100 protein-coding genes, 1 pseudogene and 1 riboswitch (2 of these 102 cut by a window edge) are annotated in these 113,460 nt (G+C 72.1%); of the genes and pseudogenes, 51 read left to right on the top strand and 50 right to left on the bottom strand.

Going from position 1 to position 113,460, the window contains the following annotated elements; all coding sequences use genetic code 11:
* Positions 1–560, bottom strand: the 5' portion of a protein-coding gene (locus KZC56_RS10345) for an SDR family NAD(P)-dependent oxidoreductase (RefSeq protein WP_247638504.1). It extends 268 nt beyond the left edge of the window; the window shows 560 of its 828 coding nt (coding positions 1–560); the start codon lies at positions 558–560; its stop codon lies off the left edge, out of view.
* 177 nt (positions 561–737) lie between these two features.
* Between KZC56_RS10345 and KZC56_RS10340 the strand changes: the two genes are divergently transcribed.
* The 5 genes from KZC56_RS10340 to KZC56_RS10320 are packed head-to-tail and all read left to right on the top strand — an operon-like array spanning position 738 to position 5,491.
* Positions 738–2,192 carry an APC family permease gene (locus KZC56_RS10340; RefSeq protein ID WP_136029148.1) on the top strand — a complete coding sequence of 485 codons (1,455 nt, stop codon included), beginning with the start codon at positions 738–740 and terminating at the stop codon, positions 2,190–2,192.
* A 38-nt stretch (positions 2,193–2,230) separates the two neighbouring features.
* Positions 2,231–3,073: a molybdenum cofactor biosynthesis F family protein gene (locus KZC56_RS10335; protein ID WP_136036980.1), complete on the top strand. Its 843-nt coding sequence runs from the start codon at positions 2,231–2,233 to the stop codon at positions 3,071–3,073.
* A gap of 1 nt (position 3,074) precedes the next feature.
* The gene (locus tag KZC56_RS10330; RefSeq protein ID WP_247638503.1) at positions 3,075–4,718 is read left to right on the top strand and encodes an amidohydrolase; all 1,644 of its coding nucleotides are present in this window, start codon (positions 3,075–3,077) and stop codon (positions 4,716–4,718) included.
* A 28-nt stretch (positions 4,719–4,746) separates the two neighbouring features.
* Positions 4,747–5,103, top strand: coding sequence for a YidH family protein (locus tag KZC56_RS10325; RefSeq protein WP_136029142.1), 357 nt, complete (start codon positions 4,747–4,749; stop codon positions 5,101–5,103).
* Between the two features lie 16 nt (positions 5,104–5,119).
* The gene (locus KZC56_RS10320; RefSeq protein WP_247638879.1) at positions 5,120–5,491 is read left to right on the top strand and encodes a DUF202 domain-containing protein; all 372 of its coding nucleotides are present in this window, start codon (positions 5,120–5,122) and stop codon (positions 5,489–5,491) included.
* 134 nt (positions 5,492–5,625) lie between these two features.
* On the opposite strand, the gene KZC56_RS10315 is transcribed toward KZC56_RS10320, so the two are convergent.
* The 5 genes from KZC56_RS10315 to KZC56_RS10295 are packed head-to-tail and all read right to left on the bottom strand — an operon-like array spanning position 5,626 to position 11,352.
* A complete protein-coding gene (locus tag KZC56_RS10315) occupies positions 5,626–7,938 on the bottom strand; it encodes an arylsulfatase (RefSeq protein ID WP_247638502.1) in 2,313 nt (770 codons plus the stop codon).
* The gene (locus KZC56_RS10310; protein WP_136029137.1) at positions 7,939–8,724 is read right to left on the bottom strand and encodes an ABC transporter ATP-binding protein; all 786 of its coding nucleotides are present in this window, start codon (positions 8,722–8,724) and stop codon (positions 7,939–7,941) included. It lies immediately after the preceding gene.
* Positions 8,721–9,557 (bottom strand): ABC transporter permease, encoded by an 837-nt coding sequence (locus KZC56_RS10305; RefSeq protein ID WP_136029135.1) that lies wholly within the window; start codon positions 9,555–9,557, stop codon positions 8,721–8,723. Before KZC56_RS10305 ends, KZC56_RS10310 begins: the two co-directional genes overlap by 4 nt.
* Positions 9,557–10,336 carry an ABC transporter permease gene (locus KZC56_RS10300; RefSeq protein WP_136029132.1) on the bottom strand — a complete coding sequence of 260 codons (780 nt, stop codon included), beginning with the start codon at positions 10,334–10,336 and terminating at the stop codon, positions 9,557–9,559. The genes KZC56_RS10305 and KZC56_RS10300 overlap by 1 nt, the downstream gene beginning before the upstream one ends.
* A gap of 5 nt (positions 10,337–10,341) precedes the next feature.
* Positions 10,342–11,352 (bottom strand): ABC transporter substrate-binding protein, encoded by a 1,011-nt coding sequence (locus tag KZC56_RS10295; protein ID WP_136035329.1) that lies wholly within the window; start codon positions 11,350–11,352, stop codon positions 10,342–10,344.
* A gap of 151 nt (positions 11,353–11,503) precedes the next feature.
* On the opposite strand from KZC56_RS10295, the gene KZC56_RS10290 reads away from it, so the two are divergent.
* Entirely contained in the window at positions 11,504–12,115 is a 612-nt protein-coding gene (locus KZC56_RS10290) for a TetR/AcrR family transcriptional regulator (RefSeq protein ID WP_136035330.1), read from the top strand.
* A 20-nt stretch (positions 12,116–12,135) separates the two neighbouring features.
* Here the strand turns inward: KZC56_RS10290 and KZC56_RS10285 are convergent, their stop codons facing one another.
* The 4 genes from KZC56_RS10285 to KZC56_RS10270 form a co-directional block, all read right to left on the bottom strand.
* A complete protein-coding gene (locus KZC56_RS10285) occupies positions 12,136–13,602 on the bottom strand; it encodes a GMC family oxidoreductase (protein WP_136035332.1) in 1,467 nt (488 codons plus the stop codon).
* Positions 13,603–13,766: 164 nt separating this feature from the next.
* The gene (locus tag KZC56_RS10280; RefSeq protein WP_206251592.1) at positions 13,767–15,245 is read right to left on the bottom strand and encodes an aldehyde dehydrogenase family protein; all 1,479 of its coding nucleotides are present in this window, start codon (positions 15,243–15,245) and stop codon (positions 13,767–13,769) included.
* 47 nt (positions 15,246–15,292) lie between these two features.
* Positions 15,293–16,960, bottom strand: a complete 1,668-nt coding sequence (locus KZC56_RS10275) for an HNH endonuclease signature motif containing protein (RefSeq protein WP_247638501.1) — start codon at positions 16,958–16,960, stop codon at positions 15,293–15,295.
* Positions 16,961–17,164: 204 nt separating this feature from the next.
* Positions 17,165–17,602, bottom strand: coding sequence for an Lrp/AsnC family transcriptional regulator (locus KZC56_RS10270; RefSeq protein ID WP_205812604.1), 438 nt, complete (start codon positions 17,600–17,602; stop codon positions 17,165–17,167).
* Positions 17,603–17,752: 150 nt separating this feature from the next.
* Between KZC56_RS10270 and pdhA the strand changes: the two genes are divergently transcribed.
* The 8 genes from pdhA to paaZ all read left to right on the top strand — a co-directional run bounded on the left by pdhA (position 17,753) and on the right by paaZ (position 28,039).
* Positions 17,753–18,871 (top strand): pyruvate dehydrogenase (acetyl-transferring) E1 component subunit alpha, encoded by a 1,119-nt coding sequence (pdhA, locus tag KZC56_RS10265; RefSeq protein ID WP_247638500.1) that lies wholly within the window; start codon positions 17,753–17,755, stop codon positions 18,869–18,871.
* Positions 18,868–19,959: an alpha-ketoacid dehydrogenase subunit beta gene (locus KZC56_RS10260; protein ID WP_372490582.1), complete on the top strand. Its 1,092-nt coding sequence runs from the start codon at positions 18,868–18,870 to the stop codon at positions 19,957–19,959. Before pdhA ends, KZC56_RS10260 begins: the two co-directional genes overlap by 4 nt.
* Positions 19,956–21,512, top strand: coding sequence for a dihydrolipoamide acetyltransferase family protein (locus KZC56_RS10255; protein ID WP_247638499.1), 1,557 nt, complete (start codon positions 19,956–19,958; stop codon positions 21,510–21,512). Before KZC56_RS10260 ends, KZC56_RS10255 begins: the two co-directional genes overlap by 4 nt.
* Positions 21,513–21,646: 134 nt before the next feature.
* A complete protein-coding gene (locus KZC56_RS10250) occupies positions 21,647–22,966 on the top strand; it encodes an MFS transporter (RefSeq protein WP_247638498.1) in 1,320 nt (439 codons plus the stop codon).
* Between the two features lie 123 nt (positions 22,967–23,089).
* Entirely contained in the window at positions 23,090–24,283 is a 1,194-nt protein-coding gene (locus KZC56_RS10245; RefSeq protein ID WP_136045811.1) for a thiolase family protein, read from the top strand.
* A complete protein-coding gene (locus KZC56_RS10240) occupies positions 24,280–25,047 on the top strand; it encodes an enoyl-CoA hydratase/isomerase family protein (protein WP_206251596.1) in 768 nt (255 codons plus the stop codon). The genes KZC56_RS10245 and KZC56_RS10240 overlap by 4 nt, the downstream gene beginning before the upstream one ends.
* Positions 25,044–25,943, top strand: coding sequence for a 3-hydroxyacyl-CoA dehydrogenase family protein (locus KZC56_RS10235; protein ID WP_247638497.1), 900 nt, complete (start codon positions 25,044–25,046; stop codon positions 25,941–25,943). The genes KZC56_RS10240 and KZC56_RS10235 overlap by 4 nt, the downstream gene beginning before the upstream one ends.
* Positions 25,944–25,957: 14 nt before the next feature.
* Positions 25,958–28,039 (top strand): phenylacetic acid degradation bifunctional protein PaaZ, encoded by a 2,082-nt coding sequence (paaZ, locus tag KZC56_RS10230; RefSeq protein ID WP_247638496.1) that lies wholly within the window; start codon positions 25,958–25,960, stop codon positions 28,037–28,039.
* Positions 28,040–28,076: 37 nt separating this feature from the next.
* Here paaZ and KZC56_RS10225 read toward each other — a convergent pair whose 3' ends face one another.
* The 8 genes and pseudogenes from KZC56_RS10225 to dhaK form a co-directional block, all read right to left on the bottom strand.
* The gene (locus KZC56_RS10225) at positions 28,077–28,691 is read right to left on the bottom strand and encodes a TetR/AcrR family transcriptional regulator (protein WP_136032119.1); all 615 of its coding nucleotides are present in this window, start codon (positions 28,689–28,691) and stop codon (positions 28,077–28,079) included.
* A gap of 62 nt (positions 28,692–28,753) precedes the next feature.
* Complete coding sequence (gene paaK / locus KZC56_RS10220; protein ID WP_247638495.1) at positions 28,754–30,079, bottom strand: phenylacetate--CoA ligase PaaK; 1,326 nt, start codon at positions 30,077–30,079, stop codon at positions 28,754–28,756.
* A gap of 24 nt (positions 30,080–30,103) precedes the next feature.
* On the bottom strand, positions 30,104–30,532 hold the full coding sequence (gene paaI / locus KZC56_RS10215; RefSeq protein WP_136032123.1) for a hydroxyphenylacetyl-CoA thioesterase PaaI: 429 nt from the start codon (positions 30,530–30,532) through the stop codon (positions 30,104–30,106).
* Positions 30,533–30,646: 114 nt separating this feature from the next.
* Positions 30,647–31,930 carry a sensor domain-containing protein gene (locus tag KZC56_RS10210; RefSeq protein ID WP_136044817.1) on the bottom strand — a complete coding sequence of 428 codons (1,284 nt, stop codon included), beginning with the start codon at positions 31,928–31,930 and terminating at the stop codon, positions 30,647–30,649.
* 181 nt (positions 31,931–32,111) lie between these two features.
* Positions 32,112–33,764: a phosphoenolpyruvate--protein phosphotransferase gene (gene ptsP, locus KZC56_RS17870; RefSeq protein ID WP_372490606.1), complete on the bottom strand. Its 1,653-nt coding sequence runs from the start codon at positions 33,762–33,764 to the stop codon at positions 32,112–32,114.
* 267 nt (positions 33,765–34,031) lie between these two features.
* Positions 34,032–34,862, bottom strand: a pseudogene (locus KZC56_RS17865) (HPr family phosphocarrier protein); the annotation flags it as partial.
* Positions 34,862–35,503, bottom strand: a complete 642-nt coding sequence (dhaL, locus tag KZC56_RS10195; protein WP_247638494.1) for a dihydroxyacetone kinase subunit DhaL — start codon at positions 35,501–35,503, stop codon at positions 34,862–34,864. The gene dhaL and the pseudogene KZC56_RS17865, both read right to left, overlap by 1 nt.
* Positions 35,503–36,495: a dihydroxyacetone kinase subunit DhaK gene (gene dhaK / locus KZC56_RS10190; protein ID WP_136030276.1), complete on the bottom strand. Its 993-nt coding sequence runs from the start codon at positions 36,493–36,495 to the stop codon at positions 35,503–35,505. The genes dhaL and dhaK overlap by 1 nt, the downstream gene beginning before the upstream one ends.
* A gap of 147 nt (positions 36,496–36,642) precedes the next feature.
* Between dhaK and KZC56_RS10185 the strand changes: the two genes are divergently transcribed.
* Positions 36,643–37,410: an IclR family transcriptional regulator gene (locus KZC56_RS10185; protein ID WP_136030274.1), complete on the top strand. Its 768-nt coding sequence runs from the start codon at positions 36,643–36,645 to the stop codon at positions 37,408–37,410.
* A 224-nt stretch (positions 37,411–37,634) separates the two neighbouring features.
* Here the strand turns inward: KZC56_RS10185 and KZC56_RS10180 are convergent, their stop codons facing one another.
* From KZC56_RS10180 to KZC56_RS10170, 4 genes are all read right to left on the bottom strand, one after another.
* On the bottom strand, positions 37,635–38,444 hold the full coding sequence (locus KZC56_RS10180; protein ID WP_247638493.1) for a hypothetical protein: 810 nt from the start codon (positions 38,442–38,444) through the stop codon (positions 37,635–37,637).
* Between the two features lie 366 nt (positions 38,445–38,810).
* On the bottom strand, positions 38,811–38,960 hold the full coding sequence (locus KZC56_RS10175) for a hypothetical protein (protein ID WP_247638492.1): 150 nt from the start codon (positions 38,958–38,960) through the stop codon (positions 38,811–38,813).
* An 87-nt stretch (positions 38,961–39,047) separates the two neighbouring features.
* A complete protein-coding gene (locus KZC56_RS17860) occupies positions 39,048–39,431 on the bottom strand; it encodes a 4-fold beta flower protein (RefSeq protein WP_372490581.1) in 384 nt (127 codons plus the stop codon).
* 103 nt (positions 39,432–39,534) lie between these two features.
* Positions 39,535–41,700, bottom strand: a complete 2,166-nt coding sequence (locus tag KZC56_RS10170; protein ID WP_247638491.1) for a RecQ family ATP-dependent DNA helicase — start codon at positions 41,698–41,700, stop codon at positions 39,535–39,537.
* Positions 41,701–41,789: 89 nt separating this feature from the next.
* Between KZC56_RS10170 and KZC56_RS10165 the strand changes: the two genes are divergently transcribed.
* From KZC56_RS10165 to KZC56_RS10130, 8 genes are all read left to right on the top strand, one after another.
* Positions 41,790–42,209: a pilus assembly protein CpaE gene (locus KZC56_RS10165; RefSeq protein WP_136030270.1), complete on the top strand. Its 420-nt coding sequence runs from the start codon at positions 41,790–41,792 to the stop codon at positions 42,207–42,209.
* Positions 42,210–42,297: 88 nt separating this feature from the next.
* Positions 42,298–43,275, top strand: coding sequence for a 1,2-phenylacetyl-CoA epoxidase subunit PaaA (gene paaA / locus KZC56_RS10160; RefSeq protein WP_136030268.1), 978 nt, complete (start codon positions 42,298–42,300; stop codon positions 43,273–43,275).
* The gene (gene paaB / locus KZC56_RS10155) at positions 43,275–43,580 is read left to right on the top strand and encodes a 1,2-phenylacetyl-CoA epoxidase subunit PaaB (RefSeq protein WP_247638876.1); all 306 of its coding nucleotides are present in this window, start codon (positions 43,275–43,277) and stop codon (positions 43,578–43,580) included. The genes paaA and paaB overlap by 1 nt, the downstream gene beginning before the upstream one ends.
* Complete coding sequence (gene paaC / locus KZC56_RS10150) at positions 43,577–44,431, top strand: 1,2-phenylacetyl-CoA epoxidase subunit PaaC (protein WP_247638490.1); 855 nt, start codon at positions 43,577–43,579, stop codon at positions 44,429–44,431. The genes paaB and paaC overlap by 4 nt, the downstream gene beginning before the upstream one ends.
* Positions 44,428–44,928, top strand: coding sequence for a 1,2-phenylacetyl-CoA epoxidase subunit PaaD (gene paaD / locus KZC56_RS10145; RefSeq protein ID WP_136035818.1), 501 nt, complete (start codon positions 44,428–44,430; stop codon positions 44,926–44,928). The genes paaC and paaD overlap by 4 nt, the downstream gene beginning before the upstream one ends.
* The gene (gene paaE, locus KZC56_RS10140; protein ID WP_136030008.1) at positions 44,928–46,088 is read left to right on the top strand and encodes a 1,2-phenylacetyl-CoA epoxidase subunit PaaE; all 1,161 of its coding nucleotides are present in this window, start codon (positions 44,928–44,930) and stop codon (positions 46,086–46,088) included. The genes paaD and paaE overlap by 1 nt, the downstream gene beginning before the upstream one ends.
* A gap of 13 nt (positions 46,089–46,101) precedes the next feature.
* Positions 46,102–46,872 (top strand): enoyl-CoA hydratase/isomerase family protein, encoded by a 771-nt coding sequence (locus KZC56_RS10135; RefSeq protein ID WP_247638489.1) that lies wholly within the window; start codon positions 46,102–46,104, stop codon positions 46,870–46,872.
* 75 nt (positions 46,873–46,947) lie between these two features.
* Entirely contained in the window at positions 46,948–48,471 is a 1,524-nt protein-coding gene (locus tag KZC56_RS10130; protein WP_136045973.1) for an ATP-dependent DNA ligase, read from the top strand.
* A 1-nt stretch (position 48,472) separates the two neighbouring features.
* Here the strand turns inward: KZC56_RS10130 and KZC56_RS10125 are convergent, their stop codons facing one another.
* Positions 48,473–48,982: a phosphoribosyltransferase gene (locus KZC56_RS10125; RefSeq protein WP_136030014.1), complete on the bottom strand. Its 510-nt coding sequence runs from the start codon at positions 48,980–48,982 to the stop codon at positions 48,473–48,475.
* Positions 48,983–49,147: 165 nt separating this feature from the next.
* On the opposite strand from KZC56_RS10125, the gene KZC56_RS10120 reads away from it, so the two are divergent.
* Together KZC56_RS10120 and KZC56_RS10115 are read left to right on the top strand one after the other, a co-directional pair.
* The gene (locus KZC56_RS10120; RefSeq protein WP_247638488.1) at positions 49,148–50,872 is read left to right on the top strand and encodes a thiamine pyrophosphate-binding protein; all 1,725 of its coding nucleotides are present in this window, start codon (positions 49,148–49,150) and stop codon (positions 50,870–50,872) included.
* A gap of 25 nt (positions 50,873–50,897) precedes the next feature.
* On the top strand, positions 50,898–51,746 hold the full coding sequence (locus KZC56_RS10115) for a PhzF family phenazine biosynthesis protein (RefSeq protein WP_247638487.1): 849 nt from the start codon (positions 50,898–50,900) through the stop codon (positions 51,744–51,746).
* A 121-nt stretch (positions 51,747–51,867) separates the two neighbouring features.
* Here the strand turns inward: KZC56_RS10115 and KZC56_RS10110 are convergent, their stop codons facing one another.
* The 6 genes from KZC56_RS10110 to KZC56_RS10085 all read right to left on the bottom strand — a co-directional run bounded on the left by KZC56_RS10110 (position 51,868) and on the right by KZC56_RS10085 (position 57,906).
* Positions 51,868–52,248 (bottom strand): VOC family protein, encoded by a 381-nt coding sequence (locus KZC56_RS10110; protein WP_136028504.1) that lies wholly within the window; start codon positions 52,246–52,248, stop codon positions 51,868–51,870.
* A gap of 92 nt (positions 52,249–52,340) precedes the next feature.
* Positions 52,341–52,976: a response regulator transcription factor gene (locus tag KZC56_RS10105; RefSeq protein WP_136028503.1), complete on the bottom strand. Its 636-nt coding sequence runs from the start codon at positions 52,974–52,976 to the stop codon at positions 52,341–52,343.
* Positions 52,970–54,166, bottom strand: a complete 1,197-nt coding sequence (locus KZC56_RS10100) for a sensor histidine kinase (protein ID WP_247638486.1) — start codon at positions 54,164–54,166, stop codon at positions 52,970–52,972. The genes KZC56_RS10105 and KZC56_RS10100 overlap by 7 nt, the downstream gene beginning before the upstream one ends.
* A 29-nt stretch (positions 54,167–54,195) precedes the next feature.
* The gene (locus tag KZC56_RS10095; RefSeq protein WP_136028501.1) at positions 54,196–54,951 is read right to left on the bottom strand and encodes an ABC transporter permease; all 756 of its coding nucleotides are present in this window, start codon (positions 54,949–54,951) and stop codon (positions 54,196–54,198) included.
* 2 nt (positions 54,952–54,953) lie between these two features.
* Positions 54,954–55,952 (bottom strand): ABC transporter ATP-binding protein, encoded by a 999-nt coding sequence (locus KZC56_RS10090; protein ID WP_247638485.1) that lies wholly within the window; start codon positions 55,950–55,952, stop codon positions 54,954–54,956.
* Positions 55,953–56,034: 82 nt separating this feature from the next.
* Positions 56,035–57,906, bottom strand: a complete 1,872-nt coding sequence (locus KZC56_RS10085; RefSeq protein ID WP_136028479.1) for an FAD-dependent monooxygenase — start codon at positions 57,904–57,906, stop codon at positions 56,035–56,037.
* Between the two features lie 151 nt (positions 57,907–58,057).
* Here KZC56_RS10085 and KZC56_RS10080 point away from each other — a divergent pair, with 151 nt between their 5' ends.
* Positions 58,058–58,768 carry an IclR family transcriptional regulator gene (locus KZC56_RS10080; RefSeq protein ID WP_206251614.1) on the top strand — a complete coding sequence of 237 codons (711 nt, stop codon included), beginning with the start codon at positions 58,058–58,060 and terminating at the stop codon, positions 58,766–58,768.
* A 272-nt stretch (positions 58,769–59,040) separates the two neighbouring features.
* On the opposite strand, the gene KZC56_RS10075 is transcribed toward KZC56_RS10080, so the two are convergent.
* A complete protein-coding gene (locus KZC56_RS10075) occupies positions 59,041–60,420 on the bottom strand; it encodes an MFS transporter (RefSeq protein WP_136036963.1) in 1,380 nt (459 codons plus the stop codon).
* Positions 60,421–60,545: 125 nt separating this feature from the next.
* Between KZC56_RS10075 and KZC56_RS10070 the strand changes: the two genes are divergently transcribed.
* From KZC56_RS10070 to KZC56_RS10035, 8 genes are read left to right on the top strand one after another with little or no spacing between them, the layout of a single operon-like run.
* Positions 60,546–62,045 (top strand): fumarylacetoacetate hydrolase family protein, encoded by a 1,500-nt coding sequence (locus KZC56_RS10070; RefSeq protein ID WP_372490579.1) that lies wholly within the window; start codon positions 60,546–60,548, stop codon positions 62,043–62,045.
* On the top strand, positions 62,042–62,728 hold the full coding sequence (locus KZC56_RS10065; protein WP_136033966.1) for a GntR family transcriptional regulator: 687 nt from the start codon (positions 62,042–62,044) through the stop codon (positions 62,726–62,728). The genes KZC56_RS10070 and KZC56_RS10065 overlap by 4 nt, the downstream gene beginning before the upstream one ends.
* Positions 62,725–64,224 (top strand): 5-carboxymethyl-2-hydroxymuconate semialdehyde dehydrogenase, encoded by a 1,500-nt coding sequence (hpaE, locus tag KZC56_RS10060; RefSeq protein WP_136033965.1) that lies wholly within the window; start codon positions 62,725–62,727, stop codon positions 64,222–64,224. The genes KZC56_RS10065 and hpaE overlap by 4 nt, the downstream gene beginning before the upstream one ends.
* A gap of 28 nt (positions 64,225–64,252) precedes the next feature.
* Positions 64,253–65,419: a 3,4-dihydroxyphenylacetate 2,3-dioxygenase gene (hpaD, locus tag KZC56_RS10055; protein WP_136036961.1), complete on the top strand. Its 1,167-nt coding sequence runs from the start codon at positions 64,253–64,255 to the stop codon at positions 65,417–65,419.
* 9 nt (positions 65,420–65,428) lie between these two features.
* Positions 65,429–66,214, top strand: coding sequence for a fumarylacetoacetate hydrolase family protein (locus KZC56_RS10050; RefSeq protein WP_247638483.1), 786 nt, complete (start codon positions 65,429–65,431; stop codon positions 66,212–66,214).
* Positions 66,199–66,999 (top strand): HpcH/HpaI aldolase family protein, encoded by an 801-nt coding sequence (locus KZC56_RS10045; protein ID WP_136036959.1) that lies wholly within the window; start codon positions 66,199–66,201, stop codon positions 66,997–66,999. Before KZC56_RS10050 ends, KZC56_RS10045 begins: the two co-directional genes overlap by 16 nt.
* A gap of 59 nt (positions 67,000–67,058) precedes the next feature.
* Positions 67,059–68,309: an MFS transporter gene (locus KZC56_RS10040; RefSeq protein WP_247638482.1), complete on the top strand. Its 1,251-nt coding sequence runs from the start codon at positions 67,059–67,061 to the stop codon at positions 68,307–68,309.
* 22 nt (positions 68,310–68,331) lie between these two features.
* Positions 68,332–69,051, top strand: a complete 720-nt coding sequence (locus tag KZC56_RS10035; RefSeq protein ID WP_136036957.1) for a DUF6882 domain-containing protein — start codon at positions 68,332–68,334, stop codon at positions 69,049–69,051.
* A gap of 122 nt (positions 69,052–69,173) precedes the next feature.
* Here KZC56_RS10035 and KZC56_RS10030 read toward each other — a convergent pair whose 3' ends face one another.
* Together KZC56_RS10030 and glyA are read right to left on the bottom strand one after the other, a co-directional pair.
* Positions 69,174–70,052, bottom strand: a complete 879-nt coding sequence (locus KZC56_RS10030) for a bifunctional methylenetetrahydrofolate dehydrogenase/methenyltetrahydrofolate cyclohydrolase (RefSeq protein ID WP_247638481.1) — start codon at positions 70,050–70,052, stop codon at positions 69,174–69,176.
* A gap of 117 nt (positions 70,053–70,169) precedes the next feature.
* A complete protein-coding gene (gene glyA / locus KZC56_RS10025) occupies positions 70,170–71,444 on the bottom strand; it encodes a serine hydroxymethyltransferase (RefSeq protein ID WP_136033951.1) in 1,275 nt (424 codons plus the stop codon).
* Between the two features lie 35 nt (positions 71,445–71,479).
* Positions 71,480–71,564, bottom strand: a riboswitch (ZMP/ZTP riboswitch).
* 116 nt (positions 71,565–71,680) lie between these two features.
* On the opposite strand from glyA, the gene KZC56_RS10020 reads away from it, so the two are divergent.
* The 6 genes from KZC56_RS10020 to KZC56_RS09995 all read left to right on the top strand — a co-directional run bounded on the left by KZC56_RS10020 (position 71,681) and on the right by KZC56_RS09995 (position 79,118).
* Positions 71,681–73,192, top strand: coding sequence for a beta-N-acetylhexosaminidase (locus KZC56_RS10020; protein ID WP_247638480.1), 1,512 nt, complete (start codon positions 71,681–71,683; stop codon positions 73,190–73,192).
* Positions 73,189–74,361, top strand: coding sequence for an N-acetylglucosamine-6-phosphate deacetylase (locus KZC56_RS10015; protein WP_206251621.1), 1,173 nt, complete (start codon positions 73,189–73,191; stop codon positions 74,359–74,361). The genes KZC56_RS10020 and KZC56_RS10015 overlap by 4 nt, the downstream gene beginning before the upstream one ends.
* A 592-nt stretch (positions 74,362–74,953) precedes the next feature.
* Positions 74,954–76,948, top strand: a complete 1,995-nt coding sequence (locus KZC56_RS17700; protein ID WP_281733202.1) for a sigma-70 family RNA polymerase sigma factor — start codon at positions 74,954–74,956, stop codon at positions 76,946–76,948.
* Positions 76,949–76,957: 9 nt separating this feature from the next.
* Positions 76,958–77,329 (top strand): YrdB family protein, encoded by a 372-nt coding sequence (locus KZC56_RS10005; protein WP_136030984.1) that lies wholly within the window; start codon positions 76,958–76,960, stop codon positions 77,327–77,329.
* 24 nt (positions 77,330–77,353) lie between these two features.
* A complete protein-coding gene (locus KZC56_RS10000) occupies positions 77,354–78,718 on the top strand; it encodes an FAD-binding oxidoreductase (protein ID WP_247638479.1) in 1,365 nt (454 codons plus the stop codon).
* Positions 78,711–79,118, top strand: coding sequence for an NUDIX hydrolase (locus tag KZC56_RS09995; protein WP_136030988.1), 408 nt, complete (start codon positions 78,711–78,713; stop codon positions 79,116–79,118). Before KZC56_RS10000 ends, KZC56_RS09995 begins: the two co-directional genes overlap by 8 nt.
* 7 nt (positions 79,119–79,125) lie before the next feature.
* On the opposite strand, the gene nagB is transcribed toward KZC56_RS09995, so the two are convergent.
* The 5 genes from nagB to KZC56_RS09970 all read right to left on the bottom strand — a co-directional run bounded on the left by nagB (position 79,126) and on the right by KZC56_RS09970 (position 86,639).
* A complete protein-coding gene (nagB, locus tag KZC56_RS09990) occupies positions 79,126–79,905 on the bottom strand; it encodes a glucosamine-6-phosphate deaminase (protein ID WP_136030990.1) in 780 nt (259 codons plus the stop codon).
* Positions 79,898–80,863: an ROK family protein gene (locus tag KZC56_RS09985; RefSeq protein WP_247638478.1), complete on the bottom strand. Its 966-nt coding sequence runs from the start codon at positions 80,861–80,863 to the stop codon at positions 79,898–79,900. The genes nagB and KZC56_RS09985 overlap by 8 nt, the downstream gene beginning before the upstream one ends.
* A 31-nt stretch (positions 80,864–80,894) precedes the next feature.
* Positions 80,895–82,082 carry an ROK family transcriptional regulator gene (locus tag KZC56_RS09980; RefSeq protein ID WP_136030992.1) on the bottom strand — a complete coding sequence of 396 codons (1,188 nt, stop codon included), beginning with the start codon at positions 82,080–82,082 and terminating at the stop codon, positions 80,895–80,897.
* A gap of 79 nt (positions 82,083–82,161) precedes the next feature.
* Positions 82,162–85,431 carry a family 20 glycosylhydrolase gene (locus KZC56_RS09975; RefSeq protein WP_136030993.1) on the bottom strand — a complete coding sequence of 1,090 codons (3,270 nt, stop codon included), beginning with the start codon at positions 85,429–85,431 and terminating at the stop codon, positions 82,162–82,164.
* Positions 85,422–86,639 carry an alanine racemase gene (locus tag KZC56_RS09970; RefSeq protein WP_136030995.1) on the bottom strand — a complete coding sequence of 406 codons (1,218 nt, stop codon included), beginning with the start codon at positions 86,637–86,639 and terminating at the stop codon, positions 85,422–85,424. Before KZC56_RS09970 ends, KZC56_RS09975 begins: the two co-directional genes overlap by 10 nt.
* 25 nt (positions 86,640–86,664) lie before the next feature.
* On the opposite strand from KZC56_RS09970, the gene KZC56_RS09965 reads away from it, so the two are divergent.
* Complete coding sequence (locus KZC56_RS09965; RefSeq protein ID WP_136030997.1) at positions 86,665–87,069, top strand: RidA family protein; 405 nt, start codon at positions 86,665–86,667, stop codon at positions 87,067–87,069.
* Positions 87,070–87,190: 121 nt separating this feature from the next.
* Entirely contained in the window at positions 87,191–88,681 is a 1,491-nt protein-coding gene (locus KZC56_RS17800; RefSeq protein WP_247638477.1) for a L,D-transpeptidase family protein, read from the top strand.
* A 66-nt stretch (positions 88,682–88,747) separates the two neighbouring features.
* Here the strand turns inward: KZC56_RS17800 and KZC56_RS09955 are convergent, their stop codons facing one another.
* The gene (locus KZC56_RS09955; RefSeq protein WP_247638476.1) at positions 88,748–90,967 is read right to left on the bottom strand and encodes an NADP-dependent isocitrate dehydrogenase; all 2,220 of its coding nucleotides are present in this window, start codon (positions 90,965–90,967) and stop codon (positions 88,748–88,750) included.
* Positions 90,968–91,142: 175 nt separating this feature from the next.
* On the opposite strand from KZC56_RS09955, the gene KZC56_RS09950 reads away from it, so the two are divergent.
* The 5 genes from KZC56_RS09950 (at position 91,143) to KZC56_RS09930 (ending at position 95,554) form a co-directional block, all read left to right on the top strand.
* Complete coding sequence (locus tag KZC56_RS09950) at positions 91,143–91,601, top strand: GNAT family N-acetyltransferase (RefSeq protein WP_136031001.1); 459 nt, start codon at positions 91,143–91,145, stop codon at positions 91,599–91,601.
* 218 nt (positions 91,602–91,819) lie between these two features.
* Complete coding sequence (locus tag KZC56_RS09945) at positions 91,820–92,803, top strand: TauD/TfdA family dioxygenase (RefSeq protein WP_247638475.1); 984 nt, start codon at positions 91,820–91,822, stop codon at positions 92,801–92,803.
* On the top strand, positions 92,800–93,825 hold the full coding sequence (locus KZC56_RS09940) for a sugar-transfer associated ATP-grasp domain-containing protein (protein WP_247638474.1): 1,026 nt from the start codon (positions 92,800–92,802) through the stop codon (positions 93,823–93,825). Before KZC56_RS09945 ends, KZC56_RS09940 begins: the two co-directional genes overlap by 4 nt.
* Before the next feature lie 83 nt (positions 93,826–93,908).
* Positions 93,909–94,499 carry an alanine racemase C-terminal domain-containing protein gene (locus KZC56_RS09935; RefSeq protein ID WP_136031005.1) on the top strand — a complete coding sequence of 197 codons (591 nt, stop codon included), beginning with the start codon at positions 93,909–93,911 and terminating at the stop codon, positions 94,497–94,499.
* Positions 94,496–95,554 (top strand): alanine racemase, encoded by a 1,059-nt coding sequence (locus KZC56_RS09930; protein WP_247638473.1) that lies wholly within the window; start codon positions 94,496–94,498, stop codon positions 95,552–95,554. Before KZC56_RS09935 ends, KZC56_RS09930 begins: the two co-directional genes overlap by 4 nt.
* On the opposite strand, the gene KZC56_RS09925 is transcribed toward KZC56_RS09930, so the two are convergent.
* From KZC56_RS09925 to KZC56_RS09890, 8 genes are all read right to left on the bottom strand, one after another.
* A complete protein-coding gene (locus KZC56_RS09925) occupies positions 95,555–96,367 on the bottom strand; it encodes a hypothetical protein (protein WP_136031008.1) in 813 nt (270 codons plus the stop codon).
* Between the two features lie 92 nt (positions 96,368–96,459).
* Positions 96,460–98,274, bottom strand: coding sequence for an ABC transporter ATP-binding protein (locus KZC56_RS09920; protein WP_247638472.1), 1,815 nt, complete (start codon positions 98,272–98,274; stop codon positions 96,460–96,462).
* Positions 98,271–100,196, bottom strand: a complete 1,926-nt coding sequence (locus tag KZC56_RS09915) for an ABC transporter ATP-binding protein (protein WP_247638471.1) — start codon at positions 100,194–100,196, stop codon at positions 98,271–98,273. The genes KZC56_RS09920 and KZC56_RS09915 overlap by 4 nt, the downstream gene beginning before the upstream one ends.
* Positions 100,197–100,507: 311 nt before the next feature.
* Positions 100,508–101,005, bottom strand: coding sequence for a methylated-DNA--[protein]-cysteine S-methyltransferase (locus tag KZC56_RS09910; protein ID WP_136031014.1), 498 nt, complete (start codon positions 101,003–101,005; stop codon positions 100,508–100,510).
* Complete coding sequence (locus KZC56_RS09905; RefSeq protein ID WP_247638470.1) at positions 101,002–102,516, bottom strand: DNA-3-methyladenine glycosylase 2 family protein; 1,515 nt, start codon at positions 102,514–102,516, stop codon at positions 101,002–101,004. The genes KZC56_RS09910 and KZC56_RS09905 overlap by 4 nt, the downstream gene beginning before the upstream one ends.
* A 125-nt stretch (positions 102,517–102,641) precedes the next feature.
* Positions 102,642–104,249 carry a bifunctional phosphoribosylaminoimidazolecarboxamide formyltransferase/IMP cyclohydrolase gene (gene purH / locus KZC56_RS09900; protein ID WP_136036784.1) on the bottom strand — a complete coding sequence of 536 codons (1,608 nt, stop codon included), beginning with the start codon at positions 104,247–104,249 and terminating at the stop codon, positions 102,642–102,644.
* 42 nt (positions 104,250–104,291) lie between these two features.
* On the bottom strand, positions 104,292–104,870 hold the full coding sequence (gene purN, locus KZC56_RS09895) for a phosphoribosylglycinamide formyltransferase (RefSeq protein WP_136044962.1): 579 nt from the start codon (positions 104,868–104,870) through the stop codon (positions 104,292–104,294).
* Between the two features lie 61 nt (positions 104,871–104,931).
* Complete coding sequence (locus KZC56_RS09890; protein ID WP_247638469.1) at positions 104,932–106,311, bottom strand: cell division protein PerM; 1,380 nt, start codon at positions 106,309–106,311, stop codon at positions 104,932–104,934.
* 90 nt (positions 106,312–106,401) lie between these two features.
* Between KZC56_RS09890 and KZC56_RS09885 the strand changes: the two genes are divergently transcribed.
* Positions 106,402–107,877, top strand: a complete 1,476-nt coding sequence (locus KZC56_RS09885) for an NCS2 family permease (protein WP_136031023.1) — start codon at positions 106,402–106,404, stop codon at positions 107,875–107,877.
* A 61-nt stretch (positions 107,878–107,938) separates the two neighbouring features.
* Here KZC56_RS09885 and KZC56_RS09880 read toward each other — a convergent pair whose 3' ends face one another.
* Positions 107,939–108,340, bottom strand: a complete 402-nt coding sequence (locus KZC56_RS09880) for a VOC family protein (protein ID WP_247638468.1) — start codon at positions 108,338–108,340, stop codon at positions 107,939–107,941.
* Positions 108,341–108,415: 75 nt separating this feature from the next.
* On the opposite strand from KZC56_RS09880, the gene KZC56_RS09875 reads away from it, so the two are divergent.
* Positions 108,416–108,994: a TetR/AcrR family transcriptional regulator gene (locus KZC56_RS09875; RefSeq protein ID WP_247638467.1), complete on the top strand. Its 579-nt coding sequence runs from the start codon at positions 108,416–108,418 to the stop codon at positions 108,992–108,994.
* Positions 108,995–109,121: 127 nt separating this feature from the next.
* Here the strand turns inward: KZC56_RS09875 and sucD are convergent, their stop codons facing one another.
* Complete coding sequence (sucD, locus tag KZC56_RS09870) at positions 109,122–110,024, bottom strand: succinate--CoA ligase subunit alpha (RefSeq protein ID WP_136036215.1); 903 nt, start codon at positions 110,022–110,024, stop codon at positions 109,122–109,124.
* An 18-nt stretch (positions 110,025–110,042) separates the two neighbouring features.
* Positions 110,043–111,209 (bottom strand): ADP-forming succinate--CoA ligase subunit beta, encoded by a 1,167-nt coding sequence (gene sucC / locus KZC56_RS09865; RefSeq protein WP_136031181.1) that lies wholly within the window; start codon positions 111,207–111,209, stop codon positions 110,043–110,045.
* A gap of 157 nt (positions 111,210–111,366) precedes the next feature.
* On the opposite strand from sucC, the gene KZC56_RS09860 reads away from it, so the two are divergent.
* The gene (locus tag KZC56_RS09860) at positions 111,367–112,029 is read left to right on the top strand and encodes a TetR/AcrR family transcriptional regulator (protein WP_136031183.1); all 663 of its coding nucleotides are present in this window, start codon (positions 111,367–111,369) and stop codon (positions 112,027–112,029) included.
* A gap of 73 nt (positions 112,030–112,102) precedes the next feature.
* Positions 112,103–113,338 carry an acyl-CoA dehydrogenase family protein gene (locus KZC56_RS09855; RefSeq protein ID WP_136031185.1) on the top strand — a complete coding sequence of 412 codons (1,236 nt, stop codon included), beginning with the start codon at positions 112,103–112,105 and terminating at the stop codon, positions 113,336–113,338.
* Between the two features lie 30 nt (positions 113,339–113,368).
* On the opposite strand, the gene KZC56_RS09850 is transcribed toward KZC56_RS09855, so the two are convergent.
* Positions 113,369–113,460, bottom strand: partial view of a hypothetical protein gene (locus tag KZC56_RS09850; RefSeq protein ID WP_136031186.1) — the final stretch only. The gene runs 394 nt beyond the window's last position; the window shows 92 of its 486 coding nt (coding positions 395–486); its start codon lies off the right edge, out of view — the gene reads right to left on this strand; its stop codon occupies positions 113,369–113,371.

Raw genomic sequence — 113,460 nt, 5'->3', positions numbered from 1 at the left:
GCGGCCTTCGAGGCGCAGTACGGCGCCATGCCGGGCGAGGCGACGACGGCCGAGTCGCTCGCAAGCAGCACGACCGAGGCCGAGCGGGCGGCCCTCAGCGTCGGCAGGGCGTGCTTGAGCACGAGGAACGCGCCGGTCACGTTGACGGCGAGCACGCGGTTCCAGTCGGCGAGCGCGGTGTCCTCGACCGCGGTGCCGACAGGGCCGGAGACCCCGGCGCAGCACACGACCGCGTCGAGCCCGCCGAGCGCCGCGACTCCGGCCGCGACCGCCGCGGACACCTGCTCCTCGTCGGTCACGTCGGCGGCCAGCAGCACGGGGTCGGCGCTCCCGCGCTCGACGCAGCCGCGGGCGGTGTCGCGCAGGGCGGACGCGTCGCGGTCGAGCAGGGCCGTGCGCACCCCCTCCGCGGCGAGCGCGAGCGCCACGGCCCGGCCGATGCCGCTGCCCGCGCCCGTGATGAGGGCCGTCGTCCCGTCCAGCCGCAGCTCCATGTGGTCCTCCCTGCCGCCCGGTGCCCGGCGGTGCGCGGGGAACGGCGGCGGTGTCGTCCCGGTCATCCTGCTCCCCGCGCCACGGCGTCAGCACGGGCGTGTGCGGGGTGTGCACGGTGGCACCATCGTCCTTCGCTCACGGTCAAGTGCGGCGCCGGGCCGACGAGCAGACTCGCTCTATCGACGATTCCCCTCGTCGTCGATGCCGTGTCCGCACGGCCGTCACCGAGCAAAGGAGCCGACGTGGCAGAGCAGCTGTCCGCGTCCACGACGCCGCACCACACCTCCCTCCGACCGGGCGCCCTCGGCGTCGCCGGCATCGTCTTCCTCGTCCTGGCCGCGGTCGCCCCGCTGACCGGGATCGTGGTCGTCGCGTCGCTGGCGATCGCCCTCGGCAACGGCGGAGGGACCCCGATGTCCTTCTTCCTCGTCGCGGCGATCCTGCTGCTGTTCGCGGTGGGCTACGCGCAGATGTCGAAGCAGCTGGTCAACGCCGGCGGGTTCTACGCGTTCGTCGTGAAGGGCCTCGGCCGCACCGGCGGTCTGGTCGCCGGACTCATCGCCACGCTGGGCTACAACTTCTTCGTGGTCGGCACGATCGGCACGAGCGGCTTCTTCATGCAGACGATCATCCGCGACCTCACCGGCCTCGACGTGAACTGGCTCGTGTGGGGTCTGCTGTCGATCGTGGTGTGCTTCGTGCTGGCGCGCATCGGCGTGGACTTCAGCTCGAAGATCCTCGGGGTGTGCCTCGTGCTCGAGGTGCTGATGCTCGTGATCTTCGACGTCTCGGTGCTCGTGCAGACCGGCTACGACGTGTCGGCGTTCAGCCCGGAGGCCGTGTTCTCCGGATCGCTGCCCATCGGCCTGCTGCTGGCGGCGACCGGCTTCCTCGGTTTCGAGGCGACCGCGCTGTTCAGCGAGGAGGCCAAGCAGCCGCTGCGCACGATCCCCCGCGCCACCTACACCTCGATCATCGCGATCGGCGTGATCCTCGGCGTCACCACGTGGGCCGTGGTGAGCGCGACCGGTGTGGCGCAGGCGCAGGCCACGGCACTGGAGCACCTGCCCACCGGCGACCTGATCTTCTCGCTGTCGCAGCAGTACCTGGGCGGCCCGCTGACCACCGTCATGATGGTGCTGCTGCTGGTGAGCCTGTTCGCCGCGATGCTCGCGTTCCACAACTCCGCCACCCGCTACCTGTACTCGCTGGGCCGGGCGAAGATCCTGCCGCAGGCGCTCGCCCGCACCCGCGCGAACGGCGCCCCGCAGCTCGCGGGCATCGTGCAGGCCGGGTTCGCCGGCATCGTCGCGATCCTGTTCGCGATCGCCGGCGCCGACCCCATCCTCACGCTCGTGCCCGCGATGCTGGGCTTCGGCACCCTGAGCGTGCTGATCCTGCAGGGGCTCGCCGCGATCTCGATCGTCGTGTACTTCCGCCGCCAGGGCGACCCGCGCTGGTGGAGCACGTTCATCGCGCCGGGCATCGGCTTCCTCGGCATCGCCGCGATCTCGATCCTCGCGATCGTGAACTTCAACATCGTCGCCGGCTCCGAGGAGCTCGCGATCCGGCTGATGCCGCTGCTGCTCGTGCTCGCGCTGATCGGCGGCATCGTCTACGCCGCCTACCTCAAGCGCTCCCGGCCCGCCGTGTACGACGGGCTCGCCACCGACCTGGAGAGGGTCAGCGCCCGCTGATCCGCTCCGCTCCCCCGCCCTCCGAAGGAAGGAACCCCATGACGACGACGCTGAACCCCGCAGACACCTCCACGTGGCTGCCGCTGGAGGGACTCGCCCCCGGCTTCGACGCCAACAAGGCCCCGCACAGCACAGCGCTGAGCGGCCGCGAGATCACCGTGGTCGACGGCCGCGGCACCCGCATCGTGCACCGCTTCGACGACTCCACCGTCACGTGGGACTACCGCCCCGGCGCCGACGACAGCACCGAGGCCGCGAGCGACACCGACGACTACGAGGCGTTCGAGGTCGACGACGAGCTGTACTTCGTGCAGTTCCACCACCGCTACCTGCCGAACGAGGCCGTGTCGCTGATCCTCGACCTGCGGCACGGGCGCTCGCTGGCCGTGATCTCCGACATCCTCCCCGCCCCCGAGCAGGGCCGCACGCGCGTGCAGCACCACTTCGCGCCGGGCACCATCGAGGGCACGGAGGTGACCGGCGCCGAGGCCGCCCCGACCACGACGCTCATCGGACGTCGCGTGGAGTGGGTGTACAGCGAGGAGCACGCCTACGAGCACGTGTACCTGTCGCCGCGGTGGTACTCGTGGCAGTGCCTCGCCGGCCCGGAGCGCGGCCTGGCCGACACCGACGAGAACAGCGTGTGGGAGGTGCGACCGGGCATCTACGTGTTCGCGTGGCGCGAGAAGGTCATCCCGTGCGCGTCGGTCACCATCGCCGACCACCGTGACGTGAACGCGATCCGCTCGCACGGCGTGCTGTTCGGCCTGGACGAGTCGGGCGAGGTGCCGACGCACTTCACGTTCGGCGCCTACGGACGGCTGCTGTCGACCACGCACCACACGCCCGAGCTCGAGCCCGCGACCTTCGGAGACGCCTGACATGAGCGACGTCGCCGACCTCATCGTCACCGGTTCCACGATCCGCACGGCCGATCGGACGCGGCCCCGCGCCGAGGCCTTCGCCGTGCGCGACGGGCGGATCCTCGCCATCGGCGACCGCGCCGACGTGGAGGGCCTCCGCGGGCGCCGCACACGGACGCTCGAGGTCGGCGACGCCGCCGTGTATCCGGGCTTCGTCGATGTGCACAACCATCACGCGCTCGCCGGACGCACCGAGCTGTTCGAGCTGTCGCTGGCGCCGTCGCTGAGCCTCGACGAGATCCTGGACCGGGTGCGCGAGAAGGCGGCGACGCTGCCGGAGGACGCGTGGATCGTCGGCGGCGCCGTGGCCACCACCCTGCTGCCGACCCTCGCGAACACCGCGACCCGGCGGCGGCTCGACGAGGCGGCGGGCGGGCGCCCGGTCGCGCTCATGGAGGACTCCCGGCACAACCGCTGGGCGAACAGCCGGGCGCTGGAGCTGGCGGGCATCACCGCCGGCAGCATCCCGGCGGGCGGCGTCACGCTGCTCGACCCCGACGACGGCACCCCGACCGGCGTGCTGCTGGAGGCGGCGGGCATCCCGGTGCAGGAGGCGTACGACCGCAGCGGCGGACTCACCCCGGAGCAGCACGCGGCCGCCTCCCGCCGCGGCGTCGAGCTGCTGAACTCGTTCGGGATCACGGCCTTCCAGGACGCGGGGGTCTCGGTCGACATCCTGGCCGCGCTCGCCGGGCTCGACCGCGCGGACGAGCTCCACGCGTGGGTGGTGTCGTCGCTGCTCATCAACGACGAGATCTTCGGCTTCGACCCGATCGGCAGTCCCCTGCTCGACCGCGGCGAGGAGTATCGCACCGCCCACCACCGGCCGGACTTCGTGAAGATCTTCCTCGACGGCGTGCCGCCCGCGCGCACCGCCTCGTTCCTCGACCCGTACCCCGCCGACCCGGTGCACGGTGCGCACTTCCACGGCGAGACGACCATGACCCTCGACGAGCTCACCGGCTGGCTGCGCACGGTCGCCGCGCGCGGCCTGGGCGCCAAGGTGCACTGCACGGGCGACGGCTCGGCGCGGCTCGTGCTCGACGCCGCGGAGCAGCTCAGGGCGGAGGGGTTCACCACGCCCGTGCAGATCGCGCACGGGCAGTTCCTCGCCGAGAGCGACATCCCGCGGCTGGCGGCGCTCGACGTCTCGGCCGACATCTCGCCCTTCATCTGGTACCCGGGCGTGATCCCGCAGGCGCTGGCCGACGTGCTGGGTGCGCGGGCCGAGCACTCGCAGCCCAACCGGTCGCTGCTCGACGCGGGCGCTCTCGTCGCCGGCGGTTCGGACTGGCCGGTGAGCGAGTCGCCGAACACCCTGGAGGGACTGCAGGGTCTGGTGACCCGCGCCGATCCGCTCCGACGCGCGCCGGGCACGCTGTGGCCGGAGCAGGCGCTCACGGCCGAGGAGGCGCTGGAGGTGTTCACGATCAACGCCGCGACCGCGATGGGTCTCGGCGCCGAGACGGGCTCCCTCACGCCGGGCAAGTCCGCGGACTTCGTGGTGCTGGAGCGCGACGCGATCGCCGGGCCCGCCGAGGAGATCGTGCACACGGAGGTCGTGTCGACCTGGTTCGCCGGGCGTCCCGTGCACGAGCGCTGAGCGGCGGATGCGCCGCTACGATGAGGCCATGCGCCGCTTCCCCGCCTCCGTCTACCGCGTGGGCGAGGAGCCCGATCCGCGGTTCTCGCTCGCGAACGAGCGCACGTTCCTGGCCTGGACCCGCACCGGACTCGCGCTGATCGCGGGCGGTGTGGCCCTGGAGGTGCTGGGGCTCGACCTGCACCCGGGATTCCGGCTCGCGGCGTCGCTGCTGCTGATGGTCGCGGGCACCGCTGTCGCTCCCCTCGCGTGGTTCGAGTGGATGCGGGCCGAGCGGGCGCTGCGCCAGTCGCGGCCGCTGCCCGGGGCGCTCTCCGCCGTGCTGCTCGCGGTGGTCGTGGTGACGGTCGGCCTGCTCGTCCTCGCGGGCGTGCTGTGGCGCTGACGGGGCGGCGGCCTTGATGCGGCGGGGGGCGGCGGAACCGGATCGCCTGTACGACCCGGGGCTGCAGCCCGAGCGCACGGAGCTCGCCTGGCGGCGCACGGCCCTGGCGATCGCGATCGGCTCGCTGCTGTCGCTGCGGGTGTTCCCGCTCGTGCTGCCCCCGGCCGCGGGGGCCTGGGGCGTCGTGCCGGGGATCCTCGGGGTGGCCACGGCCTGCGTGCTGTGGGTCGCGGCGCGACGGCGTCAGGCGCGTACGACCGCGGTGCTGACGGAACGCGCGACCGGACCCCTGCCCGGCGGAGGGCTGCCGCTGCTGCTGACCGTGTTCGCGAGCGGCTTCGGCGTGGTGGCGCTCGGGCTCGTCGCGGTCGCGCAGCTCACGGCCTGAGCCGCGGGCACCGGTGGGGCCGGCCCGGGTCGTGCCCCTCCCGCCTGCGGTCGGTCCGGTGCGGGCGTCCCGGACGAACCCGGTGCGATCGGCGCCGGCGACCCCTCAGACGTCGGCGCCGACCGCGGTCCCGGTCAGTCGGCGACCGCCAGCACGGCCCGTCCGACGGCTCGCAGCTCGGTCGCGTCATGCGTCGACCGCTGTCCGGGCACGTAGCGCACCCGCCGCAGCTCACCGCTGCGGAACGGGAAGGAACGGTGCCGCTCGTGCAGCTCCCAGTCGACCGGGCCGCCGTAGTCGTAGCCGACGCTGATGCCCGTGAACGGCGCCATCCCGAGCAGCATCGGCACGTCGTCGATGCGGGCGACCTCGGCGCCGTCCACGTCGAGCGCGACCCGCCACCGCAGTCCCGGCCGCTCGTCCACGCGCAACACCAGCTCGTGCGACCCCGGAGCGAGCCGGGGGCCGTCCGCCCGGTGCATCGCCCCGTACGCGTTGTACGCCAGCAGCGGCGCGCGGTCGTCGAGCGCGAGCAGGTAACCGCCGCCCTGGTCGCCGTGCGCCACGATCACGCCCGCCGCATCGTCGCGCACGACCACGTCGACCTCGACCAGGAACGACCGCAGCACGGTGAGCTTGGACGACCGGAACCGCTCCAGCGGGGGGCGGAACGGGATGAGGTCGACCGGAGCCGACAGGGGCTCCTCGGTGTCGGGCCGCAGCCGGAACAGGGCGCCCTCGTCGTCGAGCGGGAACACGGTGTTGCGCCAGGCCTCCGCGTGCCACCGCGCCGCGAGGGCCCGGACGCGTTCCCGGTGCAGGGCCGCCACGTCGCGGGTCTCGGTGGGGTCGGCGGCGAGGTCGTACAGCTCCCACACCCCGCCCTCCGGCCCCTCGTCGCGCGTCGGGGGCACGGTCGACAGCGCCTTCCAGCCGCCCTCGACGATCGCCCGCCGTCCGACGCACTCGAAGTACTGCGCCTCCCGGCCGTCGGCCGCGGGGTCGGCGAGCACGGACGCGATGCTGCCGCCGTCCATCTCGAGTGCCGGCCGTCCGTGCCGCTCGTCGAGCGGGGGCACGCCGCACAGCTCCAGGATCGTCGGGGCGAGGTCCGACACGAACACGAACTGATCGCGCAGGCCGCCCGTCATGGGGGCGTCGGGCCACGACACGATCAGCGGCGCGTGCACCCCGCCCTCGTAGGTCGTGGCCTTGAACGAGCGGAACGGCGTGTTCGACACGCGCGCCCATCCGGTCGGGTACTGCCCGAACAGCCGCGGGCCGCCGATGTCGTCCACGTCGCGCGGCACGTCGCGCACCCAGCCGTCGGGCATCGCCCCGGAGGCGCCGAACTGGGCGAAGTAGCTGCGGGTGCCCGTCGGGCCGCCCTCCGCGGTGCCGCCGTTGTCGCTCGCGAGCACCACGAGGGTGTTGTCCCACTCGCCGCTGCGCTCCAGGCGCGCGCGCAGCCGCCCCACGCTCTGGTCGATCTCGTCGACCGCGGCCGCGTACACCTCCATGTGCCGGGCGAACAGCCGCTGCTCCTCGGGGTCGAGCGCGTCCCACGCGGGGATGCTCGCGCCGTCGGCGAGCGGGTCGGGCGGCAGCTCGGCGTGCGGGGGCACGATGCCGCGCTCGCGCTGCCGGGCGAACCGCTGCTCGCGCATCCGGTTCCAGCCGTCCTCGTAGCGGCCGCGGTACTTCTCGATGTCGGCCTCCTTGGCCTGGATCGGCCCGTGCACCGAGGTGTGCGCGTAGTAGAGGAAGAAGGGGCGGTCGGGCTCGTTCACGCGCAGGTCGTCGATCATGCCGATCGCACGGTCGGTCAGCTCGTCGGTGAGGAAGAACCCGTCGGGGAACTCGCGCACGTCCACCACGGAGTTGTCCTGCACGAGCCGGTGCGGGTGGTGCAGCGAGGTGAAGCCGTCCATGCTCCCGAAGTACCGGTCGAACCCGCGCTGCAGCGGCCAGGTGCGGCGGTCGGCGCCGTCGTGCAGCCGCGACTCCAGCGTCAGGTGCCACTTGCCGACCATGAAGGTCGCGTAGCCGCCGGCGCGCAGCGATTCCGCGAGGGTGGGGGCCGCCGCGGGCAGCTCGCACGAGAAGCCGGGGTAGCCGGGGTCGACGTGCGCCACGAACCCGAACCCCGCGCGGTGCGGGTTGAGCCCGGTGAGCAGCGCCGCCCGCGCCGGGGAGCACATCGGCGCGGTGCGGTAGTTCGTGAACACCCAGCCGTCGTCGGCGAGGGCGTCGATGTGGGGCGTGTCGATCTCGCTGCCGAACGGGCCGAGGTCGCTGAAACCCAGGTCGTCGATCAGCATCACGATCACGTTCGGCGCCCCCGGCCGCGCCCGCCGCGGCTCGGGCCACCACGGCTCCGACTCCGACGTGAACTCCGCCGCCGTGCCCTCGAAGCCCTCATAGCCGCGGGCATCTGCGGCCGCCATTCAGCCGGCCCTCCGGATCAGCTCGAAGATGCGCGTGCGCAGCTCCGCGAACGCCGGGAGCGCCCGCGTGGTCAGCTGGTCGCGCGGGCCGAGGTCGATGTCGATGATCTCGGTGACCTTGGCCGGCCGCTCGCCCAGCACCACGACCCGGTCGGACAGGTACACGGCCTCGTCGATGTCGTGGGTGACGATCACGATGGTCATGCCGAACTGCTCGCGGATCCGCAGGCACAGGTCCTCCAGCTCGAAGCGCGTCTGCGCGTCGACCGAGGCGAAGGGCTCGTCCATCACCAGCACCTCGGGCCGGTAGGCGATCGCCCGGGCGATGGCGACGCGCTGCTGCATGCCGCCCGACAGCTGCCACGGGAACTTCGCCTCGGCACCGGAGAGGCCGACCGCGGCGAGCGCGGCGCCGATCCGCTCCTCGCGCTCCGCGGCGGGCAGACGCAGGTGCTTCAGGGGCAGCCGCACGTTCTTCTCCACGGTGAGCCACGGCATGAGCGAGCGCGTGTACTCCTGGAACACGAGGGCCATCTCCTGCGGCGGGCCGTCGATGGGCACGCCGTCGATCGCGGCACTGCCTGCGGTGATGCCCTGGAGCCCGGTGAGGCACTTGAGCAGCGTGGTCTTGCCGATGCCGGACGGGCCGACGATGCAGCACACCTCGCCGGCGCGCACGTCGAACGTGAGGTCGGCGATCACCGGCACGAGGCCGTTGCGGGTCTGGTACGACTTGGCGAGTCCGTCGACGCGCAGGCGCACGGGGGCGCTCTCGATGGTGGTCATGCGTTCTTCTCCTGTTGCTGGGAGGCGATGTACCAGCGCAGCACGCGGCGCCGGAAGAGGGTGAACAGGGCGGTGGCGGCGTAGCCGATGATGCCGAGCACGAGGATGCCCGCCCACATGTCGGGGATCGCGAACGACTGCTGCGCGAGCAGGGTCGCCGCTCCCAGTCCGGTGGAGGAGCCGAGCATCTCGCTCGCGATCATCACGACGAACGCGGTGATGAGACTGACCTGCATGCCGGACAGGATGCGCGGCCCCGCGGCGGGCAGCATCACGGAGAACAGCCGCTCGGGGCCGGTCAGCCGGTAGACGCGGCTGACCATGTCGAGCGTCGGCTCCCCCGCCCGCACCCCGTCGATGGTCGAGATGAGGATCGGGAACACCGCGGCGAGGGTGATCGAGAGGATGCGGGTCTCGGTGCCGAAGCCGATCAGCGACACGAAGATCGGCACGAGCGCGACGGGCGGGATCGCGCGGAAGAAGTGCACGGTCGGCTCCACCAGCCAGCTGAGCGGACGGATGAGCCCGAGCACCAGGCCGAGCAGCACGCCGATCACGGTCGCCAGCACGAACGACAGCGCGAGGTTGCCGACCGAGGAGGCGACGTCGACCAGGAACGCCGGCGTCTGCGCGAGCTGCCACAGGCGCTGGAGGATCACCTGCAGCGGCGGGAAGAACGCGTTGGTCGAGGCTGCGGAGGCGACCCACCACAGCACGAGCAGCAGCACAGGCACGGCGATCTCCGCACCGATCAGCACGCCCCGCGGGAGGCCGCCCTGGCCGCGCCTCCTGGACAGGCGCGAGGGGGTCTGGATCGAGGTGGTCAGGGTCATCACACGACCTGCTTCCGGTACTGGGGGTGCCAGTGCAGCAGCCGCCGCTCGCCCCACTGGCTCAGTCCCTGCACGAGCAGGCCGAGCACGCCGAGGAGGAGCACGTAGGCGAACAGCTGCGCCTGGTTGCCGCTGATCTGCGACAGCAGCAGGCTCTGGCCGAGACCGGGTCCGCCGCCGAGCAGCCCGGCCACGACCGCGACCACGAGCGAGGTGGGCGCCGCGACGCGGATCGCGGTGCCGATGTAGGGCAGGGCGCTGGGCAGCACGATGCGGCCGAGGATCTCGCCGCGCCCCATGCCGTACGAACGCCCGGTCGCCCTGGCCACCGGATCGGTGTCGAAGACGCCGGCGGAGGCCTGCACGGCGATCGCGATGAAGCAGCCGAAGAACACCAGGAAGATCCCCATGCCCAGGGTGGGCCCGAGCACGAGCACCACCACGGGCAGGATCACGATCGGCGGGATCGGCTTGAGGAACTCGAGGGGCACGCGGGTGGCGTGCATCGCCAGGGGCGAGGTGCCGATCGCGACGCCCAGCACCACGCCGATCACGATGGCGAGCACGAGCCCGACGAGCGCCATGGTGAGGGTGTCGCCGAGCGCGGTCCAGGTCGCGGGGGTGCCGAGCAGGCGTACGGCCTCGCCGATCGCGGCGGTCGCGGGCGGCAGCGGGGAGTCGGCGAGGGGTCCGGCGGTCGCGGACCACTCCCAGAGGGCCAGCGCCGCGAGGACGCCGACCGCTCCGACGAGGGGTGGGACGAGGGGGGAACGGGTCATGGTGCTCACTCCGCGGCGACGACGACGCCCTCGAGGTCGACCGGGGACGGCAGGAAGCCGAGCTTCCCGAGCTTCTCGTTCACGCGCTCGAGGTCGATCGGGGCGACCTCGGCGGGCCAGAACGGGAGCTTGACCTCGTCGACCGTGAGCGTCGAGCCGGTGGCGTCGATGCCGGCCTGGATCGCGTCCTCCGGATGCTCGTTCGCGTAGGCGTTGCTCTTGGCGATGGCCCGCTGGAACGCGGCGATCGCATCGGCCTTGCCCGAGAGGGTGCTCTCCCCCGTGGTCCACAGTCCGACGGCACCCTCCTCGAAGAAGCCGACCGACGGGGCGGAGACGAACGTCGCCCCGGCCGCGGCGGCCTCGCCGGTGAACGGGCTCACGAGGCCCGCCGCGTCGACGGTGCCGCTCTTGAGCGCCGCGACCGCGGAGGTGAAGTCGAGCACGACCCACTCGACCGAGGAGGGATCGACGCCGGCGCGGTCGAGGGCATCGGTGATCACGACCTCCAGCTGCGCCTTGCGGGCCGGGATGGCGATGGTCGCGCCCTCCAGGTCGGCGACGTCGGTGATGCCGCTCGCCGCGGAGGCGTAGAGGCCGGTGTCGTCGACCTCGGCCGGGTCCTCGGCGTCGGCCGCGCCGTCGACGTAGCCGTCGGCGGGAGCCACGACCTTGAGCGGCACCCCGCTCGCGAGCGCGTTGAGCAGCGGGATGCTGGGGGCGTAGGCGATGTCGACCTGGCCGCTCTGCGCGGCGGCGAGGCCCGCGGGCGGGTTGGCGACCACCGACGTCTCGATCGCCAGGCCCTCGTCCTCGAAGAAGCCCTGCTCCTGTCCGAGCAGCAGCGCCCCGTCGGAGACGAGTCCGATGGTGGCGACCTTGAGGGTGGTCAGCTCGCCGCCCGCGCCCGAGCCGGAGCCGGAGTCGGCCGGGGACGACGTGCACGCGGCCAGCGCGAGCACTCCCGCCGCGGCGACCACTCCGGCCGCCCGTCGTGCGAGTCGATTCATGTTCATGGAGAACTCCTCTTCGAGTTAGTCACCGGCTGGTGATTTTAAAGATCGTACTCGTGCCCTGCAGGGCTGCGGTTACGATCGGGTTACATTAGTCACCGAATGGTGACGAAAAAGGTCATGCAGATGAGGGTTGATGCAGAGGGGGATATCGATGCCGAAGATCGTCGACCACGACGAGCGCCGCGACCACATCGCCGACGCCGCCACACAGGTCATCATCCGGGTGGGATTCGACAAGCTCACCATGCGGGAGATCGCGACCGAGGCGGGGTACGCGCACGGCGCGATCGCCCGGTACTTCCCCGACAAGCGCAGTGTGCTCACCGCCGCGTTCCTCCGGCTGTACACGCTCGCGAACGACCGCATCCACGCGCGCATCGAGGGCGTGCGGGGGCTGGAGGCCCTGGAGCGCATGTGCCGCGAGATCCTGCCCTACAGCCCGAACGGCCCGCTGTACGCGAAGGTCGTGATCGCTTTCTGGGACCACGCCTCGCAGGACGAGGAGGTCACGCGCATCCACCGCGTGAACAACCTGCACTGGCGCGACCTGTTCCGCCAGTGCCTGATCGAGGCGCGCGACGACGGCGAGCTGGCCGACCACGTCGACATCGAGACGGCGGTCAACGAGATCGCGTCCCGCAACGCCGGCTGGCAGATGATCTCGGTGCTGATGCCGGACTCCGCGGGGGACGGACGGCTGAACGACGCGCTCGACGCACTGCTGTCGATGCTGCGCCGCCCGGCCGCCCCGCCCTCCCGCTGATCGCACCGCGCCCTCCCCCGTCAGCCCGCCAGGACGAAGCGCGCGCCGCGCTCCCCGATCATGGCGGCCGGTGCGTTCGTGTTGCCGGTGGGGACCGTGGGCATGACCGAGGCGTCGACGACGCGGAGGCCGTCGATGCCGCGCACCCGCAGCTGCGGATCCACCACGGCCTCGGCGTCGGAGCCCATGCGGCACGTGCCGACCTGGTGGTGGTAGGTGATGGCGGTGCGGCGCACCCAGTCCTCGACCGCGTCGTCGGGCACGTCCGGCCCCGGGTAGACCTCGGTCGCGCCCCACTCCTCGGCGAGCGCCGGCCGGGTGCCGATGCGGCGGCACTGGCGCACGGAGGCGGCGAGGGCGTCGGCGTCGCGCTGGTCTTCGAGGGCGGCGAGGTCGATCGCGGGCGGGTCGGCGAGCCGCGGCCCGGTGAGCCGGAGCGACCCGCGGCTGTACGGCGTGACGAGACCGGCCATGAGGGTGAAGCCGTCGCTGCCGCGCGGCTCCAGCTCGCCCCACATCGGCACGGAGAAGTGGATGGGCTGGGTGTCGGGTTCGGGCAGGCCCTCGCGGCTCCGCCAGAACAGGTGGCTCTGGGTCACGGAGACACCGGGCTGCGGCGGGCCGACGGGCTTCTTCCCGGTGGCGAAGATCACGGGCGACAGCAGGTGGTCGTGCAGGTTCCTGCCCACGCCGGGCGCGTCGAGCACCACGGGGATGCCGAGTGCGTCGAGCTCGTCGGCCGGGCCGATGCCGGAGCGCAGCAGGATCACCGGCGTGCCGATCGCGCCTGCCGCGAGGATCACCTCGTCGGCGCGCACCTCCTCCGTCTCCTCCCCCTCGCCCAGCCGCACGCCGACCGCGCGGCCGTCGTGCACGATCACGGAGTGCACCTCGCGGCCGGTGAGGATGGTGAGCTGCTCGGCGATCGGCTGCGCGTACGCGGTCCACGTGTTCACGCGGCGCCCGTCGCGCATCGTCACCTGCTCCTGCGAGACCCCGTCGAGCACACCGCCGTTGTAGTTCGGGTTGTGCGGCAGGCCCTCCTGCACGGCCGCCTCGATGATCGACGCCTGGATCGGCGAGAGCGGATAGTCGTCGGTGACCGGGAGCAGGTCGTTCTCGATCGCGGCGAACACCGGCTCCACGTCGGCCCAGCTCCAGCCCGTGGCGCCCTCGCGGTCCCAGCGGTCGTAGTCGGACGCGGCGCCGCGCACCCAGATCATCGCGTTGAGCGCGTGCGACCCGCCCGTGACCTTGCCGCGGGGCAGGTGCAGTCGACGGCCTCCCGCATGGGGCTGCGGCACCGTGAAGAAGTCCCAGTCCTCGGCCGAGTGCCACAGCTCCCCCGCACGGGACGGGTCGTGGATGGCCGGGTTGGTGTCGTAGCCGCCCGCCTCGATCAGCGTGACCGCCACGCCCGCATCGCTGAGGCGCCGCGCGACGATCGCGCCCGACGTGCCGGCGCCCACGACGATCGCGGACCGGATCGCGGGCTGCTCCGACTCCGGGTTCACGGCCGCGCCCGGGTTCACGGTCACGCCCGGGTCCTCGGTCACGCCCGGGTTCACGGTCACGCCCGGGTCCTCGGCCGCGCCCGGGTTCACTGCCGCGCCCGGGTCCTCGGTCACGCCCGGGTTCTCGGCTGCCACGGTCAGGCCTTGCGCCCGGGGCCGGACACGACCTGGGTGACCGCGACCGACTTGAGGCCCTCGACGCCGAACTCCAGACCGTAGCCGGAGCTCTTGACGCCGCCGAACGGCACCATCGGGTGCAGGCCGCCGTGCGAGTTGATCCACACGGTGCCGGACTGCATGCGCGACGCGGCCTCGCGGGCGGCCTCGGGGTCGCTCGACCACACGGACGCGCCGAGGCCGACGTCGAGCGCGTTGGCGAGCTCGAACGCCTCGTCCACGTCGCTGTAGCGGATGACGGGCAGCGCCGGGCCGAACTGCTCTTCCTGCACGAGCGCGGCGTCGTTGTCGATGTCAGCCACGATCGTCGGGCGGTAGAACAGCTCGCCGAGGTCGGATGCGGGCTCGCCGCCGGTGACGATCCGGGCGCCGCGGCTCTTCGCGTCTTCCACGAGCCGGCTGACGATGTCGAACTGCGGGCGGTTCTGCAGCGGCCCGAGCACGTTGCCCTCGTCGAGACCGTTGCCCATGGGCACCTGCTCGGCGATCGCGGCGAGTGCGTTCACCACGTCGTCGTAGATCGAGTCGTGCACGTAGAGGCGCTTCATGGCGGCGCAGGTCTGGCCGGTGTTGATGAAGGCGCCCCAGAACAGGTCTTCGGCGATCGCGGCGGCGTCGGTGCCGGGGAGCACGATGCCGGCGTCGTTGCCGCCCAGCTCGAGGGTGAGGCGGGCGAGGTTGCCTGCGGAGCTCTCGATGATGCGGCGGCCGGTCGCGGTGGAGCCGGTGAACATGATCTTGTCGATGTCGGGGTGGGAGGCCAGTCGCGCACCGACCTCGCGGTCGCCGGAGATGCCGATGAGCACATCCGCGGGCAGCACCTCGTTCATGACGGCCAGCATCGCGAGCACGCTCAGCGGGGTGTACTCGCTGGGCTTCGCGACGACCGTGTTGCCCATGCGCAGCGACGGCCCGATCTGCCAGATGGTGATCATGAGGGGCCAGTTCCACGGGCCGATCGCGCCGACGACGCCCGCCGCCTTGTACACGAGCTCGGCGTGCAGGGTCTCGTCGTCGACCAGCACCTGGGGTTCGAGCACGGTGGTGGCGTTGGTGCGCAGCCACGCGGAGCAGGCCCCCAGCTCGAAGCGCGCGTTCGGGCCGTTGAGCGGCTTGCCCTGCTCGCGCGACAGCAGATAGGCGAGGCCCTCCGCGTTGGCGTCGATCGCGTCGGCCGCGGCCAGGAGGAGTTCGCTGCGCTTCTCGTGTCCGAGGGCTTCCCATGCGGGCTGCGCTGCCTTGGCGCGGGCGATCGCATCGTCGAGGTCGGCGACCGTCGCGACGGGGGCGCGGCCGATGACCTCCCGGGTCGCGGCGTCCGGGATCTCCCGGCCGGCACCCTCCGGCGCCTGGATGCGGTCGAGCAGAGCGGCGGCTGCGGACGCGGCGGAATCGGTGGATCCCGAGTCGACGGCTACGGGAACGGCGGAATCGGACATCGGTGTCTCTCCTTCGGCGGGTCACGGCGCGGACGCCGGTCTTCTTCTCATTGTCGGTCGGCCCCTCCGACGGCACTTGTCGCGGAGCGCGCCGCAGATGTCTCCGCGCGAAGGATGCGTGCGCGGCGGGCGTGCGGCGGCTCCGCACCGGGGCGCGGCCCCCTCGGCGGCGGCGTGCGCCATCGTCGCGCGGGATCCCACCAGGTCGGTCCTCGCACCTGGGGCACTCCCCCTCGCGTGCGGATCTGCCAGCCGGACGTGTCGAGCGTGCGGTGATGGTGCCAGCACAGCGCGACGCCGTTGTCGGTGTGGGTCGGGCCCCCGCGGGCATGCTCCGTGACGTGGTGGATCGCGCACCAGGCGGCGGGGACGTGGCATCCGGGGATGAGGCACTCACGATCTCGGACACTGATCGCGCGCCGCTGCGCGGTCGTGAAGATCCGCTCGCTCGACCCGAGCCCGACGATCCGCCCGTCCGCCCCGAGGACGACCCGCTGCACCGTGCCGCCGCAGGCCGCGTGCGCGGCGACCCGGGTCGAGACCGGTGTGCCGACGCCCTCGACCTGCGCCCAGCCTCGTCCTCGGGCGAAGTCCTCGGCGGCGACCGTGACCACCAGGGTCGGGGCGCCGCCACCCAACCGCGGCATGTCGTCGTGGCGGGCCGCGATCCCCAGTGCTGCCGCGAGCGCATCGTGCTGCTTCTGTGCGCGGGTCCGCCCATCGACCATCCCTCCGGCATCTCCGGACGGGAGCGCGTCGTCCTCCGGAGAGAGCGGCAGGTCGCCGGCGGAGGCGTCATCGAGATCTGCGGACGGCACGAAGTGGACGCCGGGAACCGGCGGCCCCTCGACCTTCGGGTTCAGGTACGCGTCCCAGATCCGCTGCAGTTGCCCCGCCACCTCGGGCAGCAGCGCGCCCCGGATCGGGATGACGCCGTCCGTGGCGCGTGCGAGCACCACGCCCCGAGCTCGCATCGCGATGTCTTCCGCAGGCTCCGCGCCATCGGGATCGAGATACTGCAGGATCACCTGTGCCCGCACCCGCAGATCCTCGGGAGTCGGCACGGGGCCTGCCTCGTGCCCGTCCGGTGGGGCGTGCGTCGCGCGCGCCCCGCCCGCCCCGTCACAGGTCTCCGCGCCCTCACCGGCCGCCGCGCCCTCACAGGTCTCCGCGCCCTCACCGGCCGCCGCGCCCTCACAGGTCTCCGCGCCGCGCGCGACCCCAGCCAGATACGCGTCGGCCTGCCACCGGTCTTCGAGGCGTACGCGGGCGCCGCCCTGCTCGATCGGCCCGGTCGCGGCCAGCAGCCCCGTCACGCCGATCGCCCCCTCGACGAGGGCGTCGCGCAGCGCCGGCCACCGCGCCGGGAGCCACTCCCCGGAGGAGAGGTCGACCTCGCGGCGCACCAGCCGCGCGGCCTTCAGCGTCCGCGCGGCGGTCGCCGCGTCCACCCGGAGGACGCGTTGCAGGAGCTCGTTCATCGACCGGCAGCCGAACCGCCCGCAGAACGCCGGCTCCCCCGACCCCGCAGGACGCTGATCGACGTTCGCGACCGCTTCCACGACCACGGCCTCCACCCGTCGCTGGATCTCGCCCGCCACCCGCAGCAGCTCCATCATGTTCCCCGCGGCGAGAGCACTCAGGGTGCCGGATTGCAGCACCGCATCGAGGGCGACGACCGTGTCGCCCAGAACCGCTGCCGATGTGCTCTCCATAGGACGATTCCATCGGGGGCCACCGACATTCGGAGCCGGATAACCCCAGGCCAGAGAGATATTCCGGAACACGCGAGCGAGACATCCCGTACCAGCGCGGGCTCGCGGACAGCCCTCGACGGCAGCGCACGACGGGCGCACGATCAACCGCCCGCCCCGTCTCCACGTCGTTCACCCGGGCACCACGTCGCCGTGGCTCGAGCCTCAGGTGCGGTCGTCGTCCTCGAAGATCAGGATCGTGCGGGTCGACCGGATCGAGGGGATCGCCTGGATGTCCTCGAGCACGATGCGGCGGAGGTCGCGGGCGTCGTTCGCCCGCACGAGCAGGAGCACGTCGAAGTCTCCGCCGACCAGGGCGATGTGCTCGATCTCGGGGATCGCCCGCAGCCGGGCCCGGACGTCCTGCCACGTGGCCTGCTCGATCGCGAGGGTCACGTAGGCACTCGCGTGGTGACCCAGCAGCACGGGGTCGGTGCGCACGGTGTAGCCGGTGATGACCCCCGCGTCCGTCAGCCTCTTGATGCGCGCGTGCGCCCCGGCACGGGAGATGTGCACGGCCTCGGCGATCGCGGTCATCGACGCCCGCGCGTCCCGTCGGAGCTCGGCGAGGATCGCGCGATCCGTGTCATCCAGGGCCGTCATGGCACCCCTCTCATCCCGGTCTGAATCCTGACATTGTGAACGCCAGATCCGCAACCATCGAGCAATCGTCCACGATCTGACCGGGGATATTGGATGACTGTCGCGACCGGGGCATGCTGTCCTCATCGAGTTCGGCGAGGGAGGCGGACGATGCTGCACACGGACCTGCTGCCGCGGGACACCGCGGTGAATCTGATCACGGCGGACGGCACGACCGTCCACGACGAGGCCTACGCGCTGCCTGACGCGGACACGCTGCTCACCGCCTACCGGGGTCTCGTCGAGGGCCGCCGCATCAACGAGCAGGCCAACGCGCTCGTGCGACAGGGGCGCCTCGCCGTGTACCCGTCCTCGCACGGGCAGGAGGCGTGCCAGGTCGCGGCGGCCATGGTGCTCGGCGACCGGGACTGGCTGTTCCCGACCTACCGCGACTCGGTCGCCGTGATCGCCCGCGGTGTCGCTCCGGCCGAGGCTCTGGTGCTTCTCAAGGGCGACTGGCACTCGGGGTATGACGTCCGCGCGCACCGGGTCGCACCGCAGGCCACTCCCCTGGCCACGCAGCTGCTGCACGCGGTGGGGTTCGCGCAGGCGGCGAAACACCGCGGGGAGGACTCGGTCGTGCTGGCCCTGTGCGGCGACGGCGCGACGAGCGAGGGCGACTTCCACGAGGCGATGAACTTCGCCGCCGTGTTCCACGTGCCGGTCGTGTTCTTCGTGCAGAACAACGAGTTCGCCATCTCGGTGCCCCTGTCGCGCCAGACGGCCGCTCCCTCGCTCGCCCACAAGGCGATCGGCTACGGCATGCCGGGCCAGCGCGTCGACGGCAACGACGTCGCGGCCGTGCTGGCGGTGCTGACCGAGGCCGTGGATCGCGCGCGGGCGGGCGGCGGGCCGTCGCTCGTCGAGGCGCACACGTATCGCATGCAGGCGCACACGAACGCCGATGACGACACCCGCTACCGCGAGCGCGACGAGGTGCAGGCGTGGATCGCCCGTGACCCGCTGCTGCGACTGCGCGCACACCTGACCGCCGCTGACGCGCTCGACGAGGACACCGAGAAGCGCTTCGCCGCCGGGGCGGAGGAGATCGCCGCCGCGATGCGCGAGGCGCTCAACACCGACGCCGACCTCGACCCGGAAGACCTGTTCCGCTTCGTGACCACGAGCCGCACGCCGCAGCTCGAGGAACAGTGGCAGCTGCTGCACGGCGAACTCGAACGAGACGGGCTCGCCCACGCCGCAGCCGCGACGAACGGAGGACAGCGATGAGCATCGCCGAGCACGACACCCGCCCCGCGGCCCCCGCCGACACGGCCCCCGCCGACACCGCGAGCACCGAAACCGGCGGCACCGCCGCACCGGACGCCGCCCCCGCACCGGCCACGATGACGATGGCGGCCGCCCTCAACCTCGCGCTCGCCGACGCGCTGGCCGCCGATGGCGACGTGGTCGTGTTCGGCGAGGACGTCGGCGCGCTGGGCGGCGTGTTCCGCATCACCGACGGCCTCACGGCCCGCTTCGGCGAGGACCGCTGCTTCGACACCCCGCTCGCAGAGTCCGGCATCATCGGGACGGCGGTCGGCATGGCCATGAACGGCCTGCGCCCCGTGGTCGAGATGCAGTTCGACGCGTTCGCCCTGCCGGCGTTCGAGCAGATCGTCAGCCACGTCGCGAAGCTCGGCAACCGCACGCGCGGCGGCATCCGGATGCCCCTCGTGATCCGCATCCCGTTCGGCGGGGGCATCGGCGGGGTCGAGCACCACTGCGACTCGTCCGAGGCCTACTACGCGCACACCCCGGGGCTCACGGTCGTCAGCCCGTCCACCCCGCAAGACGCGTACTCGCTGCTGCGCGCGGCGATCGCCTCGCCCGACCCCGTCGTGTTCCTGGAGCCGAAGAAGCTCTACTGGTCGAAGGGCGAGGTCGACACAACCGTCACGGCCGAGATCGGCTCCGCGCGCGTCGCCAGGGACGGCACCGATGTCACGCTGCTCGCCTACGGCGCCTCCGTCGCGCTCGCCCTGGAGGCGGCCGAGGTCGCGGCGGCGGAGGGGCGCAGCGTGCAGGTGGTGGACGTGCGGTCGCTGTCCCCCTTCGACGACGAGACCGTGACCGCCGCCGTGCGCTCCACCGGGCGGGCTGTCGTGATCGCCGAGGCGCCGGGCTTCGTGAGCGTCGCCTCGGAGATCCAGGCGCGGGTGTTCGAGCGGTGCTTCGAGTACCTCGCCGCGCCCGTGCGCCGCGTGACCGGCTTCGACACCCCGTACGCGCCGCCGAAGTTCGAGCACTGGTATCTGCCCGACGTCGACCGCGTGCTCGACGCGATCGACACGCTGCACTGGGACGAGGACGCATGAGCACTCCCGTGAAGACCGCCGTCCGCGTGTTCCGCCTGCCCGATCTCGGCGAGGGGCTCACCGAGGCCGGGCTCGTGCAGTGGCTGGTCGCGGTGGGCGACACGATCGTCACCGATCAGGCGATCGCCGAGGTCGAGACCGCGAAGAGCGTCGTGGAGCTGCCGTCGCCGTTCGCTGGTGTGATCACGGCGCTGCACGGCACCCCGGGCGACACGATCGACGTCGGTGCCCCGGTCCTGGAGGTCGCCGACCCCGGACACGTGCCGCACGACGCCGCGGGCACGCCAGACGCCGACGCCGCCGCGACGACCGAGCAGGAGGCGTACCGGCAGGAGGAGCGCGCCGGCTCCGGCAACGTGCTCATCGGCTACGGCACCTCGGCGTCGACCACGAAGGGCCGGCGCCGCCGCCCCGCTGCCCGACCCGCGCACGTCGGCGCGGCCGCTCCCCGCGACGCCTCCGCCGGATCCGCCGGCCCCGCAGCCGCGCCTGCCGAACCGCAGCCCGGTGCTCCCGGCGCTCCCACCCCCGGCACCGGCGCGGCCGCGGGCGGCTCGGGCTCCGTCGATGCTCCCCCCTCCGCGCCGCGCCGCCCCGTGGCCGTCCGTTCACCCCTCGTGCGACGCCTCGCGCGAGACCTGGGGCTCGACGTGCACACCATCACCCCGAGCGGAGCCGACGGCGCCATCACCCGGGCCGACGTCCTGCGCGCCGCCGTGGACCACGCGGTCGACGGCGTCACCGCGCCGCATCACACGGCCTCCGACTCCGCGGCCCTCGGCACGACGGCAGGCGCCACCTCGGCCTCCGGCACCGCAGCCCCGACCTCCACGACCGGCACCGGCGAGCTCGACGGCCTCCCCGTGCGATCCCGCGAGCGCCTGTCGCCGCTGCGGCGCGCCGTGAGCGCGAAGCTCGCGCGCAGCCGCTCCGAGATCCCCGAGGCCACGGTCTGGGTCGACGTGGATGCGACGGAACTGTGGGACCTCCGCGGGCAGATGGCCCCGGAGGGCGAGCGGCCGCCGTCGATCACGGCACTGCTGGCGCGGTTCGTGCTGCTGGCGCTGGAGGACTATCCGGTCCTCGCGTCGCGGCTGAGCGAGGACGGCGGCGAGCTGATCTCGTTCGACGGCGTGAACCTGGGCGTCGCGGCCGACACCGAGCGCGGCCTCCTGGTGCCGGTGGTCCCGCGGGCGCACGCGCTCACGGTGGCCCAGCTCGACACGGCGCTGCGCGAACTGGCCGCGACCGCCCGCTCCGGGTCCATGCCGCCCGAGCGCCTGCGCGGCTCGACCTTCACGCTCAACAACTACGGCGGCCTGGGGGTCGACGGCTCCGCGGCGATCATCAACCATCCGGATGTCGCGATCCTCGGCATCGGTCGCATCATCGAACGCCCGTGGGTCGTGGAGGGAGCGATCGTGCCGCGGCGGATCGCCCAGCTGTCGCTCGTGTTCGATCACCGGGTCTGCGACGGCGGTTATGCGGCCGGGTTCCTGCGCCGGGTGACGGAGCTGATCGAGCATCCGCTGCGTGCGTTCGGGAGGGTCTGAGGCCGCAACCTGCTGCGCACTCTCGTGGCGCGGCGGACGATGCGCTACGCTCGGCGATTACTGACCGATCATTCGGTAAGTAATCGACGGCGTCCCCCGCGCCGCCCGACCCGACGCAGAACAACGGAGTTCGCATGACCTCAGCCACCGCTGCCGCCTCGTCCACCGGAAGGATGCCCGCCGAAGAGCGCCGGGTGCTCGCGGGCACCCTCGTGGGCACCTCGATCGAGTGGTACGACTTCTTCATCTACGCACAGGCCGCCGGCCTCGTGCTCGCGCCGCTCTTCCTCGCCCCGATCGCGGAGTCCAGCCCCGGGCTCGCCCAGGTGCTGTCGTTCGCCACGATCGGCATCTCGTTCCTGTTCCGCCCGCTCGGCGCGATCGTCGCCGGACACCTGGGTGACAAGCTCGGCCGCAAGAAGATGCTCGTCTTCACGCTCGTCATGATGGGCCTGTCCACCTCGCTGATCGGCCTGCTGCCGACGTACGCGGCGATCGGTGTCGCCGCGCCGATCCTCCTCATCCTCCTCCGCATCCTGCAGGGCTTCTCCGCGGGCGGCGAGTGGGGCGGCGCCGCTCTGATGGCCGTCGAGCACGCGCCGACGGGCCGGCGCGGCTTGTTCGGCGCCTTCCCGCAGATCGGCGTGCCGGTCGGCATGATCCTGGCGACGTTCACGCTGTGGGCGCTCACCACCTCGATGTCGCCCGAGGCGTTCCTGGAGTGGGGCTGGCGCATCCCGTTCCTGCTGTCGATCGTGCTGATCGCGGTCGGGTACGTGATCCGCCGCGCGGTCGACGAGAGCCCCGTGTTCGAAGACCTGCGCCGCCGCCGCAAGGAGGCCTCGGCCCCGCTCGGGCAGCTGTTCCGCTCGAACACCAAGCAGGTCGTGCTGACGGCCGTCATCTTCATCGCGAACAACGCCGCCGGCTACCTGCTCATCGCGTTCTTCGCCACCTACGCGGTCACCGCGCTGGGGATGGAGCGTCCGCCCGTGCTCCTGGCGACCACGCTCGCCTCGTTCGGCTGGCTGATCTTCACGCTGTGGGGCGGGCACCTCTCCGACCGCCTCGGGCGCATCCGCACCTTCCAGATCGGGTACGTCGCCCTGGCGGTGTGGGCGATCCCGATGTGGTTCATGATCGACACCGCGAACATCGTCTGGTACTTCGTGGCGCTGTTCGTGATGACGTTCGCCCTCGGGCTGTCGTACGGCCCGCAGGCAGCGCTGTACGCCGAGATGTTCCCGGCGAACGTGCGCTACTCGGGCGTCTCGATCGGCTACGCGCTGGGCGCGATCCTCGGCGGGGCGTTCGCGCCGATGATCGCGGAGTCGCTACTGAACCAGTTCCACGCGGCGTGGACGATCGGCCTCTACATCGCCATCGCCTCGGTCATCTCGCTCATCGGGGTGTCGCTGGTGAAGGAGACAAAGGGCGTGGACCTCTCCGTCTGACGCGCGGGATCCGGGATCGCGGTCGGCCGTGCGCCTGTGCCATAATTACCTTACGATCGGTCAGTAATTCACGGCCGGCCGCTCCCCGGACCACCCGCAGGACGACGATGTCAGGAGATCCGCATGCCAGAGGCCTATCTCGTCGGAGGCGTGCGCACGCCGGTCGGGCGCTACGGCGGCACCCTCGCCACGGTCCGCCCCGACGATCTGGCCGCCCTCGTCGTCGGCGAGGCCGTGCGGCGCGCCGGGCTCGACCCCGCGACGGCGGAGCTCGACGAGGTCATCCTCGGCGCGGCGAACCAGGCCGGTGAGGACAACCGCAACGTCGCCCGGATGGCGGTGCTGCTCGCGGGGCTCCCCGACACCGTGCCCGGCATCACCGTCAACCGGCTCTGCGCCTCGGGCATGTCGGCCGTGACCATGGCCGCCCAGGCGATCCGCGCCGGCGACGCCGACCTCATCGTGGCGGGCGGCGTGGAGTCGATGACCCGCGCGCCCTGGGTGCAGGCGAAGCCCGAGAAGGCCTGGGCCAAGCCCGGAGCCGCGTTCGACACCTCGATCGGCTGGCGCTTCCCCAACCCGCGACTGCTCGCGCGCGACAAGGCCACGTTCACGATGCCGGAGACCGCGGAAGAGGTCGCCCGCGTCGACGGCATCACGCGCGCGGAGGCCGACGCGTTCGCCGTGCGGTCGCAGCAGCGCGCCGCCGCCGCGATCAGCGCCGGCCGCTTCGCCCCCGAGATCGTCGGCGTGCCCGTGCGCGACGGCGAGGTGCTCGTCGACGAGGGCCCCCGCCCCGACACGACCCTCGAGGTCCTGGCCCGGCTGCGCCCGGTGGTCGCGGGCGGCGAGGTCGTGACCGCGGGCAACTCCAGCGCCCTCAACGACGGCGCGTCCGCGGTGCTGGTGGCGAGCGCCGCGGCCGTGGAGCGCTACGGCCTCACGCCCCGCGCGCGCATCGTGGTGGGCACCTCGGCCGGACTCGCCCCCGAGGTCATGGGGCTCGGGCCGGTGCCCGCGACCGAGAAGGCGCTGCACCGTTCGGGGCTGTCGCTGGACGACCTGGGGTCGATCGAGCTGAACGAGGCCTTCGCATCGCAGTCGCTCGCGTGCATCCGCCGCCTCGGGCTCGACGAAGATCGAGTGAACGCCGACGGCGGAGCCATCGCGCTGGGCCACCCCCTCGGCTCCTCGGGCTCGCGGCTGCTGGTCACGCTGATGGGCCGGATGGAGCGTGAGGGCTCGCAGTACGGCCTGGCGACGATGTGCGTCGGCGTCGGGCAGGGGGCGGCCACGATCCTGGAGGCCGTGCGATGACCGCGGCCCCGACCGCCGAGACCCCGCCCGCGACGCCGCTGCTGGTCGAGCACCGCGGGGACCGGGTGATCGCGACCCTGAATCGTCCGCACAAGCGCAACGCGATCGACCAGGCCACGATCGACGCGCTGCACGCCCTGTGCGCGGAGCTGGAGGAGACGCCGAAGACGCTGATCCTCACCGGGGCCGAGGGCGTATTCGCCGCGGGTGCCGACATCGCCCAGCTGCGGGAGCGCCGCGCCGCCGACGCGCTGCGCGGCATCAACGCCCACGCGTTCGTGCGCCTCGCGGAGCTGCCGATGCCCGTGATCGCCGCGATCGACGGCTACGCCCTGGGCGGTGGGGCCGAGCTCGCCTACGCCGCGGACATCCGCCTCGCCACGCCCGCGCTCCGCATCGGCAACCCCGAGACCGGGCTCGGGATCATCGCCGCGGCCGGGGCATCGTGGCGGCTGAAGGAGATCGTGGGTGAGGCCAGGGCCGCCGAACTGCTGCTCACCGGTCGCACGGTGCTCGCTGACGAGGCGCTGCGCCTCGGGATCGTCTCCGCTCTGCACGAGCCGGACGAGCTGCTCGACGCCGCCCACGCCGTGGCCGACCGCATCGCCCGCAACGACCCCGCGGCCACGATGGCGACCAAGCGCGTGCTGCGCGCCCCGCGCGACCGGCACCCCGCCGTCGACCTGGAGGAGCAGTCCGTGCTCTTCGAGAGCCCGGAGAAGTTCCGCCGCATGACCGCCTTCCTGGAGCGGAGAGACCGATGACGACCACCTCACCTTCCCCCTCCGCGGCCGCCGCGACGGCCCCGCCCACCGCCCCGGCGCGCGTCGGCGTGCTCGGCGGCGGGCGCATGGGCGCCGGCATCGCGCACGCCTTCCTGCTCGCGGGTTCCCGCGTGACCGTGGTGGAACGCGATGACGCGGCGGCGGAGACGGCGTCCGCGCGCGTGCTCGGCTCCGTCGACGCCTCGATCGCCCGCGGCTCCGCCACCGACACGGTCGCGTCGTATCGGGCACGCTTCGCGACCGGCACCGACGCGGCCCTCTTCGCCGACTGCGACCTCGTCGTCGAGGCCGTGCCGGAGGACCTGAGCCTGAAGATCGAGGCGCTCACCCGCGTGGAGGCGCAGCTCTCCCCCGCCGCCGCCTTGGCCTCCAACACATCCTCCATCGCGATCGACGAGCTCGCCGCCGTGCTCGACCGCCCGGCGCGCTTCCTCGGCCTGCACTTCTTCAACCCGGTGCCCGCCTCGACCCTGGTGGAGATCGTGCGCGGCGCGGCGACCGACGCGGCCCTGACCGACGCGGCCCGCGGCTGGGTGCACGCCCTCGGCAAGACGCCGATCGTGGTCGCCGACGCGCCGGGCTTCGCCTCCTCACGACTGGGCGTCGCGCTCGGCCTGGAGGCGATCCGGATGCTGGAGGACGGCGTCGCCTCGGCGGCCGACATCGACGCCGCCATGACCCTCGGCTACAAGCATCCGGTGGGCCCGCTCCGGCTCACCGACCTCGTGGGGCTCGACGTGCGGCTCGGCATCGCCGAGTACCTGGCCGCGCACCTGGGCCCGCGCTTCGAACCCCCCGCTCTGCTGCGCCGTCTCGTCGCCGAGGGCCACCTCGGCCGCAAGAGCGGACGCGGCTTCTACGACTGGGACGACTGATGAAGGGAACCCCCATGACCGAGATCCTCCCCAGCTACGTGCAGGGTGCGTGGTGGACCCCGTCCGCCGACACCGAGGCCACCGAGGTGCGCGACGCCTCCACGGGCGAGGTGGTCACGCGCGTCTCCACGACCGGGCTCGACCTGGGCGCCACCCTGGACCACGCGCGCACGGTCGGGCAGGCGTCTCTCGGCGCGCTCACCTTCCACCAGCGGGCCGTGCTGCTGAAGAAGCTCGCGCTCGCCCTCACGGCGCGCAAGGAGGAGCTGTACGCGCTGTCGAGCCGCACGGGCGCCACGGCGCAGGACTCCTGGGTCGACATCGACGGCGGCATCGGCGTGCTCTTCGCCTACTCCAGCAAGGGCCGCCGTGAGCTGCCCAACGCGAAGGTCTACGTCGACGGCGCCGTCGAGAACCTCTCGCGCGACGGCTCGTTCCTCGGCCGCCACATCTACACGCGCCTGCCCGGGGTGGCCGTGCAGATCAACGCCTTCAACTTCCCGGTGTGGGGGTCGCTGGAGAAGTTCGCGCCCGCCTTCCTCGCCGGGGTGCCCACGGTCGTGAAGCCCGCGACGCCCACCGGCTACCTCACCGAGGCGATGGTGCGCGTGATGGTCGAGTCCGGGCTGCTGCCCGACGGCTCGCTGCAGCTGGTGTCGGGCAGTGTGCCTGACCTGTTCGACCATCTGCGCCTGGGCGACCTCGTGGCGTTCACCGGCTCGGCCTCGACCGCGGAGCGCCTGCGCGCGCACGACGCGGTGCAGACCGGCGGTGTGCGCTTCACGAGCGAGACCGACTCGATCAACGCGTCGATCCTCGGCACCGACGCCGTGAGCGGCACCCCCGAGTTCGACGCCTACGTGAAGCAGCTCGTGACCGAGATGACCTCGAAGGCCGGGCAGAAGTGCACCGCGATCCGCCGCGCCATCGTGCCTGAGGACGCGGTTGACGACGTGATCGCCGCCGTGCGCGCGCGCCTGGAGCAGCGGATCGTCGTGGGCGACCCGCGGGCCGAGGGCGTCACGATGGGCCCGCTCGCCTCCCTCGCACAGCGCGACGAGGTGCGCCGCCAGGTGCGACGGCTGCAGGAGGGGGGCGGCGAGCTCGTGATCGGCTCGACCGACGACCCCGCGGTGCGTCACGCCGACGGCAGCGAGGCGACCGCCCCCGACGGCGCCTTCGTCGCCCCGATGCTGCTGCGCTTCGCCGACGCGACCAGCCCCGCCGTGAACGAGATCGAGGCGTTCGGCCCGGTGTCGAGCATCGTCGGGTACCGGTCGCTGGCCGAGGCGTCGGAACTCGTGGCCCGCGGCGGCGGCTCCCTCGTCACCAGTGTCGCGACCCACGACCCCGAGGTCGCGACGACCCTGGCGGCCGGCATCGCCGCCTACAACGGCCGGGTGCTGTTCCTCGACCGCGACGACGCGCGCAGCTCGACCGGTCACGGCTCCCCCCTGCCCAACCTCGTGCACGGCGGGCCGGGCAGGGCGGGCGGCGGCGAGGAGCTGGGCGGCATCCGCGCGGTGCTGCACCACATGCAGCGGACGGCCGTGCAGGGCTCCCCCGAGATGATGACCGCGCTCACCGGCGTGTGGCATCAGGGCGCGACGGCCCGCCCCTTTGAGGCGAACGACGGCGTGCATCCGTTCCGCAAGTCGCTGTCCGAGCTGCGGATCGGCGATCAGGTCGCAAGCCCCTCGCGCACCGTGACCCTCGACGACATCGAGACGTTCGCGGCGTTCACGGGCGACACCTTCTACGCGCACATGGACGAGGCCTCCGCGGCCGCGAACCCGTTCTTCCCCGGACGGGTCGCGCACGGCTACCTGCTGGTGTCGTGGGCCGCTGGGCTGTTCGTCGACCCGGCGCCGGGACCCGTGCTGGCCAACTCCGGCCTGGAGAACCTGCGCTTCGTGACGCCCGTGTCACCCGGCGACGAGATCCGGGTCGAGCTCACCGCCAAGCAGATCACCCCGCGCGAGACCGACGAGTACGGCGAGGTGCGGTGGGATGCGGTGCTGAAGAACCAGGACGACGAGATCGTCGCGACCTACGACGTGCTCACACTCGTCGCCAAGGAGCTCGCCGCCGTGTGAAAGCGCGGGGCGCCGGGCGGGCGGGGTGTCCGGCGCCTCAGCGGCGGCGCAGGCCGTCGAGGGCGATGGCGACCACGTCGTCGGCGAGCCGGTCCGCGCCCTCACGCCCGCCGGGGCGGTACCACTCGACGATCGAGTTGATCATGCCGAACGTGAGGCGGGCCACGACGGCCGCGTCGATGTCGGAGCGCAGCGACCCCTCCGCCTGCGCCTCTCCGACGAGCGCGGTGATGCGCCGGTCGAACGCGCGACGGCGAGTGAGCGCACGCCGCTCCACGTCGGTGTTCCCGCGGACCCGCAGCAGCAGGGTCACGGCGGGCAGCTGCGACACGAGCACGTGCACGGCGCCGCGCAGCACGTGCTCCAGGCGCGCGACGGCGTCGGGCGCCTGGCCGCCGTCCGTGAGCGGCAGCGGGTCGTCGACAACGGCCTCCAGGCCGCTCAGGGCAGCGTCGAGCGCCCGGTCGAGGATGTCGTCCTTCGAGGCGAAGTGGTGGTAGATCGCCGACTTCGACAGGCCAAGGCGCTCGGCCAGCTTGCCGATCGAGGTCGCGTCGTAGCCGTGCTCGTTGAACGCGGCGACCGCGACGTCGAGGATCCCCTGCTGGTCGTACCCGGGGCGGCCGCGCCGCGTGGTCTGCATCTCGGACATCCCCCACAGTCTCCCATCGCGGCGCCCCCGCGCCGTGCAGGCCGCGCGATCTCGGCGCCGTGTCAGCGCAGGTCGTAGACGCGCTTGTACTTGCCCTCGCTGCGGGGCAGGGCACCCGGCTCCTCCAGCCGCACCGCGACCGTCGACCCGACGAACACCTTGATGCGCTGTGCCAGCACCTTCGCCGCCGCCGCGCACGTGTCCACCGAGAGGTCGGGGTGACGCTCGATGCGCACGGTCAGCGCGTCCATCCGCCCCTCCTTCGTCAGCTCCAGGATGAAGTGCGGGGTCAGCTGCTCGATGCCCAGCACCAGCTCCTCGATCTGCGTCGGGAACAGGTTCACGCCGCGCAGGATGATCATGTCGTCGTTGCGACCCGTCACCTTCTCCATGCGCCGCATGCCCGGCCGCGCGGTGCCCGGCAGCAGGCGCGTGATGTCACGCGTGCGGTAGCGGATCACCGGGAAGGCCTCCTTGGTGAGCGAGGTGAACACGAGCTCGCCGCGTTCCCCGTCGGGGAGCGCCTCGAGCGTGTCGCCGTCGATCACCTCGGGCAGGAAGTGGTCCTCCCACAGGTGCGGCCCGTCCTTGGTCTCCAGGCACTCGTTCCCGACCCCGGGCCCCATCACCTCGCTGAGCCCGAAGATGTCGAGCGCGTCGAGGTCCAGGCGCTGCTCGAGCTCGTGCCGCATCTCGTTCGTCCACGGCTCGGCACCGAGCACCGCCACCTTCAGCGACGTCGACCGGGGGTCGATGCCCTGCGCGGCCATCGCGTCCGCGATCGTGAGCAGGTAACTGGGCGTGCACAGGATGGCGTCCGGCTCGAAGTCGCGGATCAGCTGCACCTGCCGTGCCGTCTGCCCGCCCGACATCGGGATCACCGTGGCACCCAGGGCCTCGATGCCCGCGTGCGCTCCGAGGCCGCCCGTGAACAGGCCGTAGCCGTAGGCGTTGTGCACCTTCATGCCCCGCCGGATGCCGCTGGCCCGCAGCGACCGCGCCACGAGCGAACCCCAGCGGTCGAGGTCGCCCCGGGTGTAGCCGACCACGGTCGGGCGGCCCGTGGTGCCGCTGGAGGCGTGGATGCGGGCGACCTCGTCCATCGGCACCGCGAACATCCCGAACGGGTAGGTCTCGCGCAGGTCGTCCTTCGTCGTGAAGGGCAGGCGGCGCACGTCGTCGAGCGACCGGATGTCGTCGGGGTGCACGCCCGCCTCGTCGAACTTGCGGGTGTAGAGCGGCACGTGCGCGTAGGCGTGGCGCACGGTCCGTTGCAGCCGCTCCAGTTGAAGGGCCTCGAGCTCCGCACGGCTCAGGCGCTCCTCGGGATCGAGTTCCTCGGCGGCGGGCGGGCGGAGGGCGGAAGCGGGGGCGGTCGTCGTCGACACGGGGGCTCCTCGGGTTTCGGCGGGTCAGTGGGTCTGGGGCGTGGTGCGGGAGCGGCCGCGGAACTCGGCGACGGTGTCGCCCTGCTCGTCGACCACGGTGACGTCGTAGATGCCGGAGCGCCCGGTGCGGGTGCGTCGCACGGCCGTGGCCGTGAGGGTCTGCCCGGCGACGGTCGGCTTGAGGAAGGCGATGTCGGCTCCGGCCGCGACCGTGACCCGGTCGTCCTCATTGCAGGCGATCGCGAAGGCCGTGTCGGCGAGCGCGAACACGAACCCGCCGTGGGTGATGCCGAAGCCGTTGGTCATGTCATCGCGCACGCGCATCGAGACGACCGCATGACCGGGGTCGTCGCGCTCGACCGTGAGCCCGAGCATCGCGGACGCGCGGTCGCGCTGCATCATGGCGCGATTGGGCTGCACGGCCTCCGCCGTCTCCGTCGTCACATCCGTCATCGCCGACCTCCTCGTCGCGCTGGGGACGGGACGCCGCGGTCCCGCTCGGCCCATACTAACTGAACGATCGGTCAGTAAGACAGGGCGGGACCGCGGCCCGACGCAGAGCGTGCGTCAGTCGACGGTGAGGGGCGGGGTCAGCGTCGCGTCCTCCACCGTGATCCCGGTGATGACGGCCGCCGGATCAGCGGCGTCGCGGTCCGCGCGGAAGCGAACCACGCCGCCCTCCCTCGTCGCCCACTGATAGAAGTCCTCGCCGGACGAGACGATCTGCAGGAACGTGCCATCGGGGAATGCGGCGACGGCGTCAGCGAGCGGCGCCCCGATGCGCACGCCCTGGGCCGCCGGGAGCAGGTCGCCGTTCGGCTCGACGTCACCGTCCAGGTTCGCGATGCCGGCGGTCACGCCGCTGAGCCGCGCCCCGTCTTCGGTGAAGTGCAGGATGAGCGAGGACTGTCCGTCCGGACTCACCAGGCGCGCGGCCGTGTCCGTCCAGGTGAACTCCTCGGCCGTCGCGCCGGGGACCGCGGCGAGCGCGGCGGCGCGGTCGGCACCGAAGATCAGAGGACCGACGCCCGTCGGCGTCAGCTCCCACGTGCTCCAGTCGGCGGAGGGATCCTGCGCGGACGGCGTCGGCGTGACGGGCGGCTGCGCGGTGAGCTCGTCCACGAGCGCGGTCTTCGCCTCCACCGCACGGTCGCGCAGCAGGAGCGCAGCGGCCTCCGCGTCGAACGCGGAACCGTCCTGTGCCGGCTGCCACGCGTGCACGATCACGTTGCCGACCGCGGCGAACGCGTGGTGTGCACGCCACGGGCTCCCCGAGGAGTCGAGTTCCAGCGTCCCGGCGAAGGCGCGGACACCATCGCCGTCGGGAGCCACGGAGGCCGTGAAGGACCCCGGCCCCTGGGCGTCGAACTGCGCGCAGCTCTCGACCGTCGACACGAGGTCGTCCATCCGAGCGGACGCGTTCTCCTCCGAGGCGAACTGCAGGATCTCCTGCCTTCCGCTGTTCCCGGCGTCTGCGCCATCGACCCACGGCACCGTGCGCGCGCCGACGCTGCGCATCGACGTCTCGCTGATCAGGAGCCTGCAGACGGCCGGAGCGAAGTCGGGACCGCCGCCGTCGGCGTACTGCACGAGCGTGTCCGTGATCGCGGTCGCGGGCGGTGCCCCCGGGAAGAGGCCGGCGACCTCCTGCGGAGTCAGTGCGAACGACTCCAGCTCGTCGCCGACGAAGAGCAGCGGCCCGTCGTACGGCTCCGGCGCCGAGGTCGACGGCGCGGCCGAAGGACTCGACGCGGGCTCGGGAGTCGGTGCGCACGCGGACACCCCCGCGAGCGCCCCCACGAGGACGGCCGCGAGGCCGCCTCGCGCGATCGATCTCTTCACGAACGACATGCTGGACATTCGACCCTCCGGTGGTCTCTCACGCGCCGACGGCGCGTCCCCTGCCGCGAGCGTAGTGGTCCGGCCCACCAAAATACTGGCCAGCCGACCACCGTGACGAGAACGATACGGATCGCATGCCCGCATCGGCATACACCCCCGCCGCGACCGCAGAAGCCCGCGTCGGGCGCCGTCACCCGGCGTGCGTCACGGCCGCCCGCGCCTCGGCCGCCGTGGGGGCACCGGCCGCGGCCTCGGCCATCCGACGGCAGTCCTCGACGGTCACCGCGTCCAGCGCCGCGGCCACCCGGCCGAGCGCACGCGGGGTCATCGACAGGGAGGTCACGCCGAGCCCGACCAGCACGGGAGCGAGGGCCGGATCGCCCCCGGCCTCACCGCACACCCCGACCGGCTTCCCCGCCGCGCGACCCGCCGCGCCCACCATGCCGATCAGGCGCAGGACTGCGGGCTGCCACGGGTCGTTCAGCTCGCCGAGGTCGCTCAGCAGGCGGTCGGCCGCCAGCGTGTACTGGGCGAGGTCGTTCGTCCCGAGGCTCACGAAGTCCACGACCTCGAACAGCTCGGCCGCCAGCAGGGCGGCAGCGGGCGTCTCGATCATGATCCCGACGCGGTCCAGCCCGGCGGCGTGACACCGCTCCGCGAACTCCCGCGCCTCCTCGACGGTCGCGACCATCGGCGCCATCACCTCGACCTCGGCCGACTCCGCATCCGCCGCGCGCGCGAGGGCCCGCAGCTGATCGTCGAGCAGGGCGGGGTTCCGCCGGGCGATGCGCAGTCCGCGCACACCGAGGGCCGGGTTGTCCTCGTGATCGGCGTTCGCGAAGGGCAGCGGCTTGTCGCTGCCCGCATCGAGCGTGCGCACCACCACCTTGCGGCCGGGGAACGCGGCGAGCACTCCGCGATACGCCTCGACCTGCTCGTCGATCGTCGGCGCATCGACACGGCCGAGGAAGCAGAACTCGGTGCGGAACAGGCCGACGCCCTCCGCCTGCGCGGCCGCCGCCGACGCGGCATCGCTCGCACCGCCGACGTTGGCGAGCAGCGGGAGGCGCGTCCCGTCCGCCAGGCGCCCGCGACCGTCGAAGGTCACGACGGTGGACGCTGCGCGCGCGGACGCCACGTCGACCTCATCCGGATCGACCGTGACGGTGCCGCGTTCTCCATCCACCAGCACGGTGGTGCCCTCGGAGATCGCGAGGGCGCCGGCGAGCCCCACCACCGCGGGGAGCCCGAGCGACCGCGCGATGATCGCGGTGTGCGAGGTCGGGCCGCCCTGCTCCGTCACCAGCGCCACGCACCGCCCCCCGTCCAGGGTGGCGGTGTCGGCCGGCGACAGGTCGGTCGCCACCAGCACGAACGGCTCGTCGCGCTCCGGCACACCCGGCAGGTCGACCCGCAGGATCTCCGCGATGATGCGATCGCGCACGTCGCGGATGTCGGCGGCGCGCTCGGCCATCCGGCCGCCGAGCGCGAGGAGGGCCTTCTCGTGCGTCGCGGACGTCTCCCAGACGGCGCGCGCGGCCGTGCGTCCCTGCGCGCGCACGAGCTCCGTCGCCTCCGACACCAGCTCCGGGTCGGACGCGAGGAGCCGGGACGCATCGAGGATCGCGCGGGCCTCGCCGGTCGCCTGAGCCGTGCGCGAGCGCAGCTGGTCGGCCACGGCCACCGCGGCCCACTCGATCGCCGACACCTCGGCCTCGCGCTCGTCCGGCGCGACCACCGTCTCGGCGTCGGGCTCCGGCAGCGGCGGCGCCACGTGCACCACCGGCGCCGCGACCCTCCCCGGGCTCACACCGCGCCCCCGCAGCACGGCCCCGGGCTCGATCGGCACCGGTCCGTCCGCATCGCCGTCCACACCCGCTGCGTCCGCAGCCGAACCCGCTCTCTCCCCGTGGGCGTCGTTCGTCTCCGCGCCGGCGCCACGGCTCCCGGTCTCCGCGGCGGCGGCAACACCCGGGCCGTCCGCCGCGACGGACGCATCCGGACCCCCGACGGTGGCGCGAGCGCCCTCTCCGCCGGCACCGTCCGCGGCTCGGGTGTCGTCGCGCTGTGCGTCCTCCGTGCCCTCGGCGAAGCCGTCGTCGAACAGGGCGACCAGCCGGTCGAGGGCGGCCCCGGCATCGGGACCACGGCCGATCAGCTCGAACTCCGTGCCCTGCCGCGCTCCGAGCGCGAGCAGGCGCGTGAGGCTGCGCGCCGCCGCCTCGATCCCGTCGGGCAGCCGTCGCAGGCGCACGTCCGCGCCACCGGCGGCCTCCGCGATCAGGGCGGCCGGGCGCGCGTGGATGCCCAGCGGGTTGCGCACCCGCACGCGACGCACACTCACGCCCTCCTCATGCGCGCCCGGCTCCGGCGGGTCCGCCGGAGTCCCGCCCGTCGCCGCGGATCCTGACCCGCTCGGCGAGTCCCCCCGCGTCCCTGGCTCCGACTCCGGCACGGTCGCGGACCCGGTCGTCGTACCCGCTCCCACCCCCGTGCTCCCGGCGGCGCCCGCCTCCGCCTCGGGCTCCCCGAGCTGTCCGCTCTTCGCCACCAGCGCTCCGGTCGCCTCCGCGGCCACGGCGTCGAGGTCGGCCCCGGCCGCGGCGGCGACCACCGCGGCGAGCAGCCCCTCCACGAACGGCGCGGGCGCCAGTCGCACCGGCACGTCGCTCGCCCGCAGCTCCAGCGCGAGCTCGGCGCTCAGCACCGCGGACCCGAGGTCCATCAGCACCAGCACCCCGTCGCAGTCCGCGGCGAGCACATCGATCGCGGTCGCGACGGCCACGGCGTCGGTCCCGAGTACCGGGGCACCGTCGGCGTCGACCCCCGCGCCCGCCGCCACCTCGACGCGCACGCCTCCCCCCGGCACCATCTGGAGGGCGAGCTCGAGCGCCGCCTCCCCGAGCCGGGCGCTGTGGGAGACGGCGACGATGCCGATCATCAGGCGCTGTCCGCGATCGCGGCGGCGAGCGTGTCGAACAGGATCGCGGTGGAGGCCGCGCCCGGGTCGAGGTGCCCCGCGCTGCGTTCGCCCAGGTAGCTGGCGCGCCCCTTGCGCGCCACCAGGTCGAGGGTGGCGTCGCGCCCCGCGGCCGCCGCGTCGGCCGCCGCCCGGGCGGCGTCGCCCACCGAGGACCCGTCGGCGAGCGCCGCGTCGAACGCATCGACCGCCGGCGCCATCGCGTCGTACATGGTCTTGTCCCCCGCCTCGGGCTTGCCGCGGGCGACGATGCCCTCGAGTCCGGCACGCAGGGCCGCGGCGAGCGCGGGGCCGTCCAGCTCCGAGACCGCTCCGGCGGACATGCCCATGCGCAGGAAGAAGGTGCCGTACAGCGGGCCGCTCGCTCCGCCCACCGAGCTCACGAGCGTCATGCCGACCGTCTTCAGCAGCTCGTCGACCGTGGCCGGGGTCCCCGCGGCCAGCTTGTCTCCCACGGCCGCGAAGCCGCGGGCCATGTTGGCGCCGTGGTCGGCGTCGCCGATCGCGGAGTCCAGCTCAGTGAGCCAGTCGCGCTGCGCGGTGACCGCGTCGCGGTAGCGGGTGATCCAGTCCGCGAGCTGCGCGGTGCCGACGGCCGCCATCAGGCGCCCCACCGCAGGCCGGGGGTGACCACGGGTGCGTCCCACAGCCGCAGCAGCTCGTCGTCGGCCTTCAGCACCGTGACCGAGCAGCCGGCCATGTCGAGCGAGGTGATGTAGTTGCCGACGAGGTTGCGGGCGATCTGCACGCCCGACTTCTCCAGGATCGCGGCGACCTCGCCGTACATGAGGTAGAGCTCGATGAGCGGGGTCGCACCCATGCCGTTGAGCATCACGATCGCGGGACCGGCCGCGTCGATGTCGCCCAGGATGGGTTCGACGAGCTGGCGGGCGATGTCGGACGCGGGCGCGAGCGGCTCGCGGTGCCGGCCCGGCTCGCCGTGGATGCCGATGCCGATTTCCATCTGGTCGTCCGGGAGGTCGAACGTGGGCTTGCCCGCGGCGGGCACGGTGCAGCTCGTGAGCGCCATGCCCATCGAGCGCCCCTGTCCGTTGATGCGCTTCGCCAGCTCGACGACGGACGCGAGGTCGCGGCCCTCCTCGGCGGCGGCGCCCACGAGCTTCTCCAGCAGCACCGTGAGCCCGACCCCGCGGCGTCCCGCCGTGTACAGCGAGTCCTGCACCGCGACGTCGTCGTCGACCACGACCGTGCCCACCTCGATGCCCTCCATCGACGCGAGCTCAGCGGCCATCTCGAAGTTGAGCACGTCGCCGGTGTAGTTCTTCACGATGTGCAGCACGCCGGCGCCACGGTCGACGGCCTGGGTCGCCACCTGCACGCGGTCGGGGGTGGGCGAGGTGAAGACCTCCCCGGCGACGGCCGCATCGAGCATGCCCGTGCCCACGTAGCCGCCGTGCAGGGGCTCGTGTCCCGACCCGCCACCGGACACGACGGCGACCTTGCCCTGCGCCTTGGGCGTGGCCCGCGTGATGACGTGGTTCTCCAGATCCACCGACAGCTCCGGATGAGCGGCGGCGACGCCCCGCAGGGATTCGACGAGGACGTCTTCCGGGGCGTTGATGAGCTTCTTCATCGTGCGATCTCCTTTGATGCATCGTGCGCTGTCCCGAAAATCCGAAAGGAATTCGTTAATGTCGAATATGCTCGGAGCCTGCCGGCTTGTCAAGATCGTTCAGGCGACCGGCGCGACCGGGTCGACGACGACCGGAAGGAGACGCGGATGATCCAGGCGATCGACCGTGCGGCGAAGATCCTCGACCTGCTGCAGGGGGCGCGCCACCTCGGCATCACCGACCTGTCGAGCGCGCTCGGCCTGCCGCCGTCGACCGTGCACGGCATCGTGAAGTCGCTGCGCGCGCACGGCCTGGTCGCCAAGGAGCGCGGAGGGCAGCGCTACATGCTCGGCCCCACCCTGCTGCGCCTCAGCAACGTGTACCTCGACAGCCTCGACGTGCGGGCGCGGTCCATGCGCTGGACCCAGGAGCTCGCCCGCCGCACGCACCTCTCCGTGCGCCTGGGAGCGCCGCACTTCACCGACGTGCTGGTGATCCATCACAACCTGCGCCCCGACGACAGCCAGCAGATGCTCGAGACCGGTATGGCGATCCCCGCGCACGCCTCCGCGATGGGCAAGGTGCTGCTCGCGTACGACCAGGGGTTCCAGCGGACGGTGTTCGACGCACCGCTGCGCAGCCTCACCGGCGACACGGTCACCGACGTCGCGCGGTTGACGCTGGAGCTGCCCGCGATCGCCGAGCGGGGCATGGCGGGCGAGTTCGACGAGGCCGTGCTCGGTGAGTCGTCGCTCGCGGCGCCCGTCGCCGATGCCTCCGACGCGATCGTCGCCGCGGTCGCCGTGGTCCTGCCGACCTCGCAGACCCCCGCCTCGGACGCCGTCGTGAACGCTCTGCGCGAGACCGCGAGGAACATCTCCCGCGAGCTCGGCGCGACCTCCTGGCCCCCGCGCATCTCCCCCGCCGACGACTGAGCCCGGGGCCCCGGGCTCAGCCGCGCAGGGCGGACATCGCCCCGCGGATCTGTCACCCGCCTGCCTTGCACCAGGGCCACGAGACCGTGAAGTGCTCCAACGACGAGTGCCAGCACGTGCTGAACCCGGTCGGATACGAAGAACTGGAGAAGACCGCGACCCGCATGTCCACTGCCAACCGCGGCCCGTGTGAAGCCCCGGCGGCTGGCGGGCAACACTCTCGCTTAGCGATCCGTGGCTGTGGGCGCGACTATCTGCTCTGCCTCTCTTGTGCGTTCGATCATCGCGGTCGAATGCTCCCGGCGCCGTCGCTGTTCTGCGAACCATCGCCCTATGAGGCCGCGGGAAGCATCGAATGCCCGGCGGTTTATCGCCTGTGCGTCCGCGCGAAGTCCGCCGTACGCCACGAAGAATGCACGCCGAAAGCGCTCGAGTCGCCATCTCTCGGCGAGGTACTGATTGACGTCCTCCCTGAATGCGTAGTCGTCTTCAAGGGTCCCGGCCACCGGATTGAGAGCCGCAGTGGCGCTGGTGCCATCTCCCCACCTATCCAGAAACGGAGGCTCGGTAATCGGAAAGGGCGCATACTTCTCGTTGATGTCCGCGATAACAGCGATGCGATTGAACAGTGCGTCAGCGATCCCACCGCCCGCGTCCCATCCGTCGTACTTATTGACCTGCGCCGTGATGCTGTCGGCGAGGACTTCCACGCGCTCGAAGGCCTCGACCGCACCCTCAACCCACCGGTATCCGAAAACAGGTCGGGCGGTGGGTCCGGGGGCAACCGCTTGGACAGCAGCGCGCAAGCGGTCCATGTTTTCGCCGGCGGGCAACAGCGACGCGGCGCCGCTGCTCGGGAACAGGTGCACCCCACGGAGCGCCAGTTGAGCTACCTCAATTGCGTTCTCCTGCTGCCGACCGACCGCCTCCGCGGCTGCTCGGCGTACAGATCGCTTCTCCGCACACAGCACTGCGGCGGCCACGAGGGCACCAGTTACCACACCGACGATGAGATCCGGCCAGAAAGAAGACATGTCCCACCATCCCGAATCCGACGTAATCGATGCGTGCAACGAGACGAGAGGGCTAAGCCACATGGAAGAACCCAATCACAGAACGGGCGTCGAGCGCCCTCAGCAGTCTTGAAGGTGCAGCTGAAGCACGACGAAGCACGCGATAGGCGAGTCGAAGAAGTTGATGACCGCGAAGAAAGTCGCAGCGCTCGGATCCATGCCTCTGGAAATCCGAACCACTCGCAGCCCGACTCTGCTAACTGGCCGGCAGGCCAATCGTGCATCAAGTCCCGAAGCCGCCAACCCAGAGCATAGATAGTGGGCCAGTCCGCCCAACGAAGCCCCGGTCGCGCCGAGAGGGCCACCGGGGCTTCGATCAGGAGTGATCTATTTCTCCAGGCTGAAGCCGCCTGGCTGCGCCCCGCCGCGCAGATGACGGTACGCAGCTGCCAGATCGCGCAGTGCCGCAGCCTTGGCATTGACGTTCAAATGTTCGGACGTCTTCACCTCCTCGGCCTGCTCCTTGATCGCGTCCATGACCGCCTTGAATGCTTCCTCGTGAGCTATCGCCATGACGCTCCCCCTCTCTCTCTACCCGAGTTCAATGCACGGGTGGCGATTAGCCTAGGGACAGCCGCCGACACCGCGTCGACTGCTAGTCGAGGAAGGACTGCCAATCCTGCGAACTCCATGACCCACTGAACGCTGGCTTCCCGTGAACGCCCCCATACCAGGCGTTCCCGGAACCGCAGAGAGCGCGGGCACGGCAGGAACATCGGAGAGTTCCGGCTTCGACGGGCCGCTCGTCGCGTTCTGCGCGAAGGTCACTACGTGTCCCTTCAGATCCCAGAACTGTCCTTCCTCGAACCAACCAACGTGCTGCCCTCGAAGCGAGTAAACGAGCTCATCAGATACCAGCCAGCCAATCACTCGCCCGTCAAGCGAGCGCAGTCGGTCATCGTCAATCCATCCCACGACACGTCCATTCCGGTCCCAAAGCGTTTCCATGGGTTGAGCCAATCACCGCGGAGCAACGCCGTGCAACGTCCCGCGTCCGATTTATGCATCCCGCACAGCGCGAGAGGCCCGAACCGAGCCCGGGGCCCCGGCGTCAGCCGCGGAGGGCGAGCGCGAACGGGAGCACCGCGGTGGCCCCGGCACGACGGAGGGTGCGCGCGGCGACCGTCATGGTCCAGCGACTGTCGACGAGGTCGTCGACCAGCAGCACGGGGCCCGCTGGCACCTCGAGGTGCGACGCGTCGAAGCGGTCCCACACGCCCGCGAGCCGGAACACGCTGTTCCCTCCCGACTGGCCGGACGGTCCCCCGCCGCGCAGCTCCAGAGCGCCCAGGTACGGCAGTCGCCCGATGTCGGCCAGTCCTCGCGCCAGCGAGTCCACCAGCAGCGGCCGCGACCGCGAGGGCAGGGCGACCACGGCGACGGGCCGCTCCGCCCACCCCCACCCGGCGAGCACGCGCACGCACGCCTGCACCAGCTGCGGGGTCACCGCGGCATCGGGGGCGCCCGCGGCGAAGGTGTCGCGCAGCGCGCCGCCCCAGCCCAGATCGGTGAGCCGCGCCAGCGCACGCCCCTCCTCGGCCTGCTCGTCCGCGGGGATGCGGCCCTTGACGGGCACGTCGAGGCGGTCGGCGCCGGTCGGCCAGGCGCGCCGCGGCTCGATCGGCACGCCCACGCGGTCGAGCGACTCCGCCGCCTGCGCGCTGGCCGTCGACGCCACCTCGGTCGGGAACCAGACGCCCGCGCAGGTGTCGCAGCGACCGCAGGGCGCGGCGGTCTCGTCGTCGAGCGCCCGCTGCAGGAACTCCATGCGGCAGCCGTCGGTCCGCTCGTAGTCGAGCATGTGCTGCTGCTCGGCGACCCGCTCGGCGGCGATGCGCTCGTAGCGCTCGGCGTCGTAGATCCACGGCGCTCCCGTCGCGATCCAGCCGCCCTGCACGCGCCGCACGGCTCCGTCGACGTCGAGCACCTTGAGCAGCAACTCCAGCGGCGTGCGGCGGATGTCGACCCGGGCCTCCAGCGCCGGGGTCGAGATCGGAGCGTCGCCGAGCGCGGCGATCACCCGTTCGGCGCGCTCACGGTCGGGCATCGACGCGGTCGCGAAGTAGTGCCAGATGTCGCGGTCCTCGACCCCGGGCAGCAGCAGCACGTCGGCGTTGTCGCTCGCTCGGCCCGCACGGCCCACCTGCTGGTAGTACGCGACGGGCGACGACGGCGCGCCGAGGTGCACGACGAAGCCGAGGTCGGGCTTGTCGAAGCCCATGCCCAGGGCGCTGGTGGCCACGAGCGCCTTGACCTCGTTGCGCTTGAGCATGCCCTCCGACTCGGCGCGCTCCTCGGCATCGGTCTGCCCGGTATAGGCGCGCACCTCATGCCCGTGCTCACGCAGCAGTCGCGCGGTGTCGACGGCCGCGGCGACCGTGAGCGTGTAGATGATGCCGGAGCCCGGAAGGTCGTCGAGGTGGCTCAGCAGCCAGGCCAGGCGGCTGGCCGAGTCGCGCAGGCGCAGCACGCCGAGCCGCAGCGACGTGCGGGCCAGGGGTCCGCGGATCGTCAGCACCGGCACGGCTCCCGCACCCGCACCCGCACCCGGTGCAGCGGACGCCACAGCCCCACCGGCCTCCCCGGTCGGCAGCGCTCCGAGCTGCTCGGCGACGTCGGCCACGACGCGGCTGTTGGCGGTCGCGGTCGTGGCCAGGACCGGCACGTCGGTCGGGAGCTGGCCGATCAGGTCGCGCAGGCGGCGGTAGTCGGGCCGGAAGTCGTGCCCCCAGTCGCTGATGCAGTGCGCCTCGTCGATGACGAGCATGCCGAGGCGGGCCACGAGCGCGGGCAGCTGCTGCTCGCGGAAGGCGGGGTTGTTGAGCCGCTCGGGCGACACCAGCAGCACGTCGACCTCGTCGCGCGCGAGCCGCCCCTCCACCTCCGCCCACTCGTGCGCGTTCGTGGAGTTGATCGCCACCGCCCGCACGCCCGCGCGCTCGGCGGCCGCGATCTGGTCGCGCATGAGGGCGAGCAGCGGCGACACCAGCACGGTGGGGCCCGCGCCCTGCCGTCGGCGCAGCAGCGTCGCGACGAAGTACACCGCGGACTTGCCCCAGCCGGTGCGCTGCACCACGAGCGCGCGGCGGCGCCCCTCCACCAGGGCCTCGATCGCCTCGTACTGCCCGTCGTGGAAGTCGACGTCGGCGCGCCCGACCAGCTCGGCGAGGGCGGCGCGGGCGGTGTCGCGGGCGGTGTCGGCGGGTGCGGAGGTCATGTCCTCCACTCTGCCGCACACCGCCGACAGCCCGGTCGTCGCGGCCCGCGATCGGGGGACGGCTGCCGCATGGCGTCTAGCGTGGAGGGATGATCACGCGCGAACTCGCCGTCGCCCTGCGCGATGCGGGACTCACCTGGCACCCCGCGGAGGGCGACCGTTTCCAGCTGGACCTCCCCGACGAGGTGGAGCTGGAGGCCGAGGCCGACGTGTTCACCGTGAGCGGGATGACGATCGAGGCGCGGCAGACCCCCAGCGGCACCGACCTGGCGTTCAACGGCACGACCGAGTGGGCGCTCGATGCGGTGACCCTGGCTGATGCGGTGTGGTTGCCCCGCGAGGATCAGCTGCGCGAACTTCTCCGCGGTACGTTCCGCGCCCTCGTCCGGCTGCCAGACACGTTCCGCGTGGAGATCGAGATCGCCGGGGAGCCGCTGACGTTCGAGCACCCCGACCCCGCAGAGGCCTACGGCCGGGCCCTGCTCGCGCTCGTGTCGCGCTCGCTCTGATCCGGCGCCGGTTGAATACCGACGATCGCTGTGTCAGAATTACCTAACGATCGGTCAGTAAAGAAGGCCGGATGGCGAGGAGTCGACGATGACCAGTCCTGCAGACCTGTCCCTCGTGACGGACGAGGCCTCCGCGGAGGAGCGCCTGTTCGAGGAGCTCATCGCGAACGAGCAGCGCATCGAGCCGCGCGACTGGATGCCGGAGGCGTACCGCAAGACGCTCATCCGGCAGATCTCCCAGCACGCGCACTCCGAGATCATCGGCATGCAGCCGGAGGGCAACTGGATCACGCGCGCGCCCAGCCTCAAGCGCAAGGCCATCCTGATGGCGAAGGTGCAGGACGAGGCCGGACACGGGCTCTACCTCTACTCCGCCGCGCAGACCCTCGGCATCACGCGCGACGAGATGATGGACCAGCTCATCTCCGGCAAGGCCAAGTACTCGTCGATCTTCAACTACCCCACCCCCACCTGGGCCGACATGGGGGCGATCGGCTGGCTGGTCGACGGCGCCGCTATCTGCAACCAGGTGCCGCTGTGCCGCGCCTCCTACGGCCCCTACGGCCGGGCGATGGTGCGCATCTGCAAGGAGGAGTCGTTCCACCAGCGGCAGGGCTTCGAGATCCTCCTCACCCTCATGCGCGGCACGGAGGAGCAGCGGCAGATGGCGCAGGACGCCGTGGACCGCTGGTACTGGCCGAGCCTGGCGATGTTCGGCCCGCCCGACGACCAGTCCCCCAACTCCGCACAGTCGATGGCCTGGAAGATCAAGCGCTTCTCCAACGACGAGCTGCGCCAGCGCTTCGTGAGCATGCTCGTGCCCCAGGCCGAGATCCTCGGCGTCACCCTGCCCGACCCCGACCTGCGCTTCGACGAGGAGACCGGCCGCTACGAGATGGGCGAGATCGACTGGGACGAGTTCTTCCAGGTGCTGCGCGGCAACGGACCGTGCAACGCGGAACGGCTGGAGCGCCGCCGCACCGCCCACGAGGAGGGCGCCTGGGTGCGCGAGGCCGCCGCCGAGTACGCCCGCAAGCAGGCCCTCAAGACGAAGGCGGTCGCGTGATGGCCACCCCCGGCGCCGACGAGCGCGAGCCCTGGCCCCTGTGGGAGATCTTCGTGCGCGCGAACCGCGGCCTGAGCCACGTGCACGTCGGCTCGCTGCACGCGCCAGACGCCGACATGGCGATCCGCAACGCCCGCGACCTCTACACCCGGCGCGGCGAGGGCGTGTCGATCTGGGCCGTGCCGGCCGACGCCATCGCCACCAGCGACCCCGACGCCAAGGGCGCCTACTTCGAGAGCCCGGCCGGCAAGAACTACCGGCACGCGGTGTACTACACCGCCTCCGAGGGGGTGCCGCACCTGTGAGCGCGCAGCAGCACGGGCACACCGACGTGCACGGAACCGACGTGCACGGAGACGTCTCGGTCGACGAGCTGCGGCTGAGCGAGGAGCTGGCGGGCGCCGGCACCACCGCGACCAGCGCCGACCTCGCCGAGTACGCGCTCTGGCTGGGCGACGACGCCCTGATCCTGTCGCAGCAGCTCGGCGCGTGGATCTCCCGCGCGCCGGAGCTGGAGGAGGACGTGGCGCTCGGCAACATCGCGCTCGACCTGCTCGGGCATGCCCGCTCGTTCCTGCACTTCGCCGGATCCTGGGACGGCCGCTCCGAGGACGACCTGGCCTACTTCCGCGACGAGCCCGAGTTCCGCAGCGCCTGGATCGTGGAGCAGCCCAACGGCGATTTCGCCCAGACCATCGCGCGGCAGTTCGTCGTGTCGGTGTACCTCGTGGAACTGTACGCCGTTCTGCGCGCGAGCTCGGAGCCCACGTTGGCGGCGATCGCGGAAAAGGCCCTCAAGGAGGTCGACTACCACCGCGACCACGCCGTGCAGTGGGTGCTGCGGCTCGCGGGCGGCACGGACGAGTCTCGCGCGCGGATGATCCGGGCCCTGACCGACGTGTGGCCGTATGTCGACGAGCTGTTCCGCGACGAGCCGCTCATCGATCGACTCGGCGACGCGGCCGTGCGCCCCTCCGCGCTGCGCCCGGGGTTCGACGCGGTCGTGGACACCGTGTTCGCCGAGGCCGACCTCGCCGTCCCCGCGGTGTCGGCGTCGTCGGCGGGCGGCCGCCGCGGCGCTCATGCGACCCCGCTGGGCCACCTCCTCGCCGAGATGCAGGTGCTGGCGCGACGGCACCCGGGGGCGTCGTGGTGACCGGCACAGCGGCCGGGTCGCGGGCCGAGGCGTGGCGGATCGCCGCGGCCGTGCCCGATCCCGAGGTGCCCGTGCTCACGATCGAGGACCTCGGCGTGCTGCGCGCGGTCGAGGTGCACGGCGACACGGTGCGGGTCGACATCACCCCGACGTACAGCGGCTGCCCGGCGATGGACACCATCCGCGACGACGTCGTGCTGGCGCTCACCGCGGCGGGCTGGGCGCAGGTCGAGGTGCGGCTCGTGCTGTCCCCCGCGTGGACCACCGACTGGATGAGCGACGCCGGCGCGCAGAAGCTCCGGGAGTACGGCATCGCCCCGCCCAGCGGCCGCGCCGCGGTGTCGTCGGGGCCCATCCGGCTCGCGCTGAGCGTGCGGTGCCCGCGCTGCGGCTCGCTCGACACCCGTGAGGTGTCGCGCTTCGGCTCGACCTCGTGCAAGGCGCTGTACGAGTGCCGCGCGTGCCTGGAACCCTTCGACCACTTCAAGGTGCACTGATGTCGCTGTTCTCCCCCGCGCGGGCGACGCCGCCCGCGGCCGCCGCACCCGCCTCCCGCGAGCGCACGCGCGCGCGGTTCCACACGCTCGAGGTCGAGGACGTGCGTCCGCTGACCGAGGATTCCGTCGAGGTCACCTTCACGGTGCCGCCCGAGCTCGCCGACGACTACGACCATCTGCCGGGCCAGTATGTGGCGCTGCGCACGACCCTCGACGGCGAGGAGGTGCGGCGTTCGTACTCGCTGTGCCGCGCTCCCGAGCACCGCACCGACGGACGGCCGACGCGCCTGAGCGTGGCGGTCAAGCGCGACGAGGGCGGGCTCTTCTCCACGTGGGCGCAGACGGGTCTGCACCCCGGCTTCCGCATCGACGTGATGAGCCCGCAGGGCACCTTCACCTCGGGGCTCGACGACCTCGACCAGAAGCACGTGGTGGGCATCGCGGCCGGATCGGGCATCACTCCGCTGATGGCTCTCGCGCACACCGTGCTGACGCGGTCGCGGACCTCGCGGTTCACGCTGCTGTTCACGAACCGCTCGACCCTCGACGTGATGTTCCTGGAGGACCTCGCCGACCTGAAGGACCGCTACCCCACCCGGCTCACGCTGCATCACGTGCTGTCGCGCGAGCAGCGCACGGCCCCCGTGCTGTCCGGCCGCCTCGACGAGCCCAAGCTGCGCACGATCCTCGGATCGCTGATCGACCCCTCCGATGTGGACGAGTGGTTCCTGTGCGGGCCGCTCGCGCTCGTCGACCTGTGCCGCGCGGTGCTCGCCGACGTGGGCGTGCCGCGTGAGCACATCCGGTTCGAGCTGTTCACCACGGGTGACGAGCCGGTGCGGGCCGCGCGCCCCGTGACGGTGAGCGCCGGGGAGAAGACGGTGCGCATCGAGGTGAACCTCGACGGCGTCTCCTCGACGGTGGAGAGCCCCGTGGCGGCACGCGAGTCGGTGCTCAACGCGGCCCTGCGGGTGCGCCCCGACGCCCCGTTCGCGTGTGCGGGCGGCGTGTGCGGCACGTGTCGCGCGCGGGTGATCGAGGGCAGCGTCACCATGACGGAGAACTACGCGCTGGAACCCGACGAGCTCGAGCGCGGCTACGTGCTGACGTGCCAGTCCCACCCCACGAGCGACCGCCTGGTCGTCGACTACGACGTCTGATCCGGAGGGCCCCATGATCGACCTCACCGTCGCCGACGACGTCGCCACGGTCGTCCTGAACGCGCCCGCGAAGCTCAACGCCCTCGACGAGACCGCGCTCGACGAGCTCGATGCCGCCTACGACGCCGCGGAGGACGCCGGGGTGCGGGCGCTCGTCCTGCGCGGCGAGGGCAGGGCGTTCTGCGCCGGTCGCGACATCTCGGCGGTCGACCCGCGCGACGACGACGTGCTCGGCTACCTCGGCGGCGCGGTGACCCCGCTGCTGCAGCGCATGGCGCGGTTCCCCGCACCGACGTTCGCGGTCGCGCACGGGGCCTGTCTGGGCGTCGGACTCGGACTGCTGATCGCGACCGACGTGGTGTACGTGGGCGAGTCCGCGAAGATCGGCTCCCCGTTCGCGGCCCTGGGGGCCACGCTCGACTCCGGTGGTCACGCGCTGTTCCTCGACCGGCTCGGCGCGCACAAGACGCTCGACCTCATCTATACCGGGCGCCTGATGAGCGGAACCGAGGCCGTGCAGTCGGGCCTGTTCTCCCGCGTGTTCCCCGACGACGAGGTGGTGTCGGCGACCGCGGAGGCCGCCGCCGCTGCCGCCCGGGGCGCGACGGCAGCGTTCCTGGCGAGCAAGGAGCTCGTGGCGCGGATCCGCGACGAGAGGCTGACGCTGTGGGACGCGGTCGGCATCGAGAACGCGGCGCAGGCCGCCCTGTGCGACACCGACGACTACCGCGAGGGCTTCGCCGCGTTCCAGGAGAAGCGCAGGCCGCAGTTCCGCGGGCGCTGAACGAGCACCCCCGCCCCAGGGCGGGCGGTGTCAAGCTCCATCCGCGGTGTCCGCGGCCGGTGGCATGATGCGGGGATGCTGCTCTCCGAGCTCGTCACCACGACCGAGAAGGTCGCGTCCACCTCGTCGCGCCTCGCCAAGATCGACGCGATCGCCGAGCTGCTGCGCGGTGCGGACGAGGCCGTCGTGCCCGCGCTCGTGGGTCTCCTGCTCGCCTCCCCGCGGCAGGGGCGACTGGGGGTGGGCTGGCGCGGGCTGTCGTCGCTCGACATCGCCCATGCCGCGGAGTCGAGTCTCACGATCGCCGAGGTCGACCACGCGTTCGAGGAGCTGTCCACCGCGTCGGGCGCCGGCTCCGCCGGCGTCCGCAGCGACCTCCTGCGCGCCCTGGCCACGCGGTCCACCGCCGCGGAGTGGGACTTCCTCGCCAGGGCCATGCTGGGCGAGCTGCGCACGGGGGCGCTCGGCGGCGTGCTGCTCGACGCGATCGCCCGGGCGTCCGATCAGCCCATCGCCCTCGTGCGACGCGCGGCGATGCTCTCGGGCGACCTCGGCGAGACCGCCCGTCTGGCGCTGACCGGAGACGAGGGCGCGCTGGAGGAGGTCGGGCTGCGGGTGGGCCGCCCGGTGCTGCCCATGCTGGCGGCGACCGCGGCCACGCCCACCGCCGCGCTCGAGATCACGGGCCGCGCCTCCGTGGAGTACAAGCTCGACGGCGCCCGCATCCAGGTGCACCGGCACGGCGACGACGTGGGCATCTACACCCGCAGCCTCGCCGACGTCACGCACCGCCTGCCCGAGATCGTCGAGATCGTGCGGGCGCTTCCCGCACACGACGTGATCCTCGACGGCGAGACGCTGTCGCTCGACGAAGACGGCGGGCCACGACCGTTCCAGGAGACCATGTCGCGGTTCGGGGCCGACGCCGCGCGCGAACTCGCCCTGCGACCGTGGTTCTTCGACGTGCTGCACCTCGACGGCCGCGACCTGCTCGACGAGCCGCTGTCCGTGCGCCAGGAGGTACTCGCGGCCGTCGCGGGCGACTGGCGCATGCCCGGGATCGTGACGGACGACCCCGAGGCCGCCGAGCAGCTGTCGCGCGAGGCCCTCGCGGCCGGACACGAGGGCGTGGTGGTCAAGGCCGTCGACGCCCCCTACGCCGCCGGCCGCCGCGGCAAGTCCTGGGTCAAGGTGAAGCCCGTCCTCACGTACGACCTGGTCGTGCTCGGGGCCGAGTGGGGCTCCGGCCGACGGCGCGGGTGGCTGTCGAACCTGCACCTCGGCGCCCGCGATCCGGAGGGCGAGTTCGGCGACCCCGGCTCGTTCGTGATGGTGGGCAAGACGTTCAAGGGCCTGACCGACGCGCTGCTGGAGTGGCAGACCGAGGAGTTCCCGGAGCACGAGTCGCATCGCACCGCCTCGACCGTGTTCCTGCGACCGGAGCTGGTGGTGGAGATCGCGATCGACGGCGTGCAACGGTCGCCGCGCTACCCGGGGGGACTGGCGCTGCGGTTCGCCAGGGTCAAGCGCTACCGCGACGACAAGACCCCGGCCGAGGCCGACACGATCCAGACGCTGCGGGCGCTGCTGCGCGGCTGAGTCAGGCGGAGGGCGCGAGGCCCTCGTCCTCCTCGCGCACGGTGCCCTGGAACGACCACGGGAAGTTGATCCACAGATCGGTGTCCTTCCAGGCGTAGTCAGGCTGGATGATCGTGGAGGGCTTGGTGTAGATCGTCACCGACCGCACGTCGGCGCCCCTGTCCTTCAGCAGCTGCACCGCGAGGGCGAGGGTGCGGCCGGAGTCGGCCACATCGTCCACGAGCAGCACACGGCGACCGTCGAGGTACGCCATGTCGAGCTCGGGCGGCAGCACCTCGGGGGCGTCGAGCACCGTGCCGATGCCGGTGTAGAACTCGACGTTGATCGCGCCACAGTTCTTCGCGCCGAGGCCGTAGGCGATGGCACCGGCGGGGAGCAGTCCCCCGCGGGCGATCGCGACGACCACCTCCGGCTCGAAGCCGCTGGCGAGGATGCTCCGCGCCAGGTCGCGCGTCGCCGCGCCGAAGCCGTCCCAGGTGAGCGTCTCGCGCTCGATCGCCGCATCCGTCATCGGTCCATTCTCGCGCATCCGCGAGGCAGGAGCCGCCGCTAGACTGGGCTGGTCCGGCCCGGCCGGTGCCTGAAAAAGAGGCACGAAGCGCTTCGCGATGTCGCGGAGGCGAGACACATACGGATCCCGCAGTCCCTCCGTCCCTGTCTCTCGAAAGGCACCCCCATGCCCACGGTCTCCGCGCACGTCGCCCTCACCCTCGCCCAGCACGTCGATGCCGTCTTCGGGGTGATGGGCAACGGCAACGCCTACTTCCTCGACGCGATCGAGAAGCACACCGACGCCGTCTTCACGGCCGTGCGGCACGAGCAGGGCGCCGTGGTCGCGGCGGACGCGCACTTCCGCGCCTCCGGGCGCATCGCCGCCGGCACCTCGACCTATGGCGCGGGCTTCACGAACACCATCACGGCGCTGGCCGAGGCCGTGCAGGCGCACGTCCCGCTCGTGCTCGTGGTGGGCGACGAGCCCACGTCGGGCCCCCGCCCGTGGGACGTGGATCAGATCGCGCTCGCCTCGGCCGTCGGCGCCCGCACCTATACCGTCGGCCGCGCGGACGCCGCGGCGACCACGGTCATCGCGGTGGAGCACGCGCTGACCTACCGCGTGCCGGTCGTGCTCGCGATCCCCTACGACGTCGCGGCCCTGGAGGCCGGCGAGGTCCCGGCGGCGCCCGCGCCGCGGCTGCCCGCTCCCCTCGCGCCCCGTGGCGAGTTCGCGGAGGGCATGCTCGACGAGATCGCGGAGGCGCTGCGCGGCGCCGAGCGTCCGTTCCTCCTCGCCGGACGCGGCGCGTGGCTCGCCGGAGCGGGCGCCGCCCTGGGCGAGCTGGCCGCCCTGACCGGTGCGCTCACCGCCTCGTCCGCGCTCGGTCGCGGCGTCTTCCCCGAGTCGCGGTACGACCTGGGCGTGACGGGCGGGTTCGGAGCCGACGGGGCCATGCAGCTCGTGCGCACGGCCGACGTCGCCGTGGTCTTCGGTGCCTCGCTCAACCAGTTCACGATGCGGTTCGGCGAGCTGTTCGCCCCGGGCACGCGGGTGTTCCAGATCGACGTCGCCCCGGCCGCGACGCACGCCCACGTCGGCGGGTTCGTGCGGGCCGACGCGCGGCTCGCCGCCGAGGCGCTCGTGACACGGCTCACCGGCGCCACTCCCCCGGCCGCCGGGGACGACCTCGGCGACGAGAGCCGGCACTCCGGCACCGGCTCCGCGGTGGAGCACGCGACGCCGACCCGTCCGTGGCGCGAGAGCGTCGATGTCGCAGCCGCGCGCACGTACGACGCCGGTGACGAGCTCGCGCCAGACGGACGCCTCGACCCCCGCTCGGCCGCGCGCCGCATCGCCGAGCTGCTGCCGGAGGACCGCGTGGTGGTGTCGGACGGCGGGCACTTCATCGGCTGGGCGAACATGTACTGGCCGGTCGCGGCGCCCGACCGCATGATGATGGTCGGCACGGCGTTCCAGTCGATCGGTCAGGGCTGGCCGAGCGTGGTGGGCGCCGCCCTGGCCCGCCGGGACTCCACGATCGTGCTGACCTCGGGCGACGGCGGCGGTCTGATGGCGATCGCCGACCTGGAGTCGGCCGTCCGCGCCGCGGGTGGCCGCGGGCTGGCGGTCGTGTGGAACGACGCGGCCTACGGCGCCGAGGTCAACCTCTACGGCCTGAAGGGACTCGCCGAGGCGCCGATGCGCATCCCCGAGGTCGACTTCGCGGCGTTCGGTGCCGCGGTCGGGGCGGAGGGGCTCGTGGTGCGCACGCTGGCCGACCTCGACCGGCTCGCCGCGTGGACCGCCGAGGATCCGGCGACGCGCCGCTTCCTCGTCGTCGACCTGCGCATCTCCGGCGACGTGATCGCCCCGTATCAGCAGGAGATCATCCGCGTGAACTCCTGACCGGGCCCGCCGCTAGGCTCGCCCCATGACGGATGCCCCCGAGATCCTCCACTTCAGCGCGTTCGCGGCGACGCCGGACGGCGGCAACCCCGCGGGGGTGGTGCTCGACGCCGGAGGTCTCGACGATGCGGAGATGCAGCGGATCGCGGCCGACGTCGGCTACTCCGAGACCGCGTTCGTGACCGGCGCCTCCGATGACGGGGCGCGGCTGCGGGTGCGGTACTGGTCGCCGGCCGCGGAGGTCCCCTTCTGCGGTCACGCGACGGTGGCGACGGCGGTGGCGCTGGCGGAGCGCGACGGCCCGGGCACGGTGGTGTTCGAGACGGCCGCCGGTGCCGTGACGATGGAGTCGTTCGCCGACGCGGACGGGCAGGTGACGGTGTCGTTCACGAGCGTCGAGCCGCAGGTGCGCGACCTCGACCCGGCGGTGCGCGACCGGCTGCTCGGACTGCTCGGGATGACCGCGGACGACGTCGACCCCCGCTTCCCCGTGCGGGAGGCGTTCGCGGGCAACTGGCACCCGATCGTCTTCGTCGCCGACCGTGAGTTGTTCCACCAGTTCCGCTTCGCCCCGGCCGCGGTCGCCGCCCTCATGCGCGAGCAGGGCTGGCTCGGCACGGTGACCGTGCTGCACGCCGAGGATCCGGCCGACATCGAGGCCCGCAACCTGTTCCCGGTCGGGCGCATCACGGAAGATCCGGCGACGGGTTCCGCGGCGGCCTCGGTCGGCGCGTACCTGCGCGCCCAGGGCTTCCCCGGCGAGAGCGTGCGCATCCGCCAGGGCGCCCATGTCGGACGCCCCAGCGAACTGCGCGTGGCCGTGCCCGCGACGGGCGGCATCCTCGTCTCCGGCGGCGCGGTGCGGATCGGGTGACGCCCTCTCCCCGCCCGGCGCGCTTCGAGCGCTCGACGTGCTGTCGAGCGCACGGGTCGGCCGCGCGGGCGTCCCGTACCCGCGACGCGATCCCGTGCACGCACCGAGACGCGCGTGTCCCTCAGCCCTGCGCGCTGTAGTCCGGGAGCTCCTGCAGGGTCCAGGTGTTGCCGTCGGGGTCGTCGAACGACACGAACCGCCCCCAGTCGAGCTCCTGCACCCCGCGCGCCTCGACGCCGAGGCCGCGCAGATGAGCCAGCGCCTCGTCGGCATCCGGCACGACCACCTGGATCGAGTTCTGCTGCCCGGGCTCCAGCGCGACGCCGAGGCCCGTGCCGAACGCGATCGAACAGGCCGACCCGGGCGGCGTCATCTGCACGAACCGCAGCCCCTCCGTCGGCGTGTGGTCCCCGTCGGCGTGGAAGCCGACCCTCTCGTAGAACTCCTTCGACCGGTCGACGTCCGACACGGGCACGAAGATGAGCTCGATCTTCCACTCCATCACGCACTCCATCCTGTCCGGGCTCCCTCGCCCGTCGCGGCTCACGGTACGCCGGGGCACCGACACCCGCCACCGCCGCGGCAGGGTCCGCGTCAGATCCAGCCCTTGTCCGAGGCGATGCGCACCGCCTGCGCCCGGTTGACCGCACCGGTCTTGCCGATCGCAGCCGACAGATGGTTGCGCACCGTGCCCGCCGACAGGAAGACCTCCGCGGCGATGGCGGCGGCGGATCGGCCGTCCGCGGCGAGCCGCAGCACCTGTCGCTCCCTGTCGCTGAGTGGATTCGCCCCGTCGAAAAGGCTCTCCTCGGCGAGCGCGGGGTCGAGCACCCGCAGCCCGGAGTGCACGCGGCGCACGGCCTCGGCGAGATCCTCCGCGGGAGTGTCCTTCACGATGAAGCCGCTCGCGCCCGCGTCGAGGGCCGACCGCAGGTAGCCTGGCCTGGCGAACGTGGTCACCACGAGCACCCGCGTGCCCGGGCTGACCTCACGAATCCGCCGCGTCGCCTCGACCCCGTCCACGCCCGGCATCTGGATGTCCATCAGGCACACGTCGGGACGCACCTCGGCCGCCAGCCGCACCGCCTCCGCTCCGTCCGACGCCATGCCGCTCACGGTCAGGTCGGCCTCCAGGTCGAGAAGGGCCGCGAGCGCGCCGCGCACGAGAGCCTGATCGTCCGCGATCAGCAGCCGGATGCTGTCGCCCGCTCCCGTGTCCGCGTTCACCACGTCACCTCCACCCGCGTGCCCGACGCCCCCGCGGGTCCGATCGAGAACGACGCTCCCGCGGCCGCGGCGCGCTCGCGCATCCCGCGGACGCCGTTGCCGTCGACGGCGCGGGAGGCGCAACCGATGCCGTCGTCCTCCACGACCACCCGCCCCGGCGCGAGCAGCACCCGAACCGTGTCGGCTCGCGCGTGACGCAGGACATTCGTGGTCGCCTCGCGCAGGATCCAGCTCGCGGTGATGGCCTGCGCGGGCGAGAGCGCCTCGGGCCCGCCCGTGGTCTCGAGCCGGATGTCGGCCGCGCGCAGGGAGTCCCCCGTCGCGGCGAGCTGCTCGATCAGCGTGGTCGCACGCGCCCCCGAGACGGTCTGCCGCACGCCCGCGATGGCTTCCGCGGTCAGGCGCTCGATGTCGGCGAGCTCGGCCCGCGCCCGCTCGGGGTCCGTGTCCATCAGGCGTCGCGCGAGCTGGGCCTTGAGGCCGACGACGGTCAGCGAGTGGCCGATGAGGTCGTGCACGTCGCGTGCGACCGCCTCGCGCCCCTCGCTCGTCGCCAGCTCCAGTCCGAGGCGCTCCGCCTCGGCAGAGCGCAGGATCAGCCAGGTCGACACCGTGTTGACGACCCCGAGCAGCGCCACGATCGCCAGGACCGACGCGTATGTCAAGTTGCCGGGGATGAGCAGCACGCACCCCGCGGCGACCACGACCGCCGCCACGGTCGCGATCCAGTGCCACAGCCGGGTGAGGCCGTACGACGCGAACGACATGATGAACGGAAGGAAGCTCAGCGCCGAACCGCCGACCGCCGGCACGGTCACGAGTGCGCACGCGATGAGCAGCGCGAAGGTGATCCACTGGCGCGGCGTCGGGGGCCGCCCGAGCCCTCCGCCGCCGCGCATGCCGTGCAGGAACCCCGTGACGTACAGGACGATGAAGGCGACGAGCGCCACCCAGCCGGTGACGACCCACCCGAGCGGTGCGGTCGAGTGCAGCAGGGCGATCACCGGGTACACCAGGAACACGAGCCAGATGACGGCCATCAGCCATCCGAACCGTGCCCACGGCTCCTTCCCGGAGCGGTCCGCGGCGCCGGGAGGCGGCGACGCGACCGGAGCTCCGGCCGCGCCGGACCGGACGGCGTCGCGGGAGGCTCGGGGGCTGCCGGAGCGCTCCCGCTGCGTGCGCTGCGTCATCCGTCCAACCTACTGTCGGCCGGCGCGGGTCACTGCCGCGCCCGGGAGCGCCGCATGCCCATCGCGACCAGCACCGCGAACACCGCGAGCCACACGGCCACGTTGAGGAAGAGCATCCACAGCGGGTCGGTCTGCCCGGTCGTCAGCACGCCCTCGGTGAGCGGCCAGCGGCTCAGCGCGACGAAGCCGTACAGCGGCGTGAAGCGGGCGATGTCGAGCATCACCCCGTCGAGCGGCATGAACACGTTGCCGAAGAACGCGAAGAACGTCATCGAGATGGACGCGAGGGCGGCGGCCGAGTCGGAGCTGAAGAACAGGCCGACACCGAGACCGAACAGCCCGTACATGAGGCCGATGCCGAGGATGATGCCGGCGGTCGCGGCCCAGCGCCACCCGTCCTCGACCTCCGCGCCGGTGAGCATGCCGGCGACGAACACGGCCACGAGGGCCAGAGCCGCGAACGACACCGCGGTCAGCAGCTTCGTGAGCGCGTACCCCGCCGTGGTGAGCGGGGTCATCGCCAGCTGGCGCCCCCACCCCTGCTTGGCCTCGGTGGCGGCGAGAGACGTGAGCGAGCTCATCGCGACCGCCGTGCCGTAGGCGGCCATCGACGTCATGACGTAGAAGGAGACGTTGCCGTTCCCCGCGGACAGGGTGCCGTAGCCCATGCCCGCCCCGAAGAGCAGATACATGGCGACGGGCATCGCCAGAGTGAACGCGAGGGTGTACGGGTTGCGCAGCTGGCGGACGCCTTCGATGCGCAGCATGGTGGGTGAGACGAGCATGGTCAGTCCTCCGTGAGAGCGGTGAAGGCGGTCTCGAGCGTGGGCGCGGCGATCTCCAGGTCGTGCGCACCGCCGTCGAGCAGGATCCGGGCGGCCGCGTCGGAGTCGGTCGCGCGCAGGCTGAGGCGGTCCCCGTCCCGGCGCACCCCGGTCACGCCCTCGGCGGCGGCCACCGCGGCGAGGAGCGCCTCCGCGGTCCCCGGGGCGACGGTCGCGGCGACCGTGCGCTCCCCCAGGCTCGCGCGCAGCAGGGCGGTGGGGGCGTCGGCGACGACGGTGCCCCGGTGCATCACGACGGTGCGCCGGGCGAACTGCTCCGCCTCCTCCAGGTAGTGCGTGGCGAACACGATCGTGCGCCCGGCGTCCGCGTCGGCACGCATCACGTCCCAGAAATGCCGGCGCGCGGTGACGTCCATCCCCGCGGTCGGCTCGTCCAGCACGAGGATGTCCGGGTCGGACACCATCGCGAGGGCGAACTTCACGCGTTGCTGCTCTCCCCCCGAGCACTTCGCGACCCGGCGGCGCGCGAGGCGCGTGAGGTCGGCCCTAGCCATCACGTCGCCCACCCGCGCGATCGCCTCTCCACCGTGCAGCGAGGCGATGAGGCGCACGGTCTCGCCGACGGTGAGGTCGCCCAGCAGCCCGCCGGTCTGCAGCACCGCGCCGATCGCTCCGCTCGCGGTCGCCCGCTCCGGGGTCATGCCGAGGACCTGCACCGTCCCGCTGCTCGGGGCCGTGAGGCCGAGCAGCATATCGAGCGTCGTGGTCTTGCCCGCGCCGTTGGGCCCGAGCAGTGCGACGACCTCTCCGCGGCGGATCGACAGGTCCACGCCGTCGACGGCCTGCACGCGGCGGTCGCCCGAGCCGTAGTGTCGGCGCACGTCGCGCAGCTCCAGCACGATCGGGGCGTCCGCGCGAGCGGCCGCGGGTTCGGTGTCGGGTCCGGGTACCGGGCGACGGGCGACCCGCATCGCCATCGCGCCCGCAGAGGTGTCGTTCATGCCTCCAGCCTCGCGTCCGCCCGGCCGCGGCGCCGGAGCCCGGTGTCATCTCCTCGACATGACACGTGTCATGCGGCGGACCTCAGCGCGCGGGGAGGAAGGCGCCCTCCAGGAAGCCCTCGAGCTCCGCCACCCCGTCGAGCGGGAAGATCGCGGCCACGTACTGGTCGGGGCGCACCACGACCACGACGCCGTCGCGGGACAGCTCGCGCGCCTCGAAGATGTCCGTCGCGCACCACTTGCTGGGACCAGCGGCGTACACCTTCTCCCAGTCGGTGAGCCCGAGGGGACCCGTCTTCGGCTGGAACAGCGCGGGGGCCGAGGTCACCTCGACCTCCTCGAACGGCTGCGGGTACACGGCCTTCACGTCGAACACCGCGTCCTCGTCGCCGTCGGCCGGAGTGAACCGCGCGAACACGGGTGCCGCGGCCTCGGCCCAGGCCGTGAGCGCCTCGCCCGTCCGGTCGCCGAAGGCGTAGACGCGCCACCGGCCGTCGGCCTTCGCGTGGTGTCCGAGGTGCACGACGTTGCCGTCCCCGACCCGCACGACCTCGGCGGACTTGAAGCGCTTGCCCAGCGGATACCCGACCGCGAGCTCCTGGTGCGCATCGGTGCCCGTGATCATGGAGCCCGTGTACTGCGTCATGAACCCGGAGGGGAACTCGGCCGTCGCGAGGTAGTACGTGGCCAGGTCGTTCGGGTCGGAGATCTCCTCGGGCTTGCGCGCCATGAGGCTCGACCACTCGCGGTCGAAGTCGATCAGCTGCTGCGCGACGGGCCGCCGCTCGGCGCCGTACGTGGCGAGCAGGGACTCGGGCGCGCGGCCGGTGAGCACGGAGCCGAGCTTCCAGCCGAGGTTGAAGCCGTCCTGCATCGAGACGTTCATGCCCTGGCCGGCCTTGGCGCTGTGCGTGTGGCAGGCGTCGCCGGTGAGGAACACGTGCGGCGTCCGCGACTCGCCCTCGTCCACGTCGTCGAAGCCGTCGGTCACGCGGTGCCCGACCTCGTAGACGCTGTGCCAGGCGACCTCGCGCACGTCGAGCGTGTAGGGGTGCAGGATCTCGTTCGCCCTGCGGATGATCTCCTCGATGGGCGTCTGGCGCACGCGGTGGTCGTCGTCGGCGGCGACCTCTCCCAGATCGATGTACATCCGGCTGAGGTAGCCGCCCTCGCGCGGGATGTGCAGGATGTTGCCCGCGGCCGAGTTGATGGCGCACTTGGTGCGCCAGTCCGGGAAGTCGGTGTTGACCAGCACGTCCATGACGCCCCAGGCGTGGGCGGCGCTGGCGCCGACGTGCGTGCGGCCGATCGCCTGGCGCACACCGCTGCGGGCGCCGTCGCAGCCGGCGACGTACTTCGCGCGGATCGTGCGCTCCTCGCCGGCGCGGTCACCCGCGACGTAGCGGATCCCGACCTCGACGGGGTACTCGCCCTCGTCGTGCACGGTGAGCCCCGTGAACTCCACGCCGTAGTCGGGCGTGATGCGGCCAGGCCCGTTCGCCGCGGCCTCGGCGAAGTAGTCGAGCACGCGCGCCTGGTTGACGATCAGGTGCGGGAACTCGCAGATGTCGTAGGCGTAGTCGGCGGTGCGGGAGGTGCGCACGATGCGATCGCGGTGCTCGGGGTCGGGACCCCAGAAGTTCATCCAGCCGATGTTGTAGGCCTCGGCGATGATGCGCTCGGCGAACCCGAACGCCTGGAAGGTCTCGACGCTGCGCGGCTGGATGCCGTCGGCCTGGCCGAGCACGAGTCGCCCCTCGCGCTTCTCGATGAGGCGCGTGGAGACGTCGGGGTACTGCGACATCTGTGCCGCGAGGAGCATGCCGGCGGGGCCGGACCCGACGATGAGCACGTCGATCTCGTCGGGGAGGTCGGCGGGGCGGTCGGTGCCGATCCCCGCGGCGTCCTGCACGCGGGGGTCTCCGGACACGTAGCCGTGGTGGTGGAACTGCATCGTCGTCGATTCCTTCCGGACGTCGCTGTCGGGTGTCGCTGTCGGGTGCTGCGGGGTCTTGCGTCCGAGACGAGCGTGTTCTATATTCGAACACACCGTTCTACTATTGAACACAGCCTAAACCGGCGCCGCGCGCGCCGCAAGGAGCCGCATGTCCGAGAGCCCGACCGCCGCGCCCGCCTCGCAGACGCTCAGCCGCGGGATACGCATCCTGGAGGTGCTGTCCGACGCACGCCATGCGCTCACGATCGACGAGATCGCCGCGCGGCTCGACGTGCACCGCTCGATCGCCTACCGCCTCCTGCGCACCCTGGAGGACCACGGGCTCGTCAACCGCGACGCGGCGGGCGCCGTCAGCCTCGGCGCCCGCATGGCCGCCCTCGCCGCCGGCGTGGCGCACGACCTGCAGGCCGAGGCGCTGCCCGAGCTCACCGCGATCGCCAACGAGCTCGGCATGACGTGCTTCCTCGCGGTGCTCGACGGCACCGACTGCATCACCCTCGCGAGCGTCGAGCCGCGGCACGCGGTGGCCAGCGTCGCTCAGCGCCCCGGCGCCCGGCACCCGGTGACGGTGGGCGCCCCCGGCAAGGCGATCCTGGCGCAGCTCCCGGTCACCGAGCGGCCGGACGGCATCTCCCCCGCGCTGCGACGCGAGGTCGAGGCCGCCGCGGAGCGCGGGTACGCCACGAGCCACGACGAGGTCATCCCCACCGTGCAGGCCGTCGCCGTGCCGCTGGTGCTGCGCGGGCAGCGCCCGTGCGCGATCGCCGTCGTGCACGTGGCGACCGACCTCGACGACGCCGACATCGCCGCCCGCCTGCAACGCTCCGCCGCCGTGATCCGCGAGGCGCTCGACGGCTGATCCCACCCGGGCTCACGCCCGCCGCATCCTCGGATCGATCGCCGCGCACCGGCGCGCGATGGCACCCTCGCCCCGCGAGGGAGAACGCACGGCACCGGCGCGCGAGGGAGAACGCACGGCACCGCGCGCGCGAGCGAGAACGCACGGCACCGGGCACGCGCGAGAGGGCGCACGGCACCGGGCACGCGCGAGAGGGCGCACCGCACCGGCCATGCGAACGGGCGCCCCGTCGCCGTCCGGCAACGGGGCGCCCGCAGGATCGATCCTCGGCGTCAGGCCTTCGCGAGACCGCGGATCGGGCTGACCGCCTGCTCCTCCTCGTGATCCGGCCCCAGCGGGATGCCGGAGCGGTCGCGCAGCAGGAGCGTCGCGATCAGACCCAGCAGGGTCATGCCCACGAGGTACCAGGTGACGCCCGCGGTCGAACCGGTCTCCGCGACGATCGCGGTGGCGATCAGGGGCGCGAACGCGCCGCCCGCGATGGCCCCGATCGCGTACGAGATCGAGACGCCGGAGAAGCGGATGCTCGCCGGGAACAGCTCGGTGTAGAGCGCGGCCTGCGGACCGTACGTGAAGCCGAGCCCGATCGTGAGGATCGCGAGCCCGGCGAACAGCAGGCCGATCTCGCCGGTGTTCACGAGCGGGAAGAGCGTGAACACGCCGACCAGCTGCAGCACCCAGCCGATGAGGTAGGTGGTGCGACGGCCGAGGCGGTCCGACACCCAGCCCGCCAGCAGCGTCGTGAGCAGCCAGGTGACCGCCGAGCCGGTGACGGCCCACAGCACGGGTCCGCGCTCGAGGCCGATCGGGCCCTCCGGGTTGGTGGCGTAGCCCTGGATGTAGCCGCCCGTGGTCATGTAGCCGACCGCGTTGTTGCCGGCGAAGACGAGCGCCGCGATGATCACGAGCAGCGCGTGCTTGCGGAACAGCTGCACGATGGGCATCTTCGCCTTCTCCTTGCGCTCGGCGAGCTCGGCGAAGACCGGGCTCTCCTCCACGCGGCGGCGCACGTAGTAGCCGACGAGGATCAGCACGACGCTGAGCAGGAACGGCACGCGCCAGCCCCACGCGAGGAACTGGTCGCCGGGGGCGATCGCCGTCATGAGCGCCATGACGCCGGAGGCGAGCAGCAGTCCGAGCGGCACACCGATCTGCGGCGAGGCGCCGAAGATGCCGCGCTTCTTGCGCGGGGCGTGCTCGACGGCCATCAGCACTGCGCCGCCCCACTCGCCACCGGCCGAGATGCCCTGCACGATGCGCAGCAGCACGAGCAGGATCGGTGCCATCACGCCGATGGTCTCGTAGGTCGGCAGCACACCGATCAGCGCGGTCGCGGCGCCCATGAGGATGAGCGTCCACATGAGCACGGCCTTGCGCCCGAGCTTGTCGCCGAAGTGGCCGGCGAGGAACGCGCCGAGCGGACGGAACAGGAAGCTGACGCCGACCGTGGCGAAGCCGACCAGGGCGCTGTTGGCGCCGAGCGGCGCGAAGAAGAGCTGTCCGAAGACGAGCCCGACCGCCGTGGCGTAGATGAAGAAGTCGTACCACTCGACGGTGGTCCCGACGACGGTGGCGAACACGACGCGGCGCCGGTCGGCCGCTGTCGCGATGGTTCCGGTGGGCGTGAACCCATCCTGTGACTGCCCGCTCATGGGGTGTCTCCTTTGCTTGTGACCGCATTGTCACGGCGTGCGCGGACGTGAATCCGATGTGCTTGCCGAGGGGTGACACGATGATATATGATTTCGGATACGACGCACAACGCGTCCGGCACGACATGCACCGAGCGCGAGGAGGCGCCCCCGTGACGGAACCCATCACCCGCCCCGGCAAGATCATCGCGATCCACCTGAGCTACGCGTCCCGCGCCGACCAGCGCGGCCGCCGCCCCGCCGCTCCCTCCTACTTCTTCAAGCCCGCCAGCTCGGTCGGCGTCTCCGGCGGCACGGTCGAGCGCCCGGCCGGCACCGAGCTGCTCGCCTTCGAGGGCGAGATCGCTCTCGTGATCGGCACCGCGGCGCGCCACGTCTCGCTCGCCGATGCGTGGGACCACGTCGGCGCGGTCACCGCGTCGAACGACCTGGGCCTGTACGACCTGCGCGCGAACGACAAGGGCTCCAACGTCCGCTCCAAGGGCGGCGACGGCTACACGCCCCTGGGCCCCGAGCTCATCGACGCCCGCACGGTCGATCCCGCCGCTCTCCGCGTGCGCACCTGGGTCAACGGCGAGCTCCGGCAGGACGACACCACCGCCGGACTGATCTTCCCGCTCGCCCAGCTCGTCGCCGACCTGTCGCAGCACTTCACCCTCGAGCCCGGCGACGTGATCCTCACCGGCACCCCGGCGGGCTCGTCCGTGATCGTGCCGGGCGACGTGGTCGAGGTCGAGGTCGACGCGCCGGACGCGCCCGGCGCTCCGAGCTCCGGCCGCCTGGTGACCACGGTGACGCAGGGCGAGGTGCCGTTCGACGGCGACCTCGGCTCCCTTCCCGCCGTCGACGACCTGCAGCGCACCGAGGCCTGGGGCTCCCGCGAGGAGGCGGGCCTGCCGCCGGAACAGGACACACCCACGCTCACGCCCGAGCTGCGCGCCCAGCTGCTCGAGGCTCCGACCGCCGGGCTGTCGGCTCAGCTGCGCAAGCGCGGCCACCACTCCTGCTTCATCGACGGCGTCTCGGCGAACCTCCCCGGCACCAAGATCGTCGGCACCGCGAAGACGCTGCGCTTCGTGCCGTTCCGCGAAGACCTGTTCCGTTCGCACGGCGGCGGCTACAACGCCCAGAAGCGCGCGTTCGACGCGGTCGCCGAGGGCGAGGTCATCGTGATCGAGGCCCGGGGCGACGCCACCACCGGCACGCTGGGCGACATCCTCGCGCTGCGGGCGCAGAATCGCGGGGCCGCGGGCGTCGTGACCGACGGCGGCGTGCGCGACTTCGACGCGGTCGCCGAGATCGGGCTCCCCGTGTTCTCGCAGGGCGCGCACCCCTCGGTGCTCGGCCGCAAGCACGTGCCGTGGGACGTCGATGTGACCATCTCGTGCGGCGGCGCGACCGTGCAGCCCGGCGACATCATCGTGGGCGACGGCGACGGTGTGATCGTGATCCCGCCGGCTCTGGCGGCCGAGGTCGCCGCCGACGCGATCGCGCAGGAGGTCGAGGACGCCTGGATCGCCGAGCAGGTCGCCGCCGGCCACCCGGTCGACGGTCTCTTCCCGCTGAACGCCGAGTGGCGCGCCCGCTACGAGCAGGCCACCGGGGCCGGGAAGGACCAGCGGTGAGCACGGTCGAGAGCGCGAGCAAGTCGGAGCAGGCGTACGCCTGGATCCGCTCGCGCATCTCCGCGCACACCTACGGCCCTGGCTACCGCCTGGTGCTCGGCCCGATCGCCGACGAGCTGGGCATGAGCGTGGTGCCGGTGCGCGAGGCCATCCGCCGACTGGAGGCCGAGGGGCTCGTGACGTTCGAGCGGAACGTGGGCGCCCGGGTGACCCTCGTCGACGAGGGCGAGTACGCCCACACGATGCAGACGCTCGGGCTGGTGGAGGGCGCGGCGACCGCGCTGTCCGCTCCCCTGCTCGACGCCGACGCCCTCGCCGAGGCCGCCGAGGTCAACGACCGCATGGCCCGGCTGCTCGACCACTTCGACCCGCACGCGTTCACGGAGCTGAACCGCCAGTTCCACTCGGTGCTGTTCGAGCCGTGCCCCAACCCGCACCTGCTCGACCTCGTGCACCGCGGCTGGGCCCGGCTGTCCGGCATCCGTGACTCCACGTTCGCCTACGTGCCCGGCCGTGCGCACCACTCCGTGGACGAGCACGCCCAGATCCTCGAGCTGATCCGCGACGGCGCCGAGCCGCTGGAGATCGAGCTCGCCGCCCGCAACCACCGCTGGCGCACGAGGGACGCGTTCCTCGATGCGCTGCACACCCGTTCCGTCCCCGCCGAAGGAGAAGCATCATGACCGACTCCCGCATCCCCGCCGACCTGCCCGACCACATCCAGCACTACATCGACGGCTCCTTCGTCGACTCGGTCGACGGCGACACGTTCGACGTGCTCGACCCGGTGACGAACCAGACCTACACCACGGCCGCCGCCGGCAAGAAGGCCGACATCGACCTCGCCGTCGCCGCCGCCAAGCGCGCGTTCGACGAGGGGCCCTGGCCGCGCATGCTCCCTCGCGAGCGCTCGCGCGTTCTGCACCGCATCGCCGACATCGTCGAGTCGCGCGACGCCCGCCTCGCCGAGCTGGAGTCGTACGACTCGGGTCTGCCGATCACGCAGGCGCTGGGTCAGGCCCGCCGCGCCGCCGAGAACTTCCGCTTCTTCGCCGACCTGATCGTGGCGCAGGCCGACGACGCGTTCAAGGTGCCCGGCAAGCAGATGAACTACGTCAACCGCAAGCCGATCGGCGTCGCCGGGCTCATCACCCCGTGGAACACGCCGTTCATGCTCGAGTCGTGGAAGCTGGGTCCCGCGCTCGCGACCGGCAACACGGTCGTGCTGAAGCCGGCCGAGTTCACGCCGCTGTCCGCCTCGCTGTGGGCGGGCATCTTCGAGGAGGCCGGGCTGCCGCAGGGCGTGTTCAACCTCGTCAACGGCCTGGGTGAAGACGCGGGTGACGCCCTCGTGAAGCACCCCGACGTGCCGCTCATCTCTTTCACGGGCGAGAGCCGCACCGGGCAGATCATTTTCGGCAACGCCGCTCCGTTCCTCAAGGGACTGTCGATGGAGCTCGGCGGCAAGTCGCCCGCCGTGGTGTTCGCCGACGCCGACCTGGAGGCCGCGGTCGACGCGACCATCTTCGGCGTCTTCTCCCTCAACGGCGAGCGCTGCACCGCCGGGTCGCGCATCATCGTCGAGCGGTCGATCTACGACGAGTTCGTGGAGCGCTACGCCGCCCAGGCGAAGCGCGTGAAGGTGGGCTACCCGCACGACCCCGCGACCGAGGTCGGCGCGCTCGTTCACCCCGAGCACTACGACAAGGTGATGAGCTACGTCGAGATCGGCAAGTCCGAGGGGCGTCTGGTCGCCGGTGGCGGCCGCCCCGAGGGCTTCGAGGAGGGCAACTTCGTCGCGCCGACCGTGTTCGCCGATGTCTCCCCCGACGCCCGCATCTTCCAGGAGGAGATCTTCGGCCCGGTGGTCGCCATCACCCCGTTCGACTCCGACGAGGAGGCGCTCGCGCTCGCGAACAACACCAAGTACGGGCTCGCGGCGTACATCTGGACCAACGATCTCAAGCGCGCGCACACGTTCGCGCAGTCGGTCGAGGCGGGCATGGTGTGGCTGAACAGCAACAACGTGCGCGACCTGCGCACCCCGTTCGGCGGGGTGAAGGCGTCGGGCCTCGGCCACGAGGGCGGCTACCGCTCGATCGACTTCTACACCGACCAGCAGAGCGTGCACATCACGCTCGCCTCCACGCCCCACAACCCGACCTTCGGCAAGAACTGACACCCGTCGCACGAGCAAGGACGCTGACATGACCGACAAGACCAAGAAGACGCTGACCTCCTCGGGGTACTACGTGAGCCAGGAGGCTCCGATCGAGTCCGACAACCCCGTCGCGACGCCGAAGAGCACCCCGCCCGACATCCTGCGCTGCGCGTACATGGAGCTCGTGGTGACCGACCTGGCCGCCTCGCGCCAGTTCTACGTCGACATCCTCGGCCTGTACGTGACCGAGGAGGACGACGAGGCCATCTACCTGCGCTCCACCGAGGAGTTCATCCACCACAACCTGGTGCTGCGCCAGGGCCCGATCGCCGCGGTGGCCGCGTTCTCGTACCGGGTGCGTTCGGCCGAGGACCTCGACCGCGCCGTGGAGTTCTACACCGAGCTCGGCTGCGACGTGCGCCGCAAGGAGGACGGGTTCGTGAAGGGCATCGGCGACTCCGTGCGCGTGGTCGACCCGCTCGGCTTCCCGTACGAGTTCTTCTTCGCCACCGACCACGTCGAGCGCCTGTCCTGGCGGTACGACCTGCACACCCCGGGTGAGCTCGTTCGACTCGACCACTTCAACCAGGTCACCCCCGACGTGCCGCGCGCCGTGCGCCACTACCAGGACCTCGGCTTCCGCGTGACGGAGGACATCCAGGACGACGAGGGCACCGTGTACGCCGCGTGGATGCGCCGCAAGCCCACCGTGCACGACACCGCCGCGACCGGCGGCGACGGCCCGCGCATGCACCACGTCGCCTTCGCGACGCACGAGAAGCACAACATCCTCGCGATCTGCGACAAGCTCGGCGCGCTCCGCCGCTCCGACGCGATCGAGCGGGGCCCCGGCCGGCACGGCGTCTCGAACGCGTTCTACCTCTACCTGCGCGACCCCGACGGCCACCGCGTCGAGATCTACACGCAGGACTACTACACGGGCGACCCCGACAACCCCGTGGTCACGTGGGACGTGCACGACAACCAGCGCCGCGACTGGTGGGGCACCCCGGTCGTGCCGTCCTGGTACACCGACGCGTCGCTCGTGCTCGACCTCGACGGCAACCCGCAGCCGGTCGTCGCCCGCACGGACTCCAGCGAGATGGCGGTCACGATCGGCGCCGACGGCTTCTCGTACACGCGCGCCGACGAGGGCGAGGGCTCGATGCCCGAGTACAAGCAGGGCGAGTACAAGCTGGGCCACCAGCTCTAGGGGGCACGGATGCTGTCTGAGGAGACGATCGCGCAGATCGCGGCGGAGCTCGCCGAGGCCGACCGCACGCACGGCGTGATCCCGCGCATCACCGCGCGGTATCCGGAGGCCACCGTCGAGGACTCGTACGCGATCCAGGGTGTGTGGCGCGACTCGCAGGTCGCGGCGGGGCGCCGGCTGGTGGGCCGCAAGATCGGGCTGACCTCGAAGGCCATGCAGCAGGCGACGGGCATCACCGAGCCCGACTACGGCGTCATGTTCGACGACACCGTCTACGAGTCCGGCGCCGAGATCCCGACCGCGCACTTCTCGAACGTGCGCATCGAGGTCGAGCTCGCCTTCGTGCTGAAGGAACCCCTGGAGGGTCCGGACTGCACGCTGGACGACGCCCTGGCCGCGATCGACTACGCGGTCCCCGCGCTGGAGGTGCTCAACTCGCACATCGAGCTGGAGGGCCGCACGATCGTCGACACGATCAGCGACAACGCCGCCTACGGGGCGATGGTGCTGGGGACCGTGCGCAAGCGCCCCGATGAGGTCGATCTGCGCTGGGTGCCCGGTGTGCTGTCGCGCAACGGCGAGATCGAGGAGACGGGCGTGGCCGCCGGCGTCCTCGGGCACCCCGCCACCGGCGTCGCGTGGCTCGCGAACAAGTTCCACCAGCACGGCGCGCGGCTGGAGCCTGGCGAGATCATCCTGGCAGGATCGTTCACGCGCCCGATGTGGGTGTCGCGCGGCGACGAGGTGCTGTGCGACTACGGACCGATGGGAACCATCACATGCCGCTTCGTCTAGCCCCGTCGTTCCGCGCACAGCTCGCGGAGTCCGACCGGCCGTTCGTGGGGATGTGGGTGTGCTCCGGCAGCCCGCTGCTCGCCGAGGTGGCGGCGGGCTCCGGCCTGGACTGGCTCCTGATCGACATGGAGCACTCTGCCAACACGCTCGAGTCGGTGCTCCTCCAGCTCCAGGCGGTCGCGGCGTACCCGGTCACCCCGCTCGTGCGAGCCCCCTTCAACGATGCGGTCGCGCTGAAGCAGATCCTCGACCTCGGCGCGCAGAATCTGATCGTGCCGATGGTCTCGTCCGCCGAGGAGGCCCGCGCCGCCGTGTCCGCGACCCGCTACCCGCCGGAGGGGGTGCGCGGCGTCGGCAGCGCCCTGGCCCGCAGCGCCCGGTGGAACCGCGTCGAGCGCTACCTGCAGGAGTCGGCGCAGCACACCTCGCTCACGGTGCAGATCGAGACGACCGCGGGGGTGGAGGCCGCGGCCGACATCGCGGCGGTCGACGGCGTCGATGCCGTGTTCGTCGGCCCGTCCGACCTGTCCGCGTCGATGGGGCTGCTCGGCCAGCAGACGCATCCCGACGTCGTCGCCGCGGTGGAACGGGTGTTCACGGCCGTGCACGACGCCGGGAAGCCGGTGGGCGTGAACGCGTTCGACCCCGCCGCGGCCGACGCCTACCTCGCGGCGGGCGCGGACTTCGTGGCGGTGGGCGCCGACGTGGCGCTGCTCGCGCGGGCGTCCGAGGCTCTGGCCACGCGCTTCATCGGCACGGACGGCACACCGCGCTCCAGCTACTGACCCGCCGCGCCGCGTGATCCGTGGCAGGATGACTCGGTGCACAGCAGCGAGGCGTCCCGATGATCCGCGGTCTCGCGGCGATGCAGGACCGCAACTTCCGCTGGTTCTTCCTGGCGCGGGCGATCACGATGATCACCGGCTCGATGTCGTCGATCGCGCTGGCCTTCGCGGTGCTGGAGATCGACAACGACGCCCGGTCGCTGTCGATCGTGCTGGCCGCGTTCACCGTCAGCAACATCGTGTTCGTGCTGTTCGGCGGGGTCATCGCCGATCGCCTGCCGCGCGCGCTCATCATCCAGTCCTGCTACGTCGTCGACATCCTGTCGATCGGCGCGATGGCGGCCCTGCTCTTCACCGGCACCGCGACGGTCCCCCTGGTGGCGATCCTGTCGGTGGTCAACGGCGCCTCCACCGCGTTCGTGCTCCCGGCGATGCAGGGCATCATCCCGCAGCTGACCACCCCGGAGCACCTGCAGCAGGCGAACGCGATGCTGTCGTTCGTGCGGTCGGCCGTCACGATCGGCGGACCGGTCATCGCGGGTGTCGTGGTCGCGGCCGCCGGCCCCGCGTGGGCCATGGTGGTGCAGGCTGCGGGCTGGCTGGTCGCGATCCCGGTCCTCGCGCTCGTGAAGCTGCCTCCGCCCGCCGCGGAGGGCGGCACCACGATGTTCCACGACCTGCGGATCGGGTGGCACGAGTTCTGGAGCCGCAGTTGGCTGTGGACCATCGTGCTGGCCTTCATGATCATGAACGCGATCCACGTCGGGGCGTGGGGGGTGGTGGGGCCCTACATCGCGAAGAACGACGACCGGCTCGGCATCACCGGCTGGGGGTGGGTGCTCAGCGCGGAGGGCGTCGGGGTGCTGCTGATGACGGTGCTGCTGATGTGGGTGCCGCTGCGGCGTCCGCTGCGCTACGGGATGATCGGGATGGCCGCGTTCGCGATCCCGCTCACCGTGCTCGGCGTGCATCCCGGGGTGGTGCTGCTGGCGATGGCCGCGTTCCTCGCGGGGGCCGGAGCCGAGGTGTTCGCGACGGGCTGGAACCTCGCGATGATGGAGAACGTGCCCGGCGAGAAGCTCTCGCGCGTCGCCAGCTACGACATGCTGGGCAGCTTCGTGGTGATGCCGATCGGCACGCTCCTGTACGGCTGGCTGATCACCCAGGCCGATCCGGCCACCGTGCTGATCGCGTCCGGCGCGGTGTACGGCACGATCGCCCTCGCGACGCTCGCGGTCCCCAGCGTCTGGCGGATGGGACGACCGGCGGCGGCGGTCGCTCCGGCCCGCGCCGAGGTGGTGGATTCATAGCAATCACGGGGAGACTGGGGGCATGACCTTCGCCGCCCTCCAGCCGCTCGCCGACCGTGCCGCCCTGTTCACCGCGCTCCGCCAGGACGCCCTCTCCGCGGCTGCCGATGCGCTCGGCGAGCACCGCTGGGATGCCGACCTGACTGCGGGCACGCTCACGTTCACGGCGAACGCGGATCCCACGCGGCAGCTGGTGACCCGCGCCCACCTGATCGCGACGATCGCCCCGGGGCCGCGCTCGCTGCTGTGGGCGTGGGCGCACCCGCAGGGCGACCCCCAGGGTGTCGCGGCCCAGCTGCGCGCGTACGGCACCGAGCACGGGGTCGCCGAGCTGACCTCCCCCGAGGTGCCGTTCCCGGCCGAGGCCTCGGGCGACGCGGACTGGATCGCGCAGGCGGCGCACACGGTCGGCGGGGTCGCGGTCGAGCTGACCGGGCGCTCCCCGTACTACTCCGCGCCGGTCGACGGCGGCACGCGCGCGGTGTTCCTCCTCGACGCACCGCTGGCGCCGCTCACGGTGGCCGACGCCGTGGTCGCGCTCCCCCGCGTGCTCTCCGGTGCGGCGCTGCCCGACGCCCGGACGTCGGTGTGGGACCTCGCCCGTCTGGCCGGCTGGACGCTCACGTGGACCGACGAGGCGTTCTCCGGTGCGACCGTGGTCGACACGAGCGGCACCGCGACGTTCCGTTTCGACGAGCAGGCGCGCATCAGCGGCGTCGAGAGCTCGCTGCACGGTCGCTGAGCCCCGTCTCCTCCCGCCGGCACCGTCTCCTCGCACCGTCTCCTCGCGCTGCGGGATGGAGAAGGCGCCCCTCCCGGCCGGGTGGGGCGCCTTCTCGATCCCGCGGTGACGGGCCGCCGGTGTCAGACCGCGCGCTCGGCGGCTTCGACCACGTTGGTCATGAGCAGCGCCACCGTCATCGGTCCGACGCCGCCGGGGTTGGGCGACAGATAGCCGGCGACCTCCGCCACATCGGGCGCGACATCGCCGAACACCAGGCTCTTGCCCGTCTCCGGGTCGGTCTCGCGGGTCACGCCCACGTCGAGCACGGCGGCGCCCGGCTTCACGTCCTCGGCGCGGATGAGGTGCTTCACGCCCGCGGCGGCCACGATCACGTCGGCCTCCCGCAGGTAGCGCGGCATGTCGACCGTGCCGGTGTGGGTGAGCGTGACGGTGGCGTTGAGGTCACGGCGGGTCAGCAGCAGCCCGATCGAGCGGCCGATCGTGACGCCACGGCCGACCACCACCACGTGCTTCCCCTTCAGGTCGTAGTCGTTGCGCAGCAGCAGATCGATCACCCCGCGCGGCGTGCACGGCAGCGGCGTGTGGATGGGCGCGTTGACGTTGAGCACGAGCCGGCCGAGGTTGGTCGGGTGCAGGCCGTCGGCGTCCTTCGCCGGGTCGATCCGCTCCAGGATGGCGTCGGTGTCGAGGTGCTTCGGCAGCGGGAGCTGCACGATGTAGCCGTGGCAGGCGGGGTCGGAGTTGAGCTCGTCGATCAGCGCCTCGACGTCCTCCTGGGTCGCGTCGGCGGGCAGCTCGCGCTGGATCGAGTTCATGCCGATCGCCTCGGACTGCCGGTGCTTCATGCCGACGTACAGCTGCGAGGCCGGGTCGGCACCGACGAGCACGGTCGCGATGCCCGGCGTGATCCCGCGCTCTTTCAGTGCGGCGACCCGCTCGGTCAGCTCGGCCCGGATCTCGGCCGCGGCGGCCTTCCCGTCCAGGATCTTCGCGGTCATGTGATTCCTCTTCTTCTCTCCCCTCCCGCCGGGTGCAGGGCTTCCCGGCGAGTGCACGGCCCGCTCGCGTGAGCAGGCCGTGCACTCGGCAGGATCCGGTGCGCTCGGCGCGAGGGACTACTGCTGCAGGTCGGGGTAGAGCGGGAAGGCGGCGGCGAGCGCGTCCACACGGGCGCGCAGGGCCTCCACGTCGGCGCCGGGCAGCAGCGCGAGCGCGATGATGTCGGCCACCTCGGTGAACTCCGCGTCGCCGAAGCCGCGCGTCGCGAGCGCCGGGGTGCCGATGCGCAGGCCCGAGGTCACCATCGGCGGACGCGGGTCGTTCGGCACGGCGTTGCGGTTCACGGTGATGTGGATGTCGTGCAGGAGGTCTTCCGCCTGCTTGCCGTCGATCTCCGCGTCGCGCAGGTCGACCAGCACGAGGTGCACGTCGGTGCCGCCGGAGCGCACGGCGATGCCCGCGTCCTGCACGTCCTGCTGCGACAGGCGCTCGGCGATGAGGGCGGCGCCGCGGAGCACGCGCTCCTGCCGCTCCTTGAACTCGGGGGTGCCGGCGAGCTTGAACGCGGTGGCCTTGGCGGCGATCACGTGCATGAGCGGACCGCCCTGCTGGCCCGGGAACACCGCGCTGTTGATCTTCTTGGCGATGTCGGCGTCGTTCGTCAGGATGAAGCCGGAGCGGGGGCCGCCGATCGTCTTGTGCACGGTCGAGGAGACGACGTGCGCGTGCGGGACCGGGTTGGGGTGCAGACCCGCGGCGACGAGGCCGGCGAAGTGCGCCATGTCGACCCACAGCACCGCACCGACCTCGTCGGCGATCGCGCGGAAGGCCGCGAAGTCCATCGTGCGCGGGTACGCCGACCAGCCGGCGATGATCACCTTCGGCTTGTGCTCGAGCGCGAGGCGACGCACCTCGTCCATGTCGATGGTCGAGGTCTCGGGGTTCACGCCGTAGGCGACGATGTCGTACAGGCGGCCGGAGAAGTTGATCTTCATGCCGTGCGTGAGGTGCCCGCCCTGGTCGAGCGAGAGGCCCAGGAGCGTGTCGCCGGGGCGGGCGATCGCGTGCAGCACGGCCGCGTTGGCGGACGCGCCGGAGTGCGGCTGGACGTTGGCGAACTCGGCACCGAAGAGGCTCTTGGCCCGCTCGATCGCGAGCGATTCGGCGACGTCGACCTCTTCGCACCCGCCGTAGTAGCGGCGGCCCGGGTAGCCCTCGGCGTACTTGTTGGTCAGCACGGAGCCCTGCGACTGCAGCACCGAGACGGGGACGAAGTTCTCCGAGGCGATCATCTCGAGGAAGGTCTGCTGACGCTTCAGCTCGCGGTCGAGGACCTGGGCGATCTCCGGGTCGACCTCGGCGAGCGGGGCGTTGAAGTAACGGTCGGTCATGACGTGCTCCTTTGACGACGGATTCGAGGGGTGTTCGCATCGGCCCAGGCGCGCGGTCGAATTCCGTGGTCAGTCGCTCCCCGGTGGTAGTCCACCCAGACGCCAGTCGCGACGGTTACGAGCATAGCGGATCGGCGGAGCGGGACAGCGCGCTGCCGGCGGGTGCCCGACCGGCCACGCAGAATCGTTTCGATTCCGCTGTTCCCCTGGGCGTCCGCGGCCGATAGGTTTTGTTCATGGTCCTTCCTCTCGAGCTCCCCCTCGTGCCCGCCCCCGCCTCCGCCACCGTCGGCGACGGCCGCCTCGCGATCACCTCCACGTCCCGCATCCACGGCTCCTCCCCCGCCGCCGCGCAGCTCGCCGCCGCGGTCGAGCGCCGCACCGGCCTGCGGCTGGAAACGGCCGCCGAAGGGCCGGCCGACATCGAGCTGCGCCTCGACAGCGGTGTCGCGGCTGCCGAGGGGTACACGCTGCGGATCGACGACCGCGCGGTGGTCACCGGCGCCGACGAGGCCGGGCTGTTCTACGGCGTCCAGACGCTGCTGCAGCTGCTGCGCGAGGACGCCGGAGGCTGGGCGCTGCCGCACGTGGAGATCGCCGACGCCCCGCGGTTCGCGCGCCGGGGCGTGATGCTCGACGTGGCGCGCCACTTCTTCGGCGTCGACGACGTGAAGCGCTTCATCGACAGCACGAGCGCCCTGAAGTACAACCACCTCCACCTGCACCTGAGCGACGACCAGGGCTGGCGGGTGCACATCGACGCCTGGCCGCTGCTGACCGAGCGTGCGGCCACGACCTCGGTCGACGGTCACCCCGGCGGCTTCTACACGAAGGACGACTACCGCGAGATCGTCGCCTACGCCGCGACGCGGCACATGATCGTGATCCCCGAGATCGACCTACCGGGACACACGCACGCGATCGGCGTCGCCTATCCGGAGCTCGTCGAGGAGCCGGTGCTGAACGACGCCCTCGTCGCCGACTCCGAGCGGCTCGGGCAGCCGCTCCCGGTCGCCGGCGAGACGTATCTCGGATGGGGGGTCGGCCACTCCAGCGTGCGCATCCACGAGGAGCGCACCTACAACTTCGTGCGCGACGTCGTCCGGGAGCTCGCCGAGACGACGCCCGGTCCATACATCCACATCGGCGGCGACGAGTCGCTCGGCACCCCGCAGGCCGACTTCGACCTGTTCGCCGAGCGCGCGACGGCGATCGTGGTCGCGGAGGGCAAGACCCCCGTCGCCTGGCACGAGATGGGCTCCGCCGCGAACATCGCCGAGGGGACCGTCGGACAGTACTGGGGCAAGACCACGCCGGAGGGCACGCACGCGGCGGAGGCCGCGCACTTCGTCGAGCGCGGTGGCGCGCTGATCATGTCCGCCGCGAACGTGACCTACCTCGACATGAAGTACACCGAGGACTTCCCGCTGGGGCTCACGTGGGCGGCGATCATCGATGTCCGCTCCGCCTACGAGTGGGAGCCGACCGCGGTGCTCGACGTGCCGGAGTCCGCGATCCTCGGCGTGGAGGCGCCCCTGTGGTCGGAGACCACCCGCACGCTCGACGAGGTCGAGCAGCTGGTGTTCCCCCGCGCGGCGGCCCAGGCCGAGGTCGCGTGGTCCCCGCGCGAGGGTGCCGGTCGGAGCTGGGAGTCGTTCCGGGCGCGGGTCGGACGACTCGCGCCGCTGTGGAAGGCTGAGGGGGTCGATTTCCACCCCGCCGCTGACATCCCCTGGAGCGAACGTTGACCACCCACTCCTCCGCGACCGGCTCGCTGGTCGTCCACTCCGCCCGCATCGTCGACCGCGGTGAGGTCACCGACGACGGATGGGTCCGCATCGAGAACGGCGTCGTCGTCTCGCGCGGCACCGGGTCGGAGTGGGAGTCCGCGGACGAGGTGGTCGACGCGGCGGAGGCCGCAGGTCCCGGCGCCGTGCTGACCCCCGGCTTCATCGACATCCACGGCCACGGCGGCGCCGGTGCCGCGTACGACGACGGCATCGACGCGATCCGGACCGGGCGCGACCTGCACCGCGCGCACGGCACGACCCGCGCCGTCATCTCGCTGGTGACCGGAACGCTGGACGCACTGGCGGAGAGCGTCGCGACCATCGCCGACCTCACCGAGACCGACGTCGACGTGCTCGGCTCGCACCTCGAGGGCCCGTTCCTCGACCCCGGCCACCACGGCGCGCACGAGCCGTCGCTGCTGCGCCACCCCTCCGAGCGGGACGTCGCCCGGCTGCTGGACGCGGGGCGCGGCACCGTGCGCCAGGTGACGATCGCGCCGGAGCTGCCGGGAGGGCTGGACGCCGTGCGGCAGATCGTCGCCTCCGGCGCAGCGGCCGCCGTGGGGCACACCGACGCCGACGCCGACATGGCGATCGCGGCGTTCGAGGCGGGAGCGTCGATCCTCACCCACGCGTTCAACGCGATGAACGGCATCCACCACCGCGCCCCTGGCCCCGTGCTCGCCGCGGCCGCCGATCACCGGGTGATCCTCGAGGCGATCGCGGACGACATCCACCTCGACCCCGCTGTCGTGAAGCTCGTGTTCGACGCGGCGCCGACCAGGGTCGCGCTGATCACCGACGCCATGGCCGCCGCGGGCAGCGCCGACGGGCAGTACGACCTCGGCGCCGTTCGCGTGACGGTCCTCGACGGGGTGGCGCGCGCCGACGACACGGGCTCGATCGCCGGGTCGACGCTCACGCAGGATGTGGCACTGCAGCGCGCCGTACGCGCGGGGGTGCCCCTGACCGAGGCGGTGCGCGCGCTCACCGAGACACCGGCGAGGGCCGTCGGACGGCACACGCGTCTCGGCGCGCTGCGCGCGGGCATGCTCGGCGACGCCGTGCTGCTCGATGCGAGGCTGCGCGTCGCGCGGGTCTGGACGGGCCAGGCACTGTCCGCCTAGAAGGACAGCACTCCGCGCGACGCGCAGCGCTGCGGCCTCCGATCGAACAGGTCGTGACACCCGCCGGACTCCCCAGATCGGCGACTGTCTCTCCCGCAGAGCGGGATGGTGGGCCGCCGTTCTCCCCAGATCGGCGGCCCCTCTCCCATAGAGCGGGAAAGACCGGCGCCGGACTCCCCAGATCGGCGACTGTCTCTCCCGTAGAGCGGGATGGTGGGCCGCCGTTCTCCCCAGATCGGCGGCCCGTTCCCTCCCGTGTCGAGCGGGCGGGGCCGAGGGCTCCTCCCCCGAGGACCTCGACCCTTCCCCTGATGCAGAACCCCCGCATCAGAGCCTGAACTCCGCCCCCCGGTGGAGTTCGCATGGCTGTCTCTACGGGATGAGACGAAGCGATCTCCAGTTCATTACGCGACTTCGGAAAAAGTTTTCGGGGCTGGATGCCGAATGACAGAACCCGATGGATCTCCTTCGAACAGAGCACGAAGGGGTGGCCTTATCAGGACTTTCGCGGGACAATCGTCGTACCGCGTAATAAGACGCGCGCTCGCGCGTCTCTTCCCCTGAGGGCCGATCCGCGCCCCGGGACAGATGGATGATTGTGCACCGAGAGAACACCACACCTGACGAGCCCATCGGCGATGCCGACCTGATCCTCCGCACCCGCTCCGGCGACACGACGGCGTTCGGCGAACTCTGGAAGCGTCACTACCCGTCCGGCATCGCCGTCGCACGATCGGTGACCTCGTCGATCGACCCGGACGATCTGGTGCAGGAGGCGTACACCCGCATCTACCAGGCGATCGCCAAGGGCGGTGGGCCCAACGGGTCGTTCCGCGCCTACCTGTTCACGAGCATCCGCAACACCGCCGCCGCGTGGGGACGCTCGCGCCGCGAGACCGCGATCGACGAGCTCGACACGGTGGCCGACCCGAGCAGCACCGAGAACGCCTCCAACGAGGCGCTCGACCGCAGCCTGACGGCGCAGGCATTCCGCAGCCTTCCCTCGCGCTGGCAGGAAGTGCTCTGGTACACCGAGATCGAGCAGATGAAGCCGCAGGAGGTCGCACCGCTGCTCGGCATGAAGGCGGGCGCCGTCTCCCAGCTCGCGTTCCGCGCGCGCGAGGGTCTGCGCGAGGCGTGGATCCAGGCGCACCTGCGCAGCGCGACCCCCGGGTCGGACTGCCAGTGGACGATCGAGCACCTCGGCGCGTACTCCCGCGGCAACCTCGGCACGCGCGACCACAAGCGCCTCGAACTCCACCTCGACGAGTGCGCGCGCTGCATGATCGTCGCCGCCGAGGCCAAGGACGTCTCGATGCGCCTCGCGCTCGTCATGCTGCCGCTGGTGCTCGGCGTCGCGGGTGCCGGTGGCTACCTCGCGACCCTGCAGGGCGGTGGCGCTCCGATCGTCGCGATGGCGGCCATGCCGTCGAGCATCGCCGGCGGCGTGCTGGTCGGCGATGGCGGGGCGGGGCACGCGGCAACGGGTGTCGCCGCGTCCGGTTCCGGCGCGTCCGGTGGGTCCGGCTCCGCGGGGGGCAGCAGCGCCGGCGGTGGAAGCGCGAGCACCGGAGGGGCGTTCACGGGCATGGGAGCGCTGGTCGGCGCGGGGTCGGCCGCGCTGGTGGTCGCCGGGGTCGTCACCGCTGCCGCGATCGTTCCCGGTCTCGCCGGCGCCAGCCCCGCGACGTCGCTCCCGAGCGCCGCGGACGGCGACTCCTCGATCACGACCGACATCGCGCCCGACACGTCGCTCGGGCTCGACGAGCCCATCGTGATCGAGGCGCCCGCGGAGGAACCTCCCGCTCCTCCGGCCGCCGAGGTGCCGACACCGCAGCCGACCGAGCAGTCCGGCACCGTCGTCGTCCCGTCGGCGCAACCCGTCGCACCGATCGCGCCGCCCGAGCAGGTGGACCCGACCGACCCGACCGATCCGACCGACCCCACGGACCCGACCGATCCCACGGACCCGGTCGAGCCCGCGAAGCCGACGGAAGGGCCGCAGTGGAGCGCCGCGACCATCTCCTTCACCGGGATCCAGCTGCACTACACGGTGCCCGTCTCCGGAGCCCCGGGTCTCCAGGTGGAGGCGCTGATCGACGGCGCCACCGGTGGCGGCGACAGCATCACGCTGGATGATGCCGGCACGGGGACCATCGATCTCCGCCCGACCGCGCGTCAGCTGTGGAACGCGGACACCACCACGGTCACCTTCCGCTACGTGTTCCCGGACGGACCGGGGGCCTCGACAGACACCACGCTGCTGTCCCTCGCGCTCGAGACGCCCGTCGTCCCGGAGCAGCCCGCCGAGGACACCGCGCCCGTCGGCGACACGACGGCCGCGGCGGATGCGGCCGTCGTCCCCGACGCGGCAGCGTCCGCTCCGGCACCGGCCGACGCGGAGGCCGCTCCGGCCGAGCCCGCTCCGGCCCCCGTCGAGCCCGCACCGGCCCCCGTCGAGCCCGCGTCGGTTCCGGCCCCGGTCGAGGCTGCACCAGCCGAGGCTGCACCGGCTCCCGTCGAGGCCGTCGCGACCCTCTCCGAGCCCGTCGCTGCGGCGGCAGAGGGCTCGACGATCGCCGAATAGACTGGAGTCATGACTCCGGATCCCGCCCCCGTCCCCGGCGTCGAACGTCAGGCGCTGACCGCGCTCGACCTCGTGCGCGTCGTCGTCCTGATCGCGGCGATCGCCTCTCTCGCCCTGTGGGGCTTCGCGAGCTGGGACCTGCCGTGGAACATCGTGATCGGCATCGGCGCGCCGGTCACGGCCCTGCTGCTGTGGGCACTGTTCCTGTCGCCCCGCCCCGTCCTGCGCGTGCACCCGTTCCTGCGTGCGCTGGTCGAACTGCTCATCTACGTGGGCGTGACGATCGCGTGGTGGTCCATGGGCCAGGCCCTGATCGGCACCGCCTTCGCCCTCGTCGCCGTGGTCGCCGGTGTTCTGAGCGGTCGCCGCGCCCTGACGTGAACTCGCCGTCATGAGCATCCCGTCGTGAGCGTCGTCCCGCTGCTGCAGCAGGCGCTCGGCGCGCTCGTCGACACCGACGAGGACGCGCTCGAACGGGCGCGCTCCGACCGCTCCGGCCATGCCGCCGAGGGGCGCCCGCTGGCGATCGTGCATGCCGAGCGCGTGGAGCACGTGCAGGAGACCCTGCGCATCGCCTCGGCGACGCGCACGCCCGTGGTGGTCCGCGGCGCCGGCACGGGCCTCGCCGGGGCGGCCAACGCGGGCGAGGGTGAGATCGTGCTGTCGCTGCGACGCATGACGGCGATCCACAAGGTCCGCCCCGATGATCTGCTGGCCGTGGTCGAGCCCGGCATCCTCAACGCGGAGCTCAATGCCCACCTCGCGTCCTTCGGCCTGTGGTGGGCACCCGACCCCGCGAGCCGCGACATCTCGACGGTCGGCGGCAACATCGCCACGGGCGCGGGAGGACTGCTCTGCGCGAAGTACGGCGTCGTGCGGGATGCCGTCCTCGGCGTCGACCTCGTACTGGCCGACGGGCGGCTTCTGCACCTGGGGCATCGCAGCGTCAAGGGCGTCACGGGCCTCGACCTGACGGCTCTCGTCGTGGGTTCGGAGGGCATCCTCGGCGTCGTGGTCGGCGCGACGCTCAAGCTCCGGCGGCTCGTCCCCGGCGAGAGCTGCACTGTGACGGCTCTGTTCCCCGGAGTCCGCGCCGCGGCCGCCGCCTCAGCCGCCGTGACCGCCGCCGGGGTGCAGCCCGCGATCATGGAGCTCATGGACGCCCCGAGCCTCGCGGCCGTGCACGCTCTGCTCGGCCTGCCGGCGCCGACGCCCGGCACGGCGCAGCTGACCATCCAGACCGACGGGCCCGCGGCGGCCGCCGAGGCCGACGCGATCGACGCCATCCTGCGCGCCAACGACGGCGTCACGGAGGTGTCGCACGATCGCGCGGAGGGCGAGCGGCTGCTTGCGATCCGCCGGTCCATGCACGCCGCGATGGCCTCCCTCGGCACCACCCTGATCGAAGACGTCTCCGTGCCGCGGAGCGCCATGCCGGCGATGTTCGACGAGATCGCCCGCATCGAGCGCGAGTACGGTCTCGTGATCCCCACGGTCGCGCACGCGGGGGACGGCAATCTGCACCCGAACTTCGTGTTCGAGGGACCCGAGACCCCGGCACACGTCTGGGCCGCCGCCGATGAGCTGTTCCGCGCGGCGATCCGCCTGGGTGGCACGCTCACGGGCGAGCACGGCATCGGGGTGCTCAAGCGGCGCTGGCTTGCGGAGGAGCTCGGCGACGACCAGTGGCGGCTGCAGCGCGACATCGCCGCCGTCTTCGATCCGCTCGGGATCCTCAACCCAGGGAAGGTGTTCGTCCCCGATGCCTGACATCCACGTGAGCGCGGCGGTGATCGTCGACGACCAGGGCCGCGTGCTGGTGGTCCGCAAGCACGGCACGACCAGGTTCATGCAGCCTGGAGGCAAGCCGGAGCCGGGCGAGAGCGCCGCGCAGACCCTCATCCGCGAACTGCACGAGGAACTCGGCGTGGCGCTGCGCGAGAGCGACCTCCGTCCGCTCGGACGGTTCGTGTCCGCCGCCGCGAACGAACCGGGTCACCGGGTCGTCGCCGATGCCTTCACCGCAGCGATCGATCCGGCCGGGGTACGGGTGCAGGCCGAGCTCGCGGAGCTGCGATGGATCACCCCGGAAGACGCGGAGACGCTCCCGCTGGCGCCGCTGAGCGTGGAGCACCTGCTCCCCCTTGCCTGGCCGGCCGCGACCCGGTGAGTCGGGGTCAGATCCCCTGCCAGGCCGGCTTGTTCGCGAACGTGTACCGGTAGTAGTCGGCGAGCTGCAGCCGGGAGGCCGCCGCCTCGTCGACCACGATCGTCGCATGCGGGTGGAGCTGGATCGCCGAGCCGGGCAGCAGGGCCGTCAGCGGACCCTCGACCGCTCCGGCGACCGCCTCCGCCTTGCCCTCACCGAACGCGAGGAGCACGAGGTGCCTGGCCTGAAGGATCGTGCCCAGACCCTGCGTGATGCAGTGCATGGGGACATCGTCGATCGAGTCGAAGAAGCGGGCGTTGTCCTCGCGCGTCTGCTCGGTGAGGGTCTTCACCCGGGTGCGCGACGCGAAGGAGGAGCCGGGCTCGTTGAAGCCGATGTGCCCGTCGGTGCCGATGCCGAGGATCTGCAGGTCGACGCCGCCCGCCTCCTGGATCGCGGCCTCGTAGTCCTCACCCGCGTGCTGGATGGTCGCCTCCGCGCCGTTGGGCACGTGGATGCGCTGCGGGTCGAGGCCCAGGGGCTCGACGACCTCGCGGGTGATCACGGAGCGGTAGCTCTCGGGGTGGGCGGGGTCGATGCCGACGTACTCGTCGAGGGCGAAGCCGCGCACCCGGGAGACGTCGCGCCCGGCGAGCTGCGCGCGCAGGGCCTGGTAGACCGGCAGCGGCGTGGAGCCCGTGGCCAGGCCGAGGACGGCGTCCGGACGACGGTCGATCAGCTCCACGATCTCGGTGGCGACCAGCGCACCGGCGGCCTCGGGACTCTCGACGATGACGACCTCAGCCATGCGGAACGATCTCCTTCTCAGAAATGGATGCGCCCACCAGAGCGGCGCCGAGTGCGGCGGCGGGGGAACCCGCGGGGAGCAGTTCGATTCTCTCATCCAGGCGCAGAGACCTCGCGAACGGTGACGCCTCGGCGCCGGCGTGCAGTGCAGCCCTGATGCCTTCGTCGAGGCGGCTTCCCATGGCCGTGAGGCCGCCCCCGATCACCACCGTCTCGACGTCGGCCGACAGCACCAGCACGCGGACCGCGGCGGCCGCGCCGAAGAAGAGGTCGTCACGCAGCGCGAGCGCCAGCGGGTCGCCGGCATCGGCGGCGTCGAAGATGTCCCTGACCGGCAGCGCGCCGGGTCGACCCCAGGCCTTGGCGAGTGCGCCGCCGCCGCAGAACGTCTCCACGCAACCGCGCTGTCCGCACCCGCACAGGCGTCCGTGCGGGTCGACCGAGATGTGGCCGACCTCGCCGGCGGTCCCGCGCGATCCTCGCCAGATGCGACCGTCCACGACGATGCCCGCGGCCACACCGGTGCCGAGGTTCAGGTACGCCATCGAACCACTCACGCCGCTGAGCACGGCGGCTCCGAGCGCCGCCGCCTTCACGTCGTTCTCGACGCGGAACGGCACGCCGAGCGCTCGCTCCGCCCGGTCGGCCAGGTCGAGCGACTCGACCCCGAGGTTGACGGCGTGCACGACGCGCCCCGCGTCCGCATCGACCAGCCCGGGGATGCCCACACCGACGGACCCGACGGCCGACAGCGGGACCCCGGTCTCATCGGCGAGGGCGACGACGGTCGACACGATGCTGTCGACGACGGCGTCCTCGCCCCAGCCCGTGGCGCGGCGCAGGCGTCCGAGGATCTCACCGGCGGGGTCGACGGCGACGGCGTCGATCTTGGTTCCGCCGACATCCAGGCCAACACGAATCGGCCGACCGGGCAGGTCGGCGGCAGCGGTTCCGGTCATCGGATGCCGGTCTCGGTCGTGGTCGCGGAGGTCACGACACCCCCAGCTGCCCGGAGAGCACCATGACCGCGGCTCCGCGGAGCACGATGTCGTCCTGATGCGTGAGCCGCACCATCACGTCTTCGAACACGCCCTCCAGGGTGCGCGCGTGCAGGGTCTCGACCGCGGCGTCGATCAGCGTGCCGTCGAGCAGTTCCGCCGGGCCGGAGAGGACGACCTCGGACAGGTCGAGCGCGGCGACGATCGGGGCGATGGCGATGGCCATGCGCGTGCCGGCGTCGCGCAGGATGTCCTCGCGCGCCGAGGGGTCGGCGTCGAGGGCCTCCCGCATCCGGCTGACGCTGAGCCAGGCCTCCAGGCAGCCGATCTTGCCGCAGGCGCAGCGCGGGCCGCCATCGGTGCCGACGACCACGTGTCCGATCTCCCCCGCGGCGAAGCGACTGCCCAGCAGCGGCTGGCTGCCCGTGATGAGGCCGGCACCCACGCCTCGGCCGATCTTGATGAGCATGAAGTCGGCCTTCGCCTCGCCGAAGGTGTATTCCGCGAGGACAGCGGCGTTCGCGTCGTTGCGCGCGAGGACGGGCAGGTCGAGCTCGGCGCCGAGCTTCGCCTCGAGCGGGAAGTCGGTCCAGCCGAGGTTGGGCGAGCTCAGCACCAGACCGTCCGGTCGCACGACGCCCGGCGTGCCGATGCCGACGCCGAGCACGGGGCGCGTGGCGGCGTCGACGAGGCTCTGTGCGAGCTCGCGGAGCGCGGCGTAGGCGGCCTCCCCGTCCGGGCGCTCCGGGCGAGGCACCTGGCGGCGCTCCAGCACGTCGCCGTCGAGGCTCAGCACGGCTCCCTCGAAAGCGTTCGGACCCGACAGGTCGAGGCCGACGATCTGGTGCCCGGCGCGGTCGATGTCGATGAGGATCGGCGGCTTCCCCGGACCCACCGCCTCGCGGACGCCCATCTCGATCACGATGCCGTCGGCGATGAACTCCGCGACGAGGTCGGAGATCGTGACCCGGGTCAGTCCGGTCTCCCGGGAGAGGTCGGCGCGACTCATCGCTCCGGAGTGGTACAGCGTCTGCAGCACGAGGGCGCGGTTGTGTCCGCGGGCGTGCTCGGGGAGCACCTTGGTGCGCGAGCGCAGGTGCCGCGCGGGCCCGAAGGCGTGCGCGTTCGCGGCGACGAAGTCTGTCGTCGCCGCGGGGCGCTGATCATCCGAAACGGACATGTTTGTTAGTAGACCTTACGAACAAAAATTGCGCAACCTCTGCCCGCGAGGCCGCGGCCAGGGTTACCGAAACGTTACATTACTTTCGAGCCGCGCGGGCCCGTGCCGCAGAGCCGTCCAGGAGCCGCTCCACCAGCCCCGCGACGATGGCCTCGCGCGCCTCCACCGTCAGCGGCTTTCCCGGAACGCCGGGGCGGCGCTGATCCGGGGACGGGCCATCCTGCGGACGATACCGCACCCCCGCCGCCGCCAGGCGACGCAGATGCGTCGGAAGCCGCCGCATGAAGTCCGCGAACGGCCGCGGCTCCCCGCCCTCCCACAGCCGCTCGGCGATCGCGGCGAGCCGCGGGAACATCGCGAAGTCCACGCGGTCCCGGCTGGGCAGGTGCTCGCTCCACACGTTCGCCTGACCGCCCACCGCACCAACCTCGATCCGGAGCGAGTACGCGCGGGCGAGCGGCAGCGGGGGTCCCACCCTGATCGGCTCCTCGGGCGACTCCGACTGCGGATAGTCGAGGTAGACCTCCAGGTCGGGGCACGCCACCACGGGGATCCCGCGGCTCAGTGCCTCCCGCATCGCGACGGGTCCGCGCCACGCGAGGATGCGCACGCCCTCCGGCACCTCGCCCTCCAGCACCTCGTCCCACGCGAGCGCCGTGCGCCCCCGCGCGCGCACGTGCGCCACGAAGTGCGCGGTGAACCAGGGCTGCACGTCATGCGGCGTCGCCAGGCCCAGCGCGCGCATCCGCTCCGCTGCCGCCTCGCTCTGCGCCCACTCCGTCACGGGCACCTCGTCCCCGCCGATCCCGATCCACTCCGCGTCGAACACGTCGCAGAGGGCATCGATCGCCGCACGGCCGAAGGCCAACGCCGCCTCCGTCGGGGCGAGCGTACGCGCGTTCACGCCGAACCGCTCCCACGGGCCGCTCGCCGGCACGCCCACATCGGTGTTGCCGAGCTCGGGGTACGCGGCCAGCGCGGCCTGGATGTGCCCGGGCAGCTCGACCTCCGGCACCAGGGTCACGCCGCGCTCCGCCGCATAACGGACGAGGTCGCGCAGCTCGTCCGTCGTGTAGAAGCCCTCGTGCACGCCGGGCTCGACCGTGGCCTCGGGCCCGTGCCCGCGCTGGGTGGCCTCCCGTCGCGCGCCGACCTCCGTCAACCGCGGGTAGCCGGGCACTTCGAACCGCCAGCCCTGATCGTCGGTGAGGTGCAGCTGCAGGATGTTCAGGTGGTGCAGCGCCAGCAGGTCGATCAGGCGCCGCACGTCGTCGACCGGGCGGAAGTGCCGCGCCACGTCGAGCATGACGCCGCGCCAGCCGTACGCCGGCGCCCCCTCCCACACACCGGCCGGAAGCAGCACCTCGGCCTGCGCAGGGGCGTCGGGGTCGCGCAGCTGCCGCAGCACGGTGGCGCCGCGGAAGACCCCGAGCGGACTCGCACCGCGGATCTCGACCCCGTCGGCGGACACGGTCACGCGGAACGCCTCGTCCCCGACGCGGCCGGCGCGAGCGGCCGCGGCCCCGAGGGCGTCATCCAGCGTGAGACGGATGCCCTGACCGGTCCCCTGGCCTCCCCCGCCCAGCCAGTCGACGGACGCGGACAGCTCGGGCACCGCGTCGATCGGGGTGTCCGGCCGCCACGCGAACCGAGCCGCCGCGGCATCGACGTGCGCCGCGATCGCCGGCACGGTCGCCCGGTGCGCGGGCGGCGGCAGGCGCAGGGCCCGTCCGGCGACGGCACCGGTCACGACGCCGTCCAGGACCACGGGCACGCCCGCCACCAGCACCTCGTGGACGCCGATCGGCGGCCGATGCGGCTCCTCGAACGTGGCGCCCGCGGCGACCGTGAGCGGATCGAACAGCACCAGGTCTGCGGTGGCGCCGACGCGGATGATGCCGCGAGGCGCATCGCCGCGGTCGAGTCCCAGACGAGCCGCGGGGTTGCCCGAGAGGTGGCGCACGGCCTCCTCCAGCGTCAGCACCCCGAGCTCGCGCACGTAATGCCCCAGGTAGCGCGCGAACGTGCCGCGGCCGCGAGGGTGCGGACGGGCCCCGATCAGGATGCCGTCACTGCCGCCGGAATGCCGCGGGTGCCGCATGATCGCGCGCACGTTGTCCTCGTCGCCGATGTGCATCAGCACGCCGGTCGCCCCGGCGTCCTCGAGGATCGTGTCGAGCACCACGTCGACGGCCCGCCGCCTCGAGTCGTTCGCGATCTCGGCGACCGTGCGGCCGACGAGGCCCGCGAGAGCCGGATTCGCGGTGCCGGAGATCTGGATGGCCGACCAGTCGGCACGCTCCCCGTGGAAGCCGTCGCAGCCGAGCTCCTCCAGCTCCACGCGGACGGCCTCGCGCCCCTCGGCATCCAGTCCGGCGATGGCGGCCAGCAGGTCGCCCGACGCCGCCAGCCGGCTGGGCAACAGGGCAGAGAGCGTGGTCGCGCCGGGGAGATACGGATAGGTGTCGAGCGTCACGTCGACGCCGTCCGCGATCGCCGCGTCGACGATCTCGAGCAGCTCGTCGGCCCGGCCGCGGTTGGGGGCAAAGTTCATCGTGGCGTGCGTCAGGTGCACCGGGCAACCCGTGCGACGGCCGATCTCGACGGCCTCGCGGTACGCATCCAACGCGGCCGCGCCGTAGCTGCGGGTGTGCGGCGCCCAGTATCCCCCGCGCTCGGCGACCACACGGCACAGGGCCTCGAGCTCCGCGGTGTCGGCGTACATGCCCGGTGTATAGGTCAGGCCGCTCGACATGCCGAACGCCCCCGCGTCCAGAGCCTCGCCGAGCAGCGCGGCCATCGCCTCGATCTCCTCCGCGGTCGCCGCGCGGTTCTCGTGCCCGACCACCATCATCCGGAGGTTCCCCTGCGGAACGAGCACCGCGGCGTTCGCGACCGCGGCGGCGTCGATCTCTGCCAGCAGATCGCTCATCGACCGCCACGGCACCGTGGTGGGCAGGCCGTTCCACCCCGCGATCTGCGCGGGGATCACCGCGGCTGTCGCGTCGTCGAGCGGCGCGTACCCGAGGCCGTCCTGACCGAGCACCTCGCAGGTCACGCCCTGACGGATCTTCGCGTCGTGCGCGGCACCGCTCAGCACCGCGAGGTCGCTGTGCGCATGCATGTCGATGAAGCCGGGCGCGAGCACGAGGCCGGAGGCCTCCACCTCCACGCCGCCCTCGGGCAGCTCGAGCTGCGCGTCCTCCCGTTCGGGCACGACCGCGACGATCCGCGCGCCCTCCACCGCCACGTCGGCCGTGAACCGCGGCGCACCGGAGCCGTCGACGACCGTGGCCGAGCGGTAGACCCTGACCAGCCCGGCCGCTGCCTTCTCCGCACTCAGAAGCACGTCGCCACCGCTCCGATCACTCGAGGGTCGTCCGCGTCGGGATCGTCGATCACCGCGACCACCCGCCACTTGTCGAACGCGGTGCACGGGTGCGAGAGCCCGAGCCGCACGACCTCGCCGACCGCGACCGCGGCGCCGTCCGCGAGCCGCAGGAAAGCATGTTGATCGTTGAGCGCCGTGATCTCGCCCTCGACGCTCTGCGGCACCGGCAGGTCGAGGTCGAACGGCACGTCACGGCGTCCGGCGTCGAGCAGCGCCAGGGCGTCCTCGGGCTGGGAGACCACGCGCGACCAGGCGTGCATGGCCGACCGCAGCGGTGCCGTACCGGTCAGCGGGCCGAAGGGCGACATGCGGGCGTAGAACCCGTCGTCGTGGATCTGGAACGCTCCGGAGCGCAGCACCACGTCGGCTTCGGGAGCGAGCGGCGACAGCACGGCGGCGGCCCGGTCGGGGAAGGAGCTCCCGCCCGCGCTCACGACCGGACGAGGCCCCTCCGGGTAGTCGAGTCGGCGGTGCAGCTCGACCAGGGTGTCCAGGTAGGCGTCGACCGCGGCGACCGACGCCGCGGACCGATCCGGCCCGAACGGCCCCTCGTATCCGGTCACTCCGGCGAGGCGCAGGCCCGGTGCGGCAGTGATCGCGGCGGCGATGCGCTCGCCCTCCTCCACGCTGCGGGCACCCGTGCGTCCGTGCGCGCCGCCCAGCTCCACGAGCACGTCGAGGGGGCGGGCAGCATCGGAGAGGGCATCGGCGAGGATGCGGACGCCGTCGACCGCGTCCGCCCAGCACAGGATCCGCAGGTCGTGGTCGGCGGCGAGCAGTTCGCCGAGGCGACGGGCGGCGGCCGCATCCGTGACCGCGTTGGCGATCAGGACGGTCGGCACTCCGGCGGTCACGGCCACTTCCGCTTGCCAGGGCGTCGCGACGGAGATGCCCCAGGCGCCCGCGTCGAGCAGCCGCTGCCACAGCGCGGGGGCCATCGTGGTCTTGCCGTGCGGGGCCAGGCCCACGCCCTGCTGTGCGGCCCACGCGAACACGGTCTGCTCGTTGTGCGTCAGCGCGTCGGCGTGCACCGTGAGCACCGGCGTGACCAGGTCGGAGAGGTGCAGTCCGGCCTGCCCGACCTCGGAGAGCCGCAGCCCTGCGGCGCGCGCCGGGAACCCCTTCGCCCAGGCGCCGAGAACGGGATCCGGAATTTGTAGAGGCATCTAACAAGGCTACTAGGCTGGCGGCATGACCGCGAAGACACGAGTTTCGACCGACGCCGCCCCCGCCCCCGCCCACACCTTCTCGCAGGGAGTGCGCAAGGGCCCGATCGTGCAGGTCTCCGGCCAGGGCCCGGTCGACCCCGTCACGAACGAGTACCTCCACCCCGGCGATGTCGCGGCACAGACCACCCGCACGCTCGAGAACGTCAAGGCGATCGTCGAGGCGTCCGGCGCCACGTTCGACGACGTCGTGATGCTCCGCGTCTACCTGACCAAGCGCGAGGACTTCCCCATCATGAACGAGGCCTACGGCGCGTTCGTCGAGGCGCACACGACGAGCGGGGTCCTGCCCTCGCGCACCACCGTCTTCACCGGCCTTCCGCGCGAGGAGATGCTCGTCGAGATCGACGGTCTCGCCGTCATCGACTGACCGCGCAGCCGGACGTGTCCGGAGAACGGGGAGGCAGGGTAGCAGACCGTTGCCTCCCCGTTACCTGCCATCCCGTACCATTGAGAGACTGGATGCGTCAGAACCGCGGGGGGTGTAGTTCGTGACCGATGTGATTTCCGTACCGGGCGCTGCGACGGGAGCTCCTGCCGACGACGGCACGCCCACCAGCGTGCTCGCGCCCGCGGATGCGCCCACCGAGACGGTTCCGCCGCACACCGGTGAGCAGCCCCTGGCCTGGGCTCCGATCGAACCGTCTCCCAAGAAGCGCCGCCTCGGCCTGTGGATCGGTCTCGGCGTCGGAGTCGTCCTGCTCGGCGCGGGAGCGGCCTCCGCGATCCTCATCGCACCGGGGACGACCGTCGCGGGCATCCCCGTCGGATGGATGACGCCGGGCGCCGCCGCCGACGCGATCAGCACGCACCTGGCGCAGACGGAGGTCACGCTCACGGGTGAGGGCGACGGCGCGGTCCTCACGGGCGCCGACCTGGGCGCCACGGCCGATGCCACCGCCCTGGCCGATGCCGCTTTCGCCGCCCACCCGCTCTGGAACCTCGGGTCCTGGATGGGAGACCCGGTACCGGCCGACATCACCCTCGACCCCGAGAAGGCCACGGCCGCCCTGCGGGACGCCGTTCCCGCGAGTTTCGTCGACCCGGTCGATGCGGGAGTCGTGTTCGACGCCGCGACCGGCGCGTACACGATCACGCCTTCGGAAGCCGGCACCGGCATCGACCTCGGCGACCTCGGCACGGCGTTCGTCGACGCGGTCGGCGACGGTCGCACCTCCTTCGAGTATCCGGGCGGCCCCGCCGAGGCCCTTCCCTCCGTGAGCGACGCCGACGCGACCGCCACGGCGAGCGAACTCAACACCATGCTCGCCACGATCGGCTTCTACGTCGGCGAGGAGCGCACGGTCCCGATCGACCCCGCCACGGCCGCCTCCTGGCTGACCGTCGTGGACGACGAAGGTCAGCTGCGCATCCAGGCCGACCCGCAGGCGATCCAGGCGACCGTCGACGCGCTTCCGGCCGCGGTCGACCGCGCCCCGGTCAATGCGACCGTCATCGTCGACTCGGCCGGCACCGTGCTGCGCGCCGAGCAGGAGGGCGTCACCGGACGCGCGCTGGGTGACACCTCCCAGATCGCGGAGCAGTTCGCGACCCAGCTCGCCGCCGGCGACGGTGTGTTCGCGCTGACCGTCACCGAGACGCCGTTCGAGACGGTCAACCTGTTCCGTCGCATCGACATCGACCTGAGCTCGCAGCGGGCCACGCTGTACGAGAACAATGCGGTCGTGAAGTCGTGGGCCGTCTCGACCGGGCTGCCCGGCACTCCGACGCCGACGGGCAACTTCAAGGTCTTCGCCCACACGCGCATGCAGGACATGGGCTGCTACCCCGGCGCCCCGTACTGCACCGAGAACGTCCCGTGGATCACCTGGTTCACCACGAACATCGGCTTCCACGGCACGTACTGGCACAACAACTTCGGCAACCGCATGAGCCACGGCTGCGTGAACCTGCCGATCGACCTCGCGAAGTACGTCTACGACTGGTCGCCCGTGGGCCTCGAGGTCTCCGTCCACAACTGACGCACCTCGGGTCCGCGGATACGAGAAGGGGGCGGATGCCGCAGCATCCGCCCCCTTCTCGTCGTCTCAGCGCAGGGCGTCGACGATCTCGTTCAGCGTCGCGGACGGGCGCATGACAGCGGCCACGAGCTTCTCGTCCGGGCGGTAGTAGCCGCCGATCTCGGCCGGCTTGCCCTGCACCGCGTTGAGCTCGGAGACGATGGCCTCCTCGTTCGCGGCGAGCTTCTCGGCGACCGGGGCGAATGCCGCGGCCAGCTCGGGGTCCTTCGTCTGCTTCGCCAGCTCCTGCGCCCAGTACAGGCCGAGGTAGAAGTGGCTGCCCCGATTGTCGATCGTGCCGAGCGCCCGACCGGGCGAACGGTCTTCCTCCAGAAAGGTGCCGGTCGCGGCGTCGAGCGTCTCGGCGAGCACGCGGGCCTTCTCGTTGCCCGTGCGGTCGGCGAAGTGCTCGAGCGAGGCCGCGAGCGCGAAGAACTCGCCCAGCGAGTCCCAGCGCAGGTAGTTCTCCTCGACGAGCTGCTGCACGTGCTTCGGGGCGGAGCCGCCGGCGCCGGTCTCGAACAGCCCGCCGCCCGCGAGCAGCGGGACGATCGAGAGCATCTTGGCGCTCGTTCCGACCTCGAGGATCGGGAACAGGTCGGTCAGGTAGTCGCGCAGCACGTTGCCGGTCACCGAGATGGTGTCCAGGCCATGACGCATGCGGGCGAGCGTGTAGCGCGTCGCCTCCTCCGGCGCGAGGATCGTGATCGTGAGCCCCTTGGTGTCGAGCGTCGCCAGACCCTGGTGCACCTTCGCGATGATCTGCGCGTCGTGCGAGCGGTTGGCGTCGAGCCAGAACACGGCGGGCGCTCCGGTCGCACGGGCGCGCGAGACCGCGAGCTTCACCCAGTCCATGACCGGGATGTGCTTCGTCTGGGTCGCGCGCCAGATGTCGCCCTTGCCGACCTCGTGCTCGATGAGCACGGTGCCCTCGCTGTCGAGCACCTGGACGATGCCGTCCTCCGCGATCTCGAAGGTCTTGTCGTGGCTGCCGTACTCCTCGGCCGCCTGCGCCATGAGCCCGACGTTCGGGACGGTGCCGATCGTGGCCGGGTCGAGCGGGCCGTTCGCGATCACGTCGTCGATGACCGCCTGGTAGACGCTCGCGTAGGAGGAGTCGGGGATCACGGCGATCGTGTCGGCTTCCTCGCCGTCCTTGCCCCACAGCTTCCCGCCGTTGCGGACGAGCGCGGGCATGGACGCGTCGACGATGACATCGCTCGGCACGTGGAGGTTCGTGATCCCCTTGTCGGAGTTCACGTACGACAGGCGCGGCCCCTCGGCGATGGCCTTGTCGAACGCGGTGGCGATCTCGTCGCCGTTGGCGACGTCGGCCAGCCCCGCGAGGATCGAGCCGAGGCCGTCGTTCGCGCTGAGTCCGGCTTCGGCCAGCTGCGTGCCGTACTGGTCGAAGACGTCCTTGAAGAACGCCTTCACGACGTGGCCGAAGATGATCGGGTCGCTGACCTTCATCATGGTGGCCTTGAGGTGCACCGAGTACAGCACGTCGTCCGCCTTGGCGGCCTCGAGCGTCTCGGCGAGGAAGGCGTCGAGCTCCTTCGCGGACAGGAAGGTGGCGTCGATGATCTCGCGCGGGAGGACCTTGAGGCCTTCCTTCAGGATCGTGACGGTGCCGTCCTTCGCGGTGTGACGGAACGAGAGGACGTCGTCGTGGGCGGCGACCCACGAGCGCTCGTTGTGCTTGAAGTCGTCGTGACCGAGCGTAGCCACACGAGTCTTCGACCCCTCCGCGAACGGCTTGTTGCGGTGCGGGTGCTTCTTGGCGTAGTTCTTCACGGCCAGCGGGGCCCGGCGGTCGCTGTTGCCCTCGCGCAGCACCGGGTTCACCGCGGAACCCTTGATGCGGTCGTACCGCGCCCGCACGTCCTTCTCCTCGAGCGACGTGGGCTCGTCGGGGAAGTCGGGGATGTCGTATCCCTGCTGCTGCAGCTCGGCGATGGCGGCCTTGAGCTGCGGGATCGACGCCGAGATGTTCGGCAGCTTGATGATGTTGGCCTCGGGAAGAGTGGCCAGGCCGCCCAGCTCGGCCAGCGCGTCGCCGACCTGCTGCTCCGGCGCGAGCTTCTGCGGGAAGGCGGCGAGGATACGGCCGGCCAGGGAGATGTCCCGCGTCTCGACCTCGATGCCCGCCTGGCCGGTGTAGGCCTGGATGATGGGCAGGAACGAGGCGGTGGCCAGTGCCGGTGCCTCGTCGGTGTACGTGTAGATGATGGCGTCGTCGGTCACCGGGAGGTTCTCCGTTCACGGGGCGATTTGTCTCGATACCAAGATACCCCGAGCGCGCTCGACGCCCCGCCCGCCCGCTGGACGCCTCCCGCCGACGATGTGCGCCCGCCTCCCCCGGTCCGAAAATGTTCAGCCGGGACGTGTCGAGTCCGCCGGGAGGGGCTAGCCTGGGGGCATGTCCGAACTGCGCATGGTCGAACTCTCCGCTGCGACGATCGTCGCCGTGAACAACCTGTCGCTCAAGCCCGGACAGGAGCAGTTCCTCGCTCCGGTGTCGTACGGCATCGCGGCAACCGTGATCAACCCGCAGACGTCGTGGCAGCGCGTCATCCTCGACCGCAACGAGGTCGTCGGCTTCGTCAGCGCGAACTTCGACGACGAGGCCCCCGAGGAGCACTTCCGCTCCGTGCTGTGGCGCATCAACGTCGACGCCGACGACCAGGGCCGCGGGGTCGGTCGCTTCGCGGTCGAGAGCCTCATCGAGGAGGCCCGCCGCCGCGGCGTCGACCACGTCAACGTCATCTACGAGGCGGGCGAGGAGGGGCCGGAGGCCTTCTTCCGTCGCGTCGGCTTCACCCCGGTCGGCGAGACGGCCTACGGCGAGGTCATCGCCGAGATCCGCGTCGAGCCCTGAGACCGGCGGCGGGGTCTCGAATCCCCTCCCCCATCGAGACCCCGTCGCCCCCGGCTGAGCCACCTCCCGTAGCGACTCAGCCGCTCCTTAGTAACGTGTTACCCCTTAGTTGGTATCGTTGTCGTGCCGCAGCTGCGGCCCCCCTCGAAGAAAGCGATACCCATGCTCACCATGCCTCTCTGCCTCTGCGCGCCCATCGAGACGACGGGAGCGACGCGATGATCACGCACGCCCTCGCTCCCGCGGCACTCGACGCCCTTTCCGCCCTCGCCGTGGGGCGCCGCGGCATCTACCGCGACGACGCGGCCTTCGACGACCTGCTGGCGTCGGCGACCGCCGCACTCGCCGCGGAGGACCCCGACACCGTCGCGGTGATCCGGCGCTTCGCGGCCGCCGACGTCCCCGACGGCGCAGTCCTCTTCACCGGCTTCACCGTGGACCAGGAGCAGATGGGGCGCACCCCGGAGGGGTGGCAGCTCGAGTTCCAGAATCAGGACCGGGACCCCGTCACGGAGGCCACGCTGCTCGCCCTCGCCGGAACCGCGGGGGAGATCTTCGCGTTCGCGCGCCAGCACGCCGGCGCCCAGATCCAGAACGTCGCGCCGGTGAAGGGCCACGAATACGACGCGGTCGGCACGGGCAGCCGCGGCTTGCTCGACTGGCACACGGAGGACGCGTTCGACGACGCCCACCCGCACTACGTGGGCCTGCTGTGCGTGCGCGGCGATGTGAACGCCGACACGGCCCTCGCTCCGATCGACCGCGTGGTCCTGAGCCCGGAAGACGAGCGGATCCTGCGCGAGCCCCGATTCCTGCACGGCATCGACAAGGCATCGGGCGGCACGGGACGACCCGAGGACGGGGTCCGTGGACCGGTCCTGTACGGCGAGGACGGCGAGCGCTTCGTGCGCATGGACATGGACTGCGCGGCCGCCGTCGAGGGCGACGAGGAGGCGGCCGCCGCGCTGCGGCGCTTCCACGACGCGGCGGACGCCGCCCGTATCGCCGTGAATCTGAAGGCGGGCGACCTGCTGCTGTTCGACAACCGTCGCGTGCTCCACGCCCGGACCAGCTTCGAGCCGCGCTACGACGGCACCGACCGCTGGCTCCAGCGCGTCATCATCACGGGTGACCCCGGCGCGTCGGCCGGACGCCGCACCCGTCGCCCCCGCGTCGTCGAGAACGACCCCGCCGGGCAGTGAGCTCGACCGTTCACGCCGGCGTGATCCGCCTCCGCTATCTGCTGGGTCGCGCACGGCGCATCGACGTGGGTTCGTTGATGCGCCGTGCGCGTGCGGTGGCGACGCACCATGATCAGCGCACGGTTGCGGTGCTCGTCGACATGCTCAGGGAGGCGGCCTTCCACCAGGTCGGCTTCCAGGACTACGTCGACTACGACTTCGCGATGCTCACGGCGGCGGAGCGCCGCACCATGATGACGCATCCGCTGTCGAATCGGCTGTCCTACCTGTTCGACCACGCCGACTACCGGCACATCTTCCACGACAAGTGGGAGTTCGTGCGCGTGTTCTCTGACCTGTTGGGGCGGGAGTGGATGCTGCTGGACAACGACAATGCGGACGCTCTGCGCTCGTTCGCGGACCGGCACCAGACGCTGATCACCAAGCAGCAGCTCGGGCGCTCCGGCCATGCGATCCACCGGTACCACGGCGCAGACGTATCCGACTGGGACGCGTTCCACCACCGGCTGATGGAGAACGGCGAGCTGCTCGTCGAGGAGAACATCGTGCAGCACGACGCGCTGTCGGCGGTGTGCCCGGGGACCGTAAACTCCACGCGAATCACGGCGTTCTTCGACGGCCATCGGACGCATATCCTGTCCATCGCCCAGAAGTTCGGTCGCGGCCAGGCCGCCGACCAGATGGACTGGGGCGGCTTCTACACCATGCTCGACGCGGACACCGGGCGGGCCCTCGGCGACGGCTACGACTCCCACGGCAACGTCCACCGATTCCATCCCGACACGGGCTACCGGATCGCCGATTTCCAGTTGCCGCTGTACGACGAGGTGATCGCGCTGATCGACCGGGCTGCCCGCCGCGTGCCGCAGGTGCAGTACGTCGGATGGGACGTGGCGGTCACCCCGACGGGTCCCGTGATCATCGAGGGGAACTGGGGCACGGGAGTGTACGAGGTGAAGCCGAGCGTGCTCGGCATCCGCACCGGCCACCGGCCCCGGTTCCAGAAGGCGATGGGATTCTGAACGCCCTGATCCGTGCCCGCCTCTCCCGCGCCGCACTCGCCTCGAACGCGCACCGTCAGGCGGCGGCGAGCGTCGGCGTCCCGGTGATCGACCTGCGCCGGGATGCGTGGGGACACGGCCTGACCTGGGTGGCGGGGATCGCGCACGACGCCGGTATCCGCCACGCGATCTTCGACGCCTCGGCCGGGCGCAGCGCGGCCCGGTCGGGCCTGACCCCGTGCGACGAGCCGGCGACGATCGATCCCGCGCGCCTGTTCGGCTGGCCCGGTGCGGACACGGAGCCCGTGATGCGCGTCGCCGGGCGCGTCCTCTCCACCAAGGAGCTGCGGGCGGGCGAAGGGGTGTCGTACAACCACACGCACCATGCGGGCACCGACACCCGTGTGGCGCTCGTGACCGGCGGGTTCGGCCACGGCATCCCCCGGGCGCTCGGGAACGAGGCCGACGTCGAGATCCGCGGCCGGCTGTTCCCGATCATCGGACGGGTGGCGATGGACGTGTGCGTCGTCGACATCGGTCACGCGCCGATCCGGCACGGTGAGGAGGTCGTGTACTTCGGCGGGCCCGGTCCCGCGCGGCACGCACTGGCCGACTGGACCCGCATCACCGGCTGGACGGCCGCCGAGCTCGTGTGCGCGCTCGGGCTGCGCGCCGCGCGAGAGGAGACACCATGACCCTCCCCCGACTGGTCGTGGATCTGCGTCGGCTGCGCGCCAACATCCGCGAACTGCAGCGCCGGAGCGCGCCCGCCGAGGTCATGATGATCGTGAAGTGCGACGCGTACGGACACGGGCTCGAACGGGTCGTCACGGCTGCGGCCGCCGAAGGAGTGCGCTGGTTCGGGGCGTTCGACAGCGCCACCGCGGTGCGCGCGCGCGCCGCCGCCGGCCCCGACGCGCGGGTCTTCGCGTGGGTGACCATGACCCGGAGCGAGATCGCGGCGGCGGTGCGCGCGGGCGTCACCCTCGGGGTGGGTGACGCCGACTACCTGGAACGTATCGTCGAGGTGAACCAGCGTCGCCCGCAGCCCGTGCACCTCAAGATCGACACGGGTCTGCATCGCAGCGGGATCCGCCCCGAGCAGTGGACCGAGGTGGTCCGGCGGGCGGCGGAGCTGGAGGCCGCGGGAGCGATCAGGGTCGAGGGCATCTGGAGCCACATCGCCGAGGTGAGCGACCGCGACGACGACCTGGCGCGAGCCGCGTTCCGGGAGGCGGTGCAGCGGGCGGAGGCGCTGGGCCTCACGCCGACCGTGCGGCATCTGGCTGCCAGCGCCGCGGGCGCCGCCCGCTCCGAGTTCCGCTTCGACCTGGTGCGCTTCGGGGCCTTCGCGTACGGGATCCGGTCGGTGGGGGCGCCGCCGCCGGACGACATCGCCCTCGCCTCCACGCTGCTCGCCCCGGTGATCCGCGTGGACGCCGAGGCCGTCACGATCGGGATCGGCAGTCTCGACGGCCTCCCCTCGACCCTCGCCGGCTGTTTCGAGGTCGGAACGGCCGCCGGCGCCCGACGCGTGCTGCGGATCGGGCCGACCGAGAGCGTGGTGCGCCCCTGGCCGCGGGCGGCGATCGGCGAGGAGGTGGCCGTGTGGGGGCCGGGCGCCCGCGGGGAGCTCGACGCGACGAGCCTGGCCGAACTCATCGGCACGGTCGGTGAAGAGCTCCTGGTGCGGCTCTCCCCGCTGATAACGCGCGAGTACCGAGCCGGGCGTCGACCCGGTGCGGGCTGATCAGGCGTCGTCGTCCGACCGGGGGCGGCTGCGGCGGCTGCTCCACGCGGCCAGTGCCGAGGCGGCGGCTCCCGCGGCGCGGTCGATCGCCTCGACCGAGCGGTTCACCATGTCGTGCGCGGCATCCTGCCACGCGGGAGTGGTCGGCGCCTCCCCCGCGTGCACCCTGGCCGCATGCTCCGCCGCCTCGAACGCGCGCTCCAGCTCCGCGACCGCGTCGCGGTAGGCGGCGAACTCCGCCGCCGTGATCCGCCCCGTGGTGCCGCGGCGCGCCTCCACCGCCGTGCCCGCGGCACGCAGGTAGGCGGCGGTCTCCGGGCGCTTGACATCGGTCATCGCCGGATACGCGATCTGCAGCGCAGGGTCGGTCTCGTACCGCATCCACCGGGCCGTGACCGCGTCGTGCTCGGCGTACAGCCGCTCCAGCGGCCGCGGCGCCGAGCCGGCCGGGATCGCCGCACGGGCCGCGTTCACCCGCACCCGCCGAGCCCGCACCTCCGCCGACGCCGCGCGTGCGTCGCGCTCCCGCTCCCGCAGCATCCGTCGCGCCCCCGCGACCTGCTCGGCCGTGGCCCGCTGCGCGGCGCGCTCCGCCGTGACCCTCGCGAGATCGGCGCGCGCGATCTTCAGCGTCGTGCGCCGAGCGACCGCCGTCTGCTGCGCGATCCGCAGATCGTGTCGGGCCGCGTCGTACTCGAGCCGCCGCCCGCTCCGTGTGCTGCGGCGGCGCAGCCCGATCGCACCAGCGGTCGCGCCGGCGGCGGCGGTCGGCGCGATCCACCACCACTCGGCGAGGAGCAGCACGGGGTCCATACCTCGATGCTACCGACCCGTACCGACGGCGGCGATGCGCCGAGGGCCCGGCCTCCACGGGGAGACCCGGCCCTCCGCGCACGCGGACGCCGTCAGACGAGCGTCTCCTGCCACGCGGCGTGCAGCTGCGCGAACTTGCCGGAGCCGCCGATGAGCGCCTCCGGGGTGTCGTCCTCGATGATGCGGCCGTGCTCCATCACGAGCACCCGGTCGGCGATCGCGACCGTCGACAGCCGGTGCGCGATGATGATCGCCGTCCGGTCAGCGAGCAGCGTCTGCAGCGCGTCCTGGATCAGCCGCTCGGAAGGGATGTCGAGCGAGGCGGTGGCCTCGTCGAGGATGAGCACCGCCGGGTCGGCGAGGAAGGCGCGCGCGAACGAGATCAGCTGTCGCTGCCCCGCCGAGACGCGCCCACCGCGCTTGTTCACGTCGGTGTTGTAGCCGTCGGGCAGCGCCGAGATGAAGCCGTCGGCGCCCACCGCGCGGGCGGCGGCCTTGATCTCGTCGAGCGAGGCGTCCGGCTTGCCCAGGGCGATGTTGTCCGCGACCGTCCCGCTGAACAGGTACGCCTCCTGCGTGACCATCACGATCGCACGACGGAGGTCCTTCGGGTGCAGCGAGCGCAGGTCGACGCCGTCGAGGGTCACCCGACCCTCCGAGGGGTCGTAGAAGCGCGAGATGAGCTTGGCCAGCGTCGACTTGCCCGCACCGGTCGTCCCCACGAGGGCGATCGTCTGCCCGGCCGGGATGTCGAGCGAGAAGTTCGGGAGGATCGTCTTCTCGCCGTTGTACCCGAACGTGACCTCGTCGAACTCGACGTGTCCGCGCGACTCCCACAGGTCCACCGGCTTCTCGGGGTCGGGCACCGTCGGCACCTCCTCGAGCACGCCGGACACCTTCTCCAGCGCCGCGGTCGCGGACTGGTAGGAGTTCAGGAACATCGCGATCTCCTGCATCGGCGCGAAGAAGTTGCGCACATACAGCACGGCGGACAGCAGCACGCCGACCGTGAGGGCCCCCGTCGACACCCGGATGCCGCCCCACAGCACGACGGTCCCGAGCACCAGAGCCGCGACGCCCATGAGCCCCGGCTCGAACGTGCCGAACAGCAGCATCGAGCGGCGGTTCACGTCGCGGTAGTCGCCGGCGACCTGCTGGAACGCCTCGTCGTTGCGCGGCTCCTTGCGGAACGCCTTCACCGCGCGGATGCCGGTCATGGTCTCCACGAACTGCACGATGACCTTGGCGCTGATCACGCGCGACTCGCGGTACACCAGCTGCGAGCGCGAGTAGAACCAGCGCATCAGGAAGAACAGCGGCACCCCGCCGAGCGCGAGGATGAGGCCGGACTGCCAGTCCCACACGCACAGCGCGATGAAGGTGAACAGCCCGAACAGCACGCCCGACACGAGCTCGTTCAGGCCGCCGTCCAGCAGCTCCCTGATCGAGTCGAGGTCGCTCGTCTGTCGCGAGATGATGCGCCCCGAGGTGTACGACTCGTGGAACTCCAGGCTCAGCCGCTGGGTGTGCAGGAAGATGCGCTTGCGCAGATCAAGCAGGATCGCCTGCGTCAGCTTCGCCGCGATGATCACGTACCAGGCGATCAGGGCGGCCGCGAGCGCACCGGCCAGCAGGTAGATCCCGCCCACCACGAACGTCGGCATCCAGTCGGCGTTCCCGATCACGGCCGGCAGTGCACGGTCGAGCCCGATGCTGATCAGGATCGGACCGGCGACCTGCAGCGCCGTCGAGATCACGAGCACCACCGCGGCGAGCACGATCTGCGGCTTGAGCGGCCGCACGAGCGAGCCGAGCAGGCGCAGCGACCGCTTGCGGATCGCCCTGCTCTCCTCGCGGGTCAGGCGGGAACGGTCCTCGTCCTGGGTGCCGGTGAGCGTGGAGCTCATCGCTGCACCTCCTTCTCGCTCATCAGATCGTCGTCGGCGGCGTCCTCCCGGAGGCCGTCCTGCACCGCATCGTGGATCTCCGCCTCGGTGTCGCGGATGACCGGGATCGCGCCGGTGCGCGCCGCCTCCTCGGCCTCCAGGCTCGAGATGACGTGACGGTAGTGGCGGCTGGTCTTCAGAAGCTCCGCGTGCGTGCCGACCGCGGTGACCCTGCCGGCCTCCAACAGCGCGACCCGATCGGCCAGGGCGACCGTCGACGGGCGGTGCGCCACGATCAGCGCCGTGGTGTCGGCCAGCACGTGCCGCAGGGCCTCCTCCACCAGGGCCTCGGTGTCGACGTCGAGCGCCGACAGCGGGTCGTCGAGCACGAGGACCTTGGGCGCGGCGGCGACGGCACGCGCGAGCGCCAGACGCTGCCGCTGCCCGCCGGACAGGCTCAGGCCCTCCTCGCCGATCACCGTCTCGACCCCCTCCGGCAGCGTGTCGACGAACGACGCCTGGGCGACGTCGAGGGCCTCGCGCAGCACGCGCTCCCCCTCGTCGCTGTGCATGTCGAGGTCGGCGCGTCCGAGCAGCACGTTCTCGCGCACCGACGCCGAGAACAGCGTCGCGTCCTCGAACGCCATCGCGATGTGCCGACGCAGCTCCGCGAGCGGCAGGTCGCGCACATCGACGCCGTCGAGAGTGACCCGTCCGCCCGTCACGTCGTACAGCCGCGTGGGGAGCGTCGTGAGCGTGGTCTTGCCGCTTCCGGTCAGGCCGACGAGCGCCATGGTCTCGCCGGGCCGCAGCACGAGGTCGATGCCGTCGAGCAGGTCGCGCTCGTCGGCACCCGCGTCCTGGTAGCGGAAGTGAGCACTCTCGAACGCGAGTTCGCCCCGCGGCTCGTCGATGTGCACCGGGTGCTCCGGGTCCGTGATGGTGTTGGTCTCGGAGAAGATCTCGAACACGCGGTCGGTCGCCGTGCGGGCGTCGAGCATGAACGAGAACAGGAAGCCGATCGACTCGATGGGCCAGCGCAGCACCACCGCCATCGCGAAGAAGGCGAACAGCTCCGCCTCGGTGATCGCGCCCTGCGAGATCAGCCAGATGCCCGACATCAGGCTCAGGCCGAACGCGATCTGCGGCATCAGGTCGAGCCAGAACCAGATGGACGCGATCGCGCCGGCCTTGCTCATCTCGGTCTCGCGCAGCGTCTCCGCCTGACGGCTGAAGCGACGCAGGGCGTGCTTGCCGCGGCCGAACGCCTTCAGCACGCGGATGCCGTGCACGCTCTCCTCGACGCTCGTGGCGAGGTCGCCCGCCTGGTCCTGACTGCGGCGGGTGAGGGCGCCGTAGCGCTTCTCGAACAGGTAGCCGCGGATCCACAGCGGGATCGCGGTCACCAGGAAGATCGTGCCCAGCAGCCAGTGCCAGCGGAACAGCAGCACCGAGCCGATGATGATCGTGAGCACATTGACCACGAGCAGCACGAGGCCGAACGCGAGCCAGCGGCGGATGAGACCGATGTCCTGCATCATGCGGCTCAGCAGCTGTCCCGACTGCCAGCGGTCATGGAACGCGACCGGCAGCGTCTGCAGCCGCGAGTACAGCTCCGTGCGCATCGTGTACTCGACCTGCGTGGCGGGGAACAGCACGAACTGACGGCGGAGCCACACCATGAGCGCCTCGCCGAGCGCCAGGGCGAACACGGCGGCCGCGCCCCACACGATCGCATCGATGTGACCGGAGCGGACCGGTCCGCCGATGATCTGCTCGAGCACGATCGGGATCATCAACGCGATGAGAGCGGCGGCGAGAGCGCTCGCGGCCCCTCCGGCGAGACGCCAGACGACCGGCTTCACGAAGGGCTTGAGCCGCCACAGCGCGGCGGGGGTGGACAGGGTGGACGACGGATTGTGCGCGGAAGACGAGGAAGACATGTCTCTCAGAGGAGTCGAGGCGAAACGAAGAGGAAGAGGGACGGATGCGAGAGCGGGCTCCTGGAGCCCGGCATCCGGTGCAGAACGGGGCGGCGGCTCTAGGAGAGCGGGCGCACCGGGGTCGAGCCGAGAGTGGCGATCTGCGCGGCGGCGATCGTGGTCATGGTGTCCTCCTCATGGGCTCGGCGAGGTCGTCCGGTTGGCGCGACAGCCCATCAGCCTATTCCTGTGAACCAGCTGGGCGCAAGAGGAATTCCCGCGGCAGCCGAAAGCCCCGTCCCGCGTGGAGACGGGGCGGGGCTTCGGACGGCTCAGCGCGCGGCGCTCTCACGGGCCAGGAGGCTCTGCTTCACGGCGAGACCCCACGCGAAGCCGCCCAGCGAGCCGTCGGTGCGCAGCACCCGATGGCACGGGACGAACAGGGCCGGGGCGTTGCGGGCGCAGATCGACGCCGCCGCGCGCACCGCGTTCGGATTGCCGAGGCGCGCGGCGAAGCCCGTGTAGGTGAGCGGCCGACCCGGCTCGATGCCGCGCAGCGCATCCCACCCCGCGCGCTGGAGGGCGGTTCCGGTCTGCTTCACCGCGACGGCGTCGATCGCCGACACGTCACCGGCGTAATAGGCCAGGGCGGCAGCCGCCGCGTCGGTCTCGGCGTCGCGCAGCTCCTCCGGACGGGCGGCGGCGGAGAGGCGACCGAGGATCGCCTCCACGTCGTCGGTCCACCCGGAGGCGAGGACGCGCTGCTCGGCGTCGGCCAGGATCGTGAACGGGCCGTCCGGGGTGTCGATGGTCTGGATCAGGGCGGTCATGGCGTCTCCTTCGTCTGGGTCTCGTCGTCGGTCGCGGCCGCGCGGGCGGCAGGCGACCGCGGCCCCGCGGGGCGCTGGGGTGCCGCACGCCACAGGTGCGCGCTGAGGTAGCTCCGCCAGGGGGCCGTGCGCTCGGCCCAGGCGACCAGGGGCTTCGGCTCGCCGGGGAGTCCCACCGCCGCCGCGCCCGCGCGCAGCGCGACATCGCCGGGGAGCAGGATGTCGGGGTCGCCGAGCACACGCATCCGCACGTAGTCCGCCGTCCACGGTCCGATCCCCGGCATGGCCAGCAGGGCCGCGCGCTGCTCCGCGCCGTCATCGCCCACGGTCAGCGTGAGGCTGCCGTCGGCGAGGGCCGCGGCGGCCCCCGTGACCGCGCGGATCCGGGCCGCGGGGCCCCGCAGCACCTCGGCCCCGTGCTCCGCGATCGCGGTCATGGTGGGGAACAGCAGCCCCTCGGGTGTCTTCTCCCCCAGCGCCTCGGTGAGTGCGGTGAGCGCGGTGCGGGCGGCGACGACGGTGATCTGCTGCCCGATCATCGCCCGGATCAGCATCTCGTGCGGATCCGCGGCACCGGGCACCCGGATCCCCGGCGTGCGTGCGACCAGCGTCGCCAGCGACGGATGCGCGGCCAGGGCCTCGTCGATCGCGAGGGGGTCGGCGTCGAGGTCGAACAGGCGCCGCGCGGTCGACACCAGCGGCGCCAGGTCGCTCAGGCGTGCGACGCGAGCCCGCAGCCGCAGCCGCTCGCCGTCCTGCCGCACCTCGAACCACGCGGGGCCGCCCGGCATGCGCAGGTGGCGCGCGAACGCGTCGGACCGCGCCTCCTCGACCCCCGCGACCGCCCTGGCCGCCATCCACGCGAACACCCCGGCCGCGTCGAACGGGCCGCGGTACGGCAGGGCCAGGTCGATCGCCCCCGGCACGTCGGACGCCGGAGTGCGTCGCCGCGCCCGCAGCTCGCCCGGCGTGAGGCCGAACACCTCGCGGATCGTGTCGTTGCACTGGCGGATGCTCTGGAACCCCGCGGCGAACGCCACATCCGCCACCGGCATGTCCGTGCCCACGAGCAGCATGCGGGCCGTGTGCGCGCGGTGCGCCCTGGCGAGCGCGAGCGGGCCGGCGCCGAGCTCGGTGGTCAGCAGCCGCGTGAGGTGCCGGCTGGAGTAACCCAGGCGGGCGGCGAGGCCCGGCACGCCTTCGCGCTCCACGACCCCGGTCGCGATCAGCCGCATGGCGCGCGCCGCCGTGTCTCCGCGCACGTCCCACGCGGGCGACCCCGGTGCGGCCTCGGGCAGGCAGCGCTTGCAGGCGCGGTAGCCGGCCTCGTGCGCGGCCGCACTCGTGGGATAGAACGTGACGTTCTGCGGCTTCGGGGTGCGGGCAGGGCAGCTCGGCCGGCAGTAGATCCCGGTCGAGCGGACCGCGGTCACGAACTGCCCGTCGAAGCGGGTGTCGCGCGCACTGATGGCGCGGTACCGCTCGTCGAAGTCGATCACGGGGAGGCTCATGTCCTCCACTCTGCCACCGACCACCGACCCCGGCTGGCGGAAATCGGACACGACAGTGAAGGCCCCGGAGACGACGGAACCCGCCCTCCCGAGGAGAGCGGGTCCCGGACGCGGATGCGCGGAGGTCAGTGGAAGAAGTGACGCTCCCCGGTGAAGAACATCGTCACGCCCGCCTTGCGCGCGGCGTCGACGACCTCCTCGTCGCGCACCGACCCACCCGGCTGCACGATCGCGGTGACACCCGCGTCGATGAGCACCTGCGCACCGTCGGCGAACGGGAAGAAGGCATCGGAGGCGGCGACCGATCCGGCCGCCCTGTCGCCCGCTCGCTCGACCGCGAGGCGGCACGAGTCGACGCGGTTGACCTGACCCATGCCGACGCCGACCGTGGCGTTGTCCTTCGCCAGCACGATCGCGTTCGACTTCACCGCGCGGCAGGCCTTCCACGCGAAGATCAGGTTCTCCATCTCCTCGTCGCTCGGACGCTCACCCGACACCAGCTCCCAGTCCTTCGCGACCGACACGATGTCGTCGGGGAAGCGGTCGGCGTCCTGCAGCAGCAGCCCGCCCGACACCAGCCGCACGTCCATGCGCTCCTGCTGCCAGTCTTCGGGCAGCTGCAGCAGACGCAGGTTCTTCTTGGCCTTGAACACCTCGAGCGCGGCGGGCTCGAACGACGGCGCGACGATGACCTCGGTGAAGATGTCCTTCAGGTTCTCGGCCATCTTCAGCGTGACGGTGCCGTTCGCGGCGATGACCCCGCCGTACGCCGAGACCGGGTCGCACTCGTGTGCGCGCAGGTGTGCGCTGGCGATCGGGTCGAGCGCGTTCGGCGCGGTCGTGGCGATCCCGCACGGGTTCGCGTGCTTGATGATCGCGACGGCGGGCTTGATCATGTCGTACGCGGCGCGCAGCGCGGCATCCGCGTCGACGTAGTTGTTGTACGACATCTCCTTGCCCTGCAGCTGCGTGGCCTGGGCGATGCCGTGGCCGCCGGCGCGGGTGTAGATGGCCCCGCGCTGGTGCGAGTTCTCGCCGTAGCGGAGGGTCGCGAGGCGCTCGGCCTGGATCGTGAGGTGTGCGGGGAGATCGCCGGGCTCGGTGAGCGTGCCCTCGGCGAACCACTGCGCCACGGCCGTGTCGTAGGCGGCGGTGTGGGCGAAGGCGCGCGCGGCGAGCTCACGGCGCTGGCCGAGCGTGGTGCCGCCGTCGGCGACGGCCGACACGATCGCCGGGTAGGACTCGGGCGAGACCACGATCGCGACGTTCGCGTGGTTCTTCGCCGCAGCGCGGACCATGGCGGGCCCGCCGATGTCGATCTGCTCCACCACGTCGTCGCCCACGGCGCCGGAGGCCACGGTCTCCACGAACGGGTACAGGTTCACCACCACCAGCTCGAACGGGGCGATGTCGAGCTCCTCGAGCTGGCGCTCGTGGTCCTCGAGGCGCAGATCGGCGAGCAGGCCGCCGTGCACCTTGGGGTGCAGCGTCTTCACGCGGCCGTCGAGCATCTCGGCCACGCCCGTGACCGCGGCCACGTCGGTGACCTCGAAGCCGGCGTCGCGGATGGTCGAGGCGGTCGAGCCGGTCGACACGATCTCGACCCCGGCGTCGGCGAGGGCCGCGGCGAGCACGAGCAGATCGGTCTTGTCGCTGACCGAGACGAGGGCGCGCCGGATCGGCACGGTGTCGCGATCGCGGTAGAGCGTGGGGTCGTGGCGGGGGCCGGCCATGATGGGCTCCTTCGTGCGGGGGCGTGCGGGGGTTCGGGGGGTTCAGGTCAGGACGAGATCGCCGGTCGCGATGCGACGGACGACGTCGATGAGCAGGCGGCGCTCGACGGGCTTGATGCGCTCGTGCAGGGTGTGCTCGGTGTCGTCGGCGCGGATCGGGACGCGCTCCTGCGCCAGGATCGGGCCGGTGTCCACGCCGTCGTCGACCACGATCACGCTCGCCCCGGTCTCGCGCACTCCGGCCGCGAGGGCGTCGCGCACGCCGTGGGCCCCGGGGAACTCCGGGAGGTACGCCGGGTGCGTGTTGATGATCCGCGGGGCGTACGCGGCGACCAGCGACGCCGGCAGCAGACGCATGAGCCCGCTGAGGACCACCAGGTCGGGACTCCACACCGCCAGCTGCCTGCCGAGCTCCTCGCCCCAGGCCTCGCGGCTCTCGTGCTCGTGCCACGGGACGGTGAAGCTGGGGATGCCGAACTCCTCGGCGTGCGCCAGCCCCTCTGCTTCGCGATCCGCGCCGACGACGACCACTCTGGCCGGGAAATCGGGGTGACGAGCGGCCTCGAGGAGGGCGCGAAGGTTCGAGCCGGCGCCCGAGATGAGAACGGCGACCGTGAGCACGCGCCCAGTCTACCGGCGCATGCGGACCGCCCTGCGCGGGCGGCTGCGCGGGCGGCGAGGATCAGCCGCGACGGTCGCGGTCGTCGCCGTCGGGCAGCGGCGGGACGCGCAGGTCGCCGAGCGGAGCGGTGTCGTCGGTGAGGGACGGCCATGCGGTCGGCTCGGCGGGAAGCGGCCCGCGGTCGCGCTCGGCCTCGGTCATCTCGGCGAGCCAGCGGTCGGTGCGCTCCTCGGCGAGTTCTTCCCGGTTGCGCGGCGCGAGCAGCAGGATCGCCGCGCCCACGAGCACCTCGGCGCCGAGCGCGAGGGCGAAGGGAAGCACGGCGGGACCGACGACGCCCAGGCGCCCCGGTCCCATCGACCCGTTCGCGAGCTCGGCCGCGAGCCCCGCGACTCCCGCCGTCACCGCGGCGATGCCCACCGCGATGACGGCGCGCTGCAGCAGCCCGAGCGGTGTGCCCTCCCAGACGAGCCGGGAGCGCACGGCCCAGCCCGCGAACGCGCCGGCCGCGACGGGGACGAGCACCACGATCAGCATCCACATGGAGGTGTTCTCCGGCAGCAGCCCGAACACGGGGATGCCGGGGACCACGCCGAGCTGGGTGCCGGCGGGCGACACCGCGGTGCCGGCGCCGACCGCGAAGCCGGGACCGGCGAGCCACGCCGCCGCCCACACGATCAGGGTGGGCAGATACGCCAGCTGCGCGAGCGTGAGCACGGTGGCGCCGAGCGCGTCGACGCGCGCACCCTGGAACAGCGCGACCACGTCACCGCCGCGGGTCAGCACCGACAGGGCCACGGCGAGCGCCGCCGCTCCGGTCACGCCGACCAGGACGAAGGCCGCACCCCGGACGATCGCCGCGGGCACGGGAGCCCAGTCCTCCCGCGCGTCGAGGCGGTCGTGCAGGCGGTCGAGGAGGCCGCCGTCGCCGTCGTCCCAGGCCACCCGGACGGCGCCGCAGACGGCGCCCACCAGATAGACGGCGGCGGGCAGCAGGATCGCGAGCGGCAGCGGCGTGCGCACCGCATCGAGCCGTGCCGTCAGCGCGACCAGTGTGGAGATCGCGGCGAACACGGCGGAGCCGGACAGGGCACCCAGCAGCCACGCCCCCGCGTGGGCGGCGCGCGCTCCGGAGCGCGCGGCGAACAGGAGCGTGAAGAACAGCAGCAGCAGGGGCGTGATCGAGACCGCGAACGATGCGGCCTGCGCGGGGATGCCCAGCGTGACGAGGAGCTCGTCGGGGATCGTGACCTCGAGCGGGACGCCGTGCCCGAACTCCCAGAGCGTGCCCGTGAGGGGCCAGAGCGCGCCCCAGTCGGCCGTGACGCCGAACGCGACCGTCCACAGCAGCGTCAGCGGCGCCAGGAGCACGGCCAGTCCGACCGCGGCCGCGATGGCGGCGTCGAAGGCGGCAAGGAGCGCGACGAGGAGGCGTTGCATAGCGATTCGAGACTACGACGAGTTGCCGTGCGGCTCCTCGGGGCGCGCGCGGGGCGGGCGACACGGTAGCGTTTCTCCGGAGGTTACCCGATGACAACTGCCCCGCCCGCCCCGGCGACCGCCGAGCCCACCGGCGCCCTGGACCGCTTCTTCGAGATCAGCAAGCGCGGATCGACGATCGGCACCGAGATCCGAGGGGGCCTGGTGACGTTCGTCACGATGGCCTACATCGTGATCCTCAACCCGATCATCCTGTCCGGCAAACCCGACGTCGCCGGGAACATGCTGGACTTCAACGCGGTCGGTGCCGCGACCGCCCTGACCGCCGGCGTCATGACGATCCTGTTCGGGCTCGTCACGCGTCTGCCGTTCGGCTTCGCCGCCGGACTCGGCATCAACGCGTTCGTCGCGTTCTCCGTGGTCGGCCAGGTGACCTGGCCCGAGGCCATGGCGCTGGTGATGATCAACGGCGTCGTGATCGTGCTGCTCGCCGCCACCGGACTGCGCAAGGCGATCTTCGACGCGGTGCCGTTCCAGCTCAAGATCGCGATCACGGTCGGCATCGGCCTGTTCATCGCGTTCATCGGCTTCGTCAACTCCGGCTTCGTCACCGCGACCGGTGCCTCCTCGCCGCCCGTCGGGCTCGGGGTCAACGGCTCCGTCGCGACCGTGCCGAGCCTGCTGTTCGTGATCACGCTGCTGCTGACGGGCATCCTCGTCGCGCTGCGCATCAAGGGCGGCATGCTGATCGGCCTGATCGGCGGCACCGTGCTCGCCGTGATCGTCGAGGCCGTCTGGCACATCGGCGCCCGCGGCTTCGACGACGAGGGCAACGTGATCAACCCGGGCGGCTGGGGTCTGACGGTTCCCGCGCTGAACGGCTCCCCCGTGGGCGTGCCCGACCTGAGCCTGATCGGCGCGGTGGACTTCTCGTTCGACCTCGGCAAGGTCAGCCTCGTCGCGCTCGTGATGATCGTCTTCACCCTGCTCTTCACGAACTTCTTCGACGCGATGGGCACCATGACGGGTCTCGCGAAGGAGGCGAACCTGGCCGACGACAACGGCGACTTCCCGCGCATCAAGTCGGCGCTGGTGGTCGAGGGCGTCGGTGCGATCGCGGGTGGCGCGACCTCGTCGTCGTCGAGCACGGTGTTCATCGAGTCGGGCGCGGGGATCGGCGAGGGTGCCCGCACGGGCCTGGCCAACGTCGTGACCGGCGTGGTGTTCCTGATCGCGATGTTCCTGACCCCGCTCACCTCGATCGTCCCGACCGAGATCGCCGCGGCGGCCCTGATCATCGTCGGTGCCATGATGATGGCGCAGATCCGGCACATCGACTTCGGCGACTTCCGCGTGCTGCTGCCGGTGTTCCTCACGGTCTCCGTGATGCCGCTGACGTACTCGATCGCGAACGGCATCGGCGCGGGCTTCGTGAGCTGGGTGCTCATCCACGCGTTCTCCGGCCGAGCGAAGACCATCAGCCCGCTGCTGTGGGTGGTCGGTGCCGGCTTCCTGATCTTCTTCGCACGCGGACCCATCGAGGCGCTGTTCGGCGTCGGGATCTGACGAGCGGATCCACGGAGGGGCGGGTGCTGCGGCACCCGCCCCTCCGTGGTTTCCCTGGGCCTCAGGCGTAGGCGGCGGCGAACTCGGCGGACGGCTCGATCGGCTCGATCACGTCGATCAGCACCCCGCCGGGAGCCTCGACGATGAAGTGCCGCTGACCGAAGTCCTCATCGCGCAGGGCCAGCCGTTCGGTCAGTCCGCGCTCCCCCACCAGCCGGGCGTGCTCGGCGGCGGCGTCTGGCACCTCGACGTTCAGCAGCAGTCCGGTGACCGGTGCGCGGAAGCCCTCCGGGATGGTCTCGTGCGTACGGTCGAGGATCGCGAGCTCTCCCCCGTCGAAGCGCAGGCTCACGTACCAGTCGGACTCGAACGTCGTGTCGAATCCGAGCTCCTCGCGATAGAACCGCGCTGCCGCGGACACGTCGTCCACCATCAGCACCGGGTAGAAGCTGGTGATCTCCATCGTCACTCCTTTACATACTGCGTGTTTGTATTCGTCCGGCTAGAATACATACAACACGTACGTAAAGGAACCCGCATGCCCCGCGCCTCCGCCGCCGACGCCGCCGCCACGGCCCGCCGCATCCTCGACACCGCCACCGCGCACTTCGCCGCACGAGGATACGCGGCGGCCTCGGTCGACGACATCGCCCGGGCCGCGGGCGTGACGCGCGGCGCCGTGTACCACCACTACGACTCGAAGCCCGGACTGTTCGCGGCCGTCGCCGCCGCCGCGCAGGAGCGGGTCGCCGCCGCCATCGCGACCGCCACGCGCGACACCCCCGGCCCCGCCGCGCTCCGCGACGGCAGCCACGCCTTCCTCGACGCCATCACCGCGGGAACCGCCGCGCGCGTGCTCCTCGTCGACGGCCCCGCCGTGCTCGGCTGGGAGCAGTGGCGTCGCCTCGACGCCGAGGGGCCGGAGCAGGAGCTGCGTGCGGGACTGCGCGAGGCCGGGGTCCCGTCCGCACAGGTCGACGCCCTCACCGCCGCGCTGTCCGGCGCCATGAACGAGCTCGCCCTGTGGCTGGCCGCCCGCCCCGACGACACCGCGGCGCGACGGCAGGCACACCGCGCACTCGACCGCCTGCTCGACGCCGTGACGTCGGCGCACTGAGACCGGACGCGACGAGGACCTGGGCACGACGATGCCCCGGACACGACGATGCCCCGGACACGACGATGCCCCGGACACGACGAAGGCCCCGGGGTGGAGCCCGGGGCCTTCGCTACCAGTGTACGCCTTACAGCGCCTCGATGATCTCGCGCATCAGCGCGGCGGTCTCGGACGGCGTCTTGCCGACCTTCACGCCCGCGGCCTCGAGGGCCTCCTTCTTCGCCTGCGCGGTACCGGCAGAGCCGGAGACGATCGCACCGGCGTGACCCATGGTCTTGCCCTCGGGAGCCGTGAAGCCCGCGACGTAGCCGACGACCGGCTTCGTGACGTTCGCCTTGATGTACTCCGCCGCGCGCTCCTCGGCGTCGCCGCCGATCTCGCCGATCATCACGATCGCCTTGGTCTCGGGGTCGGCCTCGAACGCGGCCAGCGCGTCGATGTGCGTGGTGCCGATGACCGGGTCGCCGCCGATGCCGATGGCGGTGGAGAAGCCCAGGTCGCGCAGCTCGAACATCATCTGGTAGGTCAGGGTGCCCGACTTCGACACGAGACCGATCGGGCCCTTGCCGGTGATGTTCGCGGGAGTGATGCCGACGAGCGCCTCACCGGGCGTGATGATGCCGGGGCAGTTCGGGCCGATGATGCGGGTCTTGTTGCCCTTGCTCTGCGCGTAGGCCCAGGCCTCGGCCGAGTCGCCCACGGGAACGCCCTCGGTGATGACGACGAGCAGCGGGATCTCGGCGTCGATGGCCTCGATCATCGCGTCCTTCGTGAAGGCGCCGGGGACGAAGGCGATCGACACGTCGGCGCCGGTCTCCTTCATGGCCTCGGCGACCGAGCCGAAGACGGGGAGCTCGACGGCGTTGCCGTCCTTGTCCGTGTGCGAGACCGTGGTGCCGGCCTTGCGGGCGTTGACGCCACCGACGACCTGGGTGCCGGCCTTGAGCATGAGCGCGGTGTGCTTGGTGCCCTCGCCGCCGGTGATGCCCTGGACGATGACCTTGGAGTCCTTGTTGAGGTAGATCGACATTTCTCTCGTCCTTCAGTCTCAGGCGTTGGCGAGCTCGGCGGCCTTGTCGGCGCCCTCGTCCATGGTTGCGGCCAGGGTCACGAGCGGGTGCGCGTACTCCGCGAGGATCGCGCGGCCCTCCTCGACGCGGTTGCCGTCGAGACGGACGACGAGCGGCTTCGAGGCCGTGTCGCCGAGGGTCTCCAGTGCCCCCTTGATGCCGTTGGCCACGGCGTCGCACGCCGTGATGCCACCGAACACGTTGACGAACACGCTCTTGACCTGCGGGTCGCCGAGGATGACGTCGAGGCCCGCCGCCATGACCTCGGCCGAGGCGCCGCCGCCGATGTCGAGGAAGTTGGCCGGCTTGACGCCGTTGTGGTTCTCACCCGCGTAGGCCACCACGTCGAGCGTGGACATGACCAGACCCGCGCCGTTGCCGATGATGCCGACCTCGCCGTCGAGCTTGACGTAGTTCAGGCCGCTCTGCTTGGCCTTGGCCTCGAGCGGGTCGGCGGCGTCCTTGTCCTCGAGCGCCTCGTGCTCGGGGTGGCGGATCTCCGACGCGTTGTCGTCGAGCGTGACCTTGCCGTCGAGGGCGATGATGTCGCCCTCCTCGGTGCGGACGAGCGGGTTGACCTCGACCAGCGTCGCGTCCTCGCCCTTGTAGACGTCGTAGAGCTTCACGAACACGTCGGCGACCTTCTCGACGAGGTCCTCCGGGAAGTTCGCGGCGCGGGCGATCTCGACCGCCTTGTCCTTGTCGATGCCCGTGAGCGGGTTGACCTCGACGCGGGCGAGGGCCTCGGGGCGCTCGACCGCGAGCTCCTCGATCTCCATGCCGCCCTCGACCGAGCAGAGGCTCAGGTACGAGCGGTTCGCGCGGTCCAGCAGCACGGAGAAGTAGAACTCCTCGGCGATGCGAGCGCCCTGCGCGACCATGACGCGCTTGACGACGTGGCCCTTGATGTCGAGGCCGAGGATCGCCTTCGCGGCCTCGTACGCCTCATCGGGGGTCTTGGCGACCTTGACACCGCCGGCCTTGCCGCGGCCACCGGTCTTGACCTGGGCCTTGACGACCACCACACCGCCGATCTTCTCGGCGGCCGCCTTCACCTCCTCGGGGGTGTCGGCGACGATGCCGGCGAGGACCGGCACTCCGTACTTCTCGAAAACGTCTCGTGCCTGGTACTCGTACAGATCCACTGTGGTTCCTTCACTGGGCTGCTGTTGGTCTGGTGATTCTCTCGATGTCGAGACATCGACCAGTCCCCCAGCCTACTACCTCGGCCTGACCGCTCCGGAGCGCGGGGCGGGCGGCGATGACCGCGGCGGCCGGCCGACGAGGACCTAGGATTTCGTCATGCGAGACTTCCCCGAATCGCGCGACGCCGTCGTCGCCGCCGCCCTCGAGCTCTTCCGGACCCAGGGCTTCGATCAGACCTCCGTCGAGCAGATCGCGAAGGCCGCGGGGGTGTCCCGCTCGACCTTCTTCCGACAGTTCGGCGGCAAGGAGGATGTGGTCTTCGCCGACCACGAGGTCCTGCTGGATCAGCTCAGGGAGTTCCTCGCCGAGGGGCACGACGACCCGTGGGCCGCGGTGTGCGCGGCGTCGGAATCGGTGTTCGCGCACTTCTCCAGCGACCCTGAGATGGCACGTCGCCGCTACCAGATCGTGCGCCAGGTGCCGGTGCTGCGCGAGCGGGAGATCATCACGGTGTTCCGCTACGAGCGACTGTTCGACGAGTACCTGCGCGGTGCCCTCCCCGGCGTCGATCCGCTCGACGCGGTCGGGTTCGCGGCGCTCGTCACCGCGGTGCACAATCACGTGCTGCGACAGCTGCTGCGTGGCCGCAGGAAGGTGCCGCTGTCGACCCTGCAGTCGGCGCTCGCGGATGTGCGGCGCCGCTACGGCGTCGCGGACGGGTCCGCCGCGGATGCCCCGGACGACGTGGTGGTGGCGGTGTTCCCGCGGGCGATGCCCGTCGCGGAGGTCACACGGCGGCTGCGCTCCCGGCTCGACTGATACCGCGGCGGGCTCGGGGCTCGTGGGACCCAGTATCGAGGAGTACGATACTCAGGTCCACGAAGGAGCACCCATGAGCATCGAAGCCTCCCCGTTCCCCGGCGAGCGCGTCTCGTCGTACGACGTCACCGGCCGGCAGGACAGCGACTACTACGCCGTGTTCACCGACATCCCCGCGGCCGACCGCGAGGCCTGGGACCGCGCCAAGGCGTACGTCGACGAGGTCGCCCCGCAGATGGCCGAGGCCTGGGACCGCGCCGAGTACCCCCTCGACGCCGCCCGCCGCATGGGCGAGCTGGACCTCGTGGTCGACGGCATCGACCACCCGTCGCTCACGCGCCTCTCCCCGCTCGCCGCCGGGCTGGTCAACATGGAGATCTCCCGCGGCGACGGCTCCCTCGGCACGATCCTCGCGGTGCAGGGCGGCCTGGCCCTTCGAACCCTCGCACTGTTCGGCTCCCCCGCCCAGCAGGAACGGTGGCTCACTGCGCTGGCGGACGGCTCCGTGCTCGGCTCGTTCGCACTGACCGAGCCCGACCACGGGTCCGACTCCGTCTCCCTGGAGACCACCGCGCGCCGCGACGGCGACTCCTGGGTGCTCCGCGGCACCAAGAAGTGGATCGGCAACGGCGCCTCGGGCGGCATCACGTTCGTCTGGGCCCGGGTCGACGACGAGTCGGCCGCGGAGCACGGCGCCGTGCGCTGCTTCCTCGTCGAGCAGGACACCCCGGGCTACACCGGCACCGTGATCCGCGGCAAGGCCTCGCTGCGCGCGATCCACCAGGCCCACATCCGCCTCGACGACGTGCGCGTGCCCCTCGACGCCGTGCTCCCGGGGACGACGAGCTTCAAGGATGCGTCGACCGTGCTGTACGCCACGCGCTCGGGTGTCGCGTGGTCGGCCCTCGGCCACGCGACCGCCTGCTACGAGGCCGCGCTGGCCTACGCGAAGGAGCGCGTGCAGTTCGGCAAGCCGCTCGCCAAGTTCCAGATGGTGCAGGAGCGGCTGACGCACATGCTGGAGGACCTCACGGCGATGCAGCTGTACTGCCGCCGGATGGCCGACCTGGAGCAGGCGGGGCAGCTGCGGCCGACCCAGGCCTCGCTTGCGAAGTTCCACAACACCCGCGCCGCCCGCCGCATCGCCGCGACCGCCCGCGACCTGCTCGGCGGCAACGGCATCCTGCTGGAGAACGGCGTGATGCAGCACCTCGCCGACATCGAGGCCATCCACACCTACGAGGGCACGGAGTCGGTGCAGGCGCTGCTGCTCGGCCGCGACATCACGGGGATGAGTGCCTTCGCCTGACGCCGGGCGCCTGCATCACACGGTCGCGGGTCAGTCGCAGCCGCAGCCGCCCGCGGGCGTCTTCACCATGAAGCACACGTCGCACACGCCGTAGTCGCGCTCGACGGGCTTGGGCGCCGCGG

Origin of the sequence: Microbacterium sufflavum (assembly GCF_023091155.1) — a bacterium.
In the GTDB taxonomy this organism is placed as follows: domain Bacteria; phylum Actinomycetota; class Actinomycetes; order Actinomycetales; family Microbacteriaceae; genus Microbacterium; species Microbacterium sufflavum.
This window is presented reverse-complemented; position numbering and strand designations above follow the sequence as displayed.

Excerpts from the sequence above, each read along its gene's own strand:
- pdhA (WP_247638500.1), top strand. The coding sequence starts at position 17,753 with ATGCTGCACACGGACCTGCTGCCGCGGGACACCGCGGTGAATCTGATC.
- paaE (WP_136030008.1), top strand. The coding sequence starts at position 44,928 with ATGTCGCTGTTCTCCCCCGCGCGGGCGACGCCGCCCGCGGCCGCCGCA.
- KZC56_RS10020 (WP_247638480.1), top strand. The coding sequence starts at position 71,681 with ATGGTCCTTCCTCTCGAGCTCCCCCTCGTGCCCGCCCCCGCCTCCGCC.
- KZC56_RS17700 (WP_281733202.1), top strand. The coding sequence starts at position 74,954 with ATGATTGTGCACCGAGAGAACACCACACCTGACGAGCCCATCGGCGAT.
- KZC56_RS09885 (WP_136031023.1), top strand. The coding sequence starts at position 106,402 with ATGACAACTGCCCCGCCCGCCCCGGCGACCGCCGAGCCCACCGGCGCC.
- KZC56_RS09945 (WP_247638475.1), top strand. The coding sequence starts at position 91,820 with ATGATCACGCACGCCCTCGCTCCCGCGGCACTCGACGCCCTTTCCGCC.
- KZC56_RS09980 (WP_136030992.1), bottom strand. The coding sequence starts at position 82,082 with ATGTCCGTTTCGGATGATCAGCGCCCCGCGGCGACGACAGACTTCGTC.
- KZC56_RS10250 (WP_247638498.1), top strand. The coding sequence starts at position 21,647 with ATGACCTCAGCCACCGCTGCCGCCTCGTCCACCGGAAGGATGCCCGCC.
- KZC56_RS10045 (WP_136036959.1), top strand. The coding sequence starts at position 66,199 with ATGCCGCTTCGTCTAGCCCCGTCGTTCCGCGCACAGCTCGCGGAGTCC.
- KZC56_RS09880 (WP_247638468.1), bottom strand. The coding sequence starts at position 108,340 with ATGGAGATCACCAGCTTCTACCCGGTGCTGATGGTGGACGACGTGTCC.
- KZC56_RS10030 (WP_247638481.1), bottom strand. The coding sequence starts at position 70,052 with ATGACCGCGAAGATCCTGGACGGGAAGGCCGCCGCGGCCGAGATCCGG.
- KZC56_RS10090 (WP_247638485.1), bottom strand. The coding sequence starts at position 55,952 with ATGAACGACACCTCTGCGGGCGCGATGGCGATGCGGGTCGCCCGTCGC.
- KZC56_RS10325 (WP_136029142.1), top strand. The coding sequence starts at position 4,747 with ATGCGCCGCTTCCCCGCCTCCGTCTACCGCGTGGGCGAGGAGCCCGAT.
- KZC56_RS10185 (WP_136030274.1), top strand. The coding sequence starts at position 36,643 with ATGATCCAGGCGATCGACCGTGCGGCGAAGATCCTCGACCTGCTGCAG.
- KZC56_RS10100 (WP_247638486.1), bottom strand. The coding sequence starts at position 54,166 with ATGACGCAGCGCACGCAGCGGGAGCGCTCCGGCAGCCCCCGAGCCTCC.
- KZC56_RS10035 (WP_136036957.1), top strand. The coding sequence starts at position 68,332 with ATGACCTTCGCCGCCCTCCAGCCGCTCGCCGACCGTGCCGCCCTGTTC.
- paaZ (WP_247638496.1), top strand. The coding sequence starts at position 25,958 with ATGACCGAGATCCTCCCCAGCTACGTGCAGGGTGCGTGGTGGACCCCG.
- KZC56_RS10260 (WP_372490582.1), top strand. The coding sequence starts at position 18,868 with ATGAGCATCGCCGAGCACGACACCCGCCCCGCGGCCCCCGCCGACACG.
- KZC56_RS10080 (WP_206251614.1), top strand. The coding sequence starts at position 58,058 with ATGTCCGAGAGCCCGACCGCCGCGCCCGCCTCGCAGACGCTCAGCCGC.
- KZC56_RS10295 (WP_136035329.1), bottom strand. The coding sequence starts at position 11,352 with ATGAACATGAATCGACTCGCACGACGGGCGGCCGGAGTGGTCGCCGCG.
- KZC56_RS09930 (WP_247638473.1), top strand. The coding sequence starts at position 94,496 with ATGACCCTCCCCCGACTGGTCGTGGATCTGCGTCGGCTGCGCGCCAAC.
- KZC56_RS10245 (WP_136045811.1), top strand. The coding sequence starts at position 23,090 with ATGCCAGAGGCCTATCTCGTCGGAGGCGTGCGCACGCCGGTCGGGCGC.
- KZC56_RS10235 (WP_247638497.1), top strand. The coding sequence starts at position 25,044 with ATGACGACCACCTCACCTTCCCCCTCCGCGGCCGCCGCGACGGCCCCG.
- KZC56_RS10320 (WP_247638879.1), top strand. The coding sequence starts at position 5,120 with ATGCGGCGGGGGGCGGCGGAACCGGATCGCCTGTACGACCCGGGGCTG.
- glyA (WP_136033951.1), bottom strand. The coding sequence starts at position 71,444 with ATGACCGACCGTTACTTCAACGCCCCGCTCGCCGAGGTCGACCCGGAG.
- KZC56_RS10115 (WP_247638487.1), top strand. The coding sequence starts at position 50,898 with ATGACGGATGCCCCCGAGATCCTCCACTTCAGCGCGTTCGCGGCGACG.
- paaA (WP_136030268.1), top strand. The coding sequence starts at position 42,298 with ATGACCAGTCCTGCAGACCTGTCCCTCGTGACGGACGAGGCCTCCGCG.
- KZC56_RS09995 (WP_136030988.1), top strand. The coding sequence starts at position 78,711 with ATGCCTGACATCCACGTGAGCGCGGCGGTGATCGTCGACGACCAGGGC.
- sucD (WP_136036215.1), bottom strand. The coding sequence starts at position 110,024 with ATGTCGATCTACCTCAACAAGGACTCCAAGGTCATCGTCCAGGGCATC.
- paaB (WP_247638876.1), top strand. The coding sequence starts at position 43,275 with ATGGCCACCCCCGGCGCCGACGAGCGCGAGCCCTGGCCCCTGTGGGAG.
- KZC56_RS10125 (WP_136030014.1), bottom strand. The coding sequence starts at position 48,982 with ATGACGGATGCGGCGATCGAGCGCGAGACGCTCACCTGGGACGGCTTC.
- KZC56_RS09970 (WP_136030995.1), bottom strand. The coding sequence starts at position 86,639 with ATGCCTCTACAAATTCCGGATCCCGTTCTCGGCGCCTGGGCGAAGGGG.
- purH (WP_136036784.1), bottom strand. The coding sequence starts at position 104,249 with ATGGCCGGCCCCCGCCACGACCCCACGCTCTACCGCGATCGCGACACC.
- KZC56_RS10175 (WP_247638492.1), bottom strand. The coding sequence starts at position 38,960 with ATGGACGCGATCAAGGAGCAGGCCGAGGAGGTGAAGACGTCCGAACAT.
- KZC56_RS10170 (WP_247638491.1), bottom strand. The coding sequence starts at position 41,700 with ATGACCTCCGCACCCGCCGACACCGCCCGCGACACCGCCCGCGCCGCC.
- KZC56_RS09920 (WP_247638472.1), bottom strand. The coding sequence starts at position 98,274 with ATGAGCTCCACGCTCACCGGCACCCAGGACGAGGACCGTTCCCGCCTG.
- dhaK (WP_136030276.1), bottom strand. The coding sequence starts at position 36,495 with ATGAAGAAGCTCATCAACGCCCCGGAAGACGTCCTCGTCGAATCCCTG.
- nagB (WP_136030990.1), bottom strand. The coding sequence starts at position 79,905 with ATGGCTGAGGTCGTCATCGTCGAGAGTCCCGAGGCCGCCGGTGCGCTG.
- KZC56_RS10210 (WP_136044817.1), bottom strand. The coding sequence starts at position 31,930 with ATGTCGTTCGTGAAGAGATCGATCGCGCGAGGCGGCCTCGCGGCCGTC.
- KZC56_RS10130 (WP_136045973.1), top strand. The coding sequence starts at position 46,948 with ATGCTGCTCTCCGAGCTCGTCACCACGACCGAGAAGGTCGCGTCCACC.
- KZC56_RS10005 (WP_136030984.1), top strand. The coding sequence starts at position 76,958 with ATGACTCCGGATCCCGCCCCCGTCCCCGGCGTCGAACGTCAGGCGCTG.
- KZC56_RS09875 (WP_247638467.1), top strand. The coding sequence starts at position 108,416 with ATGCCCCGCGCCTCCGCCGCCGACGCCGCCGCCACGGCCCGCCGCATC.
- KZC56_RS09855 (WP_136031185.1), top strand. The coding sequence starts at position 112,103 with ATGAGCATCGAAGCCTCCCCGTTCCCCGGCGAGCGCGTCTCGTCGTAC.
- KZC56_RS10095 (WP_136028501.1), bottom strand. The coding sequence starts at position 54,951 with ATGCTCGTCTCACCCACCATGCTGCGCATCGAAGGCGTCCGCCAGCTG.
- KZC56_RS10305 (WP_136029135.1), bottom strand. The coding sequence starts at position 9,557 with ATGACCCTGACCACCTCGATCCAGACCCCCTCGCGCCTGTCCAGGAGG.
- KZC56_RS10135 (WP_247638489.1), top strand. The coding sequence starts at position 46,102 with ATGATCGACCTCACCGTCGCCGACGACGTCGCCACGGTCGTCCTGAAC.
- hpaD (WP_136036961.1), top strand. The coding sequence starts at position 64,253 with ATGACCGACAAGACCAAGAAGACGCTGACCTCCTCGGGGTACTACGTG.
- KZC56_RS10255 (WP_247638499.1), top strand. The coding sequence starts at position 19,956 with ATGAGCACTCCCGTGAAGACCGCCGTCCGCGTGTTCCGCCTGCCCGAT.
- KZC56_RS10240 (WP_206251596.1), top strand. The coding sequence starts at position 24,280 with ATGACCGCGGCCCCGACCGCCGAGACCCCGCCCGCGACGCCGCTGCTG.
- dhaL (WP_247638494.1), bottom strand. The coding sequence starts at position 35,503 with ATGGCGGCCGTCGGCACCGCGCAGCTCGCGGACTGGATCACCCGCTAC.
- KZC56_RS10275 (WP_247638501.1), bottom strand. The coding sequence starts at position 16,960 with ATGGAGAGCACATCGGCAGCGGTTCTGGGCGACACGGTCGTCGCCCTC.
- KZC56_RS10290 (WP_136035330.1), top strand. The coding sequence starts at position 11,504 with ATGCCGAAGATCGTCGACCACGACGAGCGCCGCGACCACATCGCCGAC.
- KZC56_RS10165 (WP_136030270.1), top strand. The coding sequence starts at position 41,790 with ATGATCACGCGCGAACTCGCCGTCGCCCTGCGCGATGCGGGACTCACC.
- KZC56_RS10280 (WP_206251592.1), bottom strand. The coding sequence starts at position 15,245 with ATGTCCGATTCCGCCGTTCCCGTAGCCGTCGACTCGGGATCCACCGAT.
- KZC56_RS09890 (WP_247638469.1), bottom strand. The coding sequence starts at position 106,311 with ATGCAACGCCTCCTCGTCGCGCTCCTTGCCGCCTTCGACGCCGCCATC.
- KZC56_RS10040 (WP_247638482.1), top strand. The coding sequence starts at position 67,059 with ATGATCCGCGGTCTCGCGGCGATGCAGGACCGCAACTTCCGCTGGTTC.
- KZC56_RS09910 (WP_136031014.1), bottom strand. The coding sequence starts at position 101,005 with ATGACCGCCCTGATCCAGACCATCGACACCCCGGACGGCCCGTTCACG.
- KZC56_RS10050 (WP_247638483.1), top strand. The coding sequence starts at position 65,429 with ATGCTGTCTGAGGAGACGATCGCGCAGATCGCGGCGGAGCTCGCCGAG.
- KZC56_RS10330 (WP_247638503.1), top strand. The coding sequence starts at position 3,075 with ATGAGCGACGTCGCCGACCTCATCGTCACCGGTTCCACGATCCGCACG.
- KZC56_RS10315 (WP_247638502.1), bottom strand. The coding sequence starts at position 7,938 with ATGGCGGCCGCAGATGCCCGCGGCTATGAGGGCTTCGAGGGCACGGCG.
- KZC56_RS09965 (WP_136030997.1), top strand. The coding sequence starts at position 86,665 with ATGACCGCGAAGACACGAGTTTCGACCGACGCCGCCCCCGCCCCCGCC.
- KZC56_RS10300 (WP_136029132.1), bottom strand. The coding sequence starts at position 10,336 with ATGACCCGTTCCCCCCTCGTCCCACCCCTCGTCGGAGCGGTCGGCGTC.
- KZC56_RS10085 (WP_136028479.1), bottom strand. The coding sequence starts at position 57,906 with ATGCAGTTCCACCACCACGGCTACGTGTCCGGAGACCCCCGCGTGCAG.
- KZC56_RS10310 (WP_136029137.1), bottom strand. The coding sequence starts at position 8,724 with ATGACCACCATCGAGAGCGCCCCCGTGCGCCTGCGCGTCGACGGACTC.
- KZC56_RS17860 (WP_372490581.1), bottom strand. The coding sequence starts at position 39,431 with ATGGAAACGCTTTGGGACCGGAATGGACGTGTCGTGGGATGGATTGAC.
- KZC56_RS09985 (WP_247638478.1), bottom strand. The coding sequence starts at position 80,863 with ATGACCGGAACCGCTGCCGCCGACCTGCCCGGTCGGCCGATTCGTGTT.
- KZC56_RS10070 (WP_372490579.1), top strand. The coding sequence starts at position 60,546 with ATGCACCGAGCGCGAGGAGGCGCCCCCGTGACGGAACCCATCACCCGC.
- hpaE (WP_136033965.1), top strand. The coding sequence starts at position 62,725 with ATGACCGACTCCCGCATCCCCGCCGACCTGCCCGACCACATCCAGCAC.
- KZC56_RS10335 (WP_136036980.1), top strand. The coding sequence starts at position 2,231 with ATGACGACGACGCTGAACCCCGCAGACACCTCCACGTGGCTGCCGCTG.
- KZC56_RS09905 (WP_247638470.1), bottom strand. The coding sequence starts at position 102,516 with ATGAGCCTCCCCGTGATCGACTTCGACGAGCGGTACCGCGCCATCAGT.
- KZC56_RS10270 (WP_205812604.1), bottom strand. The coding sequence starts at position 17,602 with ATGACGGCCCTGGATGACACGGATCGCGCGATCCTCGCCGAGCTCCGA.
- KZC56_RS10110 (WP_136028504.1), bottom strand. The coding sequence starts at position 52,248 with ATGGAGTGGAAGATCGAGCTCATCTTCGTGCCCGTGTCGGACGTCGAC.
- KZC56_RS10225 (WP_136032119.1), bottom strand. The coding sequence starts at position 28,691 with ATGTCCGAGATGCAGACCACGCGGCGCGGCCGCCCCGGGTACGACCAG.
- KZC56_RS09860 (WP_136031183.1), top strand. The coding sequence starts at position 111,367 with ATGCGAGACTTCCCCGAATCGCGCGACGCCGTCGTCGCCGCCGCCCTC.
- KZC56_RS10075 (WP_136036963.1), bottom strand. The coding sequence starts at position 60,420 with ATGAGCGGGCAGTCACAGGATGGGTTCACGCCCACCGGAACCATCGCG.
- paaI (WP_136032123.1), bottom strand. The coding sequence starts at position 30,532 with ATGACGGATGTGACGACGGAGACGGCGGAGGCCGTGCAGCCCAATCGC.
- KZC56_RS10180 (WP_247638493.1), bottom strand. The coding sequence starts at position 38,444 with ATGTCTTCTTTCTGGCCGGATCTCATCGTCGGTGTGGTAACTGGTGCC.
- KZC56_RS09915 (WP_247638471.1), bottom strand. The coding sequence starts at position 100,196 with ATGTCTTCCTCGTCTTCCGCGCACAATCCGTCGTCCACCCTGTCCACC.
- KZC56_RS09950 (WP_136031001.1), top strand. The coding sequence starts at position 91,143 with ATGTCCGAACTGCGCATGGTCGAACTCTCCGCTGCGACGATCGTCGCC.
- KZC56_RS10120 (WP_247638488.1), top strand. The coding sequence starts at position 49,148 with ATGCCCACGGTCTCCGCGCACGTCGCCCTCACCCTCGCCCAGCACGTC.
- KZC56_RS09925 (WP_136031008.1), bottom strand. The coding sequence starts at position 96,367 with ATGGACCCCGTGCTGCTCCTCGCCGAGTGGTGGTGGATCGCGCCGACC.